General features: G+C 56.8%; 94 protein-coding genes and 1 other RNA gene (2 of these 95 running past the window's edge). 35 read left to right on the plus strand and 60 right to left on the minus strand.

Annotated features, from left to right (window positions below):
- Positions 1 to 240 carry the start of a D-alanyl-D-alanine carboxypeptidase/D-alanyl-D-alanine endopeptidase gene (gene dacB, locus ACA063_RS09035; RefSeq protein WP_497665567.1) on the minus strand. It extends 1,221 nt beyond the left edge of the window, so the window shows 240 of its 1,461 coding nt (coding positions 1-240); the start codon lies at positions 238 to 240; its stop codon lies off the left edge, out of view.
- 233 nt (positions 241 to 473) lie between these two features.
- Between dacB and ACA063_RS09040 the strand changes: the two genes are divergently transcribed.
- The gene (locus tag ACA063_RS09040; RefSeq protein ID WP_162438361.1) at positions 474 to 818 is read left to right on the plus strand and encodes a YggL family protein; all 345 of its coding nucleotides are present in this window, start codon (positions 474 to 476) and stop codon (positions 816 to 818) included.
- 158 nt (positions 819 to 976) lie between these two features.
- On the opposite strand, the gene ACA063_RS09045 is transcribed toward ACA063_RS09040, so the two are convergent.
- Positions 977 to 2,167 (minus strand): benzoate/H(+) symporter BenE family transporter, encoded by a 1,191-nt coding sequence (locus ACA063_RS09045; RefSeq protein WP_497665568.1) that lies wholly within the window; start codon positions 2,165 to 2,167, stop codon positions 977 to 979.
- A 458-nt stretch (positions 2,168 to 2,625) separates the two neighbouring features.
- On the opposite strand from ACA063_RS09045, the gene ACA063_RS09050 reads away from it, so the two are divergent.
- Positions 2,626 to 3,390, plus strand: a complete 765-nt coding sequence (locus ACA063_RS09050; RefSeq protein ID WP_150770943.1) for a GntR family transcriptional regulator — start codon at positions 2,626 to 2,628, stop codon at positions 3,388 to 3,390.
- A 270-nt stretch (positions 3,391 to 3,660) separates the two neighbouring features.
- On the opposite strand, the gene guaD is transcribed toward ACA063_RS09050, so the two are convergent.
- The 4 genes from guaD to xdhA all read right to left on the minus strand — a co-directional run bounded on the left by guaD (position 3,661) and on the right by xdhA (position 9,825).
- The gene (gene guaD, locus ACA063_RS09055; RefSeq protein ID WP_497665569.1) at positions 3,661 to 4,965 is read right to left on the minus strand and encodes a guanine deaminase; all 1,305 of its coding nucleotides are present in this window, start codon (positions 4,963 to 4,965) and stop codon (positions 3,661 to 3,663) included.
- Between the two features lie 8 nt (positions 4,966 to 4,973).
- Complete coding sequence (gene xdhC / locus ACA063_RS09060) at positions 4,974 to 5,831, minus strand: xanthine dehydrogenase accessory protein XdhC (RefSeq protein ID WP_497665570.1); 858 nt, start codon at positions 5,829 to 5,831, stop codon at positions 4,974 to 4,976.
- A gap of 147 nt (positions 5,832 to 5,978) precedes the next feature.
- Positions 5,979 to 8,378 (minus strand): xanthine dehydrogenase molybdopterin binding subunit, encoded by a 2,400-nt coding sequence (gene xdhB, locus ACA063_RS09065; protein ID WP_497665571.1) that lies wholly within the window; start codon positions 8,376 to 8,378, stop codon positions 5,979 to 5,981.
- Positions 8,371 to 9,825, minus strand: a complete 1,455-nt coding sequence (gene xdhA, locus ACA063_RS09070) for a xanthine dehydrogenase small subunit (protein ID WP_162440791.1) — start codon at positions 9,823 to 9,825, stop codon at positions 8,371 to 8,373. Before xdhA ends, xdhB begins: the two co-directional genes overlap by 8 nt.
- 268 nt (positions 9,826 to 10,093) lie before the next feature.
- On the opposite strand from xdhA, the gene ACA063_RS09075 reads away from it, so the two are divergent.
- From ACA063_RS09075 to ffs, 6 genes are all read left to right on the plus strand, one after another.
- Positions 10,094 to 10,753, plus strand: coding sequence for a GntR family transcriptional regulator (locus ACA063_RS09075; RefSeq protein ID WP_162440790.1), 660 nt, complete (start codon positions 10,094 to 10,096; stop codon positions 10,751 to 10,753).
- A 2-nt stretch (positions 10,754 to 10,755) separates the two neighbouring features.
- Entirely contained in the window at positions 10,756 to 14,244 is a 3,489-nt protein-coding gene (gene smc / locus ACA063_RS09080; protein ID WP_497665572.1) for a chromosome segregation protein SMC, read from the plus strand.
- A gap of 238 nt (positions 14,245 to 14,482) precedes the next feature.
- The gene (gene zipA, locus ACA063_RS09085) at positions 14,483 to 15,337 is read left to right on the plus strand and encodes a cell division protein ZipA (protein WP_497665573.1); all 855 of its coding nucleotides are present in this window, start codon (positions 14,483 to 14,485) and stop codon (positions 15,335 to 15,337) included.
- Positions 15,338 to 15,493: 156 nt separating this feature from the next.
- Entirely contained in the window at positions 15,494 to 17,857 is a 2,364-nt protein-coding gene (gene ligA / locus ACA063_RS09090) for an NAD-dependent DNA ligase LigA (protein ID WP_497665574.1), read from the plus strand.
- A 229-nt stretch (positions 17,858 to 18,086) separates the two neighbouring features.
- Positions 18,087 to 19,253: a zinc-binding metallopeptidase family protein gene (locus ACA063_RS09095; RefSeq protein WP_497665575.1), complete on the plus strand. Its 1,167-nt coding sequence runs from the start codon at positions 18,087 to 18,089 to the stop codon at positions 19,251 to 19,253.
- A 338-nt stretch (positions 19,254 to 19,591) separates the two neighbouring features.
- Positions 19,592 to 19,688, plus strand: an RNA gene (gene ffs / locus ACA063_RS09100) — signal recognition particle sRNA small type.
- A gap of 120 nt (positions 19,689 to 19,808) precedes the next feature.
- Here ffs and ACA063_RS09105 read toward each other — a convergent pair.
- Positions 19,809 to 20,546, minus strand: coding sequence for a substrate-binding periplasmic protein (locus tag ACA063_RS09105; RefSeq protein ID WP_497665576.1), 738 nt, complete (start codon positions 20,544 to 20,546; stop codon positions 19,809 to 19,811).
- 143 nt (positions 20,547 to 20,689) lie between these two features.
- On the opposite strand from ACA063_RS09105, the gene dnaX reads away from it, so the two are divergent.
- From dnaX to ACA063_RS09130, 5 genes are all read left to right on the plus strand, one after another.
- Entirely contained in the window at positions 20,690 to 22,771 is a 2,082-nt protein-coding gene (gene dnaX / locus ACA063_RS09110; protein WP_497665577.1) for a DNA polymerase III subunit gamma/tau, read from the plus strand.
- Between the two features lie 67 nt (positions 22,772 to 22,838).
- Entirely contained in the window at positions 22,839 to 23,177 is a 339-nt protein-coding gene (locus ACA063_RS09115; RefSeq protein ID WP_162441061.1) for a YbaB/EbfC family nucleoid-associated protein, read from the plus strand.
- A gap of 258 nt (positions 23,178 to 23,435) precedes the next feature.
- The gene (gene curA / locus ACA063_RS09120) at positions 23,436 to 24,470 is read left to right on the plus strand and encodes an NADPH-dependent curcumin/dihydrocurcumin reductase (RefSeq protein ID WP_497665578.1); all 1,035 of its coding nucleotides are present in this window, start codon (positions 23,436 to 23,438) and stop codon (positions 24,468 to 24,470) included.
- A 65-nt stretch (positions 24,471 to 24,535) separates the two neighbouring features.
- Positions 24,536 to 25,138 carry a recombination mediator RecR gene (gene recR, locus ACA063_RS09125; protein ID WP_162441063.1) on the plus strand — a complete coding sequence of 201 codons (603 nt, stop codon included), beginning with the start codon at positions 24,536 to 24,538 and terminating at the stop codon, positions 25,136 to 25,138.
- A gap of 183 nt (positions 25,139 to 25,321) precedes the next feature.
- Positions 25,322 to 26,470, plus strand: coding sequence for an acyl-CoA dehydrogenase family protein (locus ACA063_RS09130; protein WP_497665579.1), 1,149 nt, complete (start codon positions 25,322 to 25,324; stop codon positions 26,468 to 26,470).
- A gap of 156 nt (positions 26,471 to 26,626) precedes the next feature.
- Here ACA063_RS09130 and ACA063_RS09135 read toward each other — a convergent pair whose 3' ends face one another.
- The 17 genes from ACA063_RS09135 to ccoN (ACA063_RS09215) form a co-directional block, all read right to left on the minus strand.
- Complete coding sequence (locus tag ACA063_RS09135; protein WP_497665580.1) at positions 26,627 to 27,175, minus strand: adenine phosphoribosyltransferase; 549 nt, start codon at positions 27,173 to 27,175, stop codon at positions 26,627 to 26,629.
- 78 nt (positions 27,176 to 27,253) lie between these two features.
- Positions 27,254 to 27,988 carry a fumarate/nitrate reduction transcriptional regulator Fnr gene (fnr, locus tag ACA063_RS09140; protein ID WP_497665581.1) on the minus strand — a complete coding sequence of 245 codons (735 nt, stop codon included), beginning with the start codon at positions 27,986 to 27,988 and terminating at the stop codon, positions 27,254 to 27,256.
- Positions 27,989 to 28,082: 94 nt separating this feature from the next.
- The gene (gene hemN, locus ACA063_RS09145) at positions 28,083 to 29,465 is read right to left on the minus strand and encodes an oxygen-independent coproporphyrinogen III oxidase (protein WP_497666493.1); all 1,383 of its coding nucleotides are present in this window, start codon (positions 29,463 to 29,465) and stop codon (positions 28,083 to 28,085) included.
- A 346-nt stretch (positions 29,466 to 29,811) separates the two neighbouring features.
- Complete coding sequence (locus tag ACA063_RS09150; RefSeq protein WP_490148211.1) at positions 29,812 to 30,495, minus strand: urease accessory protein UreH domain-containing protein; 684 nt, start codon at positions 30,493 to 30,495, stop codon at positions 29,812 to 29,814.
- Positions 30,488 to 30,706 carry a cbb3-type cytochrome oxidase assembly protein CcoS gene (gene ccoS / locus ACA063_RS09155; protein ID WP_497665582.1) on the minus strand — a complete coding sequence of 73 codons (219 nt, stop codon included), beginning with the start codon at positions 30,704 to 30,706 and terminating at the stop codon, positions 30,488 to 30,490. Before ccoS ends, ACA063_RS09150 begins: the two co-directional genes overlap by 8 nt.
- 25 nt (positions 30,707 to 30,731) lie before the next feature.
- A complete protein-coding gene (locus tag ACA063_RS09160) occupies positions 30,732 to 33,182 on the minus strand; it encodes a heavy metal translocating P-type ATPase (RefSeq protein ID WP_497665583.1) in 2,451 nt (816 codons plus the stop codon).
- Between the two features lie 191 nt (positions 33,183 to 33,373).
- The gene (locus tag ACA063_RS09165; RefSeq protein ID WP_497665584.1) at positions 33,374 to 33,913 is read right to left on the minus strand and encodes a FixH family protein; all 540 of its coding nucleotides are present in this window, start codon (positions 33,911 to 33,913) and stop codon (positions 33,374 to 33,376) included.
- A gap of 11 nt (positions 33,914 to 33,924) precedes the next feature.
- Complete coding sequence (gene ccoG / locus ACA063_RS09170; protein WP_497665585.1) at positions 33,925 to 35,340, minus strand: cytochrome c oxidase accessory protein CcoG; 1,416 nt, start codon at positions 35,338 to 35,340, stop codon at positions 33,925 to 33,927.
- A 211-nt stretch (positions 35,341 to 35,551) separates the two neighbouring features.
- The gene (locus ACA063_RS09175) at positions 35,552 to 35,812 is read right to left on the minus strand and encodes a hypothetical protein (protein WP_497665586.1); all 261 of its coding nucleotides are present in this window, start codon (positions 35,810 to 35,812) and stop codon (positions 35,552 to 35,554) included.
- 224 nt (positions 35,813 to 36,036) lie between these two features.
- A complete protein-coding gene (ccoP, locus tag ACA063_RS09180; RefSeq protein WP_497665587.1) occupies positions 36,037 to 37,020 on the minus strand; it encodes a cytochrome-c oxidase, cbb3-type subunit III in 984 nt (327 codons plus the stop codon).
- A complete protein-coding gene (locus ACA063_RS09185) occupies positions 37,017 to 37,202 on the minus strand; it encodes a CcoQ/FixQ family Cbb3-type cytochrome c oxidase assembly chaperone (protein WP_003175465.1) in 186 nt (61 codons plus the stop codon). The genes ccoP (ACA063_RS09180) and ACA063_RS09185 overlap by 4 nt, the downstream gene beginning before the upstream one ends.
- Before the next feature lie 5 nt (positions 37,203 to 37,207).
- A complete protein-coding gene (gene ccoO / locus ACA063_RS09190; RefSeq protein WP_009042961.1) occupies positions 37,208 to 37,816 on the minus strand; it encodes a cytochrome-c oxidase, cbb3-type subunit II in 609 nt (202 codons plus the stop codon).
- On the minus strand, positions 37,816 to 39,258 hold the full coding sequence (gene ccoN / locus ACA063_RS09195; protein ID WP_162440833.1) for a cytochrome-c oxidase, cbb3-type subunit I: 1,443 nt from the start codon (positions 39,256 to 39,258) through the stop codon (positions 37,816 to 37,818). Before ccoN (ACA063_RS09195) ends, ccoO (ACA063_RS09190) begins: the two co-directional genes overlap by 1 nt.
- A 482-nt stretch (positions 39,259 to 39,740) precedes the next feature.
- A complete protein-coding gene (gene ccoP / locus ACA063_RS09200; protein ID WP_497665588.1) occupies positions 39,741 to 40,694 on the minus strand; it encodes a cytochrome-c oxidase, cbb3-type subunit III in 954 nt (317 codons plus the stop codon).
- On the minus strand, positions 40,691 to 40,891 hold the full coding sequence (locus ACA063_RS09205) for a cbb3-type cytochrome oxidase subunit 3 (protein ID WP_162440840.1): 201 nt from the start codon (positions 40,889 to 40,891) through the stop codon (positions 40,691 to 40,693). The genes ccoP (ACA063_RS09200) and ACA063_RS09205 overlap by 4 nt, the downstream gene beginning before the upstream one ends.
- A 21-nt stretch (positions 40,892 to 40,912) precedes the next feature.
- The gene (gene ccoO, locus ACA063_RS09210) at positions 40,913 to 41,521 is read right to left on the minus strand and encodes a cytochrome-c oxidase, cbb3-type subunit II (RefSeq protein WP_162440831.1); all 609 of its coding nucleotides are present in this window, start codon (positions 41,519 to 41,521) and stop codon (positions 40,913 to 40,915) included.
- A 10-nt stretch (positions 41,522 to 41,531) separates the two neighbouring features.
- Positions 41,532 to 42,956 (minus strand): cytochrome-c oxidase, cbb3-type subunit I, encoded by a 1,425-nt coding sequence (gene ccoN, locus ACA063_RS09215; protein WP_497665589.1) that lies wholly within the window; start codon positions 42,954 to 42,956, stop codon positions 41,532 to 41,534.
- A 98-nt stretch (positions 42,957 to 43,054) separates the two neighbouring features.
- Between ccoN (ACA063_RS09215) and ACA063_RS09220 the strand changes: the two genes are divergently transcribed.
- The gene (locus ACA063_RS09220) at positions 43,055 to 43,732 is read left to right on the plus strand and encodes an alpha/beta family hydrolase (RefSeq protein WP_497665590.1); all 678 of its coding nucleotides are present in this window, start codon (positions 43,055 to 43,057) and stop codon (positions 43,730 to 43,732) included.
- Positions 43,733 to 44,000: 268 nt separating this feature from the next.
- Here ACA063_RS09220 and ACA063_RS09225 read toward each other — a convergent pair whose 3' ends face one another.
- The 4 genes from ACA063_RS09225 to ACA063_RS09240 form a co-directional block, all read right to left on the minus strand.
- Complete coding sequence (locus tag ACA063_RS09225) at positions 44,001 to 45,566, minus strand: methyl-accepting chemotaxis protein (RefSeq protein WP_497665591.1); 1,566 nt, start codon at positions 45,564 to 45,566, stop codon at positions 44,001 to 44,003.
- A gap of 243 nt (positions 45,567 to 45,809) precedes the next feature.
- Positions 45,810 to 46,139: a hypothetical protein gene (locus tag ACA063_RS09230; protein WP_497665592.1), complete on the minus strand. Its 330-nt coding sequence runs from the start codon at positions 46,137 to 46,139 to the stop codon at positions 45,810 to 45,812.
- 859 nt (positions 46,140 to 46,998) lie between these two features.
- Positions 46,999 to 47,394: an Imm50 family immunity protein gene (locus tag ACA063_RS09235; protein ID WP_497665593.1), complete on the minus strand. Its 396-nt coding sequence runs from the start codon at positions 47,392 to 47,394 to the stop codon at positions 46,999 to 47,001.
- Between the two features lie 3 nt (positions 47,395 to 47,397).
- On the minus strand, positions 47,398 to 52,050 hold the full coding sequence (locus ACA063_RS09240) for an RHS repeat-associated core domain-containing protein (RefSeq protein WP_497666494.1): 4,653 nt from the start codon (positions 52,048 to 52,050) through the stop codon (positions 47,398 to 47,400).
- Between the two features lie 327 nt (positions 52,051 to 52,377).
- Here ACA063_RS09240 and ACA063_RS09245 point away from each other — a divergent pair, with 327 nt between their 5' ends.
- From ACA063_RS09245 to ACA063_RS09255, 3 genes are all read left to right on the plus strand, one after another.
- Positions 52,378 to 54,639 (plus strand): McrB family protein, encoded by a 2,262-nt coding sequence (locus ACA063_RS09245; RefSeq protein ID WP_497665594.1) that lies wholly within the window; start codon positions 52,378 to 52,380, stop codon positions 54,637 to 54,639.
- A 3-nt stretch (positions 54,640 to 54,642) separates the two neighbouring features.
- Positions 54,643 to 56,256 (plus strand): nuclease domain-containing protein, encoded by a 1,614-nt coding sequence (locus ACA063_RS09250; protein ID WP_497665595.1) that lies wholly within the window; start codon positions 54,643 to 54,645, stop codon positions 56,254 to 56,256.
- Between the two features lie 279 nt (positions 56,257 to 56,535).
- Positions 56,536 to 57,474, plus strand: coding sequence for an NAD-dependent epimerase/dehydratase family protein (locus ACA063_RS09255; RefSeq protein ID WP_497665596.1), 939 nt, complete (start codon positions 56,536 to 56,538; stop codon positions 57,472 to 57,474).
- Between the two features lie 91 nt (positions 57,475 to 57,565).
- On the opposite strand, the gene ACA063_RS09260 is transcribed toward ACA063_RS09255, so the two are convergent.
- The 21 genes from ACA063_RS09260 to ACA063_RS09360 form a co-directional block, all read right to left on the minus strand.
- Entirely contained in the window at positions 57,566 to 57,952 is a 387-nt protein-coding gene (locus tag ACA063_RS09260) for a VanZ family protein (RefSeq protein WP_497665597.1), read from the minus strand.
- Positions 57,949 to 60,039, minus strand: coding sequence for a YjbH domain-containing protein (locus ACA063_RS09265; protein WP_497665598.1), 2,091 nt, complete (start codon positions 60,037 to 60,039; stop codon positions 57,949 to 57,951). The genes ACA063_RS09260 and ACA063_RS09265 overlap by 4 nt, the downstream gene beginning before the upstream one ends.
- Complete coding sequence (locus tag ACA063_RS09270; protein ID WP_497665599.1) at positions 60,036 to 60,767, minus strand: capsule biosynthesis GfcC family protein; 732 nt, start codon at positions 60,765 to 60,767, stop codon at positions 60,036 to 60,038. Before ACA063_RS09270 ends, ACA063_RS09265 begins: the two co-directional genes overlap by 4 nt.
- A 38-nt stretch (positions 60,768 to 60,805) precedes the next feature.
- On the minus strand, positions 60,806 to 61,465 hold the full coding sequence (locus ACA063_RS09275) for a YjbF family lipoprotein (protein WP_497665600.1): 660 nt from the start codon (positions 61,463 to 61,465) through the stop codon (positions 60,806 to 60,808).
- A gap of 14 nt (positions 61,466 to 61,479) precedes the next feature.
- Complete coding sequence (locus tag ACA063_RS09280; RefSeq protein WP_497665601.1) at positions 61,480 to 62,586, minus strand: polysaccharide biosynthesis/export family protein; 1,107 nt, start codon at positions 62,584 to 62,586, stop codon at positions 61,480 to 61,482.
- Positions 62,587 to 62,674: 88 nt separating this feature from the next.
- Positions 62,675 to 62,968 (minus strand): hypothetical protein, encoded by a 294-nt coding sequence (locus ACA063_RS09285; RefSeq protein WP_497665602.1) that lies wholly within the window; start codon positions 62,966 to 62,968, stop codon positions 62,675 to 62,677.
- A gap of 471 nt (positions 62,969 to 63,439) precedes the next feature.
- Positions 63,440 to 64,456 (minus strand): NAD-dependent epimerase/dehydratase family protein, encoded by a 1,017-nt coding sequence (locus ACA063_RS09290; RefSeq protein ID WP_497665603.1) that lies wholly within the window; start codon positions 64,454 to 64,456, stop codon positions 63,440 to 63,442.
- On the minus strand, positions 64,453 to 65,580 hold the full coding sequence (locus ACA063_RS09295; protein WP_497665604.1) for a glycosyltransferase: 1,128 nt from the start codon (positions 65,578 to 65,580) through the stop codon (positions 64,453 to 64,455). Before ACA063_RS09295 ends, ACA063_RS09290 begins: the two co-directional genes overlap by 4 nt.
- A 32-nt stretch (positions 65,581 to 65,612) precedes the next feature.
- Positions 65,613 to 66,845 carry an EpsG family protein gene (locus ACA063_RS09300; protein ID WP_497665605.1) on the minus strand — a complete coding sequence of 411 codons (1,233 nt, stop codon included), beginning with the start codon at positions 66,843 to 66,845 and terminating at the stop codon, positions 65,613 to 65,615.
- Between the two features lie 3 nt (positions 66,846 to 66,848).
- Complete coding sequence (locus tag ACA063_RS09305; RefSeq protein ID WP_497665606.1) at positions 66,849 to 67,769, minus strand: glycosyltransferase family protein; 921 nt, start codon at positions 67,767 to 67,769, stop codon at positions 66,849 to 66,851.
- Between the two features lie 65 nt (positions 67,770 to 67,834).
- The gene (locus tag ACA063_RS09310) at positions 67,835 to 68,830 is read right to left on the minus strand and encodes a glycosyltransferase family 2 protein (RefSeq protein WP_497665607.1); all 996 of its coding nucleotides are present in this window, start codon (positions 68,828 to 68,830) and stop codon (positions 67,835 to 67,837) included.
- A 16-nt stretch (positions 68,831 to 68,846) separates the two neighbouring features.
- Complete coding sequence (locus ACA063_RS09315; RefSeq protein ID WP_497665608.1) at positions 68,847 to 69,944, minus strand: polysaccharide pyruvyl transferase family protein; 1,098 nt, start codon at positions 69,942 to 69,944, stop codon at positions 68,847 to 68,849.
- A 56-nt stretch (positions 69,945 to 70,000) separates the two neighbouring features.
- Positions 70,001 to 71,320, minus strand: a complete 1,320-nt coding sequence (locus ACA063_RS09320; protein ID WP_497665609.1) for an oligosaccharide flippase family protein — start codon at positions 71,318 to 71,320, stop codon at positions 70,001 to 70,003.
- A gap of 86 nt (positions 71,321 to 71,406) precedes the next feature.
- Entirely contained in the window at positions 71,407 to 72,423 is a 1,017-nt protein-coding gene (locus tag ACA063_RS09325; protein WP_497665610.1) for a nitroreductase family protein, read from the minus strand.
- Positions 72,424 to 72,580: 157 nt separating this feature from the next.
- A complete protein-coding gene (locus ACA063_RS09330; protein ID WP_497665611.1) occupies positions 72,581 to 73,972 on the minus strand; it encodes an undecaprenyl-phosphate glucose phosphotransferase in 1,392 nt (463 codons plus the stop codon).
- Positions 73,973 to 74,723: 751 nt separating this feature from the next.
- A complete protein-coding gene (gene rfaH / locus ACA063_RS09335; RefSeq protein WP_497665612.1) occupies positions 74,724 to 75,242 on the minus strand; it encodes a transcription/translation regulatory transformer protein RfaH in 519 nt (172 codons plus the stop codon).
- Positions 75,243 to 75,296: 54 nt separating this feature from the next.
- Entirely contained in the window at positions 75,297 to 77,531 is a 2,235-nt protein-coding gene (locus tag ACA063_RS09340) for a polysaccharide biosynthesis tyrosine autokinase (protein ID WP_497665613.1), read from the minus strand.
- Between the two features lie 24 nt (positions 77,532 to 77,555).
- Positions 77,556 to 77,990, minus strand: a complete 435-nt coding sequence (locus ACA063_RS09345) for an arsenate reductase/protein-tyrosine-phosphatase family protein (RefSeq protein WP_490146071.1) — start codon at positions 77,988 to 77,990, stop codon at positions 77,556 to 77,558.
- Positions 77,991 to 78,203: 213 nt separating this feature from the next.
- Positions 78,204 to 78,995: a CPBP family intramembrane glutamic endopeptidase gene (locus ACA063_RS09350; RefSeq protein WP_497665614.1), complete on the minus strand. Its 792-nt coding sequence runs from the start codon at positions 78,993 to 78,995 to the stop codon at positions 78,204 to 78,206.
- Positions 78,996 to 79,149: 154 nt separating this feature from the next.
- Complete coding sequence (locus ACA063_RS09355) at positions 79,150 to 79,506, minus strand: type II toxin-antitoxin system RelE/ParE family toxin (RefSeq protein WP_497666495.1); 357 nt, start codon at positions 79,504 to 79,506, stop codon at positions 79,150 to 79,152.
- A 2-nt stretch (positions 79,507 to 79,508) separates the two neighbouring features.
- A complete protein-coding gene (locus ACA063_RS09360; protein ID WP_497665615.1) occupies positions 79,509 to 79,799 on the minus strand; it encodes a type II toxin-antitoxin system ParD family antitoxin in 291 nt (96 codons plus the stop codon).
- 175 nt (positions 79,800 to 79,974) lie between these two features.
- On the opposite strand from ACA063_RS09360, the gene ACA063_RS09365 reads away from it, so the two are divergent.
- Positions 79,975 to 80,220 (plus strand): CopG family transcriptional regulator, encoded by a 246-nt coding sequence (locus ACA063_RS09365; RefSeq protein WP_497665616.1) that lies wholly within the window; start codon positions 79,975 to 79,977, stop codon positions 80,218 to 80,220.
- A gap of 19 nt (positions 80,221 to 80,239) precedes the next feature.
- On the plus strand, positions 80,240 to 80,479 hold the full coding sequence (locus ACA063_RS09370) for a type II toxin-antitoxin system RelE/ParE family toxin (protein ID WP_497666496.1): 240 nt from the start codon (positions 80,240 to 80,242) through the stop codon (positions 80,477 to 80,479).
- A 146-nt stretch (positions 80,480 to 80,625) separates the two neighbouring features.
- Here the strand turns inward: ACA063_RS09370 and ACA063_RS09375 are convergent, their stop codons facing one another.
- Positions 80,626 to 81,720, minus strand: a complete 1,095-nt coding sequence (locus ACA063_RS09375; protein ID WP_497665617.1) for an RHS repeat-associated core domain-containing protein — start codon at positions 81,718 to 81,720, stop codon at positions 80,626 to 80,628.
- A 300-nt stretch (positions 81,721 to 82,020) separates the two neighbouring features.
- On the minus strand, positions 82,021 to 84,762 hold the full coding sequence (acnA, locus tag ACA063_RS09380; protein ID WP_497665618.1) for an aconitate hydratase AcnA: 2,742 nt from the start codon (positions 84,760 to 84,762) through the stop codon (positions 82,021 to 82,023).
- Between the two features lie 222 nt (positions 84,763 to 84,984).
- Between acnA and rlmM the strand changes: the two genes are divergently transcribed.
- Both rlmM and tusA read left to right on the plus strand, forming a co-directional pair.
- The gene (gene rlmM / locus ACA063_RS09385; RefSeq protein ID WP_497665619.1) at positions 84,985 to 86,058 is read left to right on the plus strand and encodes a 23S rRNA (cytidine(2498)-2'-O)-methyltransferase RlmM; all 1,074 of its coding nucleotides are present in this window, start codon (positions 84,985 to 84,987) and stop codon (positions 86,056 to 86,058) included.
- 234 nt (positions 86,059 to 86,292) lie between these two features.
- Positions 86,293 to 86,544 (plus strand): sulfurtransferase TusA, encoded by a 252-nt coding sequence (gene tusA, locus ACA063_RS09390; protein WP_162437432.1) that lies wholly within the window; start codon positions 86,293 to 86,295, stop codon positions 86,542 to 86,544.
- Positions 86,545 to 86,643: 99 nt separating this feature from the next.
- Here tusA and ACA063_RS09395 read toward each other — a convergent pair whose 3' ends face one another.
- Positions 86,644 to 88,047, minus strand: a complete 1,404-nt coding sequence (locus ACA063_RS09395; protein WP_497665620.1) for an MATE family efflux transporter — start codon at positions 88,045 to 88,047, stop codon at positions 86,644 to 86,646.
- Positions 88,048 to 88,428: 381 nt separating this feature from the next.
- Here ACA063_RS09395 and pdxB point away from each other — a divergent pair, with 381 nt between their 5' ends.
- Positions 88,429 to 89,577, plus strand: a complete 1,149-nt coding sequence (gene pdxB, locus ACA063_RS09400) for a 4-phosphoerythronate dehydrogenase PdxB (protein ID WP_497666497.1) — start codon at positions 88,429 to 88,431, stop codon at positions 89,575 to 89,577.
- A gap of 203 nt (positions 89,578 to 89,780) precedes the next feature.
- Here the strand turns inward: pdxB and ACA063_RS09405 are convergent, their stop codons facing one another.
- Positions 89,781 to 89,960, minus strand: a complete 180-nt coding sequence (locus tag ACA063_RS09405) for a PA1571 family protein (protein ID WP_497665621.1) — start codon at positions 89,958 to 89,960, stop codon at positions 89,781 to 89,783.
- Between the two features lie 234 nt (positions 89,961 to 90,194).
- Here ACA063_RS09405 and ACA063_RS09410 point away from each other — a divergent pair, with 234 nt between their 5' ends.
- Positions 90,195 to 91,982, plus strand: coding sequence for an ABC transporter transmembrane domain-containing protein (locus tag ACA063_RS09410; RefSeq protein ID WP_497665622.1), 1,788 nt, complete (start codon positions 90,195 to 90,197; stop codon positions 91,980 to 91,982).
- Positions 91,983 to 92,068: 86 nt separating this feature from the next.
- On the plus strand, positions 92,069 to 93,100 hold the full coding sequence (locus ACA063_RS09415; protein ID WP_497666498.1) for a Fic family protein: 1,032 nt from the start codon (positions 92,069 to 92,071) through the stop codon (positions 93,098 to 93,100).
- A gap of 102 nt (positions 93,101 to 93,202) precedes the next feature.
- On the opposite strand, the gene ACA063_RS09420 is transcribed toward ACA063_RS09415, so the two are convergent.
- The gene (locus ACA063_RS09420) at positions 93,203 to 95,131 is read right to left on the minus strand and encodes a transglycosylase SLT domain-containing protein (protein ID WP_497665623.1); all 1,929 of its coding nucleotides are present in this window, start codon (positions 95,129 to 95,131) and stop codon (positions 93,203 to 93,205) included.
- A 213-nt stretch (positions 95,132 to 95,344) separates the two neighbouring features.
- Here ACA063_RS09420 and ACA063_RS09425 point away from each other — a divergent pair, with 213 nt between their 5' ends.
- Positions 95,345 to 97,264, plus strand: coding sequence for an ATP-binding cassette domain-containing protein (locus ACA063_RS09425; protein WP_497665624.1), 1,920 nt, complete (start codon positions 95,345 to 95,347; stop codon positions 97,262 to 97,264).
- Between the two features lie 148 nt (positions 97,265 to 97,412).
- On the opposite strand, the gene ACA063_RS09430 is transcribed toward ACA063_RS09425, so the two are convergent.
- A complete protein-coding gene (locus ACA063_RS09430; protein WP_162437426.1) occupies positions 97,413 to 97,853 on the minus strand; it encodes a universal stress protein in 441 nt (146 codons plus the stop codon).
- A 119-nt stretch (positions 97,854 to 97,972) separates the two neighbouring features.
- Between ACA063_RS09430 and ACA063_RS09435 the strand changes: the two genes are divergently transcribed.
- From ACA063_RS09435 to ACA063_RS09465, 7 genes are all read left to right on the plus strand, one after another.
- A complete protein-coding gene (locus ACA063_RS09435) occupies positions 97,973 to 98,410 on the plus strand; it encodes a hypothetical protein (RefSeq protein ID WP_497665625.1) in 438 nt (145 codons plus the stop codon).
- A gap of 704 nt (positions 98,411 to 99,114) precedes the next feature.
- On the plus strand, positions 99,115 to 101,262 hold the full coding sequence (fadB, locus tag ACA063_RS09440) for a fatty acid oxidation complex subunit alpha FadB (protein ID WP_497665626.1): 2,148 nt from the start codon (positions 99,115 to 99,117) through the stop codon (positions 101,260 to 101,262).
- Positions 101,263 to 101,294: 32 nt separating this feature from the next.
- Positions 101,295 to 102,470: an acetyl-CoA C-acyltransferase FadA gene (fadA, locus tag ACA063_RS09445; RefSeq protein WP_497665627.1), complete on the plus strand. Its 1,176-nt coding sequence runs from the start codon at positions 101,295 to 101,297 to the stop codon at positions 102,468 to 102,470.
- 99 nt (positions 102,471 to 102,569) lie between these two features.
- The gene (locus ACA063_RS09450) at positions 102,570 to 102,806 is read left to right on the plus strand and encodes a DUF1653 domain-containing protein (RefSeq protein ID WP_497665628.1); all 237 of its coding nucleotides are present in this window, start codon (positions 102,570 to 102,572) and stop codon (positions 102,804 to 102,806) included.
- A gap of 114 nt (positions 102,807 to 102,920) precedes the next feature.
- The gene (gene topA, locus ACA063_RS09455; protein ID WP_497665629.1) at positions 102,921 to 105,551 is read left to right on the plus strand and encodes a type I DNA topoisomerase; all 2,631 of its coding nucleotides are present in this window, start codon (positions 102,921 to 102,923) and stop codon (positions 105,549 to 105,551) included.
- Between the two features lie 246 nt (positions 105,552 to 105,797).
- Entirely contained in the window at positions 105,798 to 106,322 is a 525-nt protein-coding gene (locus tag ACA063_RS09460) for a DUF6586 family protein (RefSeq protein WP_497665630.1), read from the plus strand.
- A 105-nt stretch (positions 106,323 to 106,427) separates the two neighbouring features.
- The gene (locus ACA063_RS09465; RefSeq protein WP_162437460.1) at positions 106,428 to 106,661 is read left to right on the plus strand and encodes a hypothetical protein; all 234 of its coding nucleotides are present in this window, start codon (positions 106,428 to 106,430) and stop codon (positions 106,659 to 106,661) included.
- A gap of 87 nt (positions 106,662 to 106,748) precedes the next feature.
- Here ACA063_RS09465 and sulA read toward each other — a convergent pair whose 3' ends face one another.
- Entirely contained in the window at positions 106,749 to 107,222 is a 474-nt protein-coding gene (gene sulA, locus ACA063_RS09470) for an SOS-induced cell division inhibitor SulA (RefSeq protein WP_497665631.1), read from the minus strand.
- Positions 107,223 to 107,232: 10 nt separating this feature from the next.
- Positions 107,233 to 107,841, minus strand: a complete 609-nt coding sequence (gene lexA / locus ACA063_RS09475; protein WP_046026989.1) for a transcriptional repressor LexA — start codon at positions 107,839 to 107,841, stop codon at positions 107,233 to 107,235.
- 229 nt (positions 107,842 to 108,070) lie between these two features.
- Here lexA and ACA063_RS09480 point away from each other — a divergent pair, with 229 nt between their 5' ends.
- The 3 genes from ACA063_RS09480 to ACA063_RS09490 all read left to right on the plus strand — a co-directional run bounded on the left by ACA063_RS09480 (position 108,071) and on the right by ACA063_RS09490 (position 110,697).
- Positions 108,071 to 108,778, plus strand: a complete 708-nt coding sequence (locus ACA063_RS09480; RefSeq protein ID WP_162437418.1) for a TetR/AcrR family transcriptional regulator — start codon at positions 108,071 to 108,073, stop codon at positions 108,776 to 108,778.
- Between the two features lie 170 nt (positions 108,779 to 108,948).
- Positions 108,949 to 109,947, plus strand: coding sequence for a beta-N-acetylhexosaminidase (gene nagZ / locus ACA063_RS09485; RefSeq protein WP_497666499.1), 999 nt, complete (start codon positions 108,949 to 108,951; stop codon positions 109,945 to 109,947).
- Positions 109,948 to 109,959: 12 nt separating this feature from the next.
- Positions 109,960 to 110,697 (plus strand): S-methyl-5'-thioinosine phosphorylase, encoded by a 738-nt coding sequence (locus ACA063_RS09490; protein ID WP_497665632.1) that lies wholly within the window; start codon positions 109,960 to 109,962, stop codon positions 110,695 to 110,697.
- A gap of 93 nt (positions 110,698 to 110,790) precedes the next feature.
- On the opposite strand, the gene ACA063_RS09495 is transcribed toward ACA063_RS09490, so the two are convergent.
- The 3 genes in view from ACA063_RS09495 to mfd are tightly spaced (at most 11 nt apart) and all read right to left on the minus strand, a layout consistent with a single transcriptional unit that may run on beyond the window.
- The gene (locus tag ACA063_RS09495) at positions 110,791 to 113,481 is read right to left on the minus strand and encodes an SNF2-related protein (RefSeq protein ID WP_497665633.1); all 2,691 of its coding nucleotides are present in this window, start codon (positions 113,479 to 113,481) and stop codon (positions 110,791 to 110,793) included.
- An 11-nt stretch (positions 113,482 to 113,492) separates the two neighbouring features.
- A complete protein-coding gene (locus tag ACA063_RS09500; RefSeq protein ID WP_162437413.1) occupies positions 113,493 to 114,059 on the minus strand; it encodes a CsiV family protein in 567 nt (188 codons plus the stop codon).
- A gap of 10 nt (positions 114,060 to 114,069) precedes the next feature.
- A protein-coding gene (mfd, locus tag ACA063_RS09505) for a transcription-repair coupling factor (protein WP_497665634.1) crosses the window boundary here: on the minus strand, positions 114,070 to 115,343 show its 3' portion. The gene runs 2,176 nt beyond the window's last position; only the last 1,274 of its 3,450 coding nucleotides appear in the window; its start codon lies off the right edge, out of view — the gene reads right to left on this strand; the stop codon is at positions 114,070 to 114,072.

Consider the following 115,343-nt stretch of genomic DNA (forward strand, 5'->3'; position numbering starts at 1 on the left):
GGTGACCAGCTTCATGGTCGACGCCGGGTTGACCGAGACGTCCGCATTGAAAATGGTCGGCGTGCCCGGGCCGTTGAGGGGGATCAGCACCAGTGACAGGGCGTTGTCCTGCAGTTTGCTGGCCTTGAGGGCCTTTTCAACGTTGGGAGTCAAGCCGGTATTAATGGGCGCAGCGCAAAGCGGGAGGGCCAATGGGAGAAGTAAACCGGCCAGCAACAATGGACGCAAAGATTTGATCATATGAAATAGAACCCTACAGCCGAGGGGAAAAAGACGAGGGCATGAAGATAAATTCCCTCAGTAGTCATGAAAGTGTCGGCATTATGCCCCAAGGTGTAGCGGCTTGTGCCGTGACCTGGCCCGCTAATAAGCTATTTTTTTACCGACGGTAGCTCGCCGCGCCCAGAGAGTCGGGCAATTGGCGGCTTAAACTGCTAAAGTGCCGCCCGTTATTACTTATGAGGATTGTTCCAATGGCGACTAACCGTTCCCAGCGTCTGCGCAAAAAACTGTGCGTCGATGAATTTCAAGAGCTGGGTTTCGAACTGAACCTGGATTTCAAAGAAGATTTGGCTGATGAAGCCATTGATGCTTTCCTCGACGCGTTCCTGCAAGAAGCCATGGAAGCCAACGGTCTGGGTTATGTCGGCGGCGACGACTTCGGTCTGGTTTGCCTGCAGAAACGTGGCTCGGTATCTGAAGAGCAGCGCGCTGCTGTTGAAGCCTGGCTCAAAGGCCGCAGCGAACTGACCGAAGCAACCGTCAGCCCGCTGATCGACGTCTGGTACCCGGAAAAGCCAATCAATCCGGTAGCTTGATGTCAGAAAAAACGGCGACCCAAGGGTCGCCGTTTTTTTATGCGAAGATCAAAAGATCGCAGCCTCGTTTCACTCGACAGCTCCTACACAGCTCCCGCATCGATTGCGTTCATCCTGTAGGAGCTGTCGAGTGAAACGAGGCTGCGATCTTTTGCTTTTCAGGCCTTACGCCAATTCAAGATCACTAACGTCACCACCCCCGCCACAATCCCCCAAAATGCCGAACCGATGGAAAACAGCGTCAGCCCCGATGCCGTCACCATGAACGTGATCAACGCCGCCTCGCGCTCCTTCACTTCGCTCATAGCAATGCTCAGCCCATTGATGATCGAGCCGAACAACGCCAGCGCCGCAATCGACAGCACCAATTCTTTGGGCAGCGCGGCAAACAACGCCGCGAGCGTTGCGCCGAACACACCGGCGATCCCGTAGAAAATCCCGCACCAGACCGCCGCCGTGTAGCGTTTGTTGCGATCTTCGTGGGCATGCGGTCCGGTGCAGATCGCTGCGCTGATGGCGGCCAGGTTGATCCCGTGTGAACCAAACGGTGCCAGCAGCAGCGAGGCGATGCCGGTGGTGGTGATCAGCGGTGACGCGGGCACGTTGTACCCGTCGGCGCGCAATACGGCGATCCCGGGCATGTTTTGCGAGGTCATGGCCACGACAAACAATGGAATGCCGATGCTGATGGTGGCCGCCAGGGAGAAATGCGGCGTGGTCCACACAGGCGTCGCTACTTCCAGGTGGAAGCCACTGAAATCCAGCAGCCCCATGAATCCTGACAGGGCCGTTCCGATCAACAGCGCAGCCAGCACGGCATAACGCGGCGACAGGCGCTTGATCACCAGATAAGTGAAGAACATGCCCAACACCAGCGCAGTACGATGCTGCGCCGCGACGAAGATTTCACTGCCGATCTTGAACAGAATCCCCGCCAGCAACGCCGCCGCCAGGGAAGCCGGGATCTTTTTGACCAGGCGCTCGAAGCTGCCGGTCAAACCACAAATCGTGACCAGTACGGCGCAGGTGATGTAGGCGCCAATGGCTTCGCCGTAGCTGACGCCGCCCAGGCTGGTGATCAGCAAGGCCGCGCCGGGGGTCGACCAGGCGATGGTGATGGGCGTCCGATAGCGCAGGGACAAGCCGATCGAGCACACCGCCATGCCAATCGAGATCGCCCAGATCCACGACGAAATTTGCCCGCTGGTCAGGCCGGCGGCTTGGCCGGCCTGGAACATCAACACCAAGGAGCTGGTGTAGCCGGTCATCATGGCGATGAAGCCGGCGACGATCGCCGAAGGTGACGTATCGGCCAGAGGGCGGAGCTGCGTGTGCGTGGCGTCGTTCATGACGGGGTGTTCCTTTTGTTCTGGTGAAGATGTCCGTAGTAACGTCGTCCAGGGTAGGCGCTATGCAGGACCTTGTAGGGCCGTGTAGGGCCGTGTAGGACCTTGTAGGAGCTGTCGAGTGAAACGAGGCTGCGATCTTTTGATGTGGTTTTTAAACGCAAGATCAAAAGATCGCAGCCTCGTTTCACTCGACAGCTCCTACAAGGTCCTACAAGCGCCTACGAGCGCCTAAGTAGTTCCTGCACGTTCCAACGCTCCTACAGGATTCTGCGATCAAGCCTAAACTCAAAAGTATCCCTTCGTTGCAATACAGCGGAGGCGACAAACAGCCGTACAGTCGTGTTGCCACCATCCATTGTGTACAATCGCGGTGTTTTTTACGCGATACTTGCCAGCGACCCACTGTGCCGTATTACAGTCACGGTCAATTCGCCGCAGTTCTCCCGACTCGAGTGCCCATGAACGAACAGTTGCAGCCCCTCAAGAAACAACCGCGAGCAGGCAAAGCCGGCCGCAGCGGTACCCAGGACGATATTGTCTACGCGCATATCTTCGAGGCCATCCTCGAACAGCGTCTGGCGCCCGGCACCAAGTTGAGCGAAGAAGCGCTGGGGGAAATTTTCGGGGTCAGTCGCACCATCATTCGCCGTGCGCTGTCGCGCCTGGCCCATGAAGGGGTTGTGCTGCTGCGTCCGAATCGCGGCGCCGTCGTTGCCAGCCCGAGTGTCGAAGAGGCACGGCAGGTGTTCCTGGCCCGGCGTCTGGTGGAGCGAGCGATCACCGAGCTGGCGGTTCAGCACGCTACAGCCGAGCAGATCGCCGAGCTGCGTCAGATGGTCAATGACGAGCGCGACAGCTTTTCCCGTGGCGATCGGGGTGCTGGTATCCGTCTGTCGGGCGAATTCCACCTGAAGCTGGCTGAAGCGGCAAAAAATGCCCCCCTGATCAGCTTCCAGCGCAGCCTGGTGTCGCAGACCTCGTTGATCATTGCCCAGTACGAAAGCGGCAACCGATCCCACTGCTCATACGACGAGCACACCCAGTTGATCGACGCCATCGAAGCGCGCAATGGTGAGCTGGCGGTGGATTTGATGATGCACCACATGGATCACATCGACAGCAAGCTCAACCTTGACGAAGAAAGTGCGTCGGATGATTTGCATGCGGTGTTCTCGCATTTGTTGCAGACCAAGAAGCCTGGGCGTTCGTCGGCAAAGCTTTAAGTTGAACCGAGTCGCGCCCATCGCCAGCAGGCTGGCTCCCACAGGGTTTGGAGTCGCACGCAAATCTGGTGAACCCCAAAAATCCCATAGGGTTTGAGGTCGCACGCAAATCTGGTGAACCCCAAAAATCCCATAGGGTTTGAGGTCGCACACAAATCTTGTGAACCCCACAAATCACTGTGGGAGCCAGCCTGCTGGCGATGGCGGCAGAACAGGCAATAAAAATCCCCCGGGCTGAAAAGCGGCGGGGGATTTTTTATGCCTGAAGACTTAGCGCTGATGCACCAGCGCACCCGCCGCATATGTCTGCAGCACCGTCCGGTCATCGCCCAGCGTCATCAGTACAAACAACGTCTCGGCAATGTTGTTGGCCTGCTTCAAGCGATAGCTGAGCAGCGGCGTAGCGTTGTAATCCAGCACCAGGAAATCCGCGTCGGTGCCCGGCAACAACGTGCCGATCTTGTCTTCCAGACGCAGCGCACGGGCACCGCCCAAGGTCGCCAGGTACAAGGATTTGAACGGGCTCAGTCGTGCGCCTTGCAGTTGCATGACTTTGTACGCTTCATTCAACGTTTGCAGCAGCGAGAAACTGGTACCACCGCCGACGTCCGTCCCCAAACCAACGTTCAGTTTGTGCTTCTCGGCCATCGGCAGGTTGAACAGGCCGCTGCCGAGGAAGAAGTTCGACGTCGGGCAAAAAGCAATGGCCGAACCGGTTTCTGCCAGTCGCGCGCACTCGTCGTCGCACAGGTGCACGCCGTGAGCGAATACCGAGCGCTCGCCCAGCAATTGGTAGTGATCGTAGACGTCCAGGTAGCCTTTACGCTCCGGGAACAGTTCCTTGACCCACTCGACTTCCTTGAGGTTTTCGCTGATGTGGGTCTGCATGTACAGGCCAGGGAACTCGCTGAGCAATTGACCGGCGAGGGTCAACTGTTCGGGCGTACTGGTCGGGGCAAAACGCGGCGTGACCGCGTAGTGCAAGCGGCCCTTGCCGTGCCAGCGCTCGATCAACGCCTTGCTTTCCACGTAGCTGGATTCCGCGGTGTCGGTCAGGTAGTCCGGCGCGTTGCGGTCCATCATCACTTTGCCGGCGATCATGCGCAGGTCCAGCTGCTCGGCAGCCTCGAAGAACGAGTTCACAGATTGCGGGTGCACGCTGCCAAATACCAGTGCCGTGGTGGTGCCGTTGCGCAGCAATTCCTTGATGAAAATGTCCGCGACTTCGTCAGCGTGAGCCTTGTCGGCGAACTGGCTTTCGCACGGGAACGTGTAGGTGTTGAGCCAGTCCAGCAGTTGCTCGCCGTAGGCACCGACCATGCCGGTTTGCGGCAAGTGAATGTGGGTGTCGATGAAACCCGGGGTGATCAGGGCGTCCTGATAGTGGGCGATGTCGATATCGGCCGGCAGGGTCGGCAGCAATTCGCTGGCGTGGCCTATGGCGCTGATCTGGCCGTTATCGACCACCAGCAAGCCGTCCTCGAAATACTCGTAGGAGGCTTCGATGCCCACCTCGGCAGGATCGGCGATGCTGTGCAGGATGGCGGCGCGGTAGGCTTTTCGAGTCAGAGGCATTGTCGTTCTCAATTCGTGGCTTTCAGGTTTGAAGCGTGGCTGCGACGTGATGCTGGCAGCAGCTTGGCAATCGGTTCGGCGCTGGACGTTTGCTGGCCGAAACTGGCGTTGTAGGTGGCGATGATTTCGCCCGCGATGGAGATGGCGATTTCCACAGGCAACTTGCCTTTGACTTCGCCGATGCCCATCGGGCAGCGCATGCGTTGCAGCACGGCGCTGTCGAAACCGCGATCACGCAGGCGGTGTTCGAACTTCACTCGTTTGGTCTTCGAACCGATCAGGCCAAAGTAAGTGAAGTCGTTGCGCTTGAGGATTGCGGCGGTGAGTTCGAGGTCGAGCTGGTGATTATGGGTCATGACGATGCAATAACTGCCGGCGGGCAAATCGTCGATTTCATCCACCGGTTCTTCGGCGACGATCTTGCGCACGCCGTGGGGGATCTGCTCAGGGAACTCCGCATCCCGCGAGTCGATCCAGCGCACGCGACAGGGCAGGCTCGCCAGCAGCGGCACCAGTGCACGGCCTACATGGCCGGCGCCGAACACGGCGATCTGCGCCTGGACCTGGCCCATGGGTTCAAACAGCAACACGGTCACGCCGCCACAGCATTGGCCCAGGCTGGCACCTAGGCTGAAGCGCTCCAGGTGCGTGTCCTGCTTGCCACTGGCGAGCATTTCCCGGCCGATCTGCATGGCCTTGTATTCCAGGTGCCCGCCACCGATGGTGTCGAACGTCTGGTGGGCACTAATGACCATCTTCGAGCCGGCATTGCGTGGCGTCGAGCCGAGCTCTTCGATGATTGTCACCAAGACGCAAGGTTCGCCGCGGTTTTGCAGGTCGGCGAGGGCGTCGATCCAGTTGTACATATTCCACCTCGACATCTGTGTAGTCTGTTCGGGCCTCATCGCCAGCAGGCTGGCTCCCACCTTTGGATCTCTGTTAGCCACAAAATGTGTGCTCACTAAAAATCCACTGTGGGAGCTAGCCTGCTAGCGATTGGAGGCGGCTCGGTCTTAAAGCGAAGCCAACTCCGGCTCGGCCTCAACCGCCTTCGCCACCTTCAACTGACGCATCTGCTCACAGCCCCACAACACTCGCTCCGGGGTCGCCGGCGCGTCGATGTTGGGTTGATGTTTGTAGTCGCCCAGACTCGCCACCGCATCCTTGATCGCACACCATGCCGCGATGCCAAGCATGAACGGTGGTTCGCCCACCGCTTTGGAATGGAACACCGTGTCTTCCGGGTTCTTGCGGTTTTCCACCAGCTTCACCCGCAGGTCCAGCGGCATGTCCGCGACCGCCGGTATCTTGTAGCTGGCCGGGCCGTTGGTCATCAGCTTGCCCTTGTTGTTCCACACCAGCTCTTCCATGGTCAGCCAGCCCATGCCCTGGATGAAACCGCCCTCGACCTGACCGATGTCGATGGCCGGGTTCAGCGAGGCTCCGACGTCGTGAAGAATGTCGGTGCGCAGCATTTTGTACTCGCCGGTCAGGGTGTCGATGATCACTTCGCAACAGGCTGCGCCAAACGCAAAGTAATAGAACGGCCGACCACGTGCCTGGCTGCGGTCATAGAAGATTTTCGGGGTCTTGTAGAAGCCGGTGCTCGACAGCGAAACCTGGGCGAAATAGGCCTGTTGGATTAGCGCTTCGAAGGTCAGGATGTGATCGCGAACCCGCACGTGACCGTTGTGAAATTCCACGTCCTCTTCGCTGACCTTGTATTGACGAGCAGCGAATTCGACCAGGCGTTGCTTGATGATCTGCGCAGCATTTTGCGCGGCTTTGCCGTTCAGGTCAGCACCGCTGGAAGCCGCGGTCGGCGAGGTGTTCGGGACCTTGTCGGTGTTGGTGGCGGTGATTTGCACGCGGTCGATTTCGACTTGAAAGACCTCGGCCACGACTTGCGCAACCTTGATGTTCAAGCCTTGGCCCATTTCGGTGCCGCCATGGTTCAGGTGGATGCTGCCGTCGGTGTAGACGTGGATTAGCGCACCGGCCTGGTTGAGGAAGCTGGCGGTGAAGGAAATACCGAATTTCACCGGGGTCAGCGCCAGGCCTTTTTTCAGGATCGGGCTGTTGGCGTTGTAGCGGCGAATCGCTTCGCGACGCTCGGCGTACTGGCTGCTTTCTTCCAGCTCAGCGGTCATTTCCTCGAGCATGTTGTGCTCGACGGTCTGGTAGTAGTGGGTGACGTTACGCTCGGTTTTGCCGTAGTAATTGGCCTTGCGCACCGCCAACGGATCGAGGCCCAGATGGCGGGCAATCGCGTCCATCACTTCTTCAATGGCGACCATGCCTTGCGGACCACCGAAGCCACGATAAGCCGTGTTCGATGCGGTGTTGGTCTTGCAGCGGTGACCGTTGATGGTCGCGTCGCCCAGGTAGTACGAGTTGTCGGCGTGGAACATTGCACGGTCGACAATCGAGGCCGAAAGATCCGGCGAGCAACCGCAGTTACCGGCCAGTTCCAGAGCAATCCCGTGCAGGCGACCGGTGCTGTCGAAGCCGACGTCATACTCGACGTAGAACGGGTGGCGCTTGCCGGTCATCAGCATGTCTTCCACACGCGGCAGGCGCATCTTGGTCGGCTGGCCAGTGAGGTGCGCGATGACCGCGCACAGGCACGCCGGGCTCGCCGCCTGGGTTTCCTTGCCGCCAAAACCACCGCCCATGCGACGCATGTCGACGACAATCTTGTTCATCGAAACGTCCAGCACTTCAGCGACAAGCTTCTGCACTTCGGTGGGGTTCTGGGTCGAGCAGTAGACGATCATCCCGCCGTCTTCAGTCGGCATCACCGAAGAGATCTGGGTTTCCAGGTAAAAGTGCTCCTGGCCGCCGATGTGCAGCGTGCCTTGAATGCGATGTTCAGCGGACGCCAATGCGGTGGCCGAATCACCCCGCTGATGGGTATGGCTGTCGAGCACGAAGTGACGTTTGCGCAGGGCTTCGACGACATCCAGCACCGGTTCGAGGTCTTCGTATTCGATGATTGCGGCCATGGCGGCTTTGCGTGCGGTTTCCAGGTCTTTCGCCGCCACGGCGAGCACCGGTTGACCGACGAACTGCACGTCATCGATGGCCAGCAGTGGATCGCCTGGCAGCAACGGGCCGATGTCTTTCAGGCCCGGCACGTCTTCATGGGTGATGGCGATGCGCACGCCTTCGAAGGCGTAGCAGGGCGTGGTGTCGATGCTGATGATTTTCGCGTGGGCGCGGTCCGAAAGCCGGGCGTAAACGTGCAGCTGGTTGGGGAATTCCAGACGGTCGTCGATGTACTGCGCTTCGCCCGAGACGTGCTTGGCGGCGCTGTCATGCTTGACGCTGCGGCCGACACCGGTGGTCAGGTCCTTGGCGAACAGTTCAGCCAGTTCGGCTTGGGTCTTCTCTACAGCGTGATGATTAGACATAAGCGGTCACCCGAGTCTCGATGTGCGGTGTTTGCAGTTCGATGAAGTATTTGCGCAGCAGGTTTTGCGCGCTAAGCAGGCGGTACTCCTTGCTGGCGCGGAAGTCCGACAGCGGCGTGAAGTCTTCGCCCAGAGCGGCGCAGGCACGTTCCACGGTGGCGTGGTTGAACGGCGAGCCGAGCAAAACGGCCTCACAGCTTTTTGCGCGTTTCGGCGTGGCGGCCATGCCACCGAAGGCGACGCGGGCGTCAGCGATTACGCCGTTTTCGATGCGCAGATTGAACGCGGCGCACACGGCGGAAATGTCATCGTCCAGGCGCTTGGAAACCTTATAGGCGCGGAACAGTTGTTCGACGCTGGCGCGGGGCACAATGATCTTTTCGATGAACTCACTTTCCTGACGCGCCGTGACGCGGTAATCGATGAAGTAATCTTCCAGCGCCATCGTGCGCCGGGTTTCGCCCTTGCACAGCACGATCTGCGCGCCCAGGGCGATCAGCAGGGGCGGTGAGTCACCGATCGGCGAGGCGTTACCGATGTTGCCGCCGAGCGTGCCCTGGTTGCGAATTTGCAAAGACGCGAAGCGCTGCAGCAAATCGCCAAAGTCCGGGTATTCGGATTTCAACGCTTCGTAGCAATCGGAAAGGGCGGTCGCGGCACCGATTTCCAGACGGTCGTCGAAGCGTTCGATGCGCTTCATCTCGGCGACGTTGCCGACGTAGATCATCACCGGCAATGTACGGTGGAATTGCGTGACTTCGAGCGCCAGATCAGTACCGCCCGCCAGCAGGCGAGCTTGTGGGTACGCATCATAGAGGTCGGCCAGGTCGGCCACGGTCAGCGGCACCAGGCAGCGCTTGTCACCGCTGTTGAGTTCGCCGATGTCGGTGGGCGCGATGGCTTTCAGACGGGCGATGGTGTCGGCTTCGCGAGCGTCGAATTGGTCCGGCTGTTTACCGCAGCAAGACTGCTCGGCGGCTTCCAGGATCGGGCGATACCCGGTGCAGCGACACAAGTTGCCGGCCAGGGCTTCGTGGGCTTTGTGCGAGTCTGGTTGGTCGCTGTTCTTTTGCAGCGCGAACAGTGACATCACGAAACCTGGGGTGCAAAAACCACACTGCGAACCATGGCACTCGACCATGGCTTTCTGCACGCTGTGCAGTTCGCCTTTGTGTTTGAGATCCTCGACGCTGATCAGCTGTTTGCCGTGCAGCGACGACACAAACGTCAGGCACGAGTTGAGGCTGCGATAGCGAATGTGCTCACGGCCGTCGTCATCCGTCTGCAATTCGCCGACCACCACGGTGCAGGCGCCGCAGTCACCGCTGGCGCAGCCTTCTTTGGTACCGGGTTTGCCCACATGGTCGCGCAGATAATTGAGCACGGTCAGGTTTGGGTCCAGGGCGTGCTCGCTACGGAGTTCCTGGTTAAGTAAAAACTGGATCACGGAAGGCCTCGCAGACTCATTATTGTTGTTAACCGCTTTGAACCGAATTTATCAGGTCTGACTTTTCGGTCAATGATTTTCTGACTTAAAGGTCAGGAAAACACGTTTTGGCGATCAACAACGCGTTCCATCAGTATTGACCCTCTCGGGATTACCTGCTTTTTTGCTGGAATCGTGCCAAAAACCGCTGAGTGGGCACTCCGCCATAACCCCTCATGTGCGCTACACTGCGCCGCCTGTGCAGATCGAAAGAGTTTGAAGGACAATCATGACGTTCAAGGCGCCGGATAGCCTCGCCGAGCAAATTGCTCACCACCTCGCCGAACGCATCATTCGCGGTGAAATGAAGCCCGGGGAGCGGATCCAGGAACAGAAGGTCACGCTGGCCCTCAATGTCAGTCGCGGCTCGGTCCGTGAGGCCTTGTTGATCCTCGAACGCCGCCATCTGATCGCCATCCTGCCGCGACGGGGCGCGCACGTTACCGAGTTGACGGCGCACAAGGTGCAGAGCCTGTGCACATTGATGAGCGAGCTTTATATCCTGCTCGGCAACGCGGTCGCCGCCGGCTGGAAAGTCCAGGCCGACATGGCGCCGTTCGTGCAGATCCAGCAGCGTCTGACCGACAGTTTCGAGCGCCAGGACATCCGCACTTTTGTGGATGACAGCTTCAATGTGATGCGCGCCGCGTATCCGTTCGCCAACAACCCGTACTTGCAGGAAACCGTCGAAAATCTGCAACCGGCCATGAGCCGTGCGTATTTTCTCGCCCTCGATCAGCGCAAGGCATCGATGAGCGAGTTTCTTGAGCTGTTTGAACGCTTGCTCGCCGCCGTGCTGGCGCGTGACTTTGCGCAAATCCGTGAAGTGCTGACCGCCTATGGCCAACGCAGCTGCGACCTGGTGGTTTCCGCCCTGACGGACGCCTAAGCGTGCGGCTCAAGTGCATCAAGCTGGCGGGGTTCAAATCCTTCGTCGACCCGACCACGGTGAACTTCCCCAGTAACATGGCGGCGGTGGTCGGGCCCAATGGTTGCGGGAAGTCGAACATTATCGACGCCGTTCGTTGGGTGATGGGCGAGAGCTCGGCCAAGAACCTGCGCGGCGAGTCGATGACCGACGTCATCTTCAACGGCTCCACCAGCCGAAAGCCCGTGAGCCAGGCGAGCATCGAACTGGTGTTCGACAACTCCGACGGCACGCTGCTGGGCGAATACGCCGCCTATGCGGAAATTTCCATTCGCCGCAAAGTGACCCGCGACAGCCAGACCACCTATTACCTCAACGGCACCAAATGCCGTCGTCGCGACATCACCGACATCTTCCTCGGCACCGGCCTCGGGCCGCGCAGCTACTCGATCATCGAGCAGGGGATGATCTCCAAGCTGATCGAGTCCAAGCCCGAAGACCTGCGCAATTTTATTGAAGAAGCGGCGGGCATTTCCAAGTACAAGGAGCGCCGACGCGAGACCGAAAACCGCATTCGTCGCACCCATGAAAACCTCGAGCGCCTGACTGACCTGCGTGAAGAGCTGACCCGTCAACTCGAGCGCTTGCATCGCCAGGCCGAGTCGGCCAGGAAGTATCAGGAATACAAAGGCGAGGAGCGTCAGCTCAAGGCCCAACTGTCGGCCTTGCGCTGGCAGGCGTTGAACGATCAGGTCGGCCAGCGCGAGGCGATCATCGGCACCCAGGAAGTCACCTTCGAAGCCTTGGTCGCCGAGCAGCGCAACGCTGACGCGAGTATCGAACGCCTGCGTGACGGGCACCACGATCTGTCCGAGCGCTTCAATCTGGTGCAAGGGCGCTTCTATTCGGTCGGTGGCGATATCGCCCGGGTCGAACAGAGTATTCAGCACGGTCAGCAACGGTTGCGCCAACTGCAGGACGACCTCAAAGAAGCCGAACGCGCGCGCCTGGAAACCGAATCACACCTGGGCCATGACCGCACGCTGCTGCTGACCCTCGGCGAAGAGCTGGACATGCTCACCCCGGAACAGGAAGTCACCAGCGCAGCCGCTGAAGAAGCTGCTGCGGCGCTGGAAGAATCCGAAACCACCATGCACGGCTGGCAGGAGCAGTGGGACACGTTCAACCTGACGGCTGCCGAGCCCCGTCGTCAGGCCGAAGTTCAGCAGTCGCGCATCCAGCAGCTGGAAACCAGCATGGAGCGTCTGGCCGATCGACAGAAGCGTCTTGGCGAAGAGCGCGCGTTGCTCTCGGCAGACCCGGAAGACGCCGCGATCATGGAACTCAGCGAGCAACTGGCCGCCAGTGAAGCAACGCTGGAAGACTTGCAGGCCAGTGAAGAGGCCCAGGTCGAACGCCTCGAACAACTGCGCCAGGAATTGCAGCTTGCGCTACAGAATCAGCAACAGGCACAAGGTGATCTGCAGCGTCTTAACGGGCGCCTTGCATCGCTTGAGGCCTTGCAGCAAGCAGCGCTTGATCCTGGCACCGGCACCGCTGAATGGCTGCGCGAGCAGCACCTGGCGGATCGTCCGCGCCTGGCCGAAGGCCTCAAGGTTGAAGCCGGTTGGGAGCTGGCGGTGGAAACCGTCCTGGGTGCCGACCTGCAAGCGGTGCTGGTGGATGATTTCGGTGATTACGACCTGGCCGGGTTCGCCCAAGGCGATCTGCGCTTGCTCAGTCCGGCCAGTGACGGGCTGCGTGTTGCCGGCAGTTTGCTCGACAAGGTTGAGGCGCTGATCGATCTGTCGCCCTGGCTGGGACAGGTCAAACCGGTAGAAAACCTCGAACAAGCCCTGGCCCAGCGCAGTCAACTGAGCACAGGCCAGAGCCTGATCAGTCGCGACGGGTATTGGGTCGGCCGGCACTTTCTGCGCGTGCGTCGGGCCAGTGAAGCGGAAAGCGGCGTGTTGGCTCGCGGTCAGGAAATCCAGCGCTTGAGCATCGAGCGAGAAGAGCGCGAAGCCACGGTCGAAACCCTGGAAACCCACCTGCAAACTCTCAGGGCACAGCAGCGTCAGCAGGAAAACGGCCGCGAACATTTGCGTCGCTTGCTGCAAGACGAAGCGCGTCAGCAAGGTGAATTGAAAGCCCAATTGTCCGCCGGCAAAGCCAAGGTCGAGCAATTGACGCTGCGCCGCACGCGTCTGGATGAAGAACTCACCGAACTCGCAGAGCAACGTTCACAGGAACACGAAAACATCGGCGAGGCGCGCCTGCAATTGCAAGAGGCCCTCGACAGCATGGCCCTCGACACCGAGCAACGCGAGCTGCTGATGGCCCAGCGCGACAGCCTGCGCGAACGGCTTGATCGCGTTCGGCAGGAAGCCCGTCAGCATAAGGATCATGCGCATCAGTTGGCGGTGCGACTGGGGTCGCTAAAGGCCCAGCACGATTCGACACGGCAGGCATTGGAACGACTGGAAATGCAGTCCGAACGCCTGACCGAAAAGCGCGAGCAATTGAGCCTTAATCTGGAGGAGGGCGAGGCTCCGCTGGAAGAGCTGCGCCTCAAGCTCGAAGAGTTGCTCGACAAGCGCATGACCGTCGACGAAGAACTCAAGACCGCGCAGATCGCCCTGGAAGACGCCGACCGCGAATTGCGCGAGGCCGAGAAGCGCCGCACCCAGGCCGAACAACAATCCCAGCTGATTCGCAGTCAACTGGAAATGCAACGTATGGAATGGCAAGCGCTGACGGTGCGCCGCAAGACCCTGCAGGATCAGTTGCTGGAAGACGGCTATGACCTGCACGGCGTGCTTGCCACGCTGACGGCAGAGGCCAACGAAAAGGACGCCGAAGAAGAACTCGAACGCATTGCTGCACGGATCCAGCGCCTGGGTGCGATCAACCTCGCGGCCATTGACGAATACACGCAGCAATCCGAGCGTAAGCACTATCTCGATGCGCAAAACGACGATCTGGTCGAAGCGCTCGACACCCTCGAGAACGTGATTCGCAAGATCGACAAGGAAACCCGTAACCGCTTCAAAGATACCTTTGATCAGATCAATGGCGGTTTACAGGCGCTTTTCCCAAAAGTTTTCGGTGGCGGACGCGCGTATTTGGAACTGACGGGCGAAGATCTACTCGATACAGGGGTAACGATCATGGCGCAGCCGCCAGGAAAGAAGAACAGCACCATCCATTTGCTCTCCGGTGGCGAAAAGGCCCTGACCGCATTGGCCCTGGTTTTTGCGATCTTCAAGCTCAATCCTGCGCCGTTCTGCATGCTCGATGAAGTGGATGCGCCTTTGGATGACGCGAACGTTGGACGCTATGCACGGCTGGTAAAAGAGATGTCGCAGACGGTGCAGTTCATCTACATCACCCACAACAAGATCGCCATGGAAATGGCCGATCAACTGATGGGGGTGACGATGCACGAACCGGGCTGTTCGCGACTGGTGGCGGTGGATGTCGAAGAGGCGATGGCGTTGGTGGACGCCTAGCAGCGCAGCCACAAGCTGCAAGCTTTGAGCGGTCAGTGATGAGCTTGCAGCACCTGGCGTGGAGCTTGTAGCTGCGAAGCCCTGTAAAGTTGCCTTTGGTCGTGCTAGTTTAATATCAATTTTTCGTATGCGTGGGCAAAACGCCTGTCAGAACATAGAGTTGGCGCCACGTTTTAAAGCGGTTTGCGAGTTGTAAACCCCTTATTTTTCAGCATTTTTTATAGAGGCACGGGATTACATGGAAATCGGTCTGCGCGAGTGGCTGATCGTCATCGGCATTATTGTCATTGCCGGTATTCTTTTCGATGGCTGGCGCCGTATGCGCGGCGGCAAGGGGAAACTGAAGTTTCGTCTTGATCGAAACCTGTCCAATTTGCCGGACGAGGACTCCAGCGCCGAGCTGTTGGGCCCGCCTCGCGTCCTGGATACCCATAAGGAACCGCAACTGGACGAGCATGATCTGCCGTCGGTGAGCATGCCTGCCCGTGAAGCCCGTGAATCGGGTTCCAAGCGTGGCAAACGGGGCCACGGCGAGCCTTCCCAGGGCGATCTGAACCTCAACCTGGACCTGGACGGCGGACCGAGCTTCAGCAGTCGTGACGATGATTTCCCGGATGATACCAAGCCGTCTCGCGCTGCCGTCGAGCGAGAGCAGCCGCAAGCTGAAGAGGTGTTGGTGATCAGTGTGATCTGCCGCGACGCCGCTGGCTTCAAAGGCCCGGCGCTGTTGCAGAACATTCTGGAAAGCGGCCTGCGTTTCGGCGAAATGGACATTTTCCACCGTCACGAAAGCATGGCCGGCAATGGCGAAGTCCTGTTCTCGATGGCCAACGCCGTCAAGCCAGGCATCTTCGACCTGGACGACATCGATCATTTCAGCACGCCGGCTGTGAGTTTCTTCCTCGGGCTGCCAGGTCCTCGTCATCCCAAGCAAGCCTTTGACGTGATGGTGGCAGCAGCTCGCAAGCTGTCCCAGGAGCTCAATGGTGAACTCAAGGACGACCAGCGCAGCGTGCTGACCGCCCAGACGATCGAGCATTACCGTCAGCGCATCGTTGAATTCGAACGTCGTGCCCTGACCCAGAAACGATAAAGGCGAAAGATCGCAGCCTCGACAGCTTCTAAATAGCACCTGCAGAGTCGCGATCCCTGTAGGAGCTGTCGAGTGAAACGAGGCTGCGATCTTTTGGTCTTAAATTGATAGAACAGAGCAGCCTCGGCTGCTTTTTTGCTTTATGAGAGAACACCCATGACCGCCGCCAAAAACCGCATTCAAGCGCTGCGCGCTGAGCTGGATCAGCACAACTATCGCTATCACGTGCTGGACGAGCCGAGCATTCCGGACGCCGAGTACGATCGGTTGTTCCATGAGCTCAAGGCCCTCGAAGCAGCCCATCCCGAATTGATCACCAGCGACTCGCCCACACAGCGAGTGGGCAGCGCGGCGCTGTCGGCGTTCACTCAGGTGCGCCACGAAGTGCCGATGCTCAGTCTCGGTAACGCCTTCGAAGAAAACGACATGCGCGAATTCGATCGCCGGGTCACTGAAGGACTGGACCTGCCGGTCGGCGACCTGTTGGGTGGCGGGGCGGCGGTGGAGTACAGCTGCGAACCCAAGCTCGATGGCCTGGCGGTCAGTCTGTTGTATCAGGACGGCGTGCTGGTGCGCGGCGCCACGCGCGGCGATGGCACCACCGGTGAAGACATCAGCATCAACGTGCGCACCGTGCGCAATATCCCGCTCAAGCTGCAGGGCACCGGCTGGCCCGCCACCCTGGAAGTGCGCGGCGAGGTCTTCATGTCCAAGGCCGGTTTCGAGCGGCTCAACGCCACGCAACTGGAAGTCGGCGGCAAGACCTTTGCCAACCCGCGCAACGCCGCGGCCGGCAGTTTGCGGCAGCTCGATTCAAAGATCACCGCCAACCGTCCACTGGAATTCTGCTGCTACGGCATCGGCCAGGTGTCGGCAGACATCGCCGACACCCACATCGGTAACCTGAAGCAGCTTCAGGCGTGGGGCATGCCGATCAGTCGTGAGCTGAAACTCGCCCATGGCATCGATGAGTGCCTGGATTACTACCGCGACATCGGTGAGCGCCGCAACGATCTGGCTTATGAAATCGATGGCGTGGTCTTCAAGGTCAACAGCATTGCTTCGCAGCGTGAGCTGGGTTTCCGCGCGCGCGAACCGCGCTGGGCGATTGCCCATAAATTCCCGGCGATGGAAGAACTCACCGAGTTGCTCGACGTGGAATTCCAGGTCGGTCGCACCGGCGCGGTCACGCCCGTGGCGCGCTTGAAACCGGTCAAGGTGGCCGGCGTCACCGTGGCCAACGCCACCCTGCACAACATGGATGAAGTGGCGCGCCTGGGCTTGATGATTGGCGACACGGTGATCATCCGCCGTGCCGGTGATGTGATCCCGCAAGTGGTGCAAGTGGTTCTTGAGCGTCGTCCTGACGATGCGCGGCCGGTGCACATTCCGCAGCAGTGCCCTGTCTGCGGCTCCCACGTCGAGCGCACGCAACTGGTCAAACGCAGCAAGGGTCGTGAGACCGTCAGTGAAGGCGCGGTGTATCGCTGTGTCGGTCGCCTGGCCTGCGGTGCGCAACTCAAACAGGCGATTATCCATTTCGTCTCCCGTCGTGCTTTGGACATTGAGGGGCTGGGCGACAAGAGCGTCGAGCAACTGGTGGATGAAGGCCTGGTGAATTCGCCCGCCGACCTGTACGCCCTGACGTTCGAACAGGTCGTCGACCTGGAAGGCTTCGCCGAGCTGTCCAGTAAAAAACTGCTCAGCGCCATCGAAGACAGCAAGAAACCGAGTCTGGCGCGCTTTATCTACGCCCTCGGGATTCCCGATGTCGGCGAAGAGACGGCCAAGGTGCTGGCGCGTTCTCTCGGCTCGCTGGAGCGTGTGCAGCAGGCTTTGCCACAGGTGCTCACCTACTTGCCGGATGTCGGCCTGGAAGTGGCTCATGAGATTCATAGCTTCTTCGAAGACACGCATAACCAGCAGGTGATCGCTGATCTGCTTAAGCACGGCATGCAGATTCAGGATCAAGGTGAGCTGGGCGCCGAGTTTGCCGCCAGCACCACCCTGGGTGGTTTCCTCGACAAGCTGCACATTCCTTCGGTGGGCCCGGGCGGTGCGCAGAAGCTGGCGGACAAGTTTGGTTCGCTGGAAGCGGTGATGAACGCCGACTGGCTGGACATGCGTCAGACGCTGCCGGAGAAACAGGCGAATTCGGTTCGGGAGTTTTTTGCAGTCGTTGAAAATCGACAGATCGCTGAAGCTGCCGAGAAGCAACTGCGCGATTTCGGTATGCATTGGCAGAGCGAGAAGAAAGTGGTTGAAGGCTTGCCGCTGGCAGGGCAAACCTGGGTGCTGACCGGCTCGCTCGAGTTGATGAGTCGCGATGTAGCCAAGGACAAGCTGGAAAGTCTGGGTGCCAAGGTGGCGGGTTCGGTGTCGGCGAAGACTCATTGCGTGGTGGCCGGTCCGGGTGCCGGTTCGAAGTTGGCCAAGGCGAATGAGTTGGGGTTGAAGGTGCTGGATGAAGAGGCGTTTGTCGCCTACCTGAAAGATCACGGCATCGCTGTCGGGGATTGAACACATAAGATCAAAAGATCGCAGCCTGCGGCAGCTCCTACAGGGACGTGTATGCAATTCGTGGGCGGTACGACGCACACAGGTATGTAGAGCATTTCACTGAACGGCGCGTCACCGCTCGTGTAGGAGCTGCCGCAGGCTGCGATCTTTTGATTTCACCCTCCAAAGCGTTGGAACGATCTTCTTGCGGCAATGATCTAGTCTTGGCAAGCCCCAGGGAGAGATCGCCATGTACCGCTTCTTCGAACAACTCAGCTCGCGCATCGCCGCACCTTTCATCAGTGAAAGCTCGCGCAACAGCAAGGTGTGGCAATGTCGCTGCGGGCAGGCGCTGTTCTTTCGCAACAGCCAGTGCCTGGCGTGTTCGGCAATGCTCGGGTATCAGCCGGAGAAAAGCCGGCTATCCTCGTTGCAGCCAGGGCCGCAAGTCGATACCTGGGTCCTCGACGCCGAGCCCGACGCGGGGCTGTTCCGTCGCTGTGCCAACCTCGATTCTCCTGCCGCCTGTAACTGGTTGCTGGCGGCGGATGACCACAATGCGTTATGCATCGCCTGCAGCCTGAACCACACCATCCCCGATCTCTCCATTCCCGAGAACCCTGAGCGCTGGCGCAAGGTCGAGACGGCCAAGCGTCGCCTGGTCGCTCAACTGGTCAGCCTCGGTTTGCAGGTGATTCCCAAAACCGTCGACGAACAGACGGGTCTGGCTTTCGATTTCATCGGCGTCGATCTCGAAGGCACGCCACCGACAACCGGCCACGCCAACGGCCTGATCACCCTGGACATCAAGGAAGCCGACGATGTCCACCGCGAGAAAATCCGTGTGCAGATGCACGAGCCGTATCGCACGTTGCTCGGACATTTCCGTCATGAGGTCGGGCATTACTACTGGGACCGCTTGATCGCCAACAGTCACTGGCTGGAGCCCTTCAGAAGCCTGTTCGGTGATGAGCGGGAGAGCTATGCCGACGCGCTGGAGCGCCATTACCAGCAAGGTGCGCCACTGGACTGGCAGCAACATGCTGTCAGTGCCTACGCCACCATGCATCCGTGGGAAGACTGGGCCGAAACCTGGGCTCACTACCTGCACATGATGGACGCGGTGGACACCGCCCTCGGGTTTGGCATGAGCGCCCGGGAAATGGATTTCGACTACCAGCCGTTTCCCCCCGAAACCTTATATGACCCACAGCACCCCGGTGGCGCCGCGTTCCTGTCGTTCGTGAACGCGTGGATCGAACTCGCGGGCATGCTCAACGAGCTGTCGAGCAGCATGGGCCAGCCGGATTTCTATCCGTTCGTCCTGCCGCCGGCGGTGATCGCCAAGCTGCACTTCATTCACCTGGTGATTCAGGAGGAGGGTGGCAAAGCCGATGAGGTGGTGCAGGATTTGTAACCGTGTATCCGTCCCCGAATTCACCCCGTTCCCTGTAGCAGCTGCCGAGCCTGCGAGGCTGCGTCCGGCTGCGCAGCAGTCGTAAAACCTCACAACGCGGTTTATCTGATAGACCGTAGCGCCAGAATTTACGACTGCTGCGCAGCCGGACGCAGCCTCGCAGGCTCGACAGCTGCTACAGGTATTGTGTGTATCCGGGTGTATTGCTTGCGATTTCAGCAATAGCGCATGTCATTGACCGGCCTCATATTTTTTAATCTGCTCGAACGGTTGTAACTTCGTCTCAGATAGGTACAATGGCGCGGCTCGCCGTCAGGTGAGCGTCGTTATGGTGACCCCATCGGTCCCCCCGCAACGATTACCCGTGAACCTGGTCAGATCCGGAAGGAAGCAGCCACAGCGGGAACATTGTGTGCCGGGGTGTGGCTGGTGGGGTTGCCTCCATAACGCACCGCGAGAGTCCTCTCGCGTTATCTGAAAAAATACTTTTATGCTGTTTCTGCCATGGGCGTTGTCCAGGCGGCGTTTTGCTGTGTCCGGGTTTTGACTTCAGGGCTAAGGCTGGCCGATGTACAGGCGGATGATGTCGTCGATCTCCCCGGACATTTTCATCCGCACCAACGTACGCAGAATCCGTTGCACAGGCACCTTGTGGTCGTTGCGCACGTAGCAACCCACGCGCTGTTCCTGCAGCAATGCCACGCTTTGCAGGTGCCGCTCAGGCAGCAGGCGCTGGTTGAACCAATCCAGTGCCCACTGATTACTCACCGCATAGCGATAGCGTCCCGCCATGAGCTTTTCCAGCACCTGTTCCTGATTGCGGGCGTCTTCGCGCTGCAATTTGTCCGCGTCGAACAACGGTTGCAGGGTGGGGTAGGTGTAGCTGCGGACGGTGCCGATGGATTGCCGTGGCAACTGTGCCGGAATCACCGCGGTCAGCGGGTCTGGCCGGCTGATCAGCACGTCAGGCTGAACCCAGAGCGGGATGCTCCAGATGTAATCGCCGGACTGATTCGGCAGCCAGGACTGCGCGGCATAGCAGCGCACGTCGACCTCGCCGTGCTCCATGGCGCTCTGCACCCGCGCCCGGGGCAGTACATGAAATTCGGCAGGGACACCCACTTGGGTCGCCAGGCTCAACATCACGTCGTACAAAATGCCCTGCGTCGGCCGTCCCGATTCGAATTGCACCATCGGCATGCTCCAGCTATCGGGCACCACGAAGCGCAACGGCGCTTCTGCAGCTACGCCACTCAAACTGATCAGGCACAATGCCCCCAAGGCACACCGCATAAACGCTCCGGTACGGCTGAATCCCGAGCCTTTGAAAGCGCCCTGAATGCATCTTAGCCAGATTAGACGAGCACACCGGATGCAATTTTAGCCTTGCTCCGCTAGCATTAGCCGCTTCTGCTTCCCAGTGGCGACGGTTTTCGATGAGTTATCAGGTTCTTGCACGTAAATGGCGTCCGCGCTCGTTCCGCGAAATGGTCGGCCAGACCCATGTGCTCAAGGCTCTGATCAATGCCTTGGACAGCCAGCGGCTGCACCACGCCTACCTGTTTACCGGTACGCGCGGGGTCGGCAAGACCACCATCGCGCGGATCATCGCCAAATGCCTGAACTGTGAAACGGGCATCACCTCGACGCCTTGCGGCGAGTGTTCGGTGTGCCGCGAGATCGACGAAGGCCGCTTTGTCGACCTGATCGAGATCGACGCCGCGAGCCGGACCAAGGTCGAGGACACCCGCGAGCTGCTCGACAACGTGCAATACGCGCCAAGCCGTGGTCGCTTCAAGGTCTACCTGATCGACGAAGTGCACATGCTCTCCAGCCATTCCTTCAATGCGCTGCTGAAAACACTCGAAGAGCCGCCGCCCTACGTCAAGTTCATCCTGGCGACCACCGACCCGCAGAAACTTCCTGCAACGATTCTGTCGCGGTGCCTGCAGTTCTCCCTGAAAAACATGACGCCGGAACGTGTGGTCGAGCATTTGACCCACGTCTTGGGCGTCGAAAACGTGCCGTTTGAAGACGATGCCCTGTGGTTGCTGGGTCGCGCTGCCGACGGTTCGATGCGCGATGCCATGAGCCTGACCGATCAGGCCATTGCTTTCGGTGAAGGCAAGGTCATGGCGGCGGACGTGCGGGCGATGCTCGGTACCCTCGACCACGGTCAGGTCTTCGACGTTCTGCATTCGCTGATCGAAGGCGATGCCAAGGCGTTGCTCGAAGCCGTCCGTCACCTGGCCGAGCAAGGCCCGGACTGGAATGGCGTGCTCTCGGAAATTCTCAACGTACTGCACCGTGTCGCGATTGCCCAGGCCTTGCCTGAAGGCGTCGACAACGGTCACGGCGACCGTGACCGGGTGCTCGCCCTGGCCCAGGCCTTGCCGGCTGAAGACGTGCAGTTTTATTACCAGATGGGCCTGATCGGTCGTCGCGATCTACCGCTGGCGCCAGACCCTCGTGGCGGTTTCGAAATGGTCCTGCTGCGAATGCTCGCCTTCCGACCGGCGGACACGGCGGACGCCCCGAGGCAACCGCTAAAGCCAGTGGGGATCAGCCAGGCCACAGTTGATTCCGCAAATTCAGTGGCTGCCGCGCCGGTTGTTGCGCCGGTAGTCGCTGCGGCAGTTGCACCGGTCATCCCTGCGCCTGTTGCTGCGCCAGTGCCAGTGCCAGTGCCAGTGCCTCAGCCAGTCGCGCCCGTTGTCGTGCCTGAGCCGGTGGTTGAGCCTGTAGCCGTCGAAGCCGTTATCGACCTGCCCTGGAATGACCCGGTCGAACCTGAAGTCATTCAGCAGCCCGCCGTCGAGCCCATGCTGGATACCGCCAGTGAGCAGCCCGAACTGCCGCCGATGCCTCTGCCGACGCCCGACAGCGTTGTGCCGGACGCGCCAGAGTGGGCGGCTGCACCGATTCCTGAGCCCACCGTGGCGCAAGTCGATGCCGCCACCCCGGGCGTGGACCTCGATGACGAGCCGCCACTGGATGAGGACTACATCGAGCCAGACATCGACTCGGCCTACAGCTACCTCGACGAATTGGCCAGCGAGCATGCCGCCGAGCCGGCGCCGGAGCCCGAGCCAGAACCGGCTGCCATGCCCGCCACCGGCCTGGCGCTGCAATGGCTTGAACTGTTCCCGAAATTGCCGATTTCCGGCATGACGGGCAGCATCGCCGCCAACTGCACGTTGATTTCGGTCGAGGGCGACCACTGGTTGATGCACCTGGACCCGGCCCACAGCGCCTTGTTCAACGCCACCCAGCAGCGTCGTCTCAACGATGCCTTGAACCAGTACCACGGGCGTACGCTGTCCCTGAGCATGGAATTGATCAAGCCCGAGCAGGAAACCCCTGCGCAGGCTGCGTCCCGGCGACGGGTCAACCGTCAGCGCGAGGCGGAGGAGTCGATCCACGGTGATCCGTTCATCCAGCAAATGATGCAGCAGTTCGGTGCGGTCATCCGTAACGATACTATTGAACCTGTCGAAGCCCTGGTCAGTCAGGGCTAATAACTGAAGGTGTTCGGCCGCACGCGTCGGACGCCGTTTTTATCCAAGTACTTTTGAGGTGATTCCCATGATGAAAGGTGGCATGGCCGGCCTGATGAAGCAGGCGCAGCAGATGCAGGAAAAAATGGCCAAGATGCAGGAAGAGCTGGCCAACGCCGAAGTCACCGGTAAAGCCGGTGGCGATATGGTCACCGTGGTCATGACCGGTCGTCACGACGTGAAGCGCGTGACCATCGACCCAAGCATGGTTGAAGGCCTGAGCGAAGACGACAGGGAAATGCTGGAGGCTGTTTTCGCCGCTGCCGTAAACGACGCCGTCCGCAAGATCGAAGCCAATAGCCAGGACAAAATGTCCGGCGTAACCGCGGGCATGCAACTGCCACCGGGTATGAAACTGCCATTCTGATTCGCCAAAACGCGTCAGATCGGCTACAAAAAAATGCCAGGCATCGCGCCTGGCATTTTTGTTTCGGCCTGATGAGATTCGGTGTCCATGACGCCGTAATCGCGAGCAGGCTCACTCCCACAGGTGACCGAGTTCCAATGTGGGAGTGAGCCTGCTCGCGATGAAGTCGACCCGGTCTCGGGCAGAAACATCGAACGCCATACCGCTACAACGGTCTGCTCCCTATACCCGCAAATTCACGATCAAGGAGAAGCTCACATGCCAGACGCATTGACCCTCAACCAACGTATCGTCCTGGCGTCGCGCCCGACAGGCGCGCCGACGCCGGAGAATTTCCGCCTGGAGCGCGAAGCACTGCCCGACCTGGCCGACGGTCAGCTGCTGCTCAAGACCCTCTACCTGTCGCTTGATCCCTACATGCGCGGACGCATGAGTGATGCACCGTCCTACGCCGCTCCGGTCGAAATCGACGAAGTCATGACCGGTGGCGCTGTCAGCCGGGTCGAGCGCTCGCGTAATCCGAAATTCCAGGAAGGTGATCTGGTGGTCGGCGCGACGGGCTGGCAAAGCCACAGCATCAGCGACGGGCGCAATGTCATCCCGGTGCCGTCCGGGCTGCCGAGCCCGTCGATGGCGCTGGGTGTGCTCGGCATGCCGGGGATGACGGCGTATATGGGGCTGATGGACATCGGCCAACCCAAGGCCGGCGAGACGCTGGTGGTCGCTGCCGCGTCTGGCGCCGTGGGTTCTGTGGTCGGCCAGGTGGCGAAGATCAAAGGTTTGCGCGTGGTAGGTGTAGCCGGTGGCGCAGAGAAGTGCCGGTATGTAGTCGAAGAGCTGGGGTTTGATGCCTGCATCGACCACAAGGCCGAGAATTTCGCTCATGAGCTGGCGCTGGCATGCCCCAAAGGCGTCGACATCTATTACGAAAACGTCGGTGGCAAAGTGTTCGATGCAGTGCTGCCGCTGCTGAATGCCAAAGCGCGGATTCCTCTGTGCGGCCTGATTGCCGGCTACAACGCCCATGAAGCGCCCACTGGCCCGGATCGCCTGCCGCAATTGCAACGTACGCTGCTGACCAAGCGCGTGCGTATTCAGGGCTTCATCGTGTTTGACGACTACGGTGATCGCCAGCCGGAATTCGTCAGCGCCATGGCGCCGTGGGTCCGTGATGGCAAGGTGAAATTCCGTGAAGACGTAGTCGACGGCCTGGAAAGCGCCCCCGAGGCGTTCATCGGTCTCCTGGAAGGACGCAACTTCGGCAAACTGGTGGTACGGGTCGCTCAAGACTGAGTAATTGACGCTAAAGAGAGGCGCGGGTATAAACCGCGTCTCGTTGATTTGTCGGACGTTTCCCCATGAGCTTCAGCCCTTTGATTCGCCAACTGATCGATGCCCTGCGAACGTTGCCGGGTGTGGGTCAGAAAACCGCCCAGCGCATGGCGTTGCAGTTGCTCGAGCGTGATCGCAGCGGCGGCTCGCGACTGGCCTTGGCGCTCAGCCAGGCCATGGAAGGGGTCGGTCACTGCCGAATGTGCCGCACGTTGACCGAAGAAGACCTGTGCCCGCAATGCGCGGACACCCGTCGTGACGACACCTTGCTCTGTGTAGTGGAAGGACCGATGGATGTCTACGCCGTGGAGCAGACCGGTTTCCGAGGGCGCTATTTCGTGCTCAAGGGCCATTTGTCGCCCCTTGATGGATTGGGGCCAGAGGCCATCGGGATTCCGCAGCTACTGGCGCGCATCGAAGAGGCCGGCACATTTACCGAAGTCATCCTGGCCACCAACCCGACGGTGGAAGGTGAAGCCACGGCGCACTACATCGCCCAACTCCTTAGCAACAAAGGCCTGATCGCTTCGCGGATTGCCCACGGCGTACCGTTGGGCGGAGAGCTGGAGCTGGTGGATGGCGGCACGCTGGCGCATTCGTTTGCAGGGCGTAAGCCGATCGCGTTGTAGTGCCTGCACTGACGCCATCGCTAGCAGGCTAGCTCCCACACAGGATTTAGGGTGCTCACAAATTTTTTGTGGGAGCTAGCCTGCTAGCGATGCAAACACCTCGGCCCATCTGAATCACACATTCCAGTTGAAAACCAAGCAAGCGCTCGGTTAACTTCGCTGAACCTTCAGTGGAGTTCGCCGATGCCTGCCTTTCAGGAATACTTCGATCCCAGCCACCAACTGGTCCGCGACAGCGTCAGACGTTTCGTCGAACGCGAGATTCTTCCGGACATCGACCAGTGGGAAGAGGCCGAAAACTTTCCCCGCGAGCTCTACCTCAAGGCCGGCGCAGCGGGCATTTTAGGGATCGGTTATCCCGAGACGTTGGGCGGCTCCCATGAAGGCGATCTGTTCGCCAAAATCGCTGCCAGCGAAGAGTTGATGCGCTGCGGTTCAGGTGGATTGGTGGCGGGACTCGGCTCGCTGGACATCGGTCTGCCGCCGATTCTCAAGTGGGCCAGGCCCGAAGTCCGTGATCGCGTGGTGCCACTGGTGCTGACTGGCGAAAAGATCAGCGCCCTGGCCGTCACCGAGCCCAGCGGTGGCTCAGACGTCGCCAACCTGCAAACCCGCGCTGTGCGCGACGGTGACTTTTACCGGGTGAGCGGCAGCAAAACCTTTATCACCAGTGGCGTACGTGCGGATTTTTACACCGTCGCGGTGCGTACGGGCGATCCCGGTTTCGGTGGCATCAGCCTGCTGCTGATCGAAAAAGGTACCCCCGGTTTCACGGTCGGTCGCCAACTCAAGAAAATGGGCTGGTGGGCGTCAGACACTGCCGAGCTGTTCTTCGATGATTGCCGGATACCCGTAGGAAATTTGATCGGCGCCGAGAACATGGGCTTTGCCTGCATCATGGGCAACTTCCAGAGTGAGCGCCTTGCACTCGCATTGATGGCCAACATGACCGCACAACTTGCCCTCGAAGAGAGCCTGAAATGGGCCCGTCAGCGTGAGGCGTTCGGCAAACCCATCGGCAAGTTCCAGGTCCTCAAGCACCGCCTTGCTGAAATGGCCACGGCGCTGGAAGTCTCCCGGGAATTCACCTACCGCCAGGCGGCGAAAATGGCGGCGGGGAGGAGTGTGATCAAAGAGATTTCCATGGCCAAGAATTTCGCGACCGACACGGCGGATCGCATCACTAACGATGCAGTGCAGATTCTGGGGGGGATGGGGTACATGCGTGACAGTCTGGTTGAGCGGCTGTACCGGGATAACCGGATCCTGTCGATCGGTGGGGGGACGCGGGAAGTGATGAACGAGATTATCAGTAAACAGATGGGGCTTTGAGGGGCATTTGTGGTGTTGCGGCTGACGCTATCGCGAGCAGGCTCACTCCCACATTGAATCGCTGTCGTACACGAAACCCGGTTACGACACGAATCAATTGTGGGAGTGAGCCTGTTCTGGGCGGCATTCCGACGATGAGGCCCTTGAGGCTGCCGCTTACTTATCCGTCAACGCAAACTGCGTCAGGCAAAACGTAGGAATACCCATATCTTCCAGCCGCTGCGATCCACCCAGTTCCGGCAGGTCAATAATCGCCGCCGCTTCATGAACCCGTGCGCCCATGCGGCGAATAAGGTTTGCCGCTGCAATCAGGGTACCGCCGGTCGCGATCAGGTCATCGAACATCACCACCGAATCGCCTTCGCACAGGCTGTCCGCGTGCACTTCCAGAAAGGCTTCGCCGTACTCGGTCGCATAACCTTCGGCCAGCACATCAGCAGGCAATTTGCCTTGCTTGCGGAACAACACCAGCGGCTTGTTCAACTGATAGGCCAGTACCGAACCAATCAGGAAACCGCGCGCGTCCATCGCACCGATGTGCGTGAAATCGACCTCGACATAGCGGTGGGCGAAGCTGTCCATCACCAGGCGCAAGGCCGTCGGTGACTGGAACAGGGGAGTGATGTCACGAAAGATAACGCCCGGCTTCGGGAAGTCGATCACGGGGCGAATCAGGGATTTGATGTCGAAGGAGTCGAAGACCATCGTCGAGGTGTCCTGGCAGGCTGCAAACGTCGCAGTATAACGGCGGCTGAACCGTTTCGCTCAGCCGCCATCGCTGAATCAGCCGTCGAGTGAACCGCCGGCCAGCGCGCACAGCTGGATCGGGTCCAGGATGTGGATTTCCTTGCCTTCAGCGGCGATCAGCTCGTTTTGCTGGAAGCGCGTGAACACCCGGGACACGGTTTCCACCGCCAGACCCAGGTAATTACCGATTTCGTTGCGCGACATGCTCAGGCGGAACTGGTTGGCCGAAAAACCCCGGGCGCGGAAGCGGGCCGAGAGGTTGACCAGGAACGTGGCGATGCGCTCGTCTGCGGTTTTCTTCGACAGCAGCAGCATCATTTGTTGATCGTCGCGGATTTCGCGGCTCATCACGCGCATCAGCTGGCGGCGCAACTGAGGCAATTGCACCGACAATTCGTCGAGGCGATCGAACGGGATTTCGCACACCGAGGTGGTTTCCATGGCTTGTGCCGAAACCGGGTGCTTTTCGGTGTCCATGCCCGACAGGCCGACCAGTTCGCTCGGCAAGTGGAAACCGGTGAGTTGCTCTTCGCCGCCATCGCTCAGGCTGAAGGTCTTCAGGGCGCCGGAGCGAACTGCATAAACGGAATCGAACGTGTCGCCCTGGCGAAACAGGAACTCGCCTTTTTTCAACGGGCGGCCACGTTTAACGATGTCGTCCAGCGCATCCATGTCTTCCAGATTCAGCGAAAGTGGAAGGCACAGAGGGGCCAGGCTGCAATCCTTGCAATGGGCCTGGTTATGAGCGCGCAGCTTAACTGGCTCGGACATTTCTTCAATCCTTGTGGGAAAAAACACACATAAGACGTAAGGGTAACCCACGAGAGGACATTCAGGCCAGTCCGCGGCAATTTTGCCGTAAGCGCTAAATCACCCGCGAAAATCGCTGGCGGTTTTGCTGCTCCAGATACGCGTCGAACACCATGCACACCGAGCGCACCAGCAATCGCCCAGCGGGTAGCACGTTGATCCTGTCGTTATCGAGTTCGATCAAGCCGTCCTTGGCCATGGCTTGCAGCTGTGGCCAGAGTTCGCCGAAGTAGTCGCGAAAATCAATGTTGAACGCCCGCTCTATCTCGGAAAACTCCAGATTGAACGTGCAGATCAGCTGCTGGATGACGGCGCGGCGTACACGGTCATCGGCATTGCACAGCAGGCCGCGATTGGTGGCCAGTTGAGAAGAGGCGAGGGCGTTCCGGTACTGATTGAGATCGCTGCTGTTCTGGCAGTACAGGTCACCGATCTGACTGATGGCCGAGACGCCCAGGCCAATCAAATCGCAATGGCCGTGGGTGGTATAGCCCTGGAAATTGCGTTGCAGGGTCGATTCTTCCTGGGCAATCGCCAGCTCGTCGTCGGGCAGGGCGAAGTGATCCATGCCGATGTAGCGATAACCGGCAGCGGTCAGTTGTTCGATCGTGCGCTGCAGCATCGCAAGCTTCTGTGCCGGCGTCGGCAGTTCGTCACTGTTGATTCGCCGTTGTGGCATGAAGCGTTCGGGCAAATGCGCGTAGTTGAACACTGAGAGGCGATCGGGCTGCAGCGCGATCACTTCTTCGACGGTGCGGGCAAAGTTTTCCGGTGTCTGCCTCGGCAAGCCGTAGATCAGGTCGATGTTGATCGAACGAAATTGCAGGGTGCGCGCCGCGTCGATGACTGCGCGGGTCTCTTCCAGGCTTTGCAGGCGATTCACCGCTCGCTGCACGGCGGGGTCGAGGTCTTGCACGCCAATGCTGACCCGGTTGAAGCCCAATTCGCGCAGCAACCCCATGGTGGACCAGTCGGCTTCGCGTGGGTCGATTTCAATCCCGTAATCACCGGAATCGTCGTCCAGCAAATTGAAGTATTTACGCAGGTGCGCCATCAACTGGCGCAGCTCGTCATGACTGAGAAAGGTCGGCGTGCCGCCGCCGAAGTGCAACTGCTCGACCTTTTGCGCCGGGTCGAGGTGGCACGCAATCAGCTGGATTTCCTGCTCCAGGCGCTGCAAATAAGGCAGGGCCCGCCCGCGATCCTTGGTGATGACTTTGTTGCAGGCGCAGTAGTAGCAAATGTTCGCGCAAAACGGCACGTGCACATACACCGACAACGGGCGCAGGGCCTTGCGGCTTTCGCGCAGTGCATGGAACAGGTCGAACGTGCCGACCAGCCCGTCAAATTGCACAGCGGTCGGATAAGAGGTGTAGCGCGGTCCCGCCAGGTCATAACGGCGGATCAGATCGGTGTCCCAACGAATGGCGTCGAGCAACATGCGGGCGTTCCCCCGGATAGGCTGGCAGTGTTGGCGAGTCTAGGGGGCGGGGCGTTGGGGCATCTTGATTTGCATCAAGAGTCGGGATGTGTGTTGCAGGTGATGGCCCCATCGTCGGAACGCCGCCCGGACCAAGCTCGGCTCCCACAGGGATTTGTGTCCGGAGAACATCAACCTGTAGCAGCTGCCGAAGGCTGCGTCCGGCGGCGAAGCCGTCGTCAAACCATTCACCTAGGACTGTCGGGAAAACTGCATCGACCGTGGCGAGGACTTCGGTCGAGCGCGACCCCGGCTCGGACGCAGCCTTCGGCAGCTGCTACAGGGGGCGATGTGCAGCACTGGGTCAGTGGCCCATGAGCCAGTGTTGATGCGGTCCGGGCAATGTCCACAGGCCGAACAGTATCACCAGCAGTCCGCCGGTCATGCGCACGCTGCGTTTACGCAACAGTGCCGTTACCCTTTCGGCCGCCAGCCCCGTGGCGAGCAGTACGGGCCAGGTGCCGAGCCCGAACGCGAGCATCAGCAATGCACTGTCCAGCGCATTGCCCTGGCTCGCCGCCCACAACAGCGTGCTGTAAACCAGGCCGCACGGCAGCCACCCCCACAGCGCGCCCAGCAGCAAGGCCCGAGGCAGGCTCGACACCGGCAGCAGTTTGTTGGCAACCGGCTGAATATGCCGCCACAGGCCGCGACCGAGGCTTTCGATGCGCGTCAGTCCACTCCACCAGCCCGCCAGGTACAGTCCCATGGCGATCAGCAACAACCCGGCAATGACCCGCATGAACATCGCCGCCGGACTGTTGGCGACTGCCCACCCGGCCAGGCCAATCAGCAAGCCAGCTGTCGCGTAGCTGAGGATGCGTCCCAGGTTATACGCCAGCAACAGCCGGAAGCGTCGGCTGCGCTGCTCCTTGGGAATCGCCAGGGTCAGCGCGCCCATCAGGCCGCCACACATGCCCAGGCAATGCCCGCCACCGAGCAGGCCCAGGATGACCGCAGACACCAGCAGTGGCGCCAAATCAAGCATGGGGCGGTGCCTTGTCTTCCGGTTTGGTCGGGTGGCCGCTGACTTCGTCGACGGCCGCCTGGTGTTTAGGGTCCTGGTCGTCGAACAGAATGCTGTGGGCCGGGCCGTCGAGGTCGTCGTACTGACCGCTGTCGACTGCCCAGAAGAAGATGTAAATCGCGATGCCCACGATCAGCAGCGCGGCCGGGATCATCACGTATAAGGCTGGCATGGGTTCAACTCCATGCCCGCGCGGCTCAGGCCGGCAGCGGGCGGGTTTCTGGCGTGGCGCTGACGGTCGGCGTACTCGGCAGGCGAGTCAGGCGCAACGCGTTCAGCACCACGGTCAACGAACTGATGGACATGCCGATCGCGGCCCAGACCGGCGTGATCCAGCCGAGGGCGGCGAACGGCAACATGAGGCCATTGTACAACCCGGCCCACAATAGATTCTCGATGATCACCCGACGGGTTCGCCGAGCCAGACTGAAGGCCTGTACCAGTGCATCCAGACGGTTCGACAGCAACACGGCATCCGCGCTGGTTTTTGCCAGATCGGTGGCCGATCCCATGGCGACGCTGATGTCCGCCGCGGCGAGCACTGGCACATCGTTGACCCCGTCTCCGAGCATCAACACTTTGCGGCCTTCCTTGTGCAGTTGTCGCAGGACCTGCAGTTTGTCGTCCGGCCGCAAGCCGCCACGGGCTTCATCGATGCCCAATTCGGCGGCAACGCTGGCGACCATCGGCGAACTGTCACCGGACAGCAATAGCGTGCGCCAGCCACGGGCCTTGCACGCGGCGAGCAACGCCGGGGCGTCGGCGCGCAAGCGGTCGTCAAGTACAAACCAGGCCAAAGGACCGTGGCGGTCGCCGAGCAGCAGCCATTGTCCGGCTTCATCGGGCATGACGGGTACGGCGGCGCCACTGAGTTCGCACACAAATCCCGGTTGGCCGATGCGCAGGCGCTGTTCACCCACCCGGCCTTCGAGGCCAAGGCCCGGCGTGCTGTGCACCTCTTCGGCGGCCAGAGGCGCACGGCCGAAAGCTCGGGCGATCGGATGTTCGGAGCGGTTTTCCAGCGCGGCGGCCAGGCTCAGGCATTGATCGCTGTCGAGTGCGCCGAGGGGGCGGATCGACCGCAGCGCCAGGCGACCCTCAGTGAGGGTGCCTGTCTTGTCGAAGATCACGGTGTCGATCTGGTTCAAGCCTTCCAGCACATGGCCGCGTGTCAACAGCAGGCCCAGTTTGTGCAGCGTACCGGTGGCGGCGGTGAGCGCGGTCGGCGTGGCCAGAGAGAGGGCGCACGGGCAGGTCGCCACGAGCATCGCCAAGACAATCCAGAACGCTCGCGACGAATCCAGCTCCCACCACACCAGGCCGATGACGGCGACGGCAATCAGCGACAGCAACAAAAACCATTGCGCGGCGCGGTCGGCGATTTCCGCCAGACGCGGCTTTTCGGCCTGGGCGCGGTCCAGCAATCGGACGATGGCAGAGAGGCGTGTGTCCTGGCCCAGCGCCAGGACTTGCACCGTCAGCGCGCCTTCGACGTTCAGCGTGCCGGCTGTCACCGCATCGCCTTGGATGCGTGGCTGTGGCAGGTATTCGCCGGTCAGCAGGGACTCGTCGACACTCGACTGACCGTCGAGGATCTTGCCGTCGGCCGGCAGGATCGCACCGGGATGCACCAGAACCTGATCGCCTACCCGCAGTTCGCTCAGCAGGATGCGTTCGCTCTGGCCGTCGGCACCGAGCCGCAGGCAAGACGCGGGCAGCAGGTTCACGAGTTGAGCGGTAGCGGCGGCCGTGCGTTCTCGGGCTCGGCGTTCCAGGTAGCGGCCGGCCAGCAGGAACAAGGCGAACATGCCGACCGCATCGAAATACAGTTCGCCGACGCCGGTTATGGAGGTCCAGATCCCGGCGATGTAGGCGCTGCCGATGGCCAGCGACACCGAGACGTCCATGGTCAGGTGGCGAGTCCGCAGGTCGCGCATGGCGCCCTTGAAGAACGGCGCGCAGCTGTAGAACACAATCGGTGTGGTGAGGAACAGGGCGACCCAGCGCAGGATGGTGTGCAGCTCGGGGCTCAGGTCTATGTTGAATTCCGGCCAGGTGGCCATGGTCGCCATCATTGCCTGGAACCACAGCAGCCCGGCGACGCCGAGCTGGCGCAAGGCCAGACGGTTTTCGCTGGCCAGTTGTTCGCTGGCGCGATCGGCTTGATAGGGGTGAGCGGCGTAACCGACGTGGCGCAATTCACTGAGCACCTGGCTCAGCGGCAGTTGTGCATCGGCCCAGCGCACATGCAGGCGATGGTTCGACAGGTTGAGACGGGCTTCGGCGACTGCCGGCAAGGCGCGCAGGTGTTTCTCGATCAGCCAGCCGCACGCCGCGCAACTGATGCCTTCCATCAGCAGGGTGGTTTCAGCGAGATCGCCGTCGTGGCGCACGAAGGGTTTTTGCACATCGGCGCGATCGTAGAGCGCCAGTTCATCGACCAGTTGCACCGGCAAGGCTTCGGGGTTGGCCGAGGCTTCGCTGCGATGCTGGTAATAGCTTTCCAGGCCCCCGGCGACGATTGCCTCGGCCACGGCCTGACAACCCGGGCAGCAGAACTCGCGGGTTTCCCCGAGGACGGCTGCGGTGAAGCGGCTGCCGGCCGGGACGGGCAGGGCGCAGTGGTAGCAGGGGGTGGGTGTAGTCATTGGGGAAATCTATATCGTCCGGGAGGGCCTCTTACCTGTAGGCCTGTAGGCCTGTAGGAGCTGTCGAGTGAAACGAGGCTGCGATCTTTTGATCTTTATCGTTTAGAAGCAAGATCAAAAGATCGCAGCCTCGTTTCACTCGACAGCTCCTACAGGCTCCTACAGGCTCCTTCAGGTATCTAAAAGGCTCCTTATTTCTTCAGGTCTTCAGCACCCTGCAATGGCTCGTCGCCCAGCAGCAGGTCCTTGTCATGGCTGACCTGTTCTTCCTCGAACATGCGCCAGGTTGTTCCATCTTGCACGCCCAGCAGTTCCACAAAACGACGACCTTCGACCTTGTCGTTCACCTGGCCAATGTAACGGCCTTGTTCGGTGTCGCTCTGGGTCAGGGTGATCTTGCGGTCTTTCTCCGGCTGGGTCGGGGAGATCAGGTTGAGTTCCAGGGTTTTCGGCTGGCTGTTACCGCTCAGGTGCAGGTCGACTTCGCCGGTGACGCCATCCAGATGGACCTTGGCTCGTAGTTGCAGGGTCTGCGCCAGCAGCTCACGGTCCAGAGAACGGTTGATGCCCTTGCCGGCCTCGTAGTAGTTGTCGTTGACCAGGTTGTCCGGGTTATTCACCGCAATGGTCACCATGGACAGGGTCAAGGTCACCGAGCAGGCCAGAATGGCGATGATGATCCACGGCCAAAGGTGCTTGTACCAGGGACTTGCGGCGTTTGCTGCGGGCATGTTCATTTCTCTCAACGAATTTGTGGGCCGATGAATCGGCTCTTGGCTTCAACGTGGACACTGTCGTCATCGGCATCCTTGAGGATGAATTTCACCTCGTTGGTGCTCGATGGCAGTTGTTCCGGTGCGCTCGACAGCTCCACCGGCTGGCTGAAAATCTCGCCGGCGGCGACCTTGATCTCACGCTTGCCTTGCAGCTTGAGGTCCGGCAGACCGGTGGCTTCCAGCACGTACGTGTGGTCGCGCTGGTCCTTGTTCATGATCTTCAGGCTGTAGACGTTTTCGATCCGGCCTTCGGCGTTTTCGCGGTACAGCACGCGGTCCTTGCTGACGTCGAAACCCACCAGCGAGCGCATGAAGAACGCGCCGACCAACAAGCTGATCATCGCCAGCAGCACCACGGCATAGCCGATCAGGCGCGGGCGCAGTTTATGGGTTTTCTGGCCGGACAGGTTGTGCTCGGTGGTGTAGCTGATCAGGCCGCGCGGATAGTCCATTTTGTCCATGATGCTGTCGCAGGCATCGATGCAGGCGGCACAGCCGATGCATTCGATCTGCAGGCCGTCACGAATGTCGATCCCGGTCGGGCAGACCTGGACGCACATGGTGCAATCGATGCAATCGCCCAGGCCCTGGGCCTTGTAGTCGATGCCTTTCTTGCGCGGGCCACGGGCTTCGCCGCGACGCGGGTCGTAGGACACGATCAGGGTGTCCTTGTCGAACATCACGCTCTGGAATCGCGCGTACGGGCACATGTAGATGCACACCTGCTCGCGCAACCAGCCGGCGTTGCCATAGGTGGCGAGGGTGAAGAAGCCCACCCAGAAATACGACCAGCCATCGGCCTGGCCGGTGAAGAAATCGATGACCAGTTCGCGGATTGGCGAGAAGTAGCCGACAAAGGTCATGCCGGTGACGAAACCGATCAACAGCCACATCGCGTGCTTGCTGAATTTTCGCAGGAACTTGTTGGCGCTCATCGGCGCCTTGTCGAGCTTGATGCGCTGGTTGCGGTCGCCTTCGGTGACCTTCTCGCACCACATGAAAATCCAGGTCCAGACGCTTTGCGGACAGGTGTAGCCGCACCAGACGCGCCCGGCGTACACGGTAATGAAGAACAGGCCGAAGGCGCTGACGATCAGAATCCCCGACAGCAGAATGAAGTCCTGGGGCCAGAAGGTTGCGCCGAAGATAAAGAATTTACGTTCCGGCAGGTTCCACCAGACGGCCTGATGGCCCGACCAGTTCAGCCAGACGGTGCCGAAATACAACAGGAACAATAAGGCGCCGCCCATCATCCGCAGATTGCGGAACAGTCCGGTGAAAGCGCGTGTGTAGATCTTTTCTCGAGAGGCGTAGAGGTCGACGCTGTTGTTCGCGTTCTTGGTGGGCGGTGTGACGTCGTGTACCGGAATCTGGTTGCTCATCATTGCATCCCACGGCAGTGGAAAAATGCCGCGGTCAGTACATGCCGACCGCGGTCAAAAAGAGGTGTTGCAGTGGCGCAATGATACGCCTGTCGCTCTAGCCCGAGGGTGCGACCTTTGGTCGCGTTGGGGAAAAATCGTGAATGGTGTAGCAGATGTAACAAAACATGATGCAGGTCAATTGACTATAGTCGAACGTCCTGTGCAGCGTTCAAGGCAGACGTCCGCCGCCGAGGCTATCAATACCGCCGGAACCACCCACACCGCCCGTACTGCGTTTTTTGCCATTTCCGCTCTCAGGGGCAGCAAAATTGGCGCGACGATTTGAAACTGCTGCGGATGTATCTGCTTGCGCAGGAACTACTTGCGCGCTGTTCTCCAACGAAACATCCCGTTCCGGAGCGATCTCCAGGGTCTTTTCTGGTTCTGGAATACTACAGGTCGCGGGTTGGTTTTCTATTTCTTTAGACATTTGATGAACTCCTTGTTTATTGATGAGGTACTTCCTTGTCCTTCACTACCCACATGGCAGAACGTGTCTGTTGGTCGGTCATCAGGAGGTTTCAAGCTATCGAAGTCTCCCTGCCCAGCCTACCGAATAAAGGTTTCAGTGTATGAACCAGGGGTTCATCCAGCTCCAAACAAAACGGCCCCGCCAATTCACATTGGCGGGGCCGTTTTTTATTGCATCAAGCGTTACTGAGCGTCTGCCGCCGGAGCTTTCTCACCGTGAGACAAGCTGTAGACGTAAGCGGCCAGCAAGTGAACCTTGTCGTTACCTTGCAGCTGTTCCTGCGCAGGCATCTGGCCCTGACGGCCGTAACGGATGGTCTGCTGCAGTTGAGCGAAGCTCGAGCCGTAGATGAACGCGCCCGGGTGAGTCAGGTCAGGTGCGCCCATCGCCGGGGTGCCTTTACCGGCCGGACCGTGGCACGCCACGCAGTTGCCAGCGAAAATTTTCTGGCCAGCAGCCGGGTCGGCCTTGGTGCCTTCCGGCAGCTTGCGACCATCGAGGTTGGTCAGAACGAACGCAGCCACGTCCGCAACGCCTTGCTCGCCGATCACTTCAGCCCACGCCGGCATCACGGCGTGACGACCGCCCATGATGGTGGTCTTGATGGTTTCCGGTTCGCCGCCCCAGCGCCAGTCGGCGTCGGTCAGGTTAGGGAAGCCATAAGCGCCTTTGGCGTCGGAACCGTGGCAGACCGAGCAGTTGGAGGCGAACAGACGGCCACCCATCTTCAGGGCTTGCGGGTCCTTGGCGACTTCTTCAATCGGCATGGAGGCGAATTTGGCGAAGATCGGACCGAACCTGGCGTCCGACTTGGCCATTTCCTTTTCCCACTCGTGAACGCCGGTCCAGCCGGTCTGGCCGTTGGCGAACGCGGTCTGTTTCTCGTTATCGAGGTAGTTGTACCCCGGCAACAGGCCTTTCCAGTTACCCAGGCCCGGGTACAGCACCAGGTAACCCAGGGCGAAGATGATGGTGCCCACGAACAGCATGAACCACCATTTCGGCAGTGGGTTGTCGTACTCCTCGATCCCGTCGAAGGAGTGTCCAACCGTTTCTTCCGTCTGTTCGCTGCGCTGACCCTTGCGGGTGGACAGCAGCAGCCAGGTCAGGGCGAAGATGGTGCCGAGACTGAGGACTGTGACGTACAGACTCCAGAACGTAGTCATTCTTTGTTACTCCTAGAAGCTTGCTCGACGTGCTTGATGGCTTCGGGATCATCCGCGAAAGGCAGCAAGGTCGCGTCTTCAAACTCCGACTTGCGCTTGGGGCTAAACACCCACAACGCCAGACCGATGAAGGCCACCATCACAACAACGGTGCCCAGGCCACGAATCATCCCGATATCCATCTAAATCACCGTTTGCTTTTGATGATGGTGCCCAGGCCTTGCAGATAGGCCACCAGCGCGTCCATTTCGGTTTTGCCCTTCACAGCATCCTTGGCGCCGGCGATGTCTTCGTCGGTGTAAGGGACGCCGAGCGTGCGCAAGACTTCCATTTTCTTGGCGGTGTCTTTGCCGTCGAGCTTGTTTTCCACGAGGAACGGGTAGGCCGGCATTTTCGACTCAGGCACGACGTTGCGCGGGTTGTACAAGTGCGCACGCTGCCAGTCATCGGAGTAACGACCGCCGACACGGGCCAGGTCCGGACCGGTACGTTTGGAACCCCACAGGAACGGGTGGTCCCAGACGCTTTCACCGGCGACCGAGTAGTGGCCGTAGCGTTCGGTTTCAGCACGGAACGGGCGGATCATCTGCGAGTGGCAGCCGACACAACCGTTGGCGATATAAACGTCGCGTCCTTCCAGTTCAAGGGCGGTGCGAGGCTTCATGCCTTCGACCGGCTTGTTGGTGACGTCCTGGAAAAACAGCGGAACGATCTGGGTCAGGCCGCCGATGCTGACGGCGATAACCATGAAGAAGGCCAGCAGGCCAATATTCTTCTCGACTGCTTCATGCTTCATCAGTGAGCTCCAACTACAGCAATCTGTGCGGCGGCTTCGGCTTCAGCCGGGTTCGAGGCACGTACGGTACGCCATACGTTGTAGGCCATGAACAGCATGCCGCTGGCGAAGAACGCACCGCCCAGGGCGCGGACGATGAAACCAGGGTGGCTGGCTTGCAGCGCTTCGACGAACGAGTAGGTGAGGGTGCCGTCATCGTTGATTGCACGCCACATCAGACCCTGGGTGATGCCGTTGACCCACATCGAAGCGATGTACAGAACGGTACCGATGGTCGCGAGCCAGAAGTGCGTGTTGATCAGGCCGATGCTGTGCATCTGCGCGCGACCGAACAGTTTCGGGATCATGTGGTAGATGGCGCCGATGGAGATCATCGCTACCCAGCCCAAAGCACCGGCGTGTACGTGGCCGATGGTCCAGTCGGTGTAGTGCGACAGCGAGTTGACGGTCTTGATGGCCATCATCGGGCCTTCGAAGGTCGACATGCCGTAGAAGGCCAGGGACACCACGAGGAAGCGCAGGATCGGGTCGGTGCGCAGCTTATGCCAGGCGCCCGACAGGGTCATCATGCCGTTGATCATGCCGCCCCAGCTCGGAGCCAGCAGGATGATCGACATCGCCATGCCCAGGGACTGAGCCCAGTCCGGCAGTGCGGTGTAGTGCAGGTGGTGCGGACCGGCCCAGATGTACAGGGTGATCAGCGCCCAGAAGTGCACGATCGACAGGCGATAGGAGTAGATCGGACGTTCGGCCTGCTTCGGCACGAAGTAGTACATCATCCCCAGGAAGCCGGTGGTCAGGAAGAAACCTACCGCATTGTGGCCGTACCACCACTGGATCATGGCGTCCGTCGCACCCGAGTAAGCCGAGTAGGACTTGAAGAAGCTGACCGGCAGGGAGGCGTGGTTGACGATGTGCAGCATCGCCGTCACGACGATGAAGGCACCGTAGAACCAGTTACCCACATAGATGTGCTTGGTCTTGCGCTTGACGATGGTACCGAAGAACACCAGCGCATAAACAATCCAGACGACTGCCAGCAGAATAGCCAGTGGCCATTCCAGTTCGGCGTATTCCTTGGTGGTGGTGTAACCCAGCGGCAAGGTAACGATGGCGCCGATGATCACCGCTTGCCATCCCCAGAAGTGGAAGGCCGCGAGGCTGTCGGAAATCAGTCGCGTTTGGCAGGTTCGCTGCACGACGTAATAAGAAGTGGCAAACAGTGCACATCCACCGAAGGCGAAAATCACCAGGTTGGTGTGCAGCGGGCGCAGGCGTCCAAAGCTCGTCCATGCCAGACCGAAGTTCAATTCCGGCCAGACCAGTTGCGAGGCGATGAAGACACCGAGCCCCATGCCAAGGATCCCCCAGACCACCGTCATGATGGCGAACTGGCGGACTACCTTATAGTTATAAGCAGTCGGACTGATTGCTGTGCTCATTCTAAGGTTCCACGGTTTGGGTGTTTTATTAGGAGTAAAAATCGGCCGCAAGTATGTAGAAAGCGGGGGGTCATTGCAACGCGCCATGACCTGGGTCAATGCTTTCAAAAGCTGATTCTGCGGCCTTTCCATGCGCTGCGTAAGGACAAAATTGCCAATGAGCAAATTGTCCCGGCGGGTGAACAAGGCAAGGGGTTGGGGTCGGATGTAACAGGGTGTGTTCAAACGCAACGATCAGGTGACAGGTAGCATTTTGCACGACAGCCGGTATCTACCAGCCTTTGCGGCCTGTCATCGATAAAATGTGTCGAACGCATCGAGCCTAATCGACCTGGAACCGGCTAATGCCAGCCCCCAACGGAGCAAGCTTAGACCCGAATTCGGGGAACCGAAAGGCTGACCAAGGGAGGGTGCGACACTTGGTCGCAAAGGGGCAGGGAACTGCCGCATCCGGGTGAATGCGGCAGTAGAGCGGTCGAGAGTTATTCGCGTTTGCCTTCAGCTTGCAAACGTTCGGTGTCCAGACCTTGGGACAGGCTGTACACATATGCCGCCAGCAGTTGCACCTTGTCGTTGCCGAGCAACTCGTTCTGCGCCGGCATATGGCCCTGGCGACCATGGCGAATGGTCTGTTGCAGTTGCGCCAGGCTCGTGCCGTAGATGAAGCCCGCAGGGTGGGTCAAGTTCGGCGCGCCCATGGCTTCAGTGCCCTGGCCGTTTGCTCCGTGACAGGCCACACACGTGGTGCTGAACGCCTGCTGCCCGGCCTGCAAATCAGCCGTGCTGTCTTCGGGCAACGGCAGGCCGGCCAGTTCGTGACGCACGTAAGCCGCCACGTTCTTTACGCCAGCTTCGCCGAGGATCTCGCCCCAGGCCGGCATCGCCGCCATGCGACCGCCCATGATGGTGGTCTTGATCATCTCGGCGTCGCCGCCCCAGCGCCAGTCACTGTCCGCCAGGTTAGGAAAACCGAACGCGCCCTTGGCATCCGAGCCGTGGCAAACCGAACAGTTGGACGCAAACAGGCGGCCACCCATTTTCAGCGCTTGCGGGTCTTTGGCGACTTCTTCCAGGGGCATCGCCGAGAATTTGGCGTAGATCGGACCAAACTTCGCATCAGCCTTGGCCATCTCCTTTTCCCATTCGTGCACACCGGTCCAGCCATCTTCATAGCCGGGCAGGATGCCTTTCCAGTTGCCCAGGCCGGGGTACAGCACCAGGTAACCCACGGCGAACACCAAGGTGCCGGCGAACAGCATGAACCACCACTGCGGCAAGGGGTTGTCGTACTCCTCGATGCCGTCAAAGCTGTGGCCCATGGTCTGGTCCACGCTGCCCTTGGTTTCACCCTTGCGGGTGCCGATCAGCAGCCAGGTCAGGCCGATCAGGCTGCCAATGGTCAGTACGCAGATCCACGTACTCCAGAAGGTGGTCATGGCCGGGTACTCCTTGTTGTTGCAGGTTCTGGGGTCTTGTCAGGTTGCGGCTCGTCGGCGAACGGCAGCATGCGGGCTTCGGCAAATGCCTTGCTGCGCTTGCTGTTGAACACCCACAGCGTCAGGCCGATGAAGGCCATAAAGACCACGACCGTGCCCAGGCCGCGGATCATTCCAGTGCTCATTACGCTCAGTATTTCAAAGGGCATGGCCATGGCTCACCTCTTGCTCTTGATGGCAGTGCCGAGCACTTGCAGGTAGGCGACCAGGGCGTCCATTTCGGTCTTGCCCTTGAGCGATTCCGTGGCCCCGGCGATGTCCTCGTCGGTGTACGGCACGCCAAGGGTGCGCATGGTGCGGATCTTGGTTTCGGTGTGACTGCTGTCCAGCTGATTCGCCACCAGCCATGGGTAGGCCGGCATTTTCGATTCAGGCACCACGTTGCGCGGGTTGTACAAGTGCGCGCGGTGCCAGTCTTCGGAGTAACGACCGCCAACCCGTGCGAGGTCCGGACCGGTGCGCTTGGAGCCCCACAGAAACGGGTGATCCCAGACGCTTTCACCAGCCACCGAGTAATGCCCGTAGCGTTCGGTCTCGGCGCGAAACGGCCGGATCATCTGCGAATGGCAACCCACACACCCTTCACGGATGTAAATGTCGCGACCTTCCAGCTGCAGCGCGGTATAGGGCTTCATGCCTTCCACCGGTTTATTGGTCACGTCCTGAAAGAACAGCGGGACGATCTGGGTCAGGCCCCCAATGCTCACGGCCAGGACCATCAGCAACATCAGCAGGCCGACGTTTTTTTCGATTGTTTCGTGTTTCATGGCGGACTCCTCAGGCCATCTGCGCGGCAGCGGCAACTTCGGCAGGCTGCGAGGCCCGCACGGTGCGCCAGGTGTTGTAAGCCATCAGCAACATGCCGCTGAAGAAGATCGCACCGCCTATCAGACGCACGACGAAGCCTGGGTGGCTGGCCACCAGGGTTTCGACGAAGGAGTAGGTCAGCGTGCCGTCTTCATTGATTGCGCGCCACATGAGGCCCTGGGCGATGCCGTTGACCCACATCGAGGCGATGTAGAGCACGGTGCCGATGGTCGCGAGCCAGAAGTGCGCGTTGATCAGGCCGATGCTATGCATCTGCGGCCGGCCGAAGATTTTCGGGATCATGTGGTACAGCGCGCCGATGGAAATCATCGCTACCCAGCCGAGGGCGCCGGCGTGTACGTGGCCGATGGTCCAGTCGGTGTAGTGGGAGAGGGCGTTGACGGTCTTGATCGCCATCATCGGACCTTCAAAGGTCGACATGCCGTAGAACGCCAGCGACACCACCAGGAAACGCAGGATCGGGTCGCTGCGCAACTTATGCCAGGCGCCCGAGAGCGTCATCATCCCGTTGATCATCCCGCCCCAGCTCGGTGCCAGCAGGATCAGCGACATCACCATGCCCAGGGACTGTGCCCAGTCCGGCAGCGCGGTGTAATGCAAATGGTGCGGACCGGCCCAGATGTACAGGGTGATCAACGCCCAGAAGTGCACGATCGACAGGCGATAGGAATACACCGGACGCTCGGCCTGTTTCGGCACGAAGTAATACATCATCCCGAGGAAACCGGCGGTGAGGAAAAAGCCCACGGCGTTGTGGCCGTACCACCATTGCACCATCGCATCGGTCGCGCCGGCATACGCCGAGTAGGACTTGGTGAAGCTCACCGGCAACTCGGCATTGTTGACGATGTGCAGAATCGCCACGGTGATGATGAACGCACCGAAGAACCAGTTACCCACATAGATGTGCTTGGTCTTGCGCTTGGCCAGGGTACCGAAGAACACAATGGCGTAGGCGACCCAGACGATGGTGATCAGGATGTCGATCGGCCATTCCAGTTCGGCGTATTCCTTGGAACTGGTGTAGCCCAGCGGCAGGCTGATGGCCGCCAGCAGGATCACCAGTTGCCAGCCCCAGAAGCAGAACGCGGCAATTTTCGGCGCGAACAGCTGCGTTTGGCAGGTACGTTGCACCGAATAGAACGAACTGGCGAACAGGGCGCAACCGCCGAAAGCGAAGATCACCGCGTTGGTGTGCAAAGGACGCAGGCGACCGAAGCTGGTCCACGGCAAATTGAAGTTGAGTTCGGGCCAGACCAACTGGGCAGCGAGAAAAACCCCGAGCCCCATGCCGACGATGCCCCACACCACCGTCATAATGGCGAATTGGCGGACCACCTTGTAGTTGTAGGCGGTACTGATAGAAGTGTTCATGGTTCCCCATCCACGGTTCAGCCGAAGTGAGCGCGCTGGCAACAAAAAGCAGCGCGTCCTTCGCCTGGAGTTATAGGCAGACTAAAAGCGAGGCAAGCATGGACAAAGAGCACAAGGCCAGTATTGACGGGGATCAATGGGCGCAGTGCCTGCGTGAAAAGGGATGGTTGTGGAATGCGGCGGTGGCGCCGGCCTCGGCGACGCTGATTCTGGCCCATGGCGCGGGTGCACCGATGGACAGCACCTGGATGAACGACATGGCTGCACGCCTCGCGGCTCAAGGCATCAACGTCCTGCGCTTCGAGTTTCCGTACATGGCGCAGCGGCGTATCGATGGGGGTAAACGTCCGCCCAATCCGGCACCCAAACTGATGGAATGCTGGCGCGAGGTGTACGCCCTGGTGCGACGCCATGTCGCTGGGCCGCTGGCCATTGGCGGCAAGTCCATGGGCGGGCGCATGGCGAGTTTATTGGCGGATGAGCTGGGTGCTGATGCGCTGGTGTGTCTGGGGTATCCGTTTTATGCCGTGGGCAAACCGGAGAAGCCGCGGGTCGAGCATTTGGCGGGATTGAAAACGCCGACGCTGATCGTGCAAGGCGAACGGGATGCGCTGGGAAACCGCGAGGCAGTTGAAGGGTATGACCTGTCACCGAACATCGAAGTGTTCTGGCTGGTGGCGGGGGATCATGACTTGAAACCGTTGAAGGTTTCGGGGTTTACCCATGAGCAGCATTTGCAGGCGGCGGCGGAGAAAGTGGCGGCATTTCTGCAGTGATGTTCGTGATGGCCTCATCGCTAGCAGGCTAGCTCCCACAGTGGTTGATCGTGTACCCGATCCCATAATCAACACAAAACACCTGTGGGAGCTAGCCTGCTAGCGATGACGGCCTGGCAGCCACCAAATCTCTCCCAAATGCCCCAACGATCAAACTGTGGGAGCCGAGCTTGCTCGCGATAGCAATCTACAGGCCACCACCACTTTCAACTGACAACAAAAAACCCGGAAGCTCACGCCGTCCGGGTTTTTGCCACGCCCAGCAAACCTACCGATTAAACCGCTCAACCAGCGAATACTGGGTACTGGCCGTCTTCGTCAGCTCCTCACTCAACAACGCCGAGTGCTGAGCCTGCTCTGAAGTCTGATCCGCCAGCAACGAAATATTGCTGATGTTGCGACTGATCTCCTCAGCCACAGCGCTCTGCTCTTCAGTCGCCGCCGCAATTTGTGTGGTCATGTCGGTAATATTCGCCACCGCCTCACTGATCCCCACCAGCGCCTGATCCGCTTCCAGCACCCGCGCAACCCCTTCCTCAGCCTGACGATGCCCGGCCTCCATGGTCTGCACGGCGGTACTGGCCGTTTGCTGAAGCTTGGCAATCAACGCATGAATCTGCCCGGTCGACTCGCTGGTGCGCTGTGCCAGTTGACGCACTTCATCCGCCACCACCGCAAAGCCACGACCCATCTCACCGGCACGCGCCGCTTCAATCGCAGCGTTCAACGCCAACAGATTCGTCTGGTCAGCGATGCCCTTGATCACATCCACCACACCACCGATCTCATCACTGTCCTTGGCCAGCTGAGTCACGGTCATCCCGGTTTCCCCAACCACCACCGACAAGCGTTGAATGGCATCACGGGTCTCCCCGGCGATATCACGACCACGACCGGTCAGGCGATTGGCTTCCTGCGTCGCATCCGCCGTGCGCTGCACATGGCTGGCGACTTCTTGAGTCGTCGCGGCCATCTGATTAACAGCGGTCGCCACTTGCTCGGTCTCAACCCGTTGACGCTCCAGCCCTGTCGAACTTTTATGCGCCAGCGTATCGGACTGCTTCGCCTGCTCGGTCAAATGCTCGGCGGTATCCTGCAAACGGGTCAGGCAGGTTTTCAGACGCGCTTCCTGACTCAGGATCGACATCTCCAGACGCGCCTGAGCCCCGCGACTGTCTGTGTACATCTGGGCAATCAACGGATCAGACGTGGTCTGCTCAGCCAGGCGCAACAGACGCTTGAGGCCGCGCTGCTGCCAGCTCAAACCCATCAAACCCAACGGCACCGACAAACCGGCAGCGAGCGCAAAACCCCAATGCGAGTTGAGCGACGCACCAATCATGAAACTCAACTGACTGACCAGAATGAACGGCAACCAATCCTGCAGAACCGGCAGCCACTTATCCGTGGAAGGCACCGCCGACTTGCCCTGATTGATGCGCTGATACAGTGCCTCGGCACGGCGAATCTGCTCAGCCGTCGGCTTGACCCGCACCGACTCGAAACCCACCACCTGATTGCCGTCGAACACCGGCGTCACATAGGCGTTCACCCAATAGTGATCACCGTTCTGGCAACGGTTCTTGACGATGCCCATCCAGGGCTGGCCTTGCTTGAGCGTGCCCCACATGTGCGCGAACACCGCCGCCGGCACGTCCGGGTGACGCACCAGGTTATGCGGCGCACGGATCAAGTCCTCGCGAGAAAACCCGCTGATCTCGACGAAAGCGTCGTTGCAGTAAGTGATCACGCCCTTGGCATCGGTCGTGGAAATCAACCGCTGCTGAGCCGGGAAGGTCCGTTCGCGTTGGGTAATGGGCTGGTTGTTACGCATGGCTATTCGATCCGTGAGGCTTTGACAGGGTGTCGGCGCTGTTACGGATTTATTGAGTTTTATTTTATGCCGACACCCAGAACCCCAACCTACGCACAAACCTGTAGCAGCTGGCGAAGCCTGCGTTCGACTGCGAAGCAGTCGCGAGACCTGCATGTACGGTTTACCTGACACACCGCGTGCTCAGGTTTGACGACTGCTTCGCAGCCGAACGCAGGCTCCGCCAGCTGCTACACACTGCGTTTAATCAATACTCGTCGGACGCGGCCGCAACCGCCGCCCAACCACCTCCAATACATCACACCCATCCCGCAACGGTAGGGCGCAGAGCAACGCAAAATCACTAAGAATGAAAGACTGACACTCAATCGACCCGCGCATGGACAGGTTTTCCAGCACTTGGGTAACGGCGTTAATTCGGTAATTGGCTGCGTCGATCAGAACGTCGAGCGGGGCTTGGGTATCGACGAAGAGGGTGGGCATGTCGTCGCAGTTGCTGGTGAGGGGTTTGAAGCGGTTTTCGGGGTGGGGGGTTGGTTTTATGTAGGGTGGATCGGGGGTTACTGATGGCATCTTTCGAACTCCTAACGTGTGGGCCGGCCGCCGCCATCAATCGCTTCCACGCAAAGGGTGGCGGCTGTACGTGGGTGTGGAAGACCGGGACGTTAGGCACCCGGCGCGCTCGAAAGCGCCCCGCGCACAGCCACCATAAAACACTGACGAATACGTCGAGCTGGTAGCGTATGACGCGCCTAACGATGAAGGGCTTCCACACCCTGCCACTGCATGTGCAGCGACAACGAAAGACTATCTATGGAGATCACTGCGCACCAGTTCATGCAAACCGCTAAAACTTGAAGGAAATCTCCGACGACCACGTCTCCGAAATTCTTCGGTTGTAGGACTGTCGTCGTGGTCTGAGCTACACCTCCAGCATTTACGGCGTACAAGACTGTGCGGCCGATCGAAATGGAATGAAGTCAGAATAAGAGGAGATTTAGGTAGGAAAATTCGCTTAATACGATTTGCTCGAAAAGAGCCAAGCTTTACAATCGAACGATGAAGAATAGCGCTCCATTAAACCGTCTGCGGGAGACATGACATCTGAGTTGGAGTGATTATTAAAAAAGAATCACCTTTCTTTGTCATCATTATGTGATGCCTTCCAACTCAGATACCTGTCGGAGTAATAGATAGATCTTTAGCTTTCCAATGTCTCTGCACCAACCGCTCCAATACAAGAAAGTCTCATGATGTTTTCAAAAATGTAAATAACCATCGTTATTCCTGCCAATCCAAAACTTAAAAAAATCAGGTTTTTCTTTCGCAGGTTATTTTTTCAATGCTTCCGTCTGATACGGAGGATTTTTTGAATTAAAACATCCTGCTATCGCGCCCCGTTCCTTTCGCGGACTATAGAACTCGTGAATGCTTAGAATTGCTCGTCATTAAGGTAAACAGACGGGTTACGAAGGCTCAAAAATGCAGCGGTGAATTCAATATGGGAGTCATCCGTTACACCTGATATTTTAAAGCGAGCCCCGATTTTCTCTATTTTAATTTTGATACTCGAATTGTGAGGTAGATTTTTCAATAGTAAGTCGTCAACTTCACTGCAGGTAATCCCAATGCGGCAGGTGTTGAATCCCATATTTGTCCATTTTATAGGTGGTCGGTCGGGTAGTTCCTTGATATCAAAAGCCATGGTGATTTGAGGGCTTCTACTGTCTATGATTAACGAAAATAATTTTATCTCTTCAATTTTTACATTATAGGTAAAGACCATGTTGAAAAAAGTGCTGCCGTCTAGCTCGTTCCAGTTGTCCATTTGTTATCTCTTAAAAGGGTAGTGTGCTTTTGTGTTTGTAACTTTTCCGGTTCTGGGGTTGTCAATGGGGCGTATATTGAAGTGTGGTCCTTGATCTCCAGTTTTATCACTTGAGCTAAATTTGTGACCTGCTGCATGATCTTGTATTATCAACACAAATCCATCCTCTCGAGTAAATTGGTACTCCCTCGTCGTTATTGGCATTCCATGAGAATTTAGAATATTTTTCTCATTTATATCAGTCATGCCTACATAAGTGAATTGCATTGATCGGCCGCTGAGCTCGTCGAGTTGTAGATCGGGGTGCTGGCTCTTCGGTATTCCGGCATCGGATTTTGCTTGTCTGAATGCACCTCGCCTTGAAACATCTGGAAGGGCCGGTTCACCAGGGTTTGCGCACGCGACCAGCTGATTACGTTTTGGGGGACAATTGGAACTCAACCCCAGTGGATCCACCCAACCCGTCGGGTTCGGCGTGTACTGGTACTGATTCAGCCCACCCGCCAGCTTGATCGGGTCTGGCGTCAAATACCGGCCAACATCCGGATTGTAGTAGCGATGCCGGTTGTAGTGCAGGCCGCTTTCGGCGTCGAAGTATTGCCCTTGAAACCGCAGCGGCTGCTCTAGCTGTTCACCGCCGCTGTGTTGTAGACGACTGACTTTGCCGTAGGCGTTGTACTTCGCTGACCAGACGATTTCGCCGCTGAAATCCGTCAGTTCCTGCGGTGTGCCGAGGTGATCCAGTTGGTAATAGAACGGACAGGCCTTGCGTGGGCCTTTGCCGTCGAGCATGGCCAGTGGGCGGAAGCTGCCGGGTTCGTAGAGGTAGCTGCGGTAGTGGTTTTTGCTGCTTTCGGCGACGAGGTTGTCGCCTTGCCAGAAGAATTCGGTGGTGTGGCCGTCGACGGTTTTGGCGATGCGGCGGCCGAAGGCGTCGTAGCGGTAGCTGGCTGTTTGACCGTCCGGGCGGGTGAGGCCGATCAGGCGGTGTTGGCAGTCGTAGCGGTATTCGGTGACGAGTTTTTGCGCAGTGCCGCGGCGTTCGCGGATCAGGTTGCCGAAGGCGTCGTAGTCGTAGTGGCGGTCGCCCTGCATCAGCAGGCGGTTGCCTTTGACGGTGGGTTTGCCGACGCGGTCCTGCATCAGCAGATTGCCGGCGGGGTCGTGGGCGAAGGTTTCCGGGTCGTCGTCGCGGGCGTGGTTGACGCGGGTCAGGCGGTTTTGCGGGTCGTACTGGTAGCTGCGGCGGCCGTGGCGGGTGTCGGAAATCAGTTCGAGGTTGCCGTTGGCGCCGTAGGAGTAATCGCGGCGATACAGCGGTTGTTGCGGTTTGCCGATGGCGTGGGCGGTCAGGCGACCTTGATCGTCGTAGGCATAGTCGCTGAGCAGCAGGCCTTGTTGACGTTGCTGTTCGCGGCCGCCGACAACGTGATGCGCTGTCAGCCGGGCGCCATTAAGGTCGATGCCCGTGAGCGCACCGCCCGCCGCGTGGTGGTAATCGAGGACGCTGTTGTCCGGCAGGCGCAATCGGTTGAGCTGGCCGCAGGCGTCGTAGCCATAGCGCAAGGTGCCCCAGCTCTGGTGTTCGGTGATCAGCCGGTCCTGGCGGTCGTACTCGAATTCCAGCGGGTGGTCGTGGCCATCGTCGACACTGGTCAGTCGGCCGAGGCTGTCGTAGTGATAGGCCACGCACGTGCCGTCGGCTAGGGTCTTGACCTGCAAGCGTCCGGCCGCATTGCGCTGATACCCGGTGACCAGTTGCGAGCCGTCCTCGCCAAACTCGGTCTTCTCCAGCAGGTGCCCGTTGAGGTCGTAGTCGTAGGCGGTGCGCAGGCCGTCGAAGCCGGTTTCCTGTCGGATCAATCCGTTGGCGGTGTAGTCCAGGTGGTACTTTTCGCCGGACTCGTTCTCGATCTCCGTCAGCAACAACTGCGCGTTGTCGTAGCGATAGCGCAGCTGCGAACCGTCCGGATTGATCCGGCGGCTGACCAGGTGCAGGTCCTCGACATACTCGTAACGCGTGACCTGGCCCAGCTCGTCGGTGGCAGAGGTGAGCGTGCCGTAGGCGTTGTAGCTGTAAGCGCGGGTGGCGCCACTCGGCAGGGTGGTGTGGGTCAGTCTGCCAACGGCGTCCCATTGCGAATGCGTGACGGCGCCGTGTTCGTCCTCTTGGGTAAGCCGCCGCCCCAGCGCATCGTAGGAAAATTTCCGCGTGCCACCCTCTGGAAGGGTTTCTTCAACGAGCTGACCCAGCGCATTCCAGACCAACAGATGACGGCTGTGATCCGGGTAACGGATCGACAGCAAGCGCCCTTGGGCGTCGTAGCGGTAGTGCGTGGTGTGACCATCCGGGTCGATGGCTTCGGTGACATCGCCCTGGGCATTGCGCAGATACTTCCACTCGGTCTTGCCACGAAAGCGTGCGTGCAGGAAACCGTTTCGGTATTCGTAGGCTGTTGGCGTGTCTTCTGGCGGAATCAGCGCCACCAGCCGCCCGGCGTCGTCGTAGTGGTACTCGGTGACCGCGCCCAGCGGGTCCTGCTCGGCGATCAGGCGACCCTGATCGTCGTAGGACTTGAGGTGTTCGCCGCCATCCAGCTCGACCTTGCGCACCAGCCGCGCCCGGTCGTCGTGGACGTACACCTCTTCGCTGCCATCGAGGTTCTTGACCGTGACGCTGCCCTGGTCATCCCAGACGTACTGCGCATCCATCTGCGCAAACGAGGCCCAGTGACGGATGCAGCGGGCGGCTTTACCGGACCGTTCCCACGCCCAGAAGAAACTTGCCCCACCGGCCAGTTGCCGCTGCAGGATCACGTGCTGATCGTCATAGCGATAACGCTCGCTTTCCTCGGCAGCGTTGGTCGCTTCGATCAGGTGCTGGTGTTCGTCGTAGCGATAGCGCACCAGCGTCTGCTCGGTCACCCAGCCCTGGGCCACGGTGGGCGCCGGGGTGAGCCGCTGGTAGTCGACGGCGATCAGGTGGCGGCGGTCGTAACGCAACAACAAGGCGCGACCGGCGCCGTTATCCACGCGCTCGAGGCGGCCGTGGTAGTCGTGGGTCAGGTGCAGGCGGTTGTCGTAGGCGTCGCTGATCGCGTTCAACCGACCGTTGATGAAATGGTAAAAACGCGGTGCGTCGCCGGCCTGGGCAAGGATCAGTTCTTCAGGGGCATCACCGAGAAAGATTGCCGCCCGCGACAGGCTGTTGTGGATCGCCGGGCGTTCGGTGCTGGGCAAGGGGAAGGGCGTGCGACGGTTTTCGTGGTCGATCCAGATGACCTCGTCGCCGTCGATTTCCAGCCGATGGGAGAGGCTGTGGCTCCAGCCGAAACCCAGGCCGACATCGAGCTCGGCGGCGCTGGTGCGGTAGAGGCGGGTGAAGTCGAATGGGAGAAGGCCGTCGAGCGTGCCGTCGGTGAGGGTCAGCAGTTCTTCGCCGGTGACCATCGACACCGGGCAGCCGTTTTTGCAGGTGGACGCCACGCAGGTGGCGGCGTCGTCGTTAGGGTTTTTCGCCTGCTTTGAAGCGTCGTTGCGGTGTTCGTTTTGCTTCAGCGTGGTGTTCTTGCGGGCGTTCCAGTTGAGCAGCAGGCGACCCTGATTCGCGCCGGCGGCAATGCCGCGTGCGGCGACGGCTTTGTAGTCGTGGACGTATTGGCTGATCGAATTAAGAGTGTGATAAGTCGCCTTGACGAATCGCAGCGCAAGGCCGGCCAGTACCGAGCCGTACTTCAGTCCGCGAAATGCCAGATAGGCCGCAGCGATTGGTATTCCTACCCCGGTGCTCGCCAGGGCCAGCGCGATGAGCGTATCGATGAGTACCTGTCCGACCAATTCTCCTGCGGCACCCGCCATCTCACTGGGCGGCAGCATCTCCCACCACAAACTGGCTGAGCGCAGCAGCAAACACAGCACCGCTTCATCGCTCGCCAGCAGCATGGCTTTTTCCATTGCTGCGGGAGACTCTCGAGCCAGAGTAATCAGCGATTGCGCACTGCTGCCCAGCCGCTCAAGGTGTTTTTCAGGATCCTTAAGAATGTCGAAGACCAGGCTGATGGTGTCCCACACCCCAACAATCGCCGCCCAACTTCCGGCCAGCATTCCATTCCCCGCCGCCGCAAACACCGACTGCGACCACTGCGGCTTGAACCCTTGCCACTCCTTGCGCAGCCAGTCTTCAAGTTGCCCGGTCAGTCCGTCGTAAGACTTGAACAGCGCATCAACCTGATCCTTCGTCACCGCACTTTGCACATGCACCCGGTAAAACTTCCCGGGGATACCTTCGAACTGCCCCTTGCCGTGCGCATTAAGCGTGACCGACTTGCGCTCGCCACCCTCGACCGCAATCACATCAACCTGAATGTTCCCCAGCGGAACGTCATACACCGACTCGAACGTGCTCTCGATCAGCAGAATCCCGCCGCTCGGGCACTGCGCCACCGTGGAGATAAAGTCGTCATCACGACGACCGACCACCGTGGTGCTATCACCGAGCTTGATCTGCCGATCCATGTCCAGAAGCGAGGGCATGTCCGTCGCGTGACTGACCGTGTCGGCGGCGCGGCTGAACCAGTGATCGAGCTGCTGGCGATACAGCGTCAGCGTGTTGGGGAAGTCGTCGAGTGCCTGCTCGATGCGCGCAATGTGCTCCATCAGCGCACCGCAACGAACGAAGGCGAACACACAATCGGGTCGAACATGAGCAGTCCCTCGCGCAGGAAAAATGGCGCGGGAGACTGTGCGGGGGATCAGCGGGGAAAGAAGTCAGGCGGGGTAGGCGTTGTTAGTAGGAAAATTCGCTAAATGACTTCGAAACTATTGTTCTGCTCTGCCATTCAAGTGCATGCAGGATGTTTCCCGATCACGCATAGTGCGGCTCACAGACAAAGCTCTAAAGCGAGCGTCCAGACGGGCTTTAAGGCAAGGCGTAGCCGTGACGGTAATGAATACTGTCTCTCAAATGACAAAAGGGGTAAGCAGGTGGCGGTGGATCTGAAAAATGACGCGAATCTAAAAGCGGGTTGTGAAGCGGTCCTGACTCAGCATCGTGGGTTGTCCTGGTATCAGAACTGGCTGGCAAGCCTGTCGGAGTTTCTGCAGAAAGTTCAGAACGCCACTCACGCTGAGTTTTGCAGTACGCAGATTCAAACGGAGTTGTGGGAGAGTGAAACCTTATGCCGCAACGGGAGGGGCTTGATCAGTGCGTCCGACGCTATTCACACGCCCTCCATCGCCGAATGCCTTTGGGATATCCGCACATCGCTTGAAGAAATCGACCCGCAACAGCATGACCAAGTGTTGAAAGACGGCTGGCAGGCGCTGAGTCGATTGGTCGACACTCCAATCAGCCAACGCAATACTCGGCTGAAAAAGAACAGACTCTTCGCCGCGCTGTGTCCGTCCAGGTTGACGACGATCGCTCACATTTCGAAGCTGCGTACATTGGCGATGTGGCTCGGTATACGGGAGGGAGAGGGTGATCTGTCACTGCATCATCTCGTGCGCGATCGCCTGGATCATGTCCTGGGCGACAAGGTTGATGGGCTATCCACGCAAGCACTGGAGCGCATGACCTTGCCGTGGTTGCTCTACCTGAACTACCTCCAGGATCAGGAAGCTGAGGCTACTGAAATCGTAGATATCAATACAGGCCACGAGCGACTCAATCCCTTGCCTGATGAAAGCCGCAACTTTGGAATGCGTGAGATCAAAGAGGGGCTCGCGGATGTTACGGCCATCATCAAATTCGCCAAAGGGGGCTGCAAGCGTGCAGCCCTTCTACAACACATGCAAAAAGTCAAAACTGCAAACGGCAAGACAAGCTTGCAAAATCACCTCCACAATTTATTTAAATGGGGGGTGATAAAAGAGCGAGATGATGAGATCCATTTGACGCCGCGAGGTGAAGGCCTTGTGGAAACAGGCGAGCCCGATGAAATCTCTGATTGGCTGCTGACCCGCGTGGTCGGATTTGATCACATGCTTGTTGCAATGGGCAGCCAAGCAATGTCCAACTCTGATACGTTCAATTTGCTGAATAGTATTAGATCGGAATCGCCTGGCAACGGAGCTGCCTCCAACGTGACCTTCTGGTTGGAAAAAATGCAGTTAGCCGAGAAAAAAACGCACGACAAGTTGCACCTGACAGAGTTAGGTAAAACCTGGGCAGCGCAGATTTACTGGCTCCCGCAATCACAGCCCTCGCAAGCGAAGGACCCCGACGTTCCATTGGCCGCTCCGGATCAGGAGCCCACTCCGTATCAGCGTCCATCACCGCAAACCATCCACGATAGCCTCCCGAAAAGCACCGCCTTCTCGCTCAATCAGGTAGCTCGCCTCGACGCCGGACTCTGGAGTCATCCACGCCGACATTTTGCAGTACTCACCGGGTTGAGCGGTTCGGGCAAAACGTTGCTGGCGCGGGGATACGCGCATGCGTTACACCAAGGGCAACCCGATCCAGCCCTCTACCTGCTGACAATCCCTGTCCAGCCCGGCTGGCACGATCCCTCCTGCGTACTCGGTTACATCAACCCGTTGGACAGCGACAGTTATGTCCGTACGGCGTTTGTCGATTTTCTACTCAAAGCCAGCGACGACCCCGAACGCCCGTACACGGTGGTGCTCGATGAAATGAACCTGTCTCACCCGGAGCAGTACTTCGCGCCACTGCTGTCGGCGATGGAAACCGGCGATCACATTGAATTCCATGCCCAGGACGAAGATATCAGCGGCGTGCCCCGGAGCATTGCGTACCCGGCTAATCTGCTGATTATCGGCACCGTTAACATGGATGAAACCACCCACGGGCTGAGCGATAAAGTGCTCGATCGGGCGGCTGTGATGGAGTTCTGGGACATCGATGTCGACGCGTTCCCGGGCTGGCAAACCAGCAACCTGCGCGAACATCAAGTCACCCACGTGCGCGACACACTCAAAGGCCTGGTCAAGGCCTTGCGCCCGACACGGCTGCATTTCGGTTGGCGCACCATTCATGACGTCATCGGCTACATCGAGCAGGCCGAGACCGGCGGCGTAATTGATTTCGACGCGGCGCTGGATCAAGCCATCTACGCCAAGGTCCTGCCCAAACTCCGCGGAGAAGATTCGCAGCGCCTGCAGGATGCATTCGCCGACTGCATCGCCCTATTAGGAGACAGGCCGTTGCCGGAATCCACCGCAAAACTCGTCGAGTTGCAGGATGACCTGCACTTCCTCGGCACTGCCCGATTCTGGCGATGAACCATGGCCGTTATCCAATGCATCGATAAGCAGGGCAGTGCATTCGCCGTCAGCCCTGACGTGCCCGCATCGGGGTTCATGGAGCTGGGCACCTATTATTTCGAGGTAGTCCCCCGGTGGCGTTTGTTCGTCGACGATGAGCCGCTGCAAACCATTCGCCATGGCACGTTCGATGCGTGGCAATGGAAGCCGATGTTCTATGCCGGCAAGGTATTCGCGGAGCTGGTGGACGAGGGGGGCGCCGTCGTTGCGACCTACCATTTCGATGTGGCACCGGACCAGAGCAAAGTCGGCGAAACGACGTTCGCCGCCATGCTCGACGAGATCATCGCCTTCGATTCACGCCTGCTGCTAGGCGATGAATACGCGCAGCGGGACATCGGTCGAGAAGGGCGGGTCAATGATCCGCACCTCAGCTTCGCAAGGCTCAAGCGATACGGCCCGACCTTGCTGACGGCGCTCACCGATGTCATACGCAAGCCGCTCACCCGGCTGCGCCGAGATCGTACGTTACGGCCTGCGCATCAGTTACGCCGTATCGATCATCAGACTCTGCGTCGTGCCCTGCAGGATCCAGCTGCCGCAGCGCTGCTCTATCACCGAGCGCAAACGAACACTGGCGCAAAGCCCCTGCAATTTGATGTGCCCAGCGTGTTCGAAGACCTGGACAACCCGGCTAACCAGGCCATGGCCGTCTTGCTTGATGAAACGTTACGCCGCTGTCGACAGGTCATTGCAGACTTGCAAACACTACTGAGTCGGGAGCGCGACACCGGCGCCCGTTCCGCCCTGGCCCCAAGACTTGGCAGGCGCATCGAATACGTGGAAGGCCTGCACAGAGCACTGAGGAAGATTCAACGCCGGGAACCGTTTTGCTCCCTGCGCCACCGCCGAATCACCGCCGCAGGGCTCAACGCCATCTCTGCCCACCCGGTCTATGCACGCGCATACCGTTACGGTTGGTATGTCCTGCGTCCAGGTATCGACGGCAGCAGCGATGGAGAGCGCCTGTGGATCAGTCCCACGTGGGAAGTCTATGAGCGATGGTGCTACCTCAAGGTCGTTGCCACCTTGAAGTCTCTCTATCCCGAACTGACTTGGACACACCATTGGCCCAGCACGCGAGTGGATGTCATCCGCTGCACAGGTAAAGGCAACGACACTCAGGTCGATGTGTGGCTACAGGTACGCTGCCCAGCATTCGACCAGCCAAAAAATCAGGGTTTTTCCAGCGTGTCGGGTGAGCGCTATCCCGACATCGTCGTAACAGTGAAAGGCCCGCAGGGGTGCAAGTTCATCGTGATGGACGCCAAGTACCGGGTCACGCGCACTGCGGTGCTGGACGCAATGGAATCTGCGCACTTGTATCGCGATTGTTTGCGCTGGGATGGGAGGAGGCCGGACAGGGCGGTATTACTGGTCCCGCGTGAGGGCGGTGCTCCGTGGTTGGAGGCGATGGAATATCAAGAGGAGAATCAGGTGGGTGTCACCGTGCTCGGGGATGAAAGCAATGGGTTGGTCGAGATGCTGCGGTCACTGGGAATGATGCCCGGTGATGCGGATTTATCCGCCCTGAAAGATATGGATGCTGAGATCACGGTCGAAGCCACTGACTGACATATCCATACGCCCAAAAACAACTGTGGGAGCGGGCTTGCTCGCGAAGGCGGTGTGTCAATCAACATCACTGACGACTGATATACCGCCTACGTCGGCGCCGCATAGTCGACTCAGCTCGAAAGCGCTATGTCACTTGTGGGATAATCATCCGTTGCAACACCTTCATGCCCACTGCATACCTGCCTTGAGCACATCCACAAGAGATGAGCTAACCAACAAGGCAAATTTTCGAGGCGAGGAAACCATTCCTCCCGAACTTTTCAATGGATTTTAAAGATGTCTAATGGACGTATTCTGATCACTGGGGGCGCTGGTTTCATCGGCTCCCATCTAACTGATGTATTACTTGCCAAAGGTTACACAGTCAGAATTCTTGACGACCTCTCGACTGGTAAGCGTAGCAATCTCCCGCTAGACAATCCAAGAGTGGAATTGATCGTAGGCGACGTGGCTGATGCTGACGTCGTTGCACGCGCGATGGTTGATTGCCAGGCAGTCGCACACCTTGCAGCTGTGGCTTCGGTCCAGGCTTCCGTCGACGATCCGGTACGCACACATCAAAGTAATTTCGTAGGGACGCTGAACGTTTGCGAAGCCATGCGGCAAGCCAACGTCAAACGGGTGGTTTTTGCCTCCAGTGCAGCGGTGTACGGTAACAATGGTGAAGGGTTCGCTATTGACGAAGACACGCCTAAAGCACCGTTGACACCCTATGCTTCGGACAAGTTGGCAAGTGAGTATTACTTCGACTTCTACCGACGCCAGCACGCGTTGGAGCCTGTCGTCTTTCGCTTCTTCAATATTTTTGGGCCTCGCCAAGACCCGTCTTCGCCGTACTCCGGCGTGATCAGTATCTTTAGCGAGCGCGCACAGAAAGGCTTGCCCATCACGATTTTCGGAGACGGCGAACAGACCCGTGATTTTTTCTACGTAGAAGATTTGGTGGGGTTGTTGGTGCAGGCGTTAGAAGCACCACACGTTGAGGTTGGAGCAATCAACGTGGGTATGAACCACGCGACTTCATTAACGCAGATGCTCGAAGTATTGGCCGAGGTGCTAGGTGAGATTCCACCTGTTAGCCACAGTCCGGCAAGAGCGGGAGATATTCGCCATTCACGCGCGAATAATGATCGACTACTGAAAAGATTCAAGCTGGCTGAGACGACGCCGATGAGCGTCGGTCTAGCGAAATTGCTAGGGAAAGAGGCATGCTGATCAGCAGGGTGGAGCGGTAACAAAAAGTCTGGCCACGGTTTTTCAAACGTGGCCAGACTTTTCTAAGCGTCCTACGGAGTAGCTTTAAGCTTCATGTAGCAGGAGTCGATTGGAGCTTTTTTAGTTTCGAGTTCAAATAACCACGCCACACCAAAATCACAACCATCCCGCACAACACCCCAGTAGCATTAGCCACCATATCCCCCCAGGACGCTGTCCGCAGCGGCATCAAGCTTTGCTCAAGCTCGATCAGCATCGAACCTACCAACGGCCAGAATAGCAACCAGCCAAGCCGGGTGCCTGGGAACGCCAAATAAGCACTCACCGTCAGACAAGCGAACCCGGCCCAGTGATGCAGCTTGTCCTGATTTTCGAACACCTGCGGCACCGGCTCGCCGCGCATCCCGGCGACGCACAGCACCAGCAGGATCACGAAAAACGCCAGCTTGGGCAGGGCACGTAGTATCCGCTGCTTCATTCAGTGACCTTGTAGAAGTTGTTGTGGAACAGGTCGATGTTGCGACGCTCAGTTAGGGAGTACAGCGAGTAGCTGCGACCCAAGGAAGCGCCACCGTCTCGAGTCAACGGCGTCCAGGCTAGGTTCGCTCGACGTGTAGTGGAACTGGCCATCAATTCGTCGAACGGAATCGAGAAGTAGATGCCCTTACCGAAGCTACCTTCGCCGTATTCTTCCTTGGTGGCATTAGTCACCGTCACCCAGCCCCCAAACCGCACGCCGTTGGCGAACTCGCGGGACAAGTCCAAGGTGACGCCGTAGTCCTTAGCCAAATAGCGGCCGACGCTTACTGCCCCCAGAATATCCTGGAAGGCGCTGCGATAGTAAAGTGTCGCATTGCCGGTGATCGTGCTGTAGTCACGCAGGCCAAAGCCCTGATCGAAATCACGCTGCTTAACCCAATTCATATCCACGCCAACAGCCCAGCGTTCGCCCATCGGACGATACAGCACCTCACTGCCGACACCGGCGAACATCGACTCAAGATAGCCGCCATACACCATGCCGTAGAGGTCTTCATCCAGCTGCTTGACCTTGTTTAGCTGGAAGGTCGGCATCGTGACCTCCGACGTCGTCATGTACTGACGCAAGTCTGTCCGCACACGCGGCAGTCCGCTGGGTGCGTCGTACTTGAATTTGTCGAAGTTGTTGATCAGGTTCGCGCTCAGCGTACCGCTCCACCACAGATCGGGCTGGAAGCGATACTCGGCACTCAAGTCCGCACTGAATTGGTACAGCAGGAACCCGTCAGGACCGCCGACGTTCTGTTTGTAGCCAAGACCCAAACCGTAAGTGAACGGATCCGGCTTCTGCGCGAACAGGGTTTTTTCCTGATGTGGCACCGGCACGTTCATCTCGGTCACACGACGCAAGTCTTCCAGAGGGCGATCCTCTTGGATCACTTCACGGAAGGTGTCACGGGGCAGGCTGACTTCTTCGACTGGAAGGCTGTAACGCGTATCGACCATCGTGAACCAGTTGATCTGGTCGTTGACGCTGTTGTCGAGGATGCGCGATGCACGGCCGACGGCTTTCGGGGTGTGGAAATAGCGACCCTGTTCGCCGTAGACGATCAGCTCGGAATCGCGCTGGGTAATTTTCGAAACGGTGTAGCCCGCGTTGTTTTGCAAGCGCTTGGCGACGCCGGCCCATTGGACATCCGTTGGCGCGGTGGTCGGTTTGACGTCCGGCACGGGTTCCGGCTTGGGGTCGAAGCTTTTGGTTGGCGCTTTGCGGGTGGCGAAGTTGGTGTGCAGGGTGATGCCAAACATGGCGGTGTTGCCGCGTTCCCAGGCTGCGTGGAGATCTACCCAATCGTTGGCTTTGAAAACGAAGCCTAGGTTGATTGGGGAATCTTGGATCTGGTTGTTATCCTGTGGCTCGTGTTGGTAATCGTTGCCTTCGTATTCGAGCTTTATGGACAGCGGGTCCCAAGGTGTTTGGTAGTTCACACCGCCAAAGAACGATGGGGAGCCACGGAAGTAGCTGTTACCGTTAAAGTTACCCGCTTGGGTGCCTGAGTCTGGTCGTGTGTCGAATTTGTCATCCAACCAGCCCAACGGGTTATCCATATCGCCACGGTTCCCGATATAGCCCCAGGCTAAGCCCAGGCTAAGATCGAAATTCCCCATCCGTTTGTTACCAACAAAATACTCACTGGAAAACAGACCGGTACCACCCACGTCACGTGCACCTAATGCAATTTGCGGCATCCAGTGGCTTTCCTCGAGCAGACGCACTTTGGCATCGATCGCCTTATCTTTGTAACTCTGACTACCACTCAGGGACTCAGGACCGTAATCCCGGTTACTAATCGAGGTGTAGCGAAACGATCCTTCAAGCCAATCGAAAGGCTGGAAGGACACGCTGTAACGACTGTAAGGGTCAGTGCGGCTGGCTGTCAGAGATAACTCGCCGGCTGGCGCCATTCGCGCGGTGGGTGTTTGCAACAGACCTACACCACCAAAATCGCTTTGCGTATAGCGCGGTTCGGCTACTGCCCAAGCACTACAGCCGAGCAGGAGACAAGGGATAAAGTGATACTTCATGGCTTCACCTCCAGCAGCGGCTGGGTGGCGATAAAAGCAGCCATTTCGGCATTCAGATCAGGCGTAGGGTCGCCTTTCGCAGTGCTGTGCACTGGGACATAGATGCGTGCGCCTGGGGCTGGCGGTACAGACTTGGTTTCATTCCAAAGCGCAATGCCTTCCTGGAAAACACGTCCATCCGGCTGGATAACGAAGAGCACATCTTTGTCAGCACCAGCGTCACGTTGGCAATTTTTCAGATAGCTGATTGCCGGCTGCAATGCCTGGTACGGAAGATCGCATTCGCCTTGTACTGCCCCAACAACTCGTACCGTAGTAGGACGAGGAGGGTAGAGCAGTACATCGCCATTGCTCAGGTAGGGATTGTCCCCACGGTTCAGTTCAACACGCACCGGATCGAGTTGAGCCACCCTGCGTCCGGTAACCGGCATCGCTTGCACCTTGGCAATCATGCGTTCAGCCAGTTCAGCCAACTCGATTTCGTCATCTTGCAACGCGTTGCTTTTAACAGTCGCGAGATCGAAGAGCACGCCCAACTTCAGTCGTTCCTGCGCGTTGCGTAATGGAGTATGCAACCACGCAGCGCCGAGCAGATACGCCTTAGGACTCACTTGAGCTGGCAGTAAAACGTCATGCAAGCGAGTCCCTTCCTGGAACGAGTAGCGTCCAGGTTTGGCGGCATCGCCCTGCACGGTGACCAGCGAGTCAGCATTTACGGCAAAAGTCATGAGCAGGCTGCAGCAAAGCAGCCAGGAGGAACGAGGAATCATTGCACTACCGGCTTATTCGGGCGCACTTGAACAATGCGTAGGGGCAATTCGGGGGTCAGATGTTGCACGCTGGCCATGATGAAGCCGTCGGCAGGGTCAACCCAGTACTGGTTCCGCGCAGTGAAGCCGAGACCTTCCATGGTGATGTCCTCGTCAACGCGCAGTAACTCAACGTCGCGGTCGAGGATATGCACGGTTTCCAGGCCCTTTTTCTCAAAGCGACTGGTGAGGGTCACACCCATCCGGTAACCGTCGACAAAGTCGACCTGACGGCGGGTCTGCAGGCCATCGACAACGCGGTGCAAGCCAGTTTTAAAAGGTGACTCGCCGTCGAAGCGAGTGCCATCGAGGTTGTTGTTAAAACCAACACTGCGAATGGCCAAGCCGTCCTCAAGCATCAGAATTTGGCGAGTCGACGCCATCCAGAAACCAACTCCATCCTGCTGACGCACCAATGCCATAACGGCTTCACCCGTAGGGGCCGCAATGGTGATCTGGTAGTACGGGGTTGCATCCACCTGTTGGCGGGTGAGCTCCAAGGGCTCAGGACCTTCGAAAGCGGCCTTGAGCGTGTCCATGGAAGCGGTCATTAACGGGTTGCAGGCGCTCACCAGCAGGGAGGCCACCGAGAGGGTGGCCAGTCGCAAAAATTTCACAAGACATCCAATTCTTAGTTTTCGCTGCCCATGTCATCTTGAATCGCTACACCGGTACGCAGCAGGTTGGCAGTTGGGAAAACCTGGCTGATGAAGCGGTTCCAGCGCGTGACATCTGCGGGGCCAACATAGACTACGTCCTGCGGCTTCAATTTGAAGTGCTGAGCCAGGGCGAACGCGGAAGGCGATTTGAGATCGATCTGGAAAACCTTGACTGGTTCGTCCGCGAGATTCTCAACGCCACGGATCACGTAGACCTCTTTGCCGCTGGAGGTTTCCTGACGCAAGCCACCAACACTGCCTAATGCGTCGGTGAGATTCATGTTTGTGCCTTTAAAAACAAGTGGTCGGGCAGACGTAACCTCACCAAGCAAGTAAACCTTTTTCTGATCGTTATACGGGAGGTGGAGTTGGTCGCCGTCTTTGAGATAAAGGTTGTGCAAGGCAGAGTTCTTGCGATTGAGAGTGTCGAGGTCGATGACGTACTCACGACCATCGCGTTTTAATACCAAGCCGGAAATATCGGCCGAACCGGCTTGTACCGAACCTTGCCCAACGGCTTCTAATAGACTCATAGGCGTATTAGTGATGGGTAATTGACCTGTTTTTCCAAAAGCGCCAGACAGTACGACTTTTTGGCTTACAAAGCGCAACATGCTGACGTCCACTTGGGGGTCGGCGACAACTCTGGTGAGTCGTGAAGCAATTATCGACCTTAACTCTTCAATCGTTTTCCCGGCGGCATCAATGTTCCCGACGTAAGGATAAAAGAGCGAGCCATCAGGACGAACCAAGCGCCCGTTTGCTTCAATTTGCTGCTGAGGACCGGAAGGGGCGGTTAGCTCGGGGTGATCCCAAACGGTAATGTAGATAAGGTCTCCGGCTCCAATTCGGTACTCGCTGGGTTGAAAACGCAATAGTTCGGGCGCGATAACATTTGAGTGATCGGCTGAGGTCTCGATTGCCACTAGTTTCGGAGTGATCGGTATCAACTCAATTCGGCTGCTTTCCGGTGAGCCTTCTCGTACCAGATTGCCCGTGTCCATGTGCTGACCAGGGGAAAATATGCAGCCTTGCAGGGTCAGGCCAACCAGCATGGCCAAGGGAAGCGCGCGATTCATTGTCGAAATTGCTCGAGGGAATAGGCAAAACAAAACCTCCCAGCAGGGCTGGGAGGTTAGCGTATCGAACTTTACGGGGAGACTATTACTAGTTTGTACCGGTGGTGCCGGTCGTGCCAGTAGTACCAGTAGTGCCGGTTGTACCAGGGGTACCGTCGTTACCGCCGCCACCGCCGCTGTTAGAGGCAGCAACGCCAACAGCAATGAGACCAGCGCCCACAGCCAAGCCTGTGCCTACTGTCACGCCACCGGCGATAGGTGTCGACAAGCTGAGTGGGGCGGACGTTTCAGGCGTCGTAGCGGCCTTCGCAGGGACCGTTTCAGCAGCCATCAATGGCAGGCTGATCGAGGTTACGAGGGCAAGCGCCAATAGCTTTTTCATATTTGAGCTCCTTGAAAGGATGATCCTTGATGGTTATAGGATTAAGGGTATTGCAGTAAGTGTCTGAAAAGCAAGCTAGAGGTGTCATCTAGTACTTAAGAATTTGAGCTGGCGAAGGCAACGGGCCCGATGAGCGCCACTTTTGTCCGAATTACACCTTCCAGCCCTCCTTGGGCCCGATGCAGACGGGGAGATGCATCGGCGAGCTTACGCCGCAACCAGCCAAATCTGTGTGCCCACCGGTGATCAGTGCGAAGCGCACAATAATACACCGTGTGAACAAGGGATTAATACATCTTGTGGAATTAGCAACGTCTGTCGGCCAATCTAGCTTTACACACTTCACGGTTGAACTTGCGGTAGCCGATTTGGAAAATCACCAGCTACGCACCGTTAGCTATTATTTTCACCATGCAGTCGCTTGGTTGATCGCGCTCGGTTGAAAATAGGTAATTTTCCAAGTTTAAAAATTTAACTCCATTCGGAAGGGCAATCTTTTTTCCAATCATGAAAAGCTGATTCTAACGTGTAAACGTATTGATAGCTATTTTCAACCAAAAAGCTTGGATAAATATTATTAGAACGAATTAGTTTCTGTATTCTAACGGGGCTAAATGGATGTTTTACACGTAAAGGTTTAGCTATGACATCGATGCAATGAGCTACTGCAAACAGAAGAAAAGGAGGAAGGTTAAAAATTTTTCGCTGTAAATCTGTCACCTTGCAAACAGTATCCACGTACTCTTGGATAGAGGGGCCAGGGTTCATAGACATGTTAAAAAGTGAAAAGTTTTTTGCCTGAACTTTTTGCCTTTCCAAAACCCAGATTAGGGCTTCGCATAATTCTTTTACGTATGTCCCCGCCTTTCTAGTGGTACGATTTCCCATGTAGAAGAAATATCTATGAATTACTGCTTTGATGAGTCGAGAGACATTTCCCCCCTCTCCCGGGCCAAAGACAACGCCAGGCCTTACAATAACTAAATTGCGACGAGTTTCATCCTTGGCAAGCCAGGTTTGATGAATTTTCTCTGCAATTAATTTAGAGCTTCCATAAGGTGTTTTTGGGGTGGGTAATGAATATTCGTCTCTGCGATCTTCGCTAGGTCCGTAAGGTGAAATAGAACTAGTGAATATAATCTGATTGCAACTAACTGACTCTGCCCAATTGCAAACATTTTCAGCTCCCAATAAATTGGTTTCGAAGTACTCGAAGTCATTGTGCCCAGGCTCACGATGAATGGCTGCAAAATTTGCAATCAGTTCAATAGGCTCGTCCGGGCTCCATTTTATGGGCTGTCGGACATCGCCTTTTACTTCTATTATCCGGGTATCTTCTTGAACTAGTTTCAATCTGTAGGGGAATGGCTTGTCTGCCACTTGCTCGATGTCAAACAAGTAAATTTTTTGATAACCCATACTGAGTAACTTTTTTGCAAAAAAGACGCCAATAAAGCCAGACCCACCAAAAATTACTGCGGTTTTCATACTGCACCTTCGAAATTACGATTTTTACGCCCATTTATCAGTATCGAATATAAGGACAAGGTTGATTCAGTCATGACATCGGATGTGAAGAGTTTATGAAAGCGATCTCGACCTTTTTCGCCCATTTTATTCAAAGTCAATGAGTCTGTGGAAATTAGAATATTGGAAATGTTATTAATGTCGGAAATGTCAAAGAGCAAGCCAGTCTGGCCATGAACGACGGCCTCAGGAAGTGAAGTGCAATCACTTGCTAGCACCGGAATACCCAAACTCATTGCTTCAAGAACAACCATTGGAAAACCCTCCCAACGACTTGGAAGTATAAGAGCGTCTGAGTGAATAAAGTATGGTTGCAGTGCTGCAGGGCTCATCCAGCCGAGATAGGTTATATTCTTTAAACGGGCATCGTCAGGGACTTCATTGCAACTTATCCCCGCGACGGTCAAGTGCACGTTCCTATCTTTTACACGTCGCATTGCCGAAAGCAATATATCAAAGCCCTTCGCTTGATCAAGTCTTCCTGCGAATAGAAAGTTTTTCTTCCCTTCCAAAGTAACGTAGGGCGAATCTGTAAGGGTTTTTGAAGCGTGAATTATAGGGGTGCCATTGTGTATGACATCGATTTTGCGTGGGTCGATACCGGATTTGATTGCGGAGTTTTTTTCATACTCGCTAACGCAAATAATCTTGTCAGTACACAATGATAATAGTCGCTCAAGATATGTGAACAACTTTCTTTTAAAATCTGATCCTTCCATCAGAAATGAAAAACCATGAGGGCAATATACAACCCTCGGTCTTCTGAAAGGCCGCATCATCAATAAGATCAACCTGCCGAGAATGCCCGCGAATGTGCTATGGAGATGTACTAAGTCAGGTTTTTGTTGCCAAATGGTTTTCGTGAAAGACACAGAAAAATTATATAGTGACGTTAAATTACGACCTGTCCGCGTATAAGGATGAAACGCATGATTCGGTACTTCGGTAAGAGTCGCCTGCAATGTCTTAGGAATTAAGCAGGATGACGAGGTAATACGTGTATCTAGTACTTGATTCTTTAGAAGCAAATGTAAAACAGTGGCAGTACCACCGATGTCGATCTCTGTTGCATGAACAATTTTCAAAAAAAAGCTCCTTGTGCCTCGGCTTTGTCAACTCAAAGGCATTCGATAATCTTAAGCGTGGAGTCGGTTAAAAAGTCACTCGATCTGCTGCAGTAGAACAGTTCGAATTTATAGAAGTTGTTAATAACTGATGCTGATGCATAAAGAATAATGAAAGCAACCCCTACGATTCTTAGGCTGTTACTTTTTCGTGTGTAAATATATACCGATATATAAAAAACTGAAATTACCAGAAAGTACAGATAGTACCTTGCAAAAAAATCAGTGATTTGCATGACAAAAAACAATAGGAGCGATAAATAAATGGTTAGCGCAAAAAGCGATTCTAGAGCGTAGTTCTCTTTCGCTGTAACATTTCTTGATTTTTGAGCTAGTCGCGAACATAGCTCTGATTTAGAAAACAGTACGATTGCCAGAATGATGAAAAAAGTGATTTTTGCGATCCCAGTCTCGTCGCTGATGAAGTCAACATATAAAGTTCGCTTCTTTTCGAGATATTCCCAGGAGAAAGAAAACATGTTCATTATTAGTGAAATAGTAAATCCTGCGGCATAAGAACAACCGAAGAAAAGCAAAGTGGTCTTTAGGCTTAATTTAAGGATTATATTTCGAGTTAAAAGATACGGCGCGAGAGCGAAAGCAGAAAAATGTGAAAATATCGACAAAAGCATGAATACGTATTTTCGTCTGCTGTTTTCTGAAATCACGATAAACATGAAAGAAAGGGCTAAGCCTTGCCTAATTGTATTGCCATATACATTGAAAAACACTGAGGATGATAAGAAAAACAAGAGAAAAGCGAGTGAAGCCCGTTGGTGCGTGCGAATGGCACCAATAGCTAATAAAATAAATGAGACTAGAAAAATCAGAGCGAAAGCATCGTTACGGGGTCCGAATAATTCGGCAGATATTTTTATGAGAAAAAAAGATACGAATTCAGGTTGAGTTGCAACTGACTGTAGGAAATCACTTCTTAGAAATTGATACATAAATTCTAGGTACAATTTCTTGTCATTGCCTGCAATTGCCCATCCAGATTTCGTCGAAATATAAGGAGTGAGCACTAATGCCGCGAGAGTTATTATCAATAAGACAATTAATCGCGCATTTTTTTCAGTCATTGCTAAATATAGTGAGCCGAATATCATCAACAACCACACCGTCATGAACGGCATTATTATTAATGAAACAACTATAGCTGCTAAGGTGATTAGCAATGTGAATGTAAGGCTTTTTTGATTACGCGAATACGCTGTGAAATTCATTCGTTACCGCTCTTCTATTACTTTTGCGATGTATGAATTTATATTTGAATTATCTATTACCGCATGCCAATCTAGTCCAGTGTAAGCAGTTTGGTCACATTTCCAAGAATCTATTTTCTCGAAGAGACTTGCTGAGAAAATTGCTTCATCCGAGATTATTGCCGGATAACGCAAGGTTTGGATAGCTAGGTTGTTGGAAGGACTGTCGTTGCATATGATAATTTTACCTTCTGCAGCGTACTCGATAAATTTCGTAGGCATTTGGTAATCATATGGGTATTTTTTGGGGATTCTGCAGATGCAATATTCACTATTTTTTACAATGATCAAAGCTTGCTTTTGAGTCATTTTCCCTGTGAAACTGACACCTGGTGCATTTTTGAATTCTGTGTGAATTTTTTGTTCTACATTTCCAACCAATATTAAGCTGTCGGTTTCTCTTCTTGATTTTATAAAGGCATTTATTACCAGATCCATGCCTCTATCCTTTGTAATCTCACCAATGTAACAAAAGGTTGCTTTTGGTAAAGAGGAGTCTGGTTTTATGTCATATATCCATTTTGGTACACCCATTGGTAGGTGTATAGACGGTACACGATCGCTAAATTTCATTGCACTTTCGATCATGTGGTTTTGATAGATTCTGAGATTCGGCTTTGGCATAGCTAATCGTTTAATAAGATCTTTAATTTTTGCATGCTTTCCTATTGAAAGTGACCTGTAATCATGGATTACATATTTTGCTTTAAGCGATCTAGGGTAAAATCCCATGATGCACCAAACTAAATATTCAGATTTATTTTTGATGGAGTTATATTCATCTAATGTACCATCTAGCATATAAGCTCGCCCCCCGAAGTATTCTTTGTATGCCGCTATCTCTGGATAAGCAGCTTTTCCAGGGTGTAAAAAAAATATCTGCATGATAAATACTGGCTCTATATTACAAAAAAATAAAAGCTATCGTGCTACTAAAGTTCGGCGTGCTGTCAAAATTTAAATTTTCCAAAAGTTAGAACGTATATACCCAGTCTGCTGATATCTTTAAGGCTAGTCCGCGCCCGAAATGAACGTAATACAGATGAAAAATAAAGTCCTCTTCCTGTATAAGGATCAGTAGTGTATCGCTTCATAAGTTCAGCGTTAGAAGTTAATTCGTTTCTAACTTTGACAAATGATTTTATTAGAGATGACCTGTTTTTCCTCCTAAGTTCGTCGTTCTTTGAAAGAATACCTAGGTGGGATTTAATTAGATCGATTTGTTGGCAAAGGTTAGAAATATCGTAAAAGTCTTTTGTTTCAGTTATTGATTCAGAGTTTTTGAAATAGTGGTATAAAGGCGAATTTACGCTTAAGCATGAGTTCGCATTTGCGACTGCAGAGAATAGGTAAAGCACATCTTCTGCGAAGGTTAAACGCTGCTCGATAAAAGAAAGGTGATCATAAGCCGAAATTGCTACGTTTCGAGCATACATTTTTCCTGGGGTGCCCCAGCTTGAGTTAGAAACATTACAAAAAACCGTGTTGAGAATTTCCTCTGGTACTCTGCAGTCGGCTGGAAGATTGCGTTTTAAGGCGGTGGCAGACGGTTTTGGAGAAACTTCGACGCCAAAAAAAATAATGTCTGGCAATATTGTTTTTGCTTGTTCATGCAGCTGAATCAGTGCCCCGCTTTTCAGACAGTCATCTGGGTCTAAAAATAAAATATAAGTGCCTTTTGCTTCATGCACCCCTTGTCTTCTCGCGAGGAAAGTCCCTTTGTTTAGCTGGCTATAAACAATTTTAACTCTTGGGTCGCGACTCACATAGCCCTCGGCTATTTTTATAGATTGGTCACTTCCGCAATCATCTACAACTATTATTTCAAACTCTGTAAACGACTGGTTAAGGCATGAGTCTAAGCATCGAGCAATGTATTTTTCGACATTATATGTAGGGAGAATTATAGAGAAAAAAGGTTTCGCTATAGGTAGTTGAATTTCCATGACTATTACCACCTATTTATATCAGCGAATTTTCTAGATATTTTTTAGAATAATCTCTTAATGCAGATAATTTAATCTCTACATCGGAGTAATCTATAATCTGCGAAATTTTGTTTGGGATATTAGCTGCTGAGCCATCGATAATAAGTCGAGACTCTAAATTCAGTACTTTTAACAATGAAGTAAATCTCGACAAACCGCGCTCTTTGTTAGCGATTACCAAGAAATCTTTATTGAAAATTATCGAGAAAACCATGCCGTGAAATGAGTCAGTTATTACGAAATCAGCAGTAGCGAAGTGACCTAACCATTGCTCAATGGTGTATGTCTGATGTTTTTGACTTGGATTGTAAATGCTTGAAACGTCGTAGCCTTCACCTAGCGCTGCCGCGGTTTCTTTTAGTATTGTATCTTTATAGTTTTCACCATCTAAAACGTAATTCAATAGCTTCATTTTTGATGACGCGGGAGGCTGCTCTAATACAGCCTCAAAAAAACTCTTGTCTAATAATAGTGTGGGATCTAGTACCTGCGTACATTTCGGACTTGAAAAAGTTTCACTGCAAACTTTGACGCCGCTTGATTCCCGTGTTGAAATTGCATGAAATTTGCTAAGTAGATGTGTTATTTTCTCGATTTTATCGGGTGCTTGCCAATGATCTTTCCCGAATGATGCTGCGTATGCAATTTTTTTTGTGCTGGGATTTTCAACAAAGTCTAAGAAGTAAGATTCGTAAAAGCCGTCATCAATATAGTCCATACGCCAGACTTGATCGCTCCCCACTATGACCGCGTCATAACCGGCGTCTTTAGTAACTTTTTTCAATTGACAATAGTTGTTTATGACTTGCGTTTGTTCAGGGAGGTGGCGGTCTATAAACGACCTGTGGAATTTTGTGTTGATATAGTTAGATCGATAACCTTTAAAGTCCTGATACGGAATTCGCTCAAAAACGTTTACCAGTATCCTTTTCCAAGTTGAACGGAAAGCATTTTTTTGTATGATTTGGACATCGAAGTTTTGGCTTTTTAAAAACTGATACAGAGCAAATGCTTGAAGCGTTCCACCGTAGTTTGTTTTTAGGGGAAGAGTGAGTAGTCCAATCTTTTTCATTTCGCTTCCTTTATAAAGGTATGTCTACAACACAACTATGTAATCTGTGATGTTACTTATCTGCTGGTAGTGGCGTAGATCTTCGCAGTCGTTAAATCACAAAAAACATATTTTTTATTGGCTCTTATAAACAGCATCGCCAAGATCGTGAAGGACAAAACTAATGATGCAGCTCCGGCGTGGACACCGAGCAACGGAATTAGGGATGTAGTTGCGAATACACTAATAACTGCTGTAATTCCCATATATTTTATTTTTCTTAACATGTGGGCGCCAGTAATTAATGTAGAGCCTGCGCTACTAGCGACATAAAATATGGGTATCACGAGAATTAAATAATTAATTATTTCGATAGATTTTTGGTATTTCAAACCAAATACATGCTCGATTAGTAAAGGGGTTATCATGTAAATGGTTGCGGCAATCAGTACGCCTATACCCCCCATTGCGTAGTTGCCTATTATATAGGTTCTATAAAGAAGGCTTCGATCATGGTGAGCCCAGCGATGCATTTTAGGTAGTAAAAATTTTTGGTAAATAATCCCTGGAAGAATAGCTGCTGCGGTTATGAGTGTGAAGCCCACGCTATAGTTGCCCGAAACTTCTGCTCCTAGAAAGTAATTAATTAATACGATGCTAAGTTGAAAATACACTAGATGAAAAAAACCCGAAACCCCAAAAGGCCATGATTCCTTAAAGACAACTATTGAGCTTATTCTCTCGCATGGCTGGGTATTAATTGAAGGCCGCTCGGAGTGACCCTTTAGATTTAGTGTACCTTTCTTTAATTGGTTGATTTTTATTATCGCAAAAGGAGCCATAATCATTGCTGTACATGCGAAGACTGCAGCTATCACTATTTCATTTATCTCGATTTTAAAAGCATATGTCGTCACTGCAAGTAAAAAAAGTTTGAGTATTGATTGTGTTAATTGCCATAGTGATAGCTGAAAATATTTCTCTTCTAATTGAAATATGCTTCCTATAAGCTCCGTAAATAAATTTGGAAGTATAATAAGCGACATCAAAACAGCTGCAATTATTAAATTGCTGGATTTCTGGATAGTGAATGCTAGTATTATTAATATTAGCCATGTTGATAATGTACTTATTCTTACAAAACGAAGAGTTGGAGTCACCCACCTTAATCCACCCCAACCGTATTGGCCGAATGTTTTTAAAAGATATTGTGAAACTCCAAATCCGGCAAGTGGGGCAAGTGTCGAAGTTAGGAAGAAGATAGCTGAATAATTACCTAGTACTTCGGGGGTAACACTCCTAGCGATGAATATATGCGTTATGAAACCCAAGCCTGAAGCGATCAATGACCCCAAAGAGATAATTAATAAATAAAACGAGTTTTTTTTAAGAGACACAAGTCATTTGCCACGTGATATAACGATTGATTAAATTTGTTATCGGTTTTTCAGTGTGACTGCATTGTCCTGTTATTATTTGCATTTCATACTGCAATTTCTTCCAGAGCCCTGCGTTCTGATTTCGGAACTACTGTACCCTCAGCAGCGTATCCAACCGCTAAATACATGACGATTCTTTCGTGCTCTGGAATATCACCAGTTTCATGGGCGAGTCTATCTGCGGTTGGGGATACACACCAGTTTAAGCAACATGATGAAATTCCTTTGCTTTGAAGAGCGAGAATAAGACTCATACTAAACAGGCCACCATCAACAAAGGGTTGATTTCTTTCGCTGGCGTCAAAAAAATATCGAGTGTCGGCGGTGATTATTAGTAATGTAGAGAGAAGGTGTCCAAATCCGCGATTACCGTTTTGGAAAGTCAATAGTTTAGATATTTGCGCCGGATCTTCGTATATTCGTACCCTGCAGGTTTGCCTGTTGCACACGCTTGGACTCTGATTGGAAATGCTAATACATTCTTTCAGGTCTTCGTTTTTTATTTTTTTTGGAAGATAATCTCTAACGCTTCTTCTGTTTAGCATTAATGTTGAAAATTCACTCCATAATAGATCGTTTGGTTTTCCAATCGCTATCGGGGTTTTGAAGTGGTGAAGAGGCGCAATGCACGTTTCCAGCACTGAATCGATTTGTGCAATGAAATTTCGATCTACATTCGTTGGTATAGAAACCTGATCTATAAAGGATCTATAGGTTCTCAGCGTTGCAATGGCGCCAAGAAATACGGGGTTTTCATTTTTAAAACCTAATTGATTCCAGCGTTGGATTAGTGCAATAGTAGCGAGCGTTGGTTGCTCGCCAAAGAACCGTTTTGGACCAGGCATACATAGGCCTTTTTCCAATTTGTGGTACTGAAATATTAACTCAGCACTAAGTTTTCCGTAGTCAGTCCCTGATGTTGGCCATTGCATGTATTTCCAAGATGTATTTATATCTCGAAGATAATAACTGATCTTTATTAGTCTCTTAATAAAAGGAATTACACCTGGGGCAAATCTTCGTAATGCTTTTTTTATACCTTTGAGAGGAGATAATGTCATGAGGTTTCCGTTATGCCGTCAAATTAGTAATTATTTGTCGGGTTGTATTGCTAGTGCGCGCATCTAATCATTTTTGTTTAAGACATGATACAGGCGTGTAGAAGATGCGGAGGTTTATAATAGCTGCTGTATAGGCGTCAAAGATAACGCTATTCGGTCAGTAAATATCTTTGGATAACAGCGTTATTGGGGTCTTAATCAATATTTTTATATCTAGCCACAGTGACCAATTATTTATATATGCCAGATCCAATTCGACGCGCTTCTCCATTTTGTCAATGGTTTCAGTTTCACCTCGAAATCCGCTGATTTGAGCCAAGCCTGTAATACCTGGCTTGATCCTGTGGCGGGCCATATAGGCGTCTATTTTACCAGTATAATAATCGTTATGCGCTATCGCGTGCGGGCGTGGTCCGACTAGTGACATACGCCCCTGAAGCGCATTGAATAGTTGCGGTAATTCGTCGATTGAGGTGCGTCGGATAAATTGTCCAACGCGTGTGATCCGGGGGTCGTCACGCTTTGCTTGCTTGACGTCCTGATCGTCATGCATCCGCATAGAGCGAAACTTCCAGACTTTAATTATCTTACCATTCCATCCGTGTCTTTTCTGTTTGAATAGAACCGGTCCTGGGGACGACATCTTTACGGCGATTGCCGTAGCAATGAGTACCGGGCTTAATAAGATAATAGCAACTAACGCGACGGAGCGATCCAAAAGAGTCTTGGAGAGTGCCGCGGTGGGATACGACGTCAGCGGACTTTCATTTAGGTGTATAGCCGGTAGTCCTTCGATTTCTGATACCGAGTGATTCAGAAGTATTAGGCTTTGTAGATCCGGAATCCAGATTACATCAACGCTAGAGTCCAGGAGATCGATATAAAGGCTCTCTATCTGCTCCGCCTCTGATAGAGGTAGTGCTATATAAAGTCGGCGGATGCGATGCGTTGCGATCAAGTCTCTGAGGTGGGCAAGATTACCTAGTAGAGGATACAGATTATTACTAGGTAGTGGGTGGTCGTGCACGGCGACCATTCCAATCAGCGGTTCGTTCTTTTGTTTAACTAGTTTATCCGCGAGGTCAAGTGCTAGCTCGCCGGTGCCCACGATAAGAGAAGTTCGTGCTGCTTGAAGTTTCTGTTGGTATCGTTTGGCCAGATTATGGAGTGGCACGTACAAGACGGCTTGTAGAGCAAAACCAGATAGTGCGAGAGTGATGATTACCTCTCGCGAAAAGAGTTCACTTGTCTTTGTTATAAATGCCATTACCATTAAACCGGAAAGCAGAGTCAACCATCCAGCAAGTAAGCGCCCTAGTCCGACCAGATATCCGTGCTGTTTATGGTAAACCTGCATCATTGAATATGCAGGTACAGAACCAAGCAGCATGAGTACACTAAGAATACGATATTGAGTATCCACTTCCCCTGTTTTAATGACTGCCAGTGCGCAGAGCAAGAGAATTAGAACGGATATTGCCGCTACCCATTGAGCCCAGAAGGTAAGTCCGCGGCCTGCTGGCATTGTGGTGTTGCGCTTGCGAATCAAGATAGTGTCCCTTGCGTTGAAATGGACATAGCCTTCCAAGCTATGCCCGCCGTGAGGAGCATTTAGCTCCGTTCAGCTGGAGTTACTGTTTGGGCCTGTGGCACAAACCGGTCGTTGTCGTGGCGAGCCCCTTATCCGTAGGAGGGGACGCACTTCGCCTTGGCCAATATCAAGGTTTTGGGCACGCTACCGCCCCAGGATTCACCGTTGGTTTCCTGAGAACGTGCGCCGTGGGTGCGACGTGAGCCGTATGCGCAAGCGCTGGCAATTTTTGGGGATGAGGATCAATCAGGCAGGCCGAGTCTGGGCTCGGTTAATGGCAAGCAGAGGAGATGAGTCTGTCCTTGACTGCTGCACAACGTGGGGTCTGTGCAATGGCATCCTGCCGGAGTGAGTTGTTACCCTCAGCCGACGGCGCATTTTACTGATTTGGTGGGAAAAGTGAAGGTAAAAACAGTTTTGTGTGAAAGATCCTACAGACGGAACTGTGTGTTTTGAGTAGTGGTTCACAAGGGTTGTATCTGGAGTGACCGGCAAGTCATAAATTTGGGTGTGGGAATAGTTGTTTTTGATGAGGCGGGGTTACATGGATGGGGGATTTCGGGGCGGGTTTGGTGAGTGGTATTGCGGGTAATTAGGGGATGTTGCTGGAGGCGTTGAAATCAAAAGATCGCAGCCTTCGGCAGCTCCTACAGGGGAGCAGTGGTAGTGGGATAGATAGGGGTTGTTTTTGTTTTTATAGAGAGTGGTATCAGGTTTTTTCTATTGCGCTGATTGGGACGCTAAGGGTGTGTTCGCGATGGAGGAGCTGCAGGAGAATCACGATGCGTTCGGCACCGTCATGGGAGAGGAAGATGGCCTCCAGTTCTTTATAGCTGCCGCTGGTGATGCGCACTTGGTCACCAGGTTCCAGTGCTATGGAGTCTTCGGTTGACGCGCAGAGTCGATTTTGACTTCGTTGTTGGAGTTGTTCGATGAGTCCATCAGCTACGGCGATCGGTTGTTTTCCGAATGTGACCAGTTGGTTGACTCCCCGAGTTGAGCGGATGGGGTGCCAGTTGTCGTTAAGCTGGTCGAGTTGGATAAACAGGTAGCCAGGGAACAATGACTCCACCGAAGTGGTGCGGCGGCCGCGTTGAATGCGTTCTACGTGTTGGGTGGGGCGGTAGCACTTGAAGGCTTGGCGCGTCAGGTTCTCCTCTGCGCGTGAGTCTTGTCGTGGCTTGCACTGGATCAGGTACCAGCGGGGTGGCGGGTGCTGAGGAGGCATGCGGAAAGCTCTCTTGGATAGATCAGGGCAGCGGCGCTGCCCTGAAATCTGGTGCTATTTATCTGAAGCGTATTCGTACTGGTAGTAGCTGTAGTTGCCATAGCCATAGGCTGAAGCTTTACGTTCAACAGCGTTGAAAATGGCGCCTTTCACGACGATACCGTTTTGTTCGAAGCGACGCTTGGTCACTTGAATTTCCTTGGCGGCGTTAACGCCGAAACGGGTCACGATAAGGCTTGTGCCAGCCTGCCGCCCAACAAGGGCTGCATCGGTTACCGCCAGGATAGGCGGGGTGTCGATGATAACCAGGTCGTACTCGCTACTCACTTTTTCCAGGAACTGGGTGAAATTACTGTGCATCAACAATTCCGATGGGTTCGGTGGGATTTGCCCGCGTGTTATGACGTGCAAGTTGGCCACTTCCGTCGAATGGGTCGCTGTGTTTAGGTCGATTTTGCCCGCCAGTAGGTCGGAAAGTCCGTTGCTCACATCAATTCGGAACAACTTGTTCAGATAGCCTTTACGCATGTCGGCATCGACCAGCAGCACCTTCTGCCCTGTTTGGGCGATGATGGCGGCCAGGTTGCACGATACGAAAGATTTACCTACGGCTGGACTGGGGCCGGAGATCATTAAGATGTTGTTCTTAGCTTCCAGAGTTGCGAAATGAAGACTTGTACGAAGACTCCGCAATGATTCTACAGCTAGATCAGCAGGGTTGTTGACGGCAAGTAGGAGTGAACCCGTAGTGGCTTGTAAGTTACCTTTCAGACTTGCCTCAATCAAAGATTGGCCTTTGCTAAGGGGGATTGACGCATAGACTGGAATGCCAAGTTGCTCAATGACCTCCGGATCTTCCACACCACGATTTATCGCCTTGCGGATCAGTACATAAGCAACGGCAATTAACCCGCCTAATAGTGTAGCTATCAGGACGATTAGTGTTTTCTTCGGTTTGACAGGTTTTTCGATATTTGCATCGGCGGAATCGATGACGCGCACGTTGCCTACGGTGCCGGCACGAACGATATCCAGCTCTTGAGTTTTGTTCAGTAGTTGCGTGTAGATTTCCGTAGTAACTTGCATGTCACGAGCTAGGCGCAGCAACTCCTGTTGGGTTTCTGGCAGGTTTTTTATTTTCTTTTCCAGTCCCCGCTTTTGTTGATCAAGTTGACCCATCTGCGTCATCAGTGCTTGATAGGCCGGATGTTCCCGAGTGAAGCGATGTTCCATTTCCGCCTGTTTTAATTTCAATTCAGAAATCAGTGTTTCCAATGCTACGATTTGATCGAGCACAGCTTTCGTCTCGATGGTGATGTCTACAGAACGGGCGCTTGTTTGATAAGCGTTGAGTTGGCCTTCTGCCTTTTCCAATTGTTTTCGTACATCCGGCAATTGGGTTCGCAGGAATTCAAGGCTTTGAGCGGCTTCGGCCGAATTTCGTTGGACGTTCTGCAACACATACAGTCGATTGATCTCATCCAATACTTTGTTTGCAAGATCAGGGTCTTCGTTTTCCAGGGATAACCCGATAATGCCAGATTCTTTGCCGCGCTCGCTCGCAGATACATCTTCTTGATATTGCAAGATTGTGCTTAGGCGACGTTGTTTGTTAACGCTAAATAGCGCCCCAGCGTTTGCGTTGAGTGCGGCTACTTGTAGCTTGAATCCATTCGCTTCAACCTTAGCGCCACTCTGACCACTCAAGATCGCTTCGTCGTCTTCATTGAACAGAGTAAACGCGTTGTTGCCGTCTGCGCGTAATGTCAGCGGTTTACCTAAAAAAGCGTCTGGCACGTCCAGTTGAAAAATGTCGAGTTTTTCACCGCCCCAAGTGAAGCTATTCAAACCCAATAGAGGTGGTGCTAAGTCGTTCGGGTTTTCCGGCTGAAAATGTCTGCTCAGAAAACGGCCAATCAACGGAAAGTAATTCGGCTCAACAATAATGTCGAGCTTTAGATTCTCTACCGCTTTTCCCAGTACCGCGCGAGATTTCAGGAGCTCAATTTCGGTCACCGCCGGAGAGGTTCCACCAAACATTTCACTCATTTCCGCCATGCCACCCAAAGCTGCCATGCCGCCCTTTTTTTCTTCGACCTGCACAAGTGCGTTAGCCTGGTAGATAGGTGTCGATAGCAAAGCGAAGGCAACACCAACCACGCAAAAAAACGCGGTAATGCCGATAATAATCCACTTACTATCAATCAAAGTACCGAATAGCGCGAGCAGATCGATGCTGTCATCGTCGTCGCTGTGATCCTGAATAGGTAGGCTGTTTTGGCTTGGCATGCGGGGTACTTTTACAAGAGGTGATTATAGTTTTTGCGACCAGCTGTCGACGCCTTGCGTCATCAACTGGTAGACGTGTTCGAAGGCGACTTTCTGCTGGCGGTACGGATCGGGAATTTCCTGATTGTTCTGCCATTTACCCAGCAGGAACGTCTTGCCGCGGACTTCCGGCGCCATGCGCGCGATGCTGTCCACGTGGCGTTGTTCCATGGTCAGTATTACATCGGCCTGTTGCAGCATTTCTCGAGTCAGTTGCCGACCTTTATGGTCTGGCAGGTCGCCGCCGTGTTCGCGCAGGACTTCCAGCGCGGTGGCGTCCATGGATTTGTCTACGAGGGCGCCGAGGCCGGCTGAGCTTATGACTTTGCCGCGATCAGCCAGCTTGCTTTTAAGCAGGGCTTCTACGGTGGGGCTGCGGCAGATGTTGCCGATGCATACGACCAGGATTTTATTGAACATAGGGCTGCGCTGGTTACGGAAACGAGTGTGTTGACCGCACAGGCAGCAGGAGGAGGGGGATGGAATTCCTTTCCAGCGCAACAGTACGGCCTTCTCCGGTGCACTACTGCTGCCGGGGCCATTTTAAAAGCGTGCACTCTAGTGGCGTAGGTGGGTAGGGTCAAGGCTCGATGGGAACTTTCTGTCATACGGGCGTTCGGTTCACCGCCTTGGCTATTCCGCCAGCATCGGGTACGTGAATAACCCGAAGTGCAGCAGATTCAAACCGAAGTGCGTGGCGATGGCGGCGGCCAGTCCGCCGAAGCGGTAGGCCAGCCCGTACCCGATGCCAGCGATAGTCGCCAGCAGTGCCCATTGCCACCCGGCGCCCCAATGGGCAAGACCGAAAATTGTTGCAGCAAGTAAAAGTGCGAAGTGCTCGCCGTAGGGCAGGTGTTTGAGTCGTTCGCCGAGGCTGCCCTGTATATAACCGCGAAACAGGGCTTCTTCGACCAGGGTGACGAGTAGAAGGTTGTTGAGGATCCAGATTCTGGCGACGTCGGGCCATTTGGGTGCCCAGTCGATGATGCCGAGTAGCCATGCGCTGGCGAGGGTGATCAGGGCTGTCAGGCTGAGGGTGATGGCACCTGTTTTCAGTGTTTGCGTGAATGAGCGCTGGGCGATGATCCATGGGCAGGCGAGCAGGAGCCAGAAGCCGAGGAGGGGTTTGTCGAGGTTGAGGTACATCGAGAACGGGATGGCGTTTTCGGTGAAGCGCGTGGGCTCGATGACTTGGGCGTTGTGGAAACCGGGTAGGCAGTGCAGGGCCAAGGCGAGTGCGAGGAGGACGAAGAGGCTATGGCCGAGATAGCGGGCGTAGCGGTGGTTTTGGGGTTGGACGGCGATGCCTGCGAGGATGAGCAGGGTGATGGGGATGCTGGCCTGCAGGGACAGTTGACCGTAGGTGAGCGCCAGGACGTAGCCGGCGGTGAGCATGGTGAGGTACGGCCCGGGTAGGCGGAGCATGGGGGTCATCCTTGTGGTGCGCGAAGTCTCGTGTTTACACAGAAGCGAATACAGCGCGGCAATGAATCAGCATTTTCTTCTTCACTGCTGGTGACAAAAGATGTCGTTGGTACAGACGTTTATTGGGCCACGCAAGTGTCCGAGATTCAGTGCATCAGTCCTGCGGGAGGTGAAGCTTGGCCTCCATCGCGTCGTGCAAAATACGGACGATCTCGATGACCTGATCTTCGGCTAATCGATAAAAAATGACGTGCCGGGGGCGTTGCACCATGCCACTTGCCGCGGCGGCACGTCTGCGTGAATGGAACAGGTGAAAGCTTCTTAAACCGACGGTGATTTCGTCTCGCATGCTGGTACCTGTTCGGGTCGGCACCTGAGCCAGATCTTCCAGTGCTGTACGAAGAAGCTCCTGGTAGCGGACTCTGGCATTGGCCCCGAACTGCATTTGCGAGTGTTTAAGAATGTCGGAAATATCAGAGAGCGCTGTTTCAGAAATTCGATACTGCGCCACGCTCAATGGTTCTCTGCGACAGATTGGGCGGCCTGATTACCGATGTCTGCCAGGAGGCCGTCCAGATCCTCACTGCGAACATCAACAAAGCGGCCGCGTTCAAGATCCATCAACCCTAACGAGGTGGCCTGTCTCAGCGCGTCGAGCTTTGCGTCTTCTTCCGCTTCGCGCTGTTCCAGTAGGCGAAGGCCTTCGCGCAATACTTCGCTGGCATTTTGGTAGCGACCTGACAGAACGAGATCAGTGACGACCTTTTCTAAATGGTCGGTAAGCACGATGTTTCGGGTGGCCATGGCGCGCTCCAGTCGGGATGAAAGTTGGGGATGCCTAGATTGGCATATTATGCCAATGACGTTGAAAACGCATTATTGCCTTCGTCTCGGGATATCGGCGATGCTTCCAGCGAGGGTGCATGATTATTCAGTTGGATTAATTTTGAATCGAGCAACGAATTAGGAGCGACCCATCATGGCAACCAGCGCGAAAACCTGCTCTGGCACGGCTCACATCCCTGAGCAGTCGGCCCAAAAAGTCGATTTGACGGCAGAGCGTCTGTGGCGATCCAAAAACTTGATCGACAAGCTGGGTCAGCATAATTGCCTGACTCGCGAAGCGTTGGCCGATGTCGACTCTGGTCGAGTGATTGATCACCTGGATGTTCAGGCCTGGGCTGATAGCCTCAACACCGACACTCCGTTGCCGGTGCCGCGCTGATGGCGTTTAAAGTGGACAAATTACCCGACTTTACGAGTTTCTGGCATCGGTGAATCAAACAGCAGCCGCACGAACGGTGCAGCAACTCACGATTGCGCCGCTCACGCTATTGACTAACCCGCGCATTGGCGAGCGCCTGGAAGAGTTCGAACCACGAGATGTGCGTCAAATACAGATCGGCCATTACGAAATGCGTTACGAGATAGTGGATTCCACTATCTACCTGTTGCGCCTGTGGCACACCCGCGAGGATCGGTAGCGTCTGCTGCGCAGCCGAGCGGGAGTGAACTCCCTCGCCACAGGGGAATGGGGTGGGGCTTGAGGTTGGGATTCATCTCAAGCGCCTGCTTGGCTGATGGACCGATGTCGCGACAAGCTTTTGCTCCTACAGTCTTACAGATTGATTCAGGTGTGATGCCGAATAAATTCGGCTCGTTCTATTACCACTAAATCGGCGAGCAACGAAAATTTGCGACTGAGATGGGGATTAGAATTACTGGAATGAGTTGCTCCATTTCTGAAAAACGCAATCGATGCGTCAAAGGGAGCCACGACGAGCGTTCCATTATTGTATACAGGCGTCATATTCAGGTTCGGTACATCTAAATCTGGTACAGGTGAGGGGATGAACGGATAGTTGTTTCGTGCATGTTGATAATGCCGAAAGCTCGAATCCACGTCGAGTGTGCTTGGTTGAGAGGTGTAAGCTCCAGTAATGGGATTATTGCGATTTATTTGAGCGATAGTTTCATTAGCGCCAGTTGGGTTCGGCGTTCCTGAAATAGTATTTGTTCTAGCGGCAATTGTCGTCGTTGTTGGCGACGATGTGGACGGCTGAGTTCCGGTGGCTTTAGACGCTTTTGGTTTTGAGATGGATCGTGATGCATCTGACACTCTAGGCCGTTTTTTTGTCTGTGCTGCAACTGCTCTTGCTATTGCTATTACCATTGCGGCCCTTACAGGGCTATGCCCTGTGGGATCCTTCCGGTTCCTGGGATCACCTGCACAATATGCGTATGCATTCAATCCACCACCCCCAAACGGACTCCAACTGTCCGGGCTGTTAAACCGCATCAACATCGGATTGAACTGCCGATAACCGTTGCCCAAGTGATAGTGTCCGGTAGTCGGGTCCGGTCGTTCACCATTGAAGCCGAGTAAACTGAGTAGCCCGTTTTCCATCGGACGATGGCCGTAAGGTGTATATGCAAGGGAATGGGTTTGATTAATATCAAGTGTATTCAACACTGAGCGTTGTTGGTCAGTCGCTAGAAGGGCAGTGTTGGCTTCCGCCCCCTCAGGCTTTTGGCGCTGCGCTAAAAGTTGGTCGTCGTGCTGCATAATACTGCTTTGGATTGCGCCTTGTATTTCAGTGGAAAGGCGTGTTCTGCAGTAGAAGCGCTGGATGCGGGTCTGTTGACGAAGTGTGTACTCAACGAGGTGATCGAGCGGGTCGTAACGGTAGAGCGCCAGTTGGGTTTCATGAGGGAGAAAAAGCATTGGCTGAGCTCCATGGAAGGTTCAAATAAACCAAGCTGTCAGCATCATTCTTTTTTTAGTCGTTGCCTACTATCAGAACTGCTAGGTAGTACCGGCGTGGGAAGGAGAGGTTTTGCGGCTGCTACGGCTACGCAGCCGAGCGGGAGTGAACTCCCTCGCCACAGGGGATGGGCGGGGCCTGAGGTTAAGATTCGTCTCAAGAGCCTGGTTGGCTGATGGACCGATATCGCGAGCAAGCGTTTGCTCCGACAGTCTTGCGGTATGAAGGGACGCGCGTCGCGCGCGCCCCTTTCAGTCAAGTTATGACGCGATCAATTGCCGCAACACATAATGCAAAATCCCGCCCGATTTGAAGTACTCCACCTCGTTCAACGTATCAATCCGGCACAGCACGTCGATCTTCTCGCGGCTGCCGTCTTCCCGGGTGATGATCAATGTCAGGTTCATCCGTGGCGTCAGCTCCACGCCGGTCAAACCGAGGATGTCGATACGTTCCTTGCCGGTAAGGTTCAGGCTCTTGCGATTCTGATCCAGCTTGAATTGCAGCGGCAGCACGCCCATGCCCACCAGGTTAGACCGGTGGATCCGTTCGAAGCTTTCCGCAATGACGGCTTTCACTCCCAGTAAGTTCGTACCTTTGGCCGCCCAGTCACGGCTCGAGCCGGTGCCGTATTCCTGACCCGCTATGACCACTAAAGGCGTGCCGGCGGCCTGGTAGCGCATGGCGGCGTCGTAGATCGCGACCTTTTCTCCCGTAGGGATGTAGATCGTGTTGCCGCCTTCTTCGCCGCCGAGCATTTCGTTGCGGATGCGGATGTTGGCGAAGGTGCCGCGCATCATGACTTCGTGGTTGCCCCGACGGGAGCCGTAGGAGTTGAAGTCGCGGGGTTCCACGCCTTTGGCGCGCAGGTATTGGCCGGCGGGGCTGTCGACCTTGATGTTGCCGGCCGGTGAGATGTGGTCGGTGGTGACCGAGTCGCCGAGCAGGGCGAGGACGCGTGCGCCCGAGACGTCCTTGACCACGGGTGGCGGGCCGCCGATGTCGTCGAAGAACGGTGGGTGCTGGATGTAGGTCGAGTCGTCCTGCCAGACGTAGGTCGCGGCTTGCGGCACTTCGATGGCTTGCCACTGTTCGTCGCCGGCGAACACTTCGGCGTATTCCTTGTGGAACATGGCGGTGTTGACCTGGCTCACCGCGTCGGCGATTTCCTGGGTGCTGGGCCAGATGTCGCGCAGGTACACCGGGTTGCCGTCCTTGTCGTTGCCCAGCGGTTCGCTGCTGATGTCGGTGCGCACGGTGCCGGCCAGTGCGTAGGCGACGACCAGTGGCGGGGAGGCCAGCCAGTTGGTTTTCACCAGGGGGTGTACGCGGCCTTCGAAGTTGCGGTTGCCCGAGAGGACGGAGGCAACGGTGAGGTCGGCTTTCTGGATGGCTTTTTCAATCGGCTCCGGCAGTGGGCCGGAGTTGCCGATGCAGGTGGTGCAGCCGTAGCCGACCAGGGAGAAGCCGAGTTGATCAAGGTATTGCGTCAGTCCTGCGGCCTTGTAGTAGTCGGTGACGACTTTCGAGCCGGGCGCCAGTGAGCTTTTCACCCAGGGTTTGCGGGTGAGGCCTTTTTCCACGGCTTTTTTCGCCACCAGGCCGGCGGCCATCATCACGCTCGGATTGGAGGTGTTGGTGCAGGAGGTGATGGCGGCGATGACCACGGCGCCGTTTTTCAGGCGATAGGTGTGGCCGTCGTATTCGTAGTCTGTTTCGCCGACCAGGTCAGCGTTACCCACGGCGACACCACCGCCGCCTTCACTTTCCAGTCGGCCTTCTTCTTTGCTGGTGGGCTTGAATTGCAGGTCGATGAAGTCACTGAAGGCCTGCGCGACATTCGGCAGCGAGACGCGGTCTTGCGGACGTTTCGGGCCGGCGAGGCTGGCTTCGACGCTGGCCATGTCCAGGGCGAGGCTGTCGGTGAACGACGGTTCCTTGCCGGGCAGGCGCCACAGGCCCTGGGTTTTGCAATAGGCCTCGACCAGTTTGACGGTTTCCGGCGGGCGGCCGGACAGGCGCAGGTAGTCGAGGGTGACGTCGTCCACCGGGAAGAAGCCGCAGGTGGCGCCGTATTCCGGGGCCATGTTGGCGATGGTCGCGCGGTCTGCCAGCGGCAGGTCGGCGAGGCCGTCGCCGTAGAATTCGACGAATTTGCCGACAACGCCTTTTTTGCGCAGCATTTGGGTAACGGTCAGCACCAGGTCGGTGGCGGTGATGCCTTCCTTGAGCTTGCCGGTCAGTTTGAAGCCGATCACTTCCGGAATCAGCATCGACACCGGTTGGCCGAGCATCGCCGCTTCCGCTTCGATCCCGCCGACGCCCCAGCCGAGTACGCCGAGGCCGTTGATCATGGTGGTGTGGGAGTCGGTACCGACCAGGGTGTCGGGAAACGCGTAGGTGCGGCCGTCTTCGTCCTTGGTCCAGACCGTGCGGCCGAGGTATTCCAGGTTGACCTGGTGGCAGATGCCGGTGCCCGGTGGCACGACGCTGAAGTTGTCGAAGGCGCTCTGACCCCAGCGCAGGAAGGCGTAACGCTCGCCATTTCGCTGCATTTCGATGTCGACGTTCTGCTCGAACGCGCTGGCGCTGCCGAATTTGTCGACCATCACCGAGTGGTCGATCACCAGGTCGACGGGGGAGAGCGGGTTGATGCGTTGTGGGTCACCGCCGGCCTTGGCCATGGCGGCGCGCATGGCGGCCAGGTCGACCACGGCGGGAACGCCGGTGAAGTCTTGCATCAATACCCGCGCTGGGCGGTATTGGATTTCACGATCGGAGCGACGCTCCTTGAGCCAGGCGGCAATGGCCTTCAGGTCGGCGCCGGTGACAGTTTTTTCATCTTCCCAGCGCAGCAGGTTTTCCAGCAGCACTTTCAATGACATCGGCAGCTTGTCGAGATCACCGAGGCGTTTGGCAGCATCGGGCAGACTGAAATAATGGTAGGTCTTGTCGTCGATCTGCAGGGTTTTGAGGGTATTCAGGCTATCGAGGGACGGCATTACGATCACTCCTTATGATCCGCACGGCTACGGACTGAGGGGACGAACTGAGGTCTAAACCTAGTCCTCTTTGCGGCTTAAAGCTAATAACTGGACTCTATGGACAGGTCCAAGGTTCCGAACTCGGCTATCATGCGCCGGTTTTCGTGACAGGCTTTGCTTCAACGCAAGTCTGGGCATCGCGCAGTGGTTGAATTTCTCGCCATCTGCCCAGGAGTAAGAATGAACACCCTCTTTATGCATTGCCGGCCAGGCTTCGAAGGCGAAGTCTGTTCCGAGATATCCGAACATGCCGCACGCTTGAACGTGGCCGGTTATGCCAAGGCCAAGGCCGCCAGCGCCTTTGCCGAATTTATCTGCACCGAAGAAGACGGTGCCGCGCGCCTGATGCGCGGGCAGCGTTTCGCCGATCTGATCTTCCCGCGCCAGTGGGCTCGCGGGATCTTTATCGATCTGCCGGAAACCGATCGCATCAGCGTGATCCTCGCGCACATGAGGGATTTTCCGTTGTGCGGCAGCCTGTGGCTGGAGATGGTCGACACCAACGACGGCAAGGAACTGTCGAATTTCTGCAAGAAGTTCGAAGTTCACTTGCGCAAGGCGCTGATGGCTGCCGGCAAATTGGTGGAAGACCCGCTCAAGCCGCGGTTGCTGTTGACGTTCAAGAGCGGTCGCGAAGTGTTCATGGGGCTGGCGGAGTCGAACAACTCGGCGATGTGGCCGATGGGCATTCCGCGCCTGAAGTTTCCCCGTGACGCGCCAAGCCGTTCGACGCTGAAGCTGGAGGAGGCGTGGCACCACTTCATCCCGCGTGATCAGTGGGACGAGCGTTTGCACAGTGACATGACCGGCGTTGACCTGGGTGCTGCACCCGGTGGCTGGACCTGGCAGCTGGTCAACCGCGGCATGCTGGTGACGGCGATCGATAACGGGCCGATGGCTGAAAGCCTGATGGATACCGGGCTGGTGCAGCATTTGATGGCGGACGGTTTTACCTTCAAGCCCAAGCAGCCGGTGGACTGGATGGTGTGCGACATCGTCGAGAAGCCGGCGCGTAATGCCGCGATGCTGGAAGAATGGATTGGTGAAGGGCATTGCCGTGAGGCGGTGGTCAACCTGAAGTTGCCGATGAAGCAGCGGTATGCCGAGGTGAAACGCCTGCTGGAGCGGATTGCCGAAGGGTTCAAGGAACGCGGGATTCGGGTGGAGATTGGCTGTAAGCAGCTGTATCACGACCGTGAAGAAGTGACGTGCCATTTGCGCCGGATTGATGTGAAGAAGCCCAAGTCCCGGTAATTGCCTGGCAACTGTATGAGCGCTGTATGGGCTCTATATGAACACTGTATGAACACACTGTAGGAGCTGCCGAGTGAAACGAGGCTGCGATCTTTTGATCTTGCTCTTAAAAAACAAGATCAAAAGATCGCAGCCTCGTTTCACTCGGCAGCTCCTACAGGGGACCGTGTCATGCCATAGATGACCGAACACCCGACATTGCGCGACAATGTCGGCACGTTTCAGGAGTGAATCATGAGTGAAATGATTGATACGCCAGTTGACGGCACCCTCGACGCCACCGGCCTCAACTGCCCGGAACCGGTGATGATGCTGCACCAGCACATCCGTGACCTGGCGCCCGGTGGGCTGCTGAAGGTGATCGCCACCGACCCGTCGACCCGTCGCGACATCCCCAAGTTCTGCGTGTTTCTCGATCACGAGCTGATCGGCCAGCATGAAGAGGCAGGCACCTACCTCTACTGGATCCGCAAGAAACTCGCTTAACAACTGTGGGCGTTGGCTTGCCAGCGATGGCGATGTGGCAGCCGACATCATAGATCGAGCCGCCGCCATCGCCAGCAAAGCGGCGCCTGCAGGTCTGAATTACCCTGTCGAACGACTGATGCGGATCTGCTTGCGTGCACTGCGCGTCAAGCGGATCGACAGCATCAGCGCCGCGCAACTCAAGCCCACGATCAACCCCTGCCACAGCCCGCTCGGGCCGCTTGGCGCGCCTAACCAATCGGTCAGGCCCAGCGCGTAACCCACTGGCAAACCAATCCCCCAATACGCAAACAGCGTCAGGATCATCGTCACCCGCGTGTCCTGATAACCGCGCAATGCGCCGGCCGCCGTGACCTGGATCGCGTCGGAAAACTGGAACAGCGCCGAGTACACGATCAGCATCGCCGCGACATGAATCACCGTCGGGTCCGAGGTGTAGATGGTCGCGATGTGCTCGCGCAACAACAGCATCATGCTCGCCGAAATACACGCATACGCCAGCGCCGTGCCCATGCCGACACCGGCGGCAAAGCGCGCTTCACGTGGCTCCCGACGACCCAGTGCCTGGCCGACGCGCACGGTGACAGCCATGCCGAGGGAGTAGGGGATCATGAACACCAGGGAGCTGAAGTTGAGCGCGATCTGGTGGCCGGCGACGACTGTTGCGCCGAGGCTGCCGATCAGCAGGGCGATCACGGCGAAGATGCTCGATTCGGCGAACACCGCAATGCCGATAGGCAGGCCGATGCCCAGCAGGCGTTTGATCACCGACCATTGCGGCCAGTCGAAACGACTGAACAACTGACTCGACTGATACGCTGGCGCCCAACGCTCCCACCCGGCCATGCCGAGCGCCATCACCCACATCACGATCGCCGTGGCCCAGCCGCAACCGACCCCGCCCATGGCGGGCACACCGAAGTGGCCGTAGATGAAGATGTAGTTCAGCGGGATGTTCAGCGCCAGGCCGCACAGGCCGAGGACCATCGCCGGGCGCGTCCGCCCGAGGCCGTCACTGAAGCAGCGCAGCACGTGATAGAACGCAACGGCAGGCAGGCCGCTGGCGATGCCGTGCAGGTATTGCATGCAGGGGCCGATCAGCTCGGGATCGACGTTCATCAGGTGCAGGATCGGCTCGGCGCCGAGCAGCATGCCGGTGGCCATTACCCCGACGACCAATGCCAGCCACAGTGCCTGACGCACGATCGGGCCGATTTCGCTATGAGTGCCGGCGCCGAAGCGTTGGGCGACTTTCGGGGTGGTGGCCAGCAGGGTGCCGGTCATCAACAGAAAGACCGGGACCCAGATCGAGTTCCCCAGTGCCACCGCCGCCAGATCCCGAGGCCCGACGCGGCCGGCCATGACCGCATCGACGAAACCCATCGCTGTCGTGGCCAACTGCGCGACCATGATCGGCAGCGCCAGGCCGAGCAGGTTTTTCAGTTCCAGGCGGATGCGTTCGGGGCGGGTGAGAACGGTGGTGTTGTCGGTTACGGAGTTCAAGGGCGAAACGTCCAAAGGTATTGATGCGCGAGGCGGGGCATTCTACGCGTTGACGCTATGGTCAGGAAAACAGCTGTGTTGGGGATTTGTAATTGCCTCGCGCAGTTATCGGTAACCCCTGTGGCGAGGGGATTTATCCCCGTTGGGCTGCGAAGCAGTCCCAGAACCTGCTTAAGCGGTGTGTCTGATAACGTGGATTCAGTAACAGGGGCCGCTGCGCGACCCAACGGGGCGGTGCGACGTTTCGCTAAATCCCCTCACCACAGAGAAGTGGTGATCACAGGAAAAGTGGTGACAACAGGAGAAGTGGTGACCTCTAATGCCCGCTGGCCCAGCATGGCCATCTACGCCTACACTGCCGATCCCCCAAAGGAGCCCGCCATGCTGATTGTTGCCGACGAAAATATCCCGCTGCTCGACGCCTTCTTCGAACGTTTTGGCGAAATCCGCCGGGTGCCGGGGCGCTCCATTGACCGCGCAACGGTCGAGCAGGCCGACGTGTTGCTGGTGCGCTCCGTGACCAACGTCAACCGCGCATTGCTCGAAGGCAGCAAGGTGCGTTTTGTCGGTACGTGCACCATCGGCACCGATCACCTGGACCTGGATTACTTTCAGCAGGCCGGCATCACCTGGTCGAGCGCGCCCGGTTGCAACGCTCGAGGCGTGGTCGATTATGTCCTTGGCAGTCTGCTGACCCTGGCCGAAATCGAAGGCGTCGACCTGACTCGACGCACGTATGGCGTGGTCGGCGCCGGTGAAGTCGGCGGCCGATTGGTCAAGGTGTTGAAAGGGCTGGGCTGGAACGTGCTGGTCTGCGATCCGCCACGGCAAGCGGCGGAAGGCGGCGACTTCGTCAGCCTTGAGCGCATCATCGAGCAGTGCGATGTCATCAGTTTGCACACACCGCTGAAGAAACACGGTGCTCAGTCCACCTGGCACCTGTTCGATAAACACCGTCTGAATCAACTCAAGACCGGCACCTGGCTGATCAACGCCAGTCGCGGTGCAGTGGTCGATAACGCGGCCCTGCGCAACGTGTTGTTAGAGCGCGAAGATCTGCAAGCCGTGCTGGATGTCTGGGAGGGTGAGCCTGAGGTCGATGTGGCATTGGCCGATCTCTGCGTGCTGGCAACGCCGCACATTGCGGGCTACAGCCTTGATGGCAAACAGCGCGGGACGGCGCAGATTTATCAGGCGTATTGCGATTTCCTCGGTCAACCGGCGGAAGTCAGCCTGAGCGAATTGCTGCCGGCGCCTTGGCTGTCCCACGTGACCTTGAACGCTGAAAGTGATCCGGCCTGGGCATTGGCGATGCTGTGCCGTGGCGTGTACGACCCGCGCCGTGATGACGCGGATTTCCGCCGCAGTCTTGTCGGGACGGTGAACGAACAGCGGGCAGCGTTTGATGCGTTGCGCAAGCATTACCCGCAGCGGCGGGAGATTGATGGATTGCAGGTGCGGATTGAAGGGGAGTCGGCGCAGTTGCAGAAGATTGTGGCGGCGTTGGGGGCAACCCTAATCCAAGGGTAATATTTACCACTGTAGGAGCTGCCGAAGGCTGCGATCTTTTGATCTGGTTCTTGATTGTAAAAAACCAGAAGAAAGATCAAAAAATCGCAGCCTGCGGCAGCTCCTACAGGGGCATGTGTTCGGACCGGATACAGGACGGACACGCAAAAACCGCCCATAAAAAACCCGGCCATAAGGGCCGGGTCAAGAAGACGTTGGCTATATCAATCTTGTTTGGCAGGCTTGACCAATCGCTGTTCCAGTTCGCGGCACGCGTCCTGGATCATGTCTTCAGTGATCGGTACTTCGCGCCCTTGTGCATCAATAATCGAGCAACCCAGAGACTGGTCTGGCTGTGTACGAATCACTTCAATTTTGTCTTCGCTGCTGTTTTGCAAGGACATGGCCTGTCTCCTCATCAGGTTGTGTGCTTACTATAAAACCGCCCGGTGACCGGGTTGTGACAACTCCCTGCGATCATTCCTGAACGGCAGCATCAGTCCACCAGAAATATCGCAACGTTGCCAGCCGGACTTTAGACCAATAGCGTCTAGAGGCTAGGCTTTGCGGTCATAATTAACCTGACTCATTGTGATTTACAGAGTTCCTTCCTATCAACTGCGCCGTTGCGTATCTGGATGATTCCCATGCTTTCTGCTCGTCAACGCCGCGCCATTCGCCTGACAACCCGCTTTCTCGCGCCCTATCGCTGGCCGGCATTGGGTGCGTTGCTCGCGCTGATCGTCACCGCCGGTATCACGTTGTCGATGGGGCAGGGCATTCGGTTGTTGGTCGATCAGGGCTTCATGACCCAGTCGGCGCACTTGCTCAATCAGTCGATCGGGCTGTTCATGGTGTTGGTCGTGGGGTTGGCGATCGGTACGTTTGCGCGTTTCTACCTGGTGTCCTGGATCGGCGAGCGGGTGGTCGCGGACATTCGGCGGCAGGTGTTCAATCATCTGGTTTACCTGCACCCAGGGTTTTATGAAGACAACCGCAGCTCCGAGATCCAGTCCCGTCTGACGGCGGATACCACGCTGCTGCAATCGGTGATTGGTTCGTCGCTGTCGCTGTTCCTGCGCAACTTGCTGATGGTGATTGGCGGCATCGTTTTGCTGTTCATCACCAACCCCAAGCTCACCAGCATCGTTGTGGTGGCCTTGCCGTTGGTGATCGCGCCCATCCTGATTTTCGGCCGCCGGGTCCGCAATCTGTCTCGTATGAGCCAGGACCGCATTGCCGACATTGGCAGTTATGTATCCGAAACCCTGGGCCAGATCAAAACCGTGCAGGCTTACAACCATCAGGTCCAGGACGAAAAGCGGTTTGCCGTCACCGTGGAGCAGGCATTTGAGACTGCGCGTAAACGCATCTTCCAGCGCGCCTGGCTGATTACCCTGGTGATTGTGCTGGTGCTGGGCGCTGTGGGTGTGATGCTGTGGGTCGGTGGTATGGATGTGATCGCGGGGCGGATTTCCGCGGGTGAACTGGCCGCGTTTGTCTTCTACAGCCTGATCGTAGGCAGTGCGTTCGGCACCTTGAGCGAAGTGATTGGCGAACTGCAGCGCGCCGCCGGGGCCGCCGAACGAATCGCCGAACTGCTGCGCTCGGAAAACATCATTCAGCCACCGGTCACCGGGTTGGTGACGTTGCCTGAGCGGGTGAAGGGTGATCTGGTGCTGCAGGATGTGCGCTTTTCCTACCCGTCGCGTCCGCAAAGCTATGCGGTCGATGGCTTGAGCCTGACTATCAATGCCGGCGAAACCCTTGCGTTGGTCGGCCCATCAGGTGCTGGCAAGTCGACGGTGTATGACCTGCTGCTGCGATTCTACGACCCGGTCGAAGGGCGCATCCTGCTGGATGGCGTGCCGCTGACTCAACTCGATCCCCTCGACCTGCGCCGCTGTTTCGCCCTGGTCTCGCAGAGTCCTGCACTGTTTTTCGGCAGCGTTGAAGAGAACATTCGCTATGGCAACCCGGGCGCGACGCTGGCCCAGGTTCAGGAAGCCGCGAAAATCGCCTACGCTCACGACTTTATCGAACAGATGCCCGATGGCTATCAGACCCACCTCGGTGACGGTGGTCTCGGCTTGTCCGGCGGCCAGCGCCAACGCCTCGCCATCGCCCGCGCGCTGCTGGTGGACGCGCCAATCCTGCTGCTCGACGAAGCCACCAGCGCCCTCGACGCCCAAAGCGAACACCTGATTCAGCAAGCCTTGCCAAGCCTGATGAAAAACCGCACCACCCTGGTCATCGCCCATCGACTGGCCACGGTAAAAAATGCCGACCGGATCGCGGTGATGGACCAAGGGAAGTTGGTGGCGGTGGGGACGCATCAGGAGTTGATTGCAAGCAATGCGCTGTACGCGCGGTTGGCGGCGTTGCAGTTTAATGATGGTAAGGCCGAGTACGACATTCATGTGTAAGCCAGGTGTCTAGAGCTTGAATGAAGTCTGCTGCTGCACGGCTCTTCGGGCATTATGTCGGCTTGATAGAGATGCCTGGATTAAATATGAGTCGCTACCAACCACCGTTGACTCTCACCACAAGAATACTGACGCTGGTTGCCGAGATCAGTGAGCAGATCGGCCATCTTTCGGCTGTTGGTGATAGTCGGCAGACACCTCAACTGCGCCGTGGAAATCGTATCCGGACGATTCAGGCTTCGTTGGCGATAGAAAACAACACGCTCAGCATCGAGCAGGTGACTGCTGTTCTGGCAGGGAAGCGAGTCCTGGGGCTGCCGCGGGAAATCCAGGAAGTACACAACGCTTTTGCGGCCTACGAGGCCATGCCGGGCTGGCAGCCAGGTAGTCGGTCCGATTTACTTTGCGCCCACAAGTTATTGATGCACGGGCTGATTGATGATTGCGGACGATTTCGAAAATCGGGTGTTGGCATTTACCGTGGTGAACAACTGGTCCATATGGCCCCGCCACCCAGTCGTGTTGCGCACTTGATAGATGACTTGCTCGCCTGGCTGGTTGCTACTGACTGGCATCCGCTGATCATCAGTTGCGTATTTCACTACGAATTCGAATTCATTCACCCTTTTGCCGATGGCAATGGGCGCATGGGACGTCTCTGGCAGACCTTGATCCTCAGCCAGTGGCGCCCCGTCCTGGCGTATTTGCCGGTTGAAGCGGTAATTCGTGAGCAACAGGACGAGTACTACGCAGCATTGGCGGCTGCCGACAAATTAGCTGAATCGACCCCATTTGTTGAATTTATGCTTCAAGCACTCAGTGTCGCGCTTGCGGAAGCGGCTCGGAGTGAACCAGCAACCGACCAAGTAACCGACCAAGTAACCGACCAAGTAGCGAAACTGCTCTGGACACTTCATGGCGGCAGCGCTCTTAAGGTCAGTGAGTTGATGGCAGAGGTCGGATTGGCACATAAAGCGACTTTTCGGGCTAACTATCTCAAACCGGCGCTGGTCGCCGGTTTGATCGAAATGACTGATCCCGACTCGCCTAATAGTCCGGCTCAACGATATCGTTTGACCGAGACCGGCAAAGCTTCAGTGCGGACCCGATCTGCATAGGCGTTGTAGGCACCCAATATTTTTAACTCGCTTTTCGACGAGCCATAAAAAAATGCCCGCATCAATCGATGCGGGCATTTTCGTTATCGCGTCAGGCAAACATCATTGATCATCAAAATACCGCTCATGCCAATCCACCAGCGGCTGTGGCGAGTTGAGCTTTTGGCCGTAGATCACCGAGTACGACAATACGTTTTGCACGTACTGGCGGGTTTCGTCGAACGGGATGCTTTCAACCCATACGTCGAAGCTCAGGTGATCCGCGCCGCGCAACCATTGACGCACACGACCGGGGCCGGCGTTGTAGGCGGCGGAGGCGAGGACGCGGTTGCCGTTGAACTGGGCGTGGACCTGGCTCAGGTAAGCGGCGCCGAGCTGGATGTTCTTGTCCGGGTCGAGCACTTGCTGTGGCGAGGCCAATGGAATGCTGAACTTGCGTGCGGTTTCCTTGGCGGTGCCCGGCATCAACTGCATGAGTCCGGTGGCGCCCACGCCGGAGCGGGCGTCGTCCATGAAGGCACTTTCCTGGCGGGTGATGGCGAACACCCAGCTTGAGTGCAGGCCGCGGACCTTGGCTTCACGGACCAGCGTCTCGCGGTGAGCCATCGGGAAGCGGATGTCCAGGTCGTCCCAATACTGCGCCTGACTGATCGTGCGAATCGCCGGGAAGTACCATTTCAGGTCATAGGCAAGTTTGGCCTGGGCGACCATTTCGTCACGGTTGAAATGCCGGCTGACGTGGTACCACTCGCGACGACCATCGACGATTTGCCCGCGGGCGTGGAACTCCAGGGCGCGACGTACACCCGGTGTGTTGCGCACTTTATTGATCAGCGCCTGGCTCAACACTAGCGGCTTATTGACCAGCGAATAAGGTGACTGCGAACGATCCGCCGCGAGGAATCCGTAGAAGTCCCGCTCGCGGGCGAGGTTCTTGTAGAGCGCCTGCGATTCCGGGTTCTGTGGCTGCGCCAGTTCCAGGCTGCGGGCCTGCCAGTAGCGCCAGCGGTTGGTGGTCGCCAGGTCCTGGGGCAGGCGTCGGGTCAGCTGATACGCATCGTCCCAGCGGGCCAGGCGCAACAACAAGCGCAGACGCCATTCGGACACCGTGTTGTCGCGCAGTTCCGGGTCGTACTTGGTCATCACGTCCAGTGCACGGCTGTCGAAACGTCGTGCGAGGGTCAGGCCGATTTCCCGGGCGATCGCAACTTTTTCATCGCGAGAGAAATGCATGCTGCTGGCATAACCGTCGAGCAGGGCCATGGCCTTGTCCGGGTCCTGGCGGGCAAGACGACGCAGGCCGAGGCTGACGATGTCGGACATCGGCTCGTCCGCCGGGGTGAAGCGCGACGGCTGGTTCAGCAGTTCAGGTTTTTGCGCCACATCCACCAGCAAGCGACCGCGAGGGGCGAGGGTGGTCAAGCCGCTGATCAGGCTGTTGGCCAGCGGATAGTTGCGTGCCTGGGCGGCGAGCTTGGTGCGTTCCCAGCGTTTTTCTTCGGTCAGTTGACCATCGGCCGCCCACACACCGAACAAGCCATCGCACGCGGCGGGCAGGGATTTACCGGTCAGCCAGAGTTTGTTGGCGTTGGCGTAACCGACAGATTTCTGGTTACTGCTGATCTGGTACTGCGCGTTCAGGCAGTCCAGTTCAGTGAAATTGAGTTTGGGGTCGTAATACTTGACGAAGGTCGCCCATTCGCCACGATCGGCCAGCCAGCGCAACCAGCGCAGCTTCATCCAGTTGGCCTGGGGCAGGTCACCGTGTTCGGCGAGGAATTTCTCGATTTCGGCGTTGCTCGCGGTTTTCAGGCGTGCGGTCAGCTCGTCATAGGCCAGATACGGTTCCAGCGGATAATCGGCGAGGGCCTGGCTGTAGCGAAAATAAGGGCCGGTATCACCCTTGGCCAACGCACGCTTGGCTTCATCGTAATATTGGCGCTGGGTGGACAGGTCCACCGCCTGGGCTGACTGGATGGCAGTGGCGGAAAGAAGCAAACATGAAAAAAGACTGAAAAGGCGACTGCGCATGAGACATCCGGGCAGAGAAATCATGACAAGTGCGGACAGGACCCACACTGAATAATCTGTAGCTTAGCCTTTTGCCAGCAACGGGCGAAAGCTTTGCGGACCGGTTGGCATCAGTTCGCAACATTTGTCATGCAGAGTGCCTCGACAATGAAATTGCCGGCCTTTTGAAGCCTCAAGTCAGGTAGAATGCGCGCCCGGTTTTTGGAGAAGCTCATGACCCTGCTCAAATTCAGCGATGTGTCCCTTGCTTTCGGCGCTATGCCGTTGTTGGACAAGGTGTCCTGGCAGATCGCCCGTGGTGAGCGGGTGTGCATCATCGGCCGCAATGGCACTGGCAAGTCCAGCATGATGAAGCTCGTCAAGGGCGACCAGAAGCCCGATGAAGGCTCTGTCTGGCGTGCACCCGGTCTCAAGATTGGCGAATTGCCGCAAGAATTGCCGGTAGCCGACGAGCGGACCGTGTTCGACGTGGTGGCTGAAGGCCTGGACGGTGTTGGCGAGCTGCTCGCGCAGTATCACCACCTGAGCCAGAACATCGTCACCGACGCCGATCTGGACAAACTGATGCACGTCCAGCACGACCTCGAAGCCCGTGACGGCTGGCGTTTGCAGCAACTGGTCGACAGCACTTTGAGCCGTCTGCAGTTGCCGGCCGACAAGACCCTGTCGCAATTGTCCGGCGGCTGGCGTCGTCGCGTCCTGCTGGCCCAGGCCCTGGTTTCCGAACCGGACCTGTTGCTGCTCGACGAGCCAACCAACCACCTGGACATCGGTGCGATTGCCTGGCTTGAAGAAGCGTTGAAGGATTTCCAGGGCGCCGTGCTGTTCATCACGCACGACCGTTCTTTCCTGCAGAACCTCGCCACCCGCATCCTCGAACTGGATCGCGGCGGCCTGATCGACTGGAACGGCGACTACGCCAGCTTCCTCGTGCACAAAGAGGCCTCGCTGGCCGCTGAGGAAACCGCCAACGCGCTGTTCGACAAGAAGCTGGCCCAGGAAGAAGTCTGGATCCGCCAGGGTATCAAGGCCCGTCGCACCCGTAATGAAGGCCGCGTGCGCGCCTTGAAAGCCTTGCGCGTTGAGCGCAGTGAGCGTCGTGAGCGCACCGGCAAGGCCAACATTCAGCTGGACACTGCCGACAAGTCCGGCAAGCAGGTGATGGTCCTCGAGAACGTGAGTTTCGCTCACCCGGGCGGTCCGTTCCTGATCAAGGATTTCTCGATGGTCCTGACGCGTGGCGACCGTATCGGTCTGCTGGGCGCCAACGGTACCGGCAAGACCACGCTGCTGAAGCTGATGCTCAGCGGCCTGCAGCCAACCAGTGGCACAGTGGAAGAAGGGACGCGCATCGACGTGGCCTACTTCGACCAGCTGCGCCACCAGTTGGACCTGGAAAAAACCGTGATCGACAACGTGGCCGAAGGTCGCGACTTCATCGATATCGATGGCCAGAGCCGTCACGTGCTGAGCTACCTCGGCGACTTCCTGTTCAGCCCGCAGCGTGCCCGCACGCCGGTCAAGGCGCTGTCGGGTGGTGAGCGTGCGCGTCTGTTGCTGGCGAAGCTGTTCAGCAAGCCGGCGAACCTGCTGGTCCTCGACGAACCGACCAACGACCTCGACGTCGAAACACTCGAGTTGCTGGAAGAGGTCTTGCTGACCTTCAACGGCACCGTGCTGATGGTCAGTCACGACCGGGCATTCCTCGACAACGTTGTCACCAGCACCCTGGTCTTCGAAGGTGAAGGCAAGGTTCGTGAATACGTCGGTGGTTATCAGGACTGGCTGCGTCAGGGCGGCTCGCCGCGCCTGCTGGGCGTAACCGAGAGCAAATCCGGCAAGGCCGACCTGACCTCGGCAGTGGTGACGGCCGAAGCGGCACCCGTAGCTGCTGCGGTCGAAGCGCCAGTGGCGAAGAAAAAGCTCAGCTACAAGTTGCAGCGCGAGCTGGAAATGTTGCCGGCGCAGATCGAAGCCATGGAAAAGCAGATTGCGGCCGTTGAAGCGCAGATGGCGGACCCTGGTTTCTATCAGCGCCCGGCTGCGGAAACAGCAGCGGTGATCGCTCAGCTGGAACAGTTGCAGGCTGAACTCGACGTGATGGTCGAGCGTTGGGCCGAGCTGGATGCCTGATTGATCCTGTAATAAAAAAGCCCGGCGTTCAGTGATGAACGCCGGGCTTTTCGTAGGAGCTGCCGCAGGCTGCGATCTTTTGATCTATGGCTGATTTGAAGATCAAAAGATCGCAGCCTGCGGCAGCTCCTACAGGGGTTTTGTGTTGTCAGCTTTTGTTTTGCAGGCGCACCGCAAGTACGTCACAAGGCGCACCGTGGAGCACGTCATTGGCAGTGGAACCCAGCAGCAATGCCAGGCCGTGTCGGCCATGACTCCCCACTACGATCAGGTCGCAGGTTTGTTCCTTGGCCAGGTGATGAATCTCCTGGCGCGGCTGGCCGTAGGTCAGGTGGCTGTATTCCTTGGAAAGCTCAGGGTACTTCACGATCAACCGATCCAGGCGCTCGCGGGCCTGATCAAACTGCTGTTGCTGCAGTTGTGACAGGTCCATCGGCACGTCGCCACCAAAGGCCATGGCCATGGGTTCGACGATATGCACCAGGGACAACTTGGCACCATTGCTCACCGACAGTTCGCGAGCGCGATGGATTACAGGATCGCACTCTTCGGTTAGATCTACAGCGACCAGAATATGGTTGTAGGGCATGAGGTGCTCCTCCTGAGGATTGCAATATTGGTAAGTATGGCTGGTTTCAAGCGCATTGGTTCCAAAGTGACCCGGTGCGCTCATTTAAAAGCGGTGCCTTAAAAAAGGGGAGTACAGATATGACGGTCTGGATAGTGGTGTCAATCCTGTTAGTGGTTTTGAGTCCATTGGCATGGTTGCGACCCTCCCGTGGCCAGAGCGGTCGCATGGCCCTGCGCATGGAGGCCCGACGCATGGGATTGGCCATGCAACTGGCGCCGCAGGAGTGGCCACACTGGCTGAGTCAGGAGCCGCCCAGTCCGTGCGCGCAGTATCATCGTCCACGGCGCGGCAAGCAGCCGGCGTGCTGGATTTACTGGCAAAAGGCGCCGGGTGTCTGGGTGAATCAGTGGCAGGAGGTCTGCGAGGATCAGGTGCTGCTGAATTATTTCGAAAAATTGCCAGCCAACGTTTACAAGGTCGAGGCTGACAAGCAGATGATCGCTTTGTATTGGGGCGAGAAGGGCGAGCCAACCGTACTCCAACAGATCGATGCGACCCTGAAAGCGTTGGCCTGAACAGCGTCGAAATACCTGAAACCACTGAAACCTGTAGCAGCTGCCGAGCCTGCGAGGCTGCGTCCGGCTGCGCAGCAGCCGTAAGACCTGAAGATTCGGTTGTCCTGACACACCGCAGTGCCTGATTTTACGACTGCTGCGCAGCCGGACGCAGCCTCGCAGGCTCGACAGCTACTACAGGGTGTCCGGTGCGGTTCTGGTGGGAATTTTCTACGGGCAATAAAAAGCCCGACATCAACATCGGGCCGGGTTGGCCAGGCAGGCCGGAAAACGGTGTGGGCTGATCTTACGCCGGGCATTCGCCAATGCGTTGATATTTTTTCTTCCGCGTCCCGCCAGCGTAGCCTTTTAAACAAAGGCTGCTGCGAATTAGGGCGACTTTTCTAACTATTGATCCTATGAATGGCTTCGCATGCACCCGCGTGTTGAAGATCTTCGCGTCACGGAAATGACCACAAAGTCGCGTTTCAACCCGTATTTTGGGCGATTGACAATTGTCTGAAATTCCGTGAAGGTGACGTACCCAAATCAAACGGGCGTATGAATTGAGCGTTTGCATTGCAGATCGCTCCTACAGAATCCCGACTATCGCGTTGGCGGGTGTGTCGGGTGGATTGGCGTAGCATTGACGATGATCGTCCTGCCCAGCCATCCGCCTGCGTCCGACGTGTACTGTTCAGCTTCCATATCGTGGAGATCAGTTGATGATTTACGAAGGTAAAGCCATCACGGTTAAGGCTCTTGAAAGTGGCATCGTCGAACTGAAGTTCGACCTCAAGGGTGAGTCCGTCAACAAGTTCAACCGTCTAACCCTGAACGAACTGCGTCAGGCTGTAGACACCATCAAGGCAGATGCTTCGATCAAGGGTGTGATCGTCAGCAGCGGCAAGGACGTTTTCATCGTCGGCGCCGACATCACCGAATTTGTCGAGAACTTCAAGCTGCCTGATGCAGAGCTTGTTGCTGGCAACCTCGAAGCCAACAAGATTTTCAGCGATTTCGAAGACCTCAACGTCCCGACTGTGGCCGCGATCAACGGTATTGCATTGGGTGGCGGTCTGGAAATGTGCCTGGCGGCGGACTACCGCGTCATGTCCACCAAGGCCAAGATCGGTCTGCCGGAAGTCAAGCTGGGCATCTACCCGGGCTTCGGCGGTACTGTGCGTCTGCCGCGTCTGATCGGTGCCGATAACGCCATCGAGTGGATTGCTGCCGGCAAGGAAAACCGTCCTGAAGACGCGCTGAAAGTCGGCGCCGTGGACGCAGTGGTTGCCCCTGAGAAGCTGCAGGAAGCTGCCCTGGAACTGATCAAGCGCGCCATCTCCGGTGAGTTTGACTACAAGGCCAAACGTCAACCGAAGCTTGAGAAACTCAAGCTGAACGCGATCGAACAAATGATGGCTTTCGAAACCGCCAAAGGTTTCGTGGCCGGTCAGGCAGGCCCGAACTACCCGGCGCCAGTCGAAGCGATCAAGACGATCCAGAAAGCCGCGAACTTCGGTCGCGACAAGGCACTGGAGGTCGAAGCGGCTGGCTTCGTCAAACTGGCCAAGACCTCTGCTGCGCAGAGCTTGATCGGTCTGTTCCTGAACGATCAGGAACTGAAGAAAAAGGCCAAGGCCTACGACGAAATCGCCAAGGACGTGAAGCAGGCTGCCGTACTGGGCGCCGGCATCATGGGTGGCGGTATCGCTTATCAGTCGGCTTCCAAAGGTACGCCGATCCTGATGAAGGACATCAACGAGCACGGTATCGAGCAAGGGCTGGCTGAAGCCGCCAAGCTGCTGGTGAGCCGCGTTGACAAGGGTCGTATGACCGCTGCGAAAATGGCTGAAGTCCTTAACGGCATTCGTCCTACCCTGTCCTACGGTGATTTCGGTCACGTGGATCTGGTGGTTGAAGCGGTCGTCGAGAACCCTAAGGTCAAGCAGGCTGTTCTGGCTGAAGTCGAAGACAAGGTCAAAGAGGACACCATCCTCGCGTCCAACACCTCGACCATTTCCATCACCTTGCTGGCCAAAGCCCTCAAGCGCCCGGAAAACTTCGTCGGCATGCACTTCTTTAACCCGGTGCACATGATGCCGCTGGTTGAAGTGATTCGTGGCGAGAAGTCCAGCGAGCTGGCCGTTGCCACCACCGTTGCCTACGCCAAGAAAATGGGCAAGAACCCGATCGTCGTCAACGACTGCCCGGGCTTCCTGGTCAACCGCGTTCTGTTCCCGTACTTCGGCGGTTTCGCCAAGCTGGTCAGCGCCGGTGTGGACTTCGTCCGTATCGACAAGGTCATGGAAAAATTCGGCTGGCCGATGGGCCCGGCCTACCTGATGGACGTGGTCGGCATCGACACCGGACACCACGGTCGTGACGTGATGGCTGAAGGTTTCCCGGACCGCATGAAAGACGACCGCCGTTCGGCGATCGACGTCCTCTACGAAGCCAAGCGCCTGGGCCAGAAGAATGGCAAGGGCTTCTACGCCTACGAGACCGACAAGAAGGGCAAGCAGAAGAAAGTCGCCGATCCATCGGTACTGGAAGTGCTCAAGCCAATCGTTTACGAGCAGCGCGAAGTCACTGACGAAGACATCATCAACTGGATGATGATCCCGCTGTGCCTGGAAACCGTGCGTTGCCTGGAAGACGGCATCGTCGAAACCGCTGCCGAAGCCGACATGGGTCTGGTCTACGGTATTGGTTTCCCTCCATTCCGTGGCGGTGCGCTGCGCTACATCGACTCGGTCGGTGTTGCAGAGTTCGTTGCCCTGGCTGACCAGTACGCTGATTTGGGCGCGCTGTACCACCCGACCGCAAAACTGCGTGAAATGGCCAAAACCGGCCAACGGTTCTTCGGTTAAGCGTCCCAACACTTGAGCGAGAGTGAAATTTTATGAGCTTGAATCCAAGAGACGTCGTGATTGTCGACTTCGGTCGTACTCCGATGGGCCGCTCCAAGGGCGGCATGCACCGCAACACCCGCGCCGAAGACATGTCGGCGCACCTGATCAGCAAATTGCTGGAGCGCAACGTCAAAGTTGACCCGAGCGAAGTCGAAGACGTGATCTGGGGCTGCGTAAACCAGACCCTGGAGCAGGGCTGGAACATCGCTCGCATGGCGTCCCTGATGACGCAGATCCCGCACACCGCTGCCGGCCAGACCGTCAGCCGTCTGTGCGGCTCGTCGATGAGCGCGCTGCACACTGCCGCGCAAGCGATCATGACCGGCAACGGTGACGTGTTCGTGGTCGGCGGCGTCGAGCACATGGGTCACGTGAGCATGATGCACGGTGTCGATCCGAACCCGCACATGTCCCTGTACGCGGCGAAAGCCTCGGGCATGATGGGCCTGACCGCTGAAATGCTGGGCAAAATGCACGGCATCACCCGCGAACAACAGGACGCTTTCGGCGTGCGTTCCCACCAACTCGCCCACAAGGCGACGGTGGAAGGCAAGTTCAAAGACGAAATCATCCCGATGCAGGGCTATGACGAGAACGGTTTCCTGAAACTGTTCGACTACGACGAAACCATTCGTCCGGAAACCACCCTGGAAAGCCTGGCGGCTCTCAAGCCTGCTTTCAACCCGAAGGGCGGCACCGTGACAGCGGGTACGTCGTCGCAGATCACTGACGGTGCCTCGTGCATGATCGTGATGTCGGCGCAGCGTGCACAAGACCTGGGCATCCAGCCTTTGGCAGTGATTCGCTCGATGGCAGTGGCAGGTGTGGACCCGGCAATCATGGGCTATGGTCCAGTACCGGCTACACAGAAAGCGCTGAAGCGCGCGGGTCTGAGCATTAACGATATCGACTTCTTCGAGCTCAACGAAGCTTTCGCCGCACAGGCCCTGCCAGTGCTGAAAGATCTGAAAGTACTCGACAAGATGAACGAGAAGGTTAACCTGCACGGCGGCGCGATCGCCCTGGGTCACCCGTTCGGTTGCTCCGGTGCGCGTATCTCCGGCACTCTGCTGAACGTGATGAAGCAAAATGGCGGCAACCTCGGTGTTGCTACCATGTGCATTGGTCTCGGCCAAGGCATCTCCACCGTCTTCGAACGCGTTTAAGCATTTCGTTGATGGAAGCCGGGGCCAAGTGCCCCGGTTTTTGTTTTTCTGAATTTTTTTTATTTTATTTTTTGAAAAGATTTGTGCGAGGGCCAAACCATGTCGATATCACCTGGGCTCTACCAGCATTACAAAGGTCCGCAGTACCGCGTATTCAGTGTTGCGCGGCATTCGGAAACCGAAGAAGAAGTGGTCTTCTACCAAGCCCTGTATGGCGATTACGGCTTTTGGGTGCGCCCCTTGAGCATGTTCCTGGAGTCGGTCGAGGTTGACGGCGAACAGGTGCCACGCTTTGCTTTGGTGCAAGCCGAACCGAGCGTTTTTTCCAAGCCATAAGCCGAGTGCGCGCAGTACCCTGCGCTTGACCTCATCTTGTAGCCACTATATATAGCGGTGCCGCGTCAGGCGCCAACCGCCTTTCACTTCTAGAATTCAGGAATTTTCTGATCCATGGGCAAATCGCTGGTCATTGTGGAATCCCCGGCTAAGGCCAAGACCATCAACAAGTATCTGGGTAACCAATACGTGGTGAAGTCGAGTATCGGCCATATCCGAGACCTGCCCACCAGCGGTTCGGCTAGCGCCAGCAAAGAGCCAGCCGCCAAGCGCGGCAAGGCCGCCGCGGGTGAAGGTCCGGTGCTCACGCCGAAAGAGAAGTCGCGCAAGCAGCTGGTCTCGCGCATGGGCGTCGATCCCGAACATGGCTGGAAAGCCAAGTACGAGATCCTCCCGGGCAAGGAAAAGGTCATCGAAGAGCTGCGCCGGCTCGCCAAAGATGCTGACACCATCTATCTCGCAACCGACTTGGATCGCGAGGGGGAAGCCATTGCCTGGCACCTGCGCGAAGCCATCGGTGGTGATGACAGCCGCTACAAGCGCGTGGTGTTCAACGAAATTACCAAGAAGGCGATTCAGGAAGCCTTCTCCAAGCCGGGCGAACTGGACATCGACCGTGTAAACGCCCAGCAGGCGCGTCGTTTCCTCGATCGCGTCGTGGGTTACATGGTTTCGCCGCTGCTGTGGGCGAAGATCGCCCGTGGCCTGTCTGCCGGTCGTGTGCAATCGGTGGCCGTCAAGCTGGTGGTCGAACGTGAGCGCGAGATTCGTGCGTTCAACCCGGAAGAATACTGGGAAATCCACGCTGACCTCGGCACCGCCAAAGGCGCGACCGTACGCTTCGACGTTGCCCGTGAGAAAGGCGAAGCCTTCAAGCCGCTCAACGAAACCCAGGCCATGGCCGCGCTGGAGAAGCTCAAGGCTTCCAGCTACAGCATCGTCAAGCGTGAAGACAAGCCTACCAGCAGCAAGCCGTCCGCGCCGTTTATCACGTCGACCCTGCAACAGGCTGCGAGCAACCGCCTGGGCTTCGGCGTGAAGAAAACCATGATGATGGCCCAGCGTTTGTACGAAGCCGGCTACATCACTTACATGCGTACCGACTCCACCAACCTCTCGGCCGATGCCGTGACGATGGCGCGTAGCTATATTGAGACAGAATTCGGCAAGAAATACCTGCCGGAGAATCCGAACGTCTATAGCAGCAAGGAAGGCGCACAAGAGGCTCACGAAGCGATTCGTCCGTCCGACGCCAACACCGAGCCAAGCAAGCTGACGGGCATGGAGCGTGATGCAGAGCGGCTCTACGAGCTGATCTGGCGCCAGTTCCTCGCTTGCCAGATGCTGCCGGCCCAATACCTGTCGACCACGGTCACCGTGGGTGCAGACGACTTCGAGCTGCGCGCCAAGGGCCGTATTCTGAAGTTCGACGGTTACACCCGCGTCATGCCGCAAATCGCCAAGCCAGGCGACGACGATGTGTTGCCGGACATGGCCCAGGGCGATGCGATGAAGCTGATCAAGCTTGATCCGACCCAGCACTTCACCAAGCCGCCGGCGCGCTACTCGGAAGCGAGCCTGGTTAAAGAAATGGAAAAGCGCGGTATCGGTCGTCCTTCGACTTACGCGGCAATCATTTCGACCATCCAGGACCGTGGCTACGTTGCGCTGCATAACCGTCGTTTCTATTCGGAAAAGATGGGTGACATCGTCACCGAGCGTCTGTCCGAGAGCTTCTCCAACCTGATGGACTATGGCTTCACCGCCGGCATGGAAGAGAACCTCGACGACGTGGCCCAGGGCGAACGCGACTGGAAAAACGTGCTGGACGAGTTCTATGGTGACTTCAAGAAGAAACTCGAAGTTGCTGAAAGCGCCGAAGGCGGGATGCGCGCCAACCAGCCGGTAATGACTGACATTCCATGCGTGGTGTGCGGTCGTCCGATGCAGATTCGTACGGCATCGACCGGTGTGTTCCTCGGCTGCTCGGGCTACAGCCTGCCGCCGAAAGAGCGCTGCAAGGCCACTGTCAACCTGGTGCCGGGCGATGAAATCGCTGCGGACGACGAGGGTGAGTCGGAGTCGCTGGTATTGCGCGGCAAGCATCGCTGCCCGATCTGCAGTACGGCGATGGACGCTTACCTGCTCGACGAGAAGCGCAAGTTGCACATCTGCGGTAACAACCCGGATTGCGATGGCTACGAGATCGAGGAGGGCACTTACCGCATCAAGGGCTACGAAGGTCCGAGCCTGGAATGCGACAAGTGCGGCAGCGAGATGCAACTCAAGACCGGCCGTTTCGGCAAGTTCTTCGGTTGCACCAACGCGACGTGCAAGAACACCCGTAAGCTGCTGAAAAGCGGTGATGCGGCGCCGCCGAAGATGGACCCGGTGAAGATGCCTGAGCTGAAATGCGAAAAGGTCAACGACACCTACATCCTGCGCGACGGTGCGTCCGGCCTGTTCCTGGCGGCCAGTCAGTTCCCGAAAAACCGCGAGACACGTGCTCCGCTGGTGATGGAAATTGTCCCGCACAAGGACGAGATCGATCCGAAGTATCACTTCCTGTGTGAAGCGCCGCAGAAGGATCCGGACGGCTTGCCGGCAGTGATTCGTTACAGCCGCAAAACCAAGGAGCAATACGTTCAGACAGAAGTCGACGGCAAGCCGACTGGCTGGAAAGCGTATTACGACGGCGGCAAGTGGACTGTGGAAGACAAGCGTCCGGCTAAGGTCAAGGCTTGATCAGGCGCTAAACCAGGGGCTGTGAGGGGCCGACTTCGTCGGCCAGCGGGAGCAAGCTCCCTCGCCACAACAGCTCCCTTGCCACAACAGCTTTCCCGTCACAAAAGTCCGTTGCTACAAGAAGGCCGTATGACAACTCTCGGGTTTTCATGCGGCCTTTTTGTTTTGTGCTTGCGGGAAGCGAAGCGGATCCACGACACTGTCTGACCTGCGTGAAGCAATTATTTCGTTGTGGAGGCTGCCGTCATGGCCCACGAGCTCTATACCCGTACCAATCAGAAAATCTATTTCGCCGGCCTGTCGCTGGAAGCGCTGGCCAAAGCCGAAGAAGGGCGGGCAATGAACTCCCTGGCGCTGATTCAGGCCGGGCGCGAATCGGCGTTGTTCCACCTGTACGGTGCATTGTTGGGGCTTTGCCACGAAATCGCCGGTTTCTATCGTTTGCCGCAGGCCAATGCGCCACGCGCGGAAATGTTGCTGACTCGCGAAGTGCTTGAAGCGATCGCGATTCCTGAAATGGCCGAGATGGTCGAGCTGGCTCAGAATCCGGAAACCTGGTTGGCCCGTCTGCTTGCGGCCCATGCCGCTTTGTTTCAACCGCCTCGTGCTCCGCGCAAGCCCAAGGGCGATGTCACGCAGCCGCTGATTCTGGCGGTTAACCTGGATGAAGAAGAGGCGCCTCAAGAGCTGAGTCGAGATGAGCTCGAGAGTTGGCGGCAGAACCTGAAAGGTCTGGCGATCCGTTTTCGTGAGGGATTGAACGAGTGCTGATTGCCGGGGGCCCGGCGTGCAATTAACGGTGCTGCTGGTCAAGATCCCGAGCGAAGCATGACCGATGCCTATATAATCCCCGCCTTTCGTGGAGAACAGACTTTTATGCCAACGTCCTTTCTAGAAATTGTCGAGTTACCAGACGGCCGTATTGAGCTGCGCAGGGCCGAGGACGAGGGTTCTCTGGTTACTTTGGATTTCTCCGAGGATGCCAAAGCCTTTCTGCAAGGCCAGCATGTGGAAGTCGCCAAGGCGATGTTGAGTGTCGGTGTTCAGATGGCCGGGCGCATGGTTGAAGGCGAATTCGAGAAAGATGACGGGTCGCGGGTTCTGCACTGATCCCGCCCGTCGGTTTCCTGTCCTTCAATTCGGCTTCTCTATCCTTGGAGAAGCCCCGCGCAGTTTCGGGCGCGTAGCTTTTCTCGCTTAACCCAATCGAATGTTCAGGCTTTGTGCGTCCCCTATGCGGGCGGCGCTGATCAACTGTTGCCGTTGGGTTGTGTTCAGCGGGTTGATCCAGCTGACAACGGTGTGGCTGCGACCCAGTCGAAGCGCTTCACAGGTCAGTTGTTGAGCGCTCTGGGTGCCACGGGGTTGCAGCAGCAGGATGCGTTCGCGATTGAGTCCGGCGTCCCGCAACCAGGCCTGGGTCAGGCTGGCGGGCGGAGCGATCAGGGTCAGCCAGCGTGCATCCTGATCCTGGCTCAATTCCCTGAGGATCGGCGCGAGAAGGTTGAGGCAGTTCCCGGCCGCACCACGCAACGACAACTCACTGAAGACTTCCGGCTCGGCGCTCCAGGGCGACTCGACCACGTCCTTCAGAATCGGTGCCAACGGCTGCACCATGAACGCCTCGAACAACGGCAGTTGGGCTTGCTGTGATGTGTGTGGGAACTGCATAAAGCCTCCTTTAGCGGCGAATAACGCCAACACTCAAGCCTTCGATCACCAGTTCCTGATCTTTCAGGTTGACTTCGATAGGGGCGAATTCAGGGTTTTCGGCAATCAGCCAGACTTTGCTGCCATCGCGCTTGAAGCGCTTGACGGTCACTTCGTCGCCGATCCGGGCGACCACGATCTGGCCGTTGCGGGCTTCGCGGGTGGTGTGGACCGCCAGCAAGTCACCGTCGAAAATGCCGACGTCCTTCATGCTCATGCCGTGTACGCGCAGCAGGTAATCAGCGCGAGGATGGAAGAAGGCAGGGTTGATGTTGCAGGACTCTTCGATGTGCTGCTGGGCCAGGATCGGCGCACCGGCAGCAACCCGGCCAATGATCGGCAGGGTGGAATCGTCCGCCTTGGCTTCGAAGCCGGGGATACGAATACCGCGTGAAGCGCCGGGCGTCATTTCGATTGCACCCTTGCGGGCCAGCGCCTTGAGGTGCTCTTCCGCCGCATTGGGGGATTTGAAACCCAGTTCCTGAGCGATTTCCGCACGGGTCGGCGGGTAGCCGTTGTCTTCTAGGCAGCGTTTGATGAAGGCCAGAATCTCTGCTTGGCGTGGCGTCAGCTTTAGCATATTGATCGCTCTGTCTTTTTATACAGTGACTGGGATTATATACAGTGAAACGGTCTTGGCAATGCCCGTTTTTTTAGCTGCCGCTGGACGGTCGGTTTAGCCTCTGATTGAAGGTTTGCCGTTGTATGGTTAAATAGCTGACTGACCATTCCCAAAACGAACCGACAGGCTTGACAAGACATAGTCTGAAACGTATGTTTCAAACAAGTGTTTGTCAGGCGGAGTAGCCATGGCCCAGTCGGAAACCGTTGAACGCATTCTTGATGCTGCCGAGCAGTTGTTCGCGGAAAAAGGTTTCGCTGAAACCTCATTGCGCCTGATCACCAGCAAGGCCGGTGTCAATCTGGCGGCGGTGAACTATCACTTCGGGTCAAAGAAAGCGCTGATTCAAGCCGTCTTCTCGCGCTTTCTCGGGCCGTTCTGCCTGAGCCTCGATAAAGAGCTGGAGCGACGTCAGGCCAAGCCTGAGAACAAGCCGACGCTTGAGGAACTGCTGGAAATCCTCGTCGAGCAAGCCCTGGTGGTGCAGCCACGCAGCGGCAACGATCTCTCCATCTTCATGCGTTTACTCGGTTTGGCCTTCAGTCAAAGCCAGGGCCACTTGCGTCGTTATCTGGAAGACATGTACGGCAAGGTGTTCCGCCGCTACATGACGCTGGTAAACGAAGCCGCGCCGCGCATCCCGCCGATCGAACTGTTCTGGCGCGTGCACTTCATGCTGGGTGCCGCCGCGTTCAGCATGTCGGGCATTAAAGCGTTGCGCGCGATTGCCGAGACCGATTTCGGTGTTAATACCTCCATCGAGCAGGTCATGCGTCTGATGGTGCCGTTCCTGGCCGCTGGCATGCGTGCCGAAACCGGTGTGACCGACACGGCAATGGCCACCGCGCAGTTGCGTCCGCGCAGTAAATCGACGCCGGTTGCCGCCAAGGTTTAACCGCGCACGGGTGGGCGCGGCAGCTGACATCCGCTAAGCTAGCCGCCCATGCCCACTCTCGTTATGAACCCGCTCCCCATTGATACCGCCGACCTGCCGGGCCTTGCCCATGGCGGCGCATTCGCGCGAGCCGGATTTACTGTTATCAAGGAATCTCTATGACTGCTGGCCTGCAAGGCTCGTTGATGGTGGACGTCGCCGGTACCTGGCTGACGGCTGAAGATCGCCAGTTGCTGCGTCAGCCTGAAGTGGGTGGCCTGATCATTTTCGCCCGCAACATCGAGCACCCTCGTCAGGTCCGCGAGCTGAGTGCGGCGATCCGCGCCATCCGCCCCGACCTGTTGCTGGCGGTGGACCAGGAAGGCGGGCGCGTGCAACGGTTGCGTCAGGGCTTCGTGCGATTGCCGGCGATGCGTGCCATAGCCGACAACCCGAATGCCGAGTACCTGGCCGAGCAGTGCGGCTGGATCATGGCCACCGAAGTGCTCGCCGTTGGCCTTGACCTGAGTTTCGCCCCGGTGCTGGACCTGGATTACCAGCGCAGCGCCGTCGTGGGCACCCGTTCGTTTGAAGGTGATCCGGAGCGCGCTGCGCTGCTCGCCGGAGCCTTTATTCGCGGGATGAACAGCGCCGGTATGGCCGCCACCGGGAAGCACTTCCCTGGCCATGGCTGGGCCGAAGCGGATTCCCACGTCGCCATCCCTAACGATGAACGCAGCCTCGACGAAATCCGCGCCAACGATCTGGTGCCATTCGCCAAATTGAGCAAGCAACTGGCGGCAGTCATGCCAGCTCACGTGATTTACCCGCAAGTCGATTCCCAGCCCGCCGGATTCTCCCGGCGCTGGTTGCAGGACATTTTGCGCGGAGAGCTGCAATTTGATGGCGTGATCTTCAGCGATGACCTGTCCATGGCGGGTGCCCACGTGGTGGGCGACGCGGCAAGCCGTATTGAAGCCGCCCTGACAGCCGGGTGCGACATGGGCCTGGTGTGCAACGATCGCGCCGCCGCCGAACTTGCCCTGACTGCCGCGCAACGCTTGAAGGTCCAGCCTTCGCAGCGGATTGCACGGATGCGTGGCCAATCCCATGCCAACTCTGAATACCGTCAGAACCCGCGCTGGCTGGCAGCGGTCGGCGCGCTCAAAGAGGCTCAACTGATCGAGTGAGGATTTTTCGTCATGACGGTTTACGCAATTATCGGTGGTACCGGACTGAGTCAACTTGAAGGCTTGAGTATTCGTCAGTCACTGGCCGTGGACACGCCCTACGGCGCGCCCTCGGCCGAAGTGCAGATCGGTGAGTACGCTGGCAAGGACGTGTTGTTTCTGGCCCGCCATGGCCATCCTCATCGCTTGCCCCCGCATAAGGTGAACTACCGTGCAAACCTCTGGGCGCTGAAACAGGCGGGTGCCGAGGCCATTGTTGCGGTCAATGCAGTGGGCGGCATTCATGCCTCGATGGGCACGGGCCATTTCTGCGTGCCGCATCAGTTGATCGACTACACCAGCGGTCGCGAACACACCTATTTCGCCGATGATCTGGAACAGGTCACGCACATCGACTTCAGTTCTCCTTACAGTGAAGCGTTGCGTCAGCAATTGATTGCGGCGTTGGCGGCTGAAGGTGTCGACCACAGCAGTCAAGGTGTGTACGCCTGCACTCAGGGGCCGCGCCTGGAAACAATCGCCGAAATTGCAAAGCTGGAGCGTGATGGCTGCGATATCGTCGGCATGACCGGCATGCCGGAAGCGGCATTGGCTCGGGAGCTGGATCTGGATTACGCCTGTCTCGCGCTGGTGGTGAACCCGGCAGCGGGGAAGTCGGCGGCGGTGATCACCATGGCCGATATCGAGCAGGCATTGCGGGGCGGGATGCGGAAGGTTCAGTCGACGTTGGCGCGGGTGTTGAAGGGCTGAGTCAGGCTTTAAACCGGGTTGACTCCATCGCGAGCAGGCTCGCTCCCACAAGGTAATCACCGACCCTGTGGGAGCCGTCGCAGCCTGCGATTTTTATTTCTCCAGCTTATCCGGCAACGGCGCAAACAACGCCTCGATATCATCACTCTGCAACTTCCAGTCGCCGGCGCTGCGTCCATCCAGCACGCCAGCCGCCAGGTCGGATTTTTCTTTCTGCAGGTGCTGAATCTTCTCTTCCACGGTGCCCCGGGCAATCATCTTGTAGACGAAGACCGGTTTCTCCTGGCCTATTCGATATGCGCGGTCGGTCGCCTGATTTTCGGTCGCCGGGTTCCACCACGGGTCGTAGTGAATCACCGTGTCCGCTTCGGTGAGGTTCAGGCCGACACCCCCAGCCTTCAAGCTGATCAGAAAGATCTGCCGCTTGCCGCTTTGGAAGTCTTTCACCGGTGCGCGGCGGTCACGGGTTTGTCCGGTCAAAATCGCGTATTCGACGCCGCGTTTCTTCAGTTCGTCTTCGATCAGCGCCAGCATTGAGGTGAACTGCGAGAACAGCAGAATCCGCCGACCTTCTTCAAACAGCTCATCGAGCATTTCCATCAAACTGTCGAGCTTGCCCGACGTGCTCCCGCGGGTAGGCAGCACCGCGTCATTGACCAGACGCAAGTCGCAACACACCTGACGCAGCTTGAGCAGCGCTTCAAGAATGATGATCTGGCTACGCGCCACGCCTTTGCGGGTGATCTCGTCGCGGACCTTCTTGTCCATGGCCAGGCGCATGGCTTCGTAGACATCGCGCTGTGCTTCGTTGAGTTCGACCCAATGGATAATCTCGGTTTTCGGCGGCAATTCTGTCGCGACCTGTTCCTTGGTTCTGCGCAACAGGAACGGCTTGATCCGACCATTGAGGTGCTGAAGCCGGACTTCGCTGGCACGCTTTTCGATCGGTACGCGGTAATCGCGGTTGAAACTCTTGATGTCGCTCAGCCAGCCGGGCAGCAGGAAGTGAAACAGCGACCACAGTTCGCCGAGGTGGTTTTCCAGAGGCGTACCACTCAGGCACAGACGCTGGCGCGCGTTCAGCTCGCGGGCGGCCTGGGCGGCTTTGCTGTTGGGGTTCTTGATGTATTGCGCCTCATCCAGCACCAATACATGCAACGGCTGCGCGGACAGGCGTTCGACGTCTTTGGGCAGCAGCGCGTAAGTCGTCAGGATCAGGTCGTAATCGGCCAGGGTGTCGAAATGTTTTTTACGACTGGCACCGTACAGCGCCAACACCTTGAGCTGGGGCGTGAAATGCGCCGCCTCGTCCAGCCAGTTCGGAATCAAACTGGTGGGCATCACCACCATGCAGGGACGATCCAGGCGACCGGCATTTTTCTCACTGAGAACGTGTGCCAGAGTCTGTAGGGTTTTGCCCAGCCCCATGTCGTCCGCGAGAATTCCGCCGACTTCCAGTTGGCGCAGCGACTGCATCCAGCTCAGGCCTTCCAGCTGATAGGGGCGCAAGGTCGCGTTCAAACCTTGCGGCGCGGTCGCGGTGAAATCCTTGATGTCACGCAGGCGTTGGGCGAACGAGCGAATGTGCTCGCCACCTTCCCAGATCAGCGGCATGCCTTCCAGAGGATTCAATCGTGTGGCGTCGGCCTTGCTCAAGCGCAGCGTGGTTTCGCCCGGCTCTTGCAGGTAAAACTCGCCGAGGGTGGCCAGAACCGGTTTCAGCCGGCCGAAGGGCAGGGCGACCTGCAAAGGCCCGTACTCGGAATTCGGTCGATTGGGGATGTTCACCAGAATCAGCTCGTCGTCACGACGCCGGGCGAGGCGTTCCGGATTGAGAATTTCGGTGTGTGAACGCATCAGGTTCAACAGGATTGGCAGCAGGCTCAGGCGCTCGCCGTTGACGATGATGCCGAGCTCCAGATCGAACCAGTCCCGCTCGGGAGCCTGATCGACGGTGGCGTACCAGTCATCCACGGCGGTGAGGTCAAAACCGAAATCCTCATCGATCTGCAACTCCCAACCTTGGCTGCGCAGCTTCGGCAACTCGTTGAGCGTGAAGGTCAGCCAGGCACTGTCGTTGACCATCTCGAAGAGTTCGCCGGCGCTTTCCGGCAGGGCTTTGCTTTGCCGAGTGGCAATCTTGAAGCCGAGAATTCGCAGGTGTTCCCTGTAGGACTGTTCCACTTCCGGATGGCGTTTTATCCGCAGCGTTTGGGTTTCCTGGCGAATCAGCACATCGGCGTTCTTCTGTCCGGAAACGTATTCGTCCAGATAGTTGAAAGACAGCGCTGCACGGTGCTGGATATAGCGCTGCATTTTGCCGTTACGCGGTTCGAAGGCGCTGAACTCGATGCTCGCCAGCCACAGGCGCGGCACAGGCTGCACGTCATCCACCAGCACCTGTGGCGATGCTTTCGGGCTGCGGTTCTCCAGCACGGCGGAGAGTTTTTCCAGCAGCTCGGCGTCCTTGGCGGCGGCAGGGTAGGCGAGGGTTTCCTGCACCTGCAGCAGCACGGCGGCGCAGTGTTTGCAGTTGTTGCGCACAGGGCAACTGCAAGTGGCGTCGACCATCAGCAGCGTGGATTTGGCCGACTCGCGCAGACGAATCGTCTGACGGTAGACGTTGCCGCCCGAGCCTTCGCACGCCGCGACAATCGTGGCGTCGCCGACCTCGACGAACCTGACGCGATTTTCCAGCGCGTAGCGACGGCCGCGCTCCAGGCTCTGTTCCTTGAATCGACTGACCCAGGAAGGTGCCAGGGGTTTGCTCAGGGTCGGGGGCATAAAGACTTCAATCAGTCCGGAATTTCATCGGGGACTGGCCGAGGTGCAGGGGCGGTCAACGAAGTGATTTTGATCAGCAGGCCGAGGTGGCCGTTGTCGAGAAAGTTTAGCTGCCCGTTCTTGGTATGGCTTTCCTGCTTCAGGCGTTCGCTGGCAGTCACCAGGCCGTTGGCGTCGATCTGGTTGACCCAGAAGTCGGCGTCGACGTCGGTAAAGCGCCCCAGTTTGAGATTCAACGTGCCTTCGATCGGGAACTGACCGAACTGTTCCGCGCCGTCGCTGATCGCGATTTTGCTGGCCTCTTCGCCAAGGGTTTGCTGCCAGGCCTTATGCAAAAGCACTGTGTAATCGTTGCTGGCGGTGAGTTTCTCTACTTCGCCGTTCAACGTCGGTGTGCGCAGGCTGTCGGGGCTGACGCGTTGTGCGCCGGCGGCCCAGTCTTCCGGTGCCGCACGGCTGACGATGGCCGGCACGGCATTCTGCCGGACCAGAATCATTTCGACCTGATACAGATCGTCGGCAAACGCCGTGGGTGTGACCAGGGTCATCAACAAGGTCAGTGAGCGAAACAGGCGCATGCGGCGTCCTTCAAGCAGTTTTCGGAATGAGGCATTCAAGCAGCGCCTCTACAGTATTAAAGCGCTCTTCCGGGCGCTCCATCGGGACCATGAATTTGAACATCGTGGCGCCTTCGAACTTGTAGCGTTTGGGCTGGCCCTGGATCAGTTTGATCAGCGTCAGCGGGTCGACCGGCGTCTGCGCGGCGAACTCGATGCGGCCACCTTGCGGGCCACCATCGACTTTCTTGATGCCGAGCAATTCCGCCTGCAACTTCAGCGCTGTGATGCGAATCAGGTTCTTGGTCGGTTCCGGCAACAGGCCGAAGCGGTCGATCATCTCCACTTGCAGGTCCTTGAGGCCTTCCTCATCGGTGGCCGAGGCTATGCGCTTGTAGAGAATCAACCGGGCATGAACGTCCGGCAGGTAGTCTTCGGGAATCAACGCCGGTACCCGCAAATTGACTTCCGGACCGCCACCCAGGGGTTGATCGAGGTTCGGTTGTTCGCCCTTGCGGATCGATTTCACCGCGCGCTCGAGCATTTCCATGTACAGCGTGAAACCGACGGCCTGGATTTGTCCGCTCTGACCGTCGCCCAGCAGTTCACCGGCGCCTCGGATTTCCAGGTCGTTGGTGGCGAGCACGAAGCCCGCGCCCAGATCCTGGGTGTTGGCGATGGCTTCCAGACGCTTTTCCGCATCCGGCGTGATTTGCTGGCGCGGCGGTGTCAGCAGGTAGGCATACGCCTGGTGGTGACTGCGACCGACGCGACCGCGCAACTGGTGCAGCTGCGCCAGGCCGAATTTGTCGGCCCGCTCGATGATGATGGTGTTGGCGCTCGGCACGTCGATGCCGGTTTCGATGATGGTCGAGGCAATCAGCACGTTGAAACGCTTGTGATAGAAGTCGCTCATCACCTGTTCGAGTTCGCGCTCACGCATCTGTCCGTGACCGATGCCGATCCGTGCTTCCGGCACCAGTTCGGCCAGGTCGGCGGCACACTTTTCGATGGTCTTCACGTCGTTGTGCAGGTAGTAGACCTGACCGCCACGCAGCAACTCACGCAGCAGGGCCTCTTTGACCGTGCTCTTGTTTTGTTCCATGACGAAGGTGCGCACCGACAGGCGTCGCGCTGGCGGCGTGGCGATAATCGACAGGTCGCGCATGCCCGAGACGGCCATGTTCAGCGTCCGGGGAATCGGCGTCGCGGTGAGCGTGAGGATGTCGACTTCGCTGCGCAGGGCCTTGAGTTGTTCCTTCTGACGGACACCAAATCGGTGCTCTTCGTCGATGATCACCAGCC

Source organism: Pseudomonas sp. LBUM1643 (genome assembly GCF_059716215.1).

What these genes read in the sequence shown, in the direction of transcription:
- ACA063_RS09040 (WP_162438361.1), top strand. Translation starts at nt 474, where the DNA reads ATGGCGACTAACCGTTCCCAGCGTCTGCGCAAAAAACTGTGCGTCGAT.
- ACA063_RS09045 (WP_497665568.1), bottom strand. Translation starts at nt 2,167, where the DNA reads ATGAACGACGCCACGCACACGCAGCTCCGCCCTCTGGCCGATACGTCA.
- ACA063_RS09050 (WP_150770943.1), top strand. Translation starts at nt 2,626, where the DNA reads ATGAACGAACAGTTGCAGCCCCTCAAGAAACAACCGCGAGCAGGCAAA.
- guaD (WP_497665569.1), bottom strand. Translation starts at nt 4,965, where the DNA reads ATGCCTCTGACTCGAAAAGCCTACCGCGCCGCCATCCTGCACAGCATC.
- xdhC (WP_497665570.1), bottom strand. Translation starts at nt 5,831, where the DNA reads ATGTACAACTGGATCGACGCCCTCGCCGACCTGCAAAACCGCGGCGAA.
- xdhB (WP_497665571.1), bottom strand. Translation starts at nt 8,378, where the DNA reads ATGTCTAATCATCACGCTGTAGAGAAGACCCAAGCCGAACTGGCTGAA.
- ACA063_RS09075 (WP_162440790.1), top strand. Translation starts at nt 10,094, where the DNA reads ATGACGTTCAAGGCGCCGGATAGCCTCGCCGAGCAAATTGCTCACCAC.
- zipA (WP_497665573.1), top strand. Translation starts at nt 14,483, where the DNA reads ATGGAAATCGGTCTGCGCGAGTGGCTGATCGTCATCGGCATTATTGTC.
- ligA (WP_497665574.1), top strand. Translation starts at nt 15,494, where the DNA reads ATGACCGCCGCCAAAAACCGCATTCAAGCGCTGCGCGCTGAGCTGGAT.
- ACA063_RS09095 (WP_497665575.1), top strand. Translation starts at nt 18,087, where the DNA reads ATGTACCGCTTCTTCGAACAACTCAGCTCGCGCATCGCCGCACCTTTC.
- ACA063_RS09105 (WP_497665576.1), bottom strand. Translation starts at nt 20,546, where the DNA reads ATGCGGTGTGCCTTGGGGGCATTGTGCCTGATCAGTTTGAGTGGCGTA.
- dnaX (WP_497665577.1), top strand. Translation starts at nt 20,690, where the DNA reads ATGAGTTATCAGGTTCTTGCACGTAAATGGCGTCCGCGCTCGTTCCGC.
- ACA063_RS09115 (WP_162441061.1), top strand. Translation starts at nt 22,839, where the DNA reads ATGATGAAAGGTGGCATGGCCGGCCTGATGAAGCAGGCGCAGCAGATG.
- curA (WP_497665578.1), top strand. Translation starts at nt 23,436, where the DNA reads ATGCCAGACGCATTGACCCTCAACCAACGTATCGTCCTGGCGTCGCGC.
- recR (WP_162441063.1), top strand. Translation starts at nt 24,536, where the DNA reads ATGAGCTTCAGCCCTTTGATTCGCCAACTGATCGATGCCCTGCGAACG.
- ACA063_RS09130 (WP_497665579.1), top strand. Translation starts at nt 25,322, where the DNA reads ATGCCTGCCTTTCAGGAATACTTCGATCCCAGCCACCAACTGGTCCGC.
- ACA063_RS09135 (WP_497665580.1), bottom strand. Translation starts at nt 27,175, where the DNA reads ATGGTCTTCGACTCCTTCGACATCAAATCCCTGATTCGCCCCGTGATC.
- fnr (WP_497665581.1), bottom strand. Translation starts at nt 27,988, where the DNA reads ATGTCCGAGCCAGTTAAGCTGCGCGCTCATAACCAGGCCCATTGCAAG.
- ACA063_RS09150 (WP_490148211.1), bottom strand. Translation starts at nt 30,495, where the DNA reads ATGCTTGATTTGGCGCCACTGCTGGTGTCTGCGGTCATCCTGGGCCTG.
- ccoS (WP_497665582.1), bottom strand. Translation starts at nt 30,706, where the DNA reads ATGCCAGCCTTATACGTGATGATCCCGGCCGCGCTGCTGATCGTGGGC.
- ACA063_RS09160 (WP_497665583.1), bottom strand. Translation starts at nt 33,182, where the DNA reads ATGACTACACCCACCCCCTGCTACCACTGCGCCCTGCCCGTCCCGGCC.
- ACA063_RS09165 (WP_497665584.1), bottom strand. Translation starts at nt 33,913, where the DNA reads ATGCCCGCAGCAAACGCCGCAAGTCCCTGGTACAAGCACCTTTGGCCG.
- ccoG (WP_497665585.1), bottom strand. Translation starts at nt 35,340, where the DNA reads ATGAGCAACCAGATTCCGGTACACGACGTCACACCGCCCACCAAGAAC.
- ACA063_RS09175 (WP_497665586.1), bottom strand. Translation starts at nt 35,812, where the DNA reads ATGTCTAAAGAAATAGAAAACCAACCCGCGACCTGTAGTATTCCAGAA.
- ccoP (WP_497665587.1), bottom strand. Translation starts at nt 37,020, where the DNA reads ATGACTACGTTCTGGAGTCTGTACGTCACAGTCCTCAGTCTCGGCACC.
- ACA063_RS09185 (WP_003175465.1), bottom strand. Translation starts at nt 37,202, where the DNA reads ATGGATATCGGGATGATTCGTGGCCTGGGCACCGTTGTTGTGATGGTG.
- ccoO (WP_009042961.1), bottom strand. Translation starts at nt 37,816, where the DNA reads ATGAAGCATGAAGCAGTCGAGAAGAATATTGGCCTGCTGGCCTTCTTC.
- ccoN (WP_162440833.1), bottom strand. Translation starts at nt 39,258, where the DNA reads ATGAGCACAGCAATCAGTCCGACTGCTTATAACTATAAGGTAGTCCGC.
- ccoP (WP_497665588.1), bottom strand. Translation starts at nt 40,694, where the DNA reads ATGACCACCTTCTGGAGTACGTGGATCTGCGTACTGACCATTGGCAGC.
- ccoO (WP_162440831.1), bottom strand. Translation starts at nt 41,521, where the DNA reads ATGAAACACGAAACAATCGAAAAAAACGTCGGCCTGCTGATGTTGCTG.
- ccoN (WP_497665589.1), bottom strand. Translation starts at nt 42,956, where the DNA reads ATGAACACTTCTATCAGTACCGCCTACAACTACAAGGTGGTCCGCCAA.
- ACA063_RS09220 (WP_497665590.1), top strand. Translation starts at nt 43,055, where the DNA reads ATGGACAAAGAGCACAAGGCCAGTATTGACGGGGATCAATGGGCGCAG.
- ACA063_RS09225 (WP_497665591.1), bottom strand. Translation starts at nt 45,566, where the DNA reads ATGCGTAACAACCAGCCCATTACCCAACGCGAACGGACCTTCCCGGCT.
- ACA063_RS09230 (WP_497665592.1), bottom strand. Translation starts at nt 46,139, where the DNA reads ATGCCATCAGTAACCCCCGATCCACCCTACATAAAACCAACCCCCCAC.
- ACA063_RS09235 (WP_497665593.1), bottom strand. Translation starts at nt 47,394, where the DNA reads ATGGACAACTGGAACGAGCTAGACGGCAGCACTTTTTTCAACATGGTC.
- ACA063_RS09240 (WP_497666494.1), bottom strand. Translation starts at nt 52,050, where the DNA reads ATGGAGCACATTGCGCGCATCGAGCAGGCACTCGACGACTTCCCCAAC.
- ACA063_RS09250 (WP_497665595.1), top strand. Translation starts at nt 54,643, where the DNA reads ATGGCCGTTATCCAATGCATCGATAAGCAGGGCAGTGCATTCGCCGTC.
- ACA063_RS09255 (WP_497665596.1), top strand. Translation starts at nt 56,536, where the DNA reads ATGTCTAATGGACGTATTCTGATCACTGGGGGCGCTGGTTTCATCGGC.
- ACA063_RS09260 (WP_497665597.1), bottom strand. Translation starts at nt 57,952, where the DNA reads ATGAAGCAGCGGATACTACGTGCCCTGCCCAAGCTGGCGTTTTTCGTG.
- ACA063_RS09265 (WP_497665598.1), bottom strand. Translation starts at nt 60,039, where the DNA reads ATGAAGTATCACTTTATCCCTTGTCTCCTGCTCGGCTGTAGTGCTTGG.
- ACA063_RS09270 (WP_497665599.1), bottom strand. Translation starts at nt 60,767, where the DNA reads ATGACTTTTGCCGTAAATGCTGACTCGCTGGTCACCGTGCAGGGCGAT.
- ACA063_RS09280 (WP_497665601.1), bottom strand. Translation starts at nt 62,586, where the DNA reads ATGAATCGCGCGCTTCCCTTGGCCATGCTGGTTGGCCTGACCCTGCAA.
- ACA063_RS09285 (WP_497665602.1), bottom strand. Translation starts at nt 62,968, where the DNA reads ATGAAAAAGCTATTGGCGCTTGCCCTCGTAACCTCGATCAGCCTGCCA.
- ACA063_RS09290 (WP_497665603.1), bottom strand. Translation starts at nt 64,456, where the DNA reads ATGAAAACCGCAGTAATTTTTGGTGGGTCTGGCTTTATTGGCGTCTTT.
- ACA063_RS09300 (WP_497665605.1), bottom strand. Translation starts at nt 66,845, where the DNA reads ATGAATTTCACAGCGTATTCGCGTAATCAAAAAAGCCTTACATTCACA.
- ACA063_RS09305 (WP_497665606.1), bottom strand. Translation starts at nt 67,769, where the DNA reads ATGCAGATATTTTTTTTACACCCTGGAAAAGCTGCTTATCCAGAGATA.
- ACA063_RS09310 (WP_497665607.1), bottom strand. Translation starts at nt 68,830, where the DNA reads ATGGAAATTCAACTACCTATAGCGAAACCTTTTTTCTCTATAATTCTC.
- ACA063_RS09315 (WP_497665608.1), bottom strand. Translation starts at nt 69,944, where the DNA reads ATGAAAAAGATTGGACTACTCACTCTTCCCCTAAAAACAAACTACGGT.
- ACA063_RS09325 (WP_497665610.1), bottom strand. Translation starts at nt 72,423, where the DNA reads ATGACATTATCTCCTCTCAAAGGTATAAAAAAAGCATTACGAAGATTT.
- rfaH (WP_497665612.1), bottom strand. Translation starts at nt 75,242, where the DNA reads ATGCCTCCTCAGCACCCGCCACCCCGCTGGTACCTGATCCAGTGCAAG.
- ACA063_RS09340 (WP_497665613.1), bottom strand. Translation starts at nt 77,531, where the DNA reads ATGCCAAGCCAAAACAGCCTACCTATTCAGGATCACAGCGACGACGAT.
- ACA063_RS09345 (WP_490146071.1), bottom strand. Translation starts at nt 77,990, where the DNA reads ATGTTCAATAAAATCCTGGTCGTATGCATCGGCAACATCTGCCGCAGC.
- ACA063_RS09350 (WP_497665614.1), bottom strand. Translation starts at nt 78,995, where the DNA reads ATGCTCCGCCTACCCGGGCCGTACCTCACCATGCTCACCGCCGGCTAC.
- ACA063_RS09360 (WP_497665615.1), bottom strand. Translation starts at nt 79,799, where the DNA reads ATGGCCACCCGAAACATCGTGCTTACCGACCATTTAGAAAAGGTCGTC.
- ACA063_RS09365 (WP_497665616.1), top strand. Translation starts at nt 79,975, where the DNA reads ATGGCAACCAGCGCGAAAACCTGCTCTGGCACGGCTCACATCCCTGAG.
- ACA063_RS09375 (WP_497665617.1), bottom strand. Translation starts at nt 81,720, where the DNA reads ATGCTTTTTCTCCCTCATGAAACCCAACTGGCGCTCTACCGTTACGAC.
- acnA (WP_497665618.1), bottom strand. Translation starts at nt 84,762, where the DNA reads ATGCCGTCCCTCGATAGCCTGAATACCCTCAAAACCCTGCAGATCGAC.
- rlmM (WP_497665619.1), top strand. Translation starts at nt 84,985, where the DNA reads ATGAACACCCTCTTTATGCATTGCCGGCCAGGCTTCGAAGGCGAAGTC.
- tusA (WP_162437432.1), top strand. Translation starts at nt 86,293, where the DNA reads ATGAGTGAAATGATTGATACGCCAGTTGACGGCACCCTCGACGCCACC.
- pdxB (WP_497666497.1), top strand. Translation starts at nt 88,429, where the DNA reads ATGCTGATTGTTGCCGACGAAAATATCCCGCTGCTCGACGCCTTCTTC.
- ACA063_RS09405 (WP_497665621.1), bottom strand. Translation starts at nt 89,960, where the DNA reads ATGTCCTTGCAAAACAGCAGCGAAGACAAAATTGAAGTGATTCGTACA.
- ACA063_RS09410 (WP_497665622.1), top strand. Translation starts at nt 90,195, where the DNA reads ATGATTCCCATGCTTTCTGCTCGTCAACGCCGCGCCATTCGCCTGACA.
- ACA063_RS09415 (WP_497666498.1), top strand. Translation starts at nt 92,069, where the DNA reads ATGAGTCGCTACCAACCACCGTTGACTCTCACCACAAGAATACTGACG.
- ACA063_RS09420 (WP_497665623.1), bottom strand. Translation starts at nt 95,131, where the DNA reads ATGCGCAGTCGCCTTTTCAGTCTTTTTTCATGTTTGCTTCTTTCCGCC.
- ACA063_RS09425 (WP_497665624.1), top strand. Translation starts at nt 95,345, where the DNA reads ATGACCCTGCTCAAATTCAGCGATGTGTCCCTTGCTTTCGGCGCTATG.
- ACA063_RS09430 (WP_162437426.1), bottom strand. Translation starts at nt 97,853, where the DNA reads ATGCCCTACAACCATATTCTGGTCGCTGTAGATCTAACCGAAGAGTGC.
- ACA063_RS09435 (WP_497665625.1), top strand. Translation starts at nt 97,973, where the DNA reads ATGACGGTCTGGATAGTGGTGTCAATCCTGTTAGTGGTTTTGAGTCCA.
- fadB (WP_497665626.1), top strand. Translation starts at nt 99,115, where the DNA reads ATGATTTACGAAGGTAAAGCCATCACGGTTAAGGCTCTTGAAAGTGGC.
- fadA (WP_497665627.1), top strand. Translation starts at nt 101,295, where the DNA reads ATGAGCTTGAATCCAAGAGACGTCGTGATTGTCGACTTCGGTCGTACT.
- ACA063_RS09450 (WP_497665628.1), top strand. Translation starts at nt 102,570, where the DNA reads ATGTCGATATCACCTGGGCTCTACCAGCATTACAAAGGTCCGCAGTAC.
- topA (WP_497665629.1), top strand. Translation starts at nt 102,921, where the DNA reads ATGGGCAAATCGCTGGTCATTGTGGAATCCCCGGCTAAGGCCAAGACC.
- ACA063_RS09460 (WP_497665630.1), top strand. Translation starts at nt 105,798, where the DNA reads ATGGCCCACGAGCTCTATACCCGTACCAATCAGAAAATCTATTTCGCC.
- ACA063_RS09465 (WP_162437460.1), top strand. Translation starts at nt 106,428, where the DNA reads ATGCCAACGTCCTTTCTAGAAATTGTCGAGTTACCAGACGGCCGTATT.
- sulA (WP_497665631.1), bottom strand. Translation starts at nt 107,222, where the DNA reads ATGCAGTTCCCACACACATCACAGCAAGCCCAACTGCCGTTGTTCGAG.
- lexA (WP_046026989.1), bottom strand. Translation starts at nt 107,841, where the DNA reads ATGCTAAAGCTGACGCCACGCCAAGCAGAGATTCTGGCCTTCATCAAA.
- ACA063_RS09480 (WP_162437418.1), top strand. Translation starts at nt 108,071, where the DNA reads ATGGCCCAGTCGGAAACCGTTGAACGCATTCTTGATGCTGCCGAGCAG.
- ACA063_RS09490 (WP_497665632.1), top strand. Translation starts at nt 109,960, where the DNA reads ATGACGGTTTACGCAATTATCGGTGGTACCGGACTGAGTCAACTTGAA.
- ACA063_RS09495 (WP_497665633.1), bottom strand. Translation starts at nt 113,481, where the DNA reads ATGCCCCCGACCCTGAGCAAACCCCTGGCACCTTCCTGGGTCAGTCGA.
- ACA063_RS09500 (WP_162437413.1), bottom strand. Translation starts at nt 114,059, where the DNA reads ATGCGCCTGTTTCGCTCACTGACCTTGTTGATGACCCTGGTCACACCC.